Genomic DNA, 115,343 nt, shown 5'->3' with positions numbered 1-115,343 from the left:
ATTTTATTTATTAGGGTGAGTCCAAGCTCCCTTAAAATACGACGATTACCCAATGAGGTTGAGCATAATGAAAAGTTTTCAAAGTCAAATCAGTGATGCGGATCTACGTATTTTGCGTATTTATCGTACGGTCGTCGAATGCGGTGGTTTTTCGGCAGCTGAGGTCGAACTTAACATCAGTCGCGCAGCCATCAGTATTGCCATTTCCGATTTGGAAACACGTTTGGGATTTCGCCTTTGCCAACGTGGTCGCTCAGGTTTTTCACTGACCAACGAAGGCAGCCAAGTTTATGAATACACTCTGCAATTGCTCTCTTCCATTGAAGACTTCCGTACACAAATTAATGCCCTTCACCAGCATTTACAGGGTGAACTCAACATAGGAATTACCGACAATTTAGTAACCTTGCCCCATACTCGCATCACCCATTCTTTGGCAGGGCTAAAAGACAAAGGGCCAAAAGTCAAAGTGAATATTCGAATGATACCTCCCACGGAAGTGGAACGAGGTGTGCTCGACGGCGGTTTACATATTGGCATAGTGCCAGATTTAAAGGTGTTAAGTGGTTTGGATTACCATCACCTATATGAAGAAGAATCCAAGCTGTATTGCAGCGATCATCATCCATTATTTACCCTGTCAGACCAAGACATGAGTAAAGCCAAACTAAAACATTATGATGCGGTATTACCAGCTTATGCTCAAACACCAGAAGTCAAAGCACAGCACCAACCTCTTAACACCAGCGCCACCGCAACAGACAGAGAAGGTATTGCTTTTTTGATATTAACAGGGCGTTATATCGGTTTTTTACCTGATCATGTCGCTGATCATTGGGTTCGAGATGGTCGAATGCGAGCTATTTTGCCTAATGAATGCCGCTACATTACCCAGTTTTCGGCTATTACGCGCAAGGGAGCCAGAAACAATTTAGTATTAGAAACCTTCTTAGAGGAATTAGACAAAACGACTTAAACAATCACCTAGGCATCCTTAATAAGTGCAAATTCACTGACGGTATTCCCTAGATGATATATCTTTAATATATATTTAAAAATTTATATCCTAAACACAGAGATATAAAATACATTCATCTAATATCTTTTCAATTTATTGACGGAGCCTCCAATGACACGCGCCAAGCGACTCAATTTAATGATGGGCGTCACCCTAGCGACTTCGCTATTGCTGACCGCTTGTTCACCTGAAAACCCTGAAGAAACCGCCACCGTAAAAGATATCATTCGTCCCGTTAAACTATTAACCATTCAATCAACTGACGCCATTAGCATCCGACGCTTCCCAGCTGAATTACAAGCCAGCGAAGAAGCCGATATCGCTTTCCGAGTCGGTGGGCAATTACAAACCTTGAATGTAGTCGCTGGTCAAAGAGTCAAAAAAGGCGAATTATTGGCCACTTTAGATCCTACCGATTTTACATTGGAGGTCGAGTTAGCCGAAGCCAACCAACGTTTGGCAGACGCTCAGTTCAAACGTATCCAAACGATTTTCAAACAAAACGCCACCACCAAAGCGGAATATGATTCCAGCAAAGCCAACTTGGATCAAGCCAATAACGCCCTTCAAACAGCGCGCAACCAGCTCAAATACACTAAAGTGTATGCGCCATTTGATGGGGTCATTGCTACTGTCAATACCGAAAACTTCCAATACATAAGTGCTGCACAGGCCTTGATGCACATTCAAAATATTGATCAGCTCGATGTGGATTTCGAAGTTCCTGAAAGTCTTGTGGTTAGCATCAAAGGCACACATTCCGATTACCGCCCACGCGTCATTGTCGATGTTGCACCTAGCGAAGTATTCTATGCTGCTTATAAAGAGCATAACACCTCGCCGAATGCGACCACCATGGCTTATGAAGTCACTATGCACTTGATTCGCGATGACAACAATCAGCACACCCTACTGCCAGGCATGACGGCCAATGTGGACATTGATGTCAGCACCTTATTAGGCTCAAAACGTCACATCACCGTGCCCGTCGAAGCAGTAATGCGTCACGAAAATACCGACACTGGCAAATCCAATAGCACCGTTTGGGTGTATAATCCAGATTCAAAAAAAGTCATCTCGCGCGTTGTTGAGTTAGGCGCATTAGAAGGCACGCAAGTGGAAATCATCAATGGCGTCTCGCCTGGTGAACAAGTGGTTGCTGCAGGTATTCATAGCCTGACAGAAGGCATGGAAGTTCGACCATGGACACGTGAGCGAGGCCTATAATGGATATTGCTGCTTATTTCATAAAACGCAAAGTCACCAGTTGGATGGTAACACTTATCCTATTGGTTGGTGGTGTCGTGGCTTTTACCGACCTTGGTCAGCTGGAAGACCCTGAATTCACCATCAAAGACTCTTTAATCATCACTACTTACCCTGGCGCTTCTCCAGAGCAAGTGGAAGAGGAAGTAACCTATCCAATCGAGCGTGAACTGCAAAACCTGCCATACGTCGATAAGATAGTATCCACTTCGAAAGCGGGTTATTCGAAAGTACAACTTACCATCAAAGATACTTATCGTGCTGAGCAGTTGAAACAAATTTGGGACGAAGTACGGAAGAAAATTCGTGATATTTCCGGCTCTTTCCCTTCTGGTGTCAATACGCCTATGGTGTTGGACGACTTTGGTGACGTATACGGTGTCATGTTGGCTATTCACGGTGAGGGCTACCCTTACAAAGACCTAGAAAACTACGTAGATTATGTGAAACGTGAACTCGTGCTTGTGGAAGGTGTCGCCAAGGTGACGGTCGCTGGAGAACAAGACGAGCAAATTGCCATTGAGATTTCTCGTTCTAAGATGGCCAACATGGGCATTGCACCCAGCCAATTAGAAACCTTACTTGCTAACCAGAACAGTGTCTCAAATGCGGGTCGCGTCAAAGTCGGCAGCGAATACATTCGCATTAGCCCAACGGGTGAATTTAAAGACATTTCCGAACTGGAAAATCTGATCGTCGGTACGCCGATCGACGGTAACCTCATTCGATTGAAAGACATCGCTACCATCAAACGCGAATACGTTGAGCCGAAAACCCACATTGTTGACTACAATGGCGCCGAATCCTTATTACTTGGTGTGTCTTTTTCCAACAATGTCAACGTAGTAAAGGTCGGTAAACGTTTAGATCAACGTATTGAAGAATTAAAATATCAACAACCTGTTGGCATCAGTATGGATCCCATTTACTTCCAATCAAAAGAAGTAGATCGCTCCGTTTATGACTTCTTGATGAACCTAGTCGCAGCAGTTGCTATCGTTATCTTGGTACTCTTGGTCTTCATGGGCATTCGCTCTGGTATTTTGATCGGTATTATCCTGTTGCTAACCATTCTGGGCACCTTCATTGTAATGGATTACTTCCAGATCAACCTACAAAGGATCTCGCTTGGTGGTTTGATCATTGCCCTAGGTATGCTGGTGGATAACGCCATCGTGGTGACCGAAGGGGTATTGATTGGCATGCAACGGGGTAAAACCAAGTTGCAAGCCGCCAGCGACGTTGTCAAACAAACCAAGTGGCCCCTGTTAGGCGCGACCATTATTGCCATCACCGCCTTTGCCCCCATTGGTTTATCTCCAGATTCCGTGGGTGAATTTGTTGGTTCTCTATTCTATGTATTGCTGATTTCACTTTTCCTCAGTTGGATTACGGCCATTACATTAACGCCTTTCTTCTGTGACTTGTTCTTTAAAGAGACAATCGCACAAGGTGACACTGGCACTGATGACCAAAGCACAGAAACAATCGACCCATACCAAGGTTTTATCTTCACGGGCTATAAGTTTTTATTAGATAAAGCTATGCATTACCGTTGGATAACCGTATTTCTTTTGATCGTTAGCTTGCTAACAGCAGGTTGGGCATTCCTCCAGTTTGTTAAACAAGAATTCTTCCCTCCTTCCACTACCCCCATGTTCTATATGGATATTCAGCTACCGGAAGGCACGCACATTGACAGCACCTATGAAAAAGTCCGCGATATTGAGGAAGATCTCCTCAAAGATGATCGTATTGAGTTTGTTGCGTCCACCACGGGACAAGGGGCATTACGCTTCATGTTGACCTACAATGCGGAGCAAACCAACTCAAGTTATGCCCAATTCATTGTGCGCACCAAGACCAAAGAAGACATTCCTGGATTATTACAAGACCTGTATTTCAAAATGCAGGAAGAGTATCCTGAACTGGAGTTGAAACTTCAACGCCTACAATTAGGGCCGGCCAGTGGCGCCAAGTTGGAAACCCGCATCAGCGGTCCAGATCCAAAAATGTTGCGTCAAATCAGCGCACAGATCCAAGACATCTATCGTGCTGATGGCGGCTTGGAAAGCATCAAAGACAATTGGCGTCAGCCAGTTAAAGTTCTACGACCCATCTTTAACGATGCGCAAGCACGTCGCTTAGGCATTAGCAAAACGGAACTGGACGAAGTCTTGTTAACCAACTTCACAGGGGCTCAAATTGGCTTGTATCGTGAAGGTACGGATTTACTGCCTATCGTCCGTAAAGCCCCTGAAAACGAAGGCATGTCGATTGATCAGATACGAGATCTTCAGATCTACAGTCCGGCATCTGGCTCTTATGTGACCTTATCCACCTTGGTATCTGGTTTTGAAACCGTTTGGGAAGACCCCATCATCGAACGTCGCGATCGTAAACGTACCATCACTGTGATGGCCGATCCGAAGATCCTTGGTGACGAAACCGCTATGGCGATCTTCAGTCGTACCAAAGGTGCCATTGAAGCCATCGAATTACCACCGGGTTACAGCCTAGAATGGGGTGGTGAATATGAAAACAGTACCGATGCTCAGGATAATATTTTTAAGGCCTTACCTATGGGTTATCTGTTCATGTTTATCATTACTATTCTGTTGTTTAACTCAGTGCGTGTACCATTGACCATCTGGTTCTGCGTGCCTTTGGCACTGATCGGTGTATCAACTGGCTTAATAGTCATGAACTCAGCATTCAGTTTTATGGCGCTATTGGGCTTCTTGAGTTTATCTGGAATGACGGTGAAAAACGGTATCGTCCTGGCCGACCAAATAAAATATGAGTTAGAACAAGGCACAGAAACCTATGAGGCCATCTTTAACTCAGCGGTCAGTCGTGTACGCCCCGTTTGTATGGCAGCCATTACGACTATCTTAGGTATGATTCCACTCTTATTCGATGCTTTCTTCGAAGGCATGGCAGTGGTGATTTCCTTTGGTTTAGGTTTTGCCACCATCTTGACCTTGATTGCAGTGCCTGTGTTCTACGCCATGCTGTTCCGCGTTAAATACCGCTCTCATAAGGACTTCCAGTAGAGCATTTCTGATTCACCATCGAGCTTAGCCTGTTCACGCCAAGCTCGATGACTTTTAACTTTGCGAGTGGATTATGCATTTAGACGACATCTTAAAACTGGACATTAAGTTACTCGTCGCCTTCGTTACCATAATGGAAGAAGGCAGCGTATCTCGTGCCGCTGAGCAACTGGGTGTCACTCAACCTGCGTTAAGTAAAAGCCTACAAAGGCTACGCGAGTTGTTCAAAGACACCTTGTTTACTCGACAGGCTTATGGTTTGACGCCGACCGCCAGAGCAACGGAATTACACGATGCCATCCAGCCAATTCTAGGCTCTTTATCGGATTTAATGAGTCCCAATGCATTGGATCTGAAAACCCTAGACAGACGTTTTAAATTGCGTGTTGATGAAGGCGATTTGGAAAATTTCATCGAAGCCTTACTGGCTTCTATGCACTATGAAGCACCCAAAGTACGTTTGTCGATCAGCTCTTGGGGTGAGTCTCATTTTGAAGAAATTATTTCTGGTAATGCCGACCTTGGTATCATGCGTGTCAGTGATACCCCCAACAATGTGCGCAGTAAACTAATCGGTTATATGGAAGCCTGCATCATCTTAAGTGAAGCGCACCCTTTGTTCCAACAGGACAAAGTGACTGTGTCTGAATTATTGGATCACAAAGTGGTAACGCACCATTTACGCAGTGATCACAAAACCACCTTTACCAAAACCGAGCAAAAGTTAAGACAACGTGGGCACATTATTCAGCCATCGTTAGAAACCGACAGCTTGATGGTAGCCATGCAAGCGGTAAAACGAGGAATGGCACTGGTGACATCACGCTCTATTGGCGATTTATTCTTACAACTAATGTGTGAGAAGAACAATTTCTACCCAGTGAAATTGATCGAAATTCCTGAAGAAGTGATTGAACTAGACGAATACAATGGTCGCCATCCAATCCACATTTGCTGGCACGAAAGATTCAATAACGACTTAGCGCACCGCTGGCTAAGAGAGAAAATCATCACCTTTATGCGTGAATCCCCTTGGATGCATCCCCCCACCTAACTAAAGCGTTTTGAGAGCGCTTATTTCGCGTTTCGAGTGCTGCGAATCCACTCAAAACGCGGAATCACTTCGCCATTCACTTCAACACTTTCAGAAAACATCTCTTTTGGTCTGGCCCACCAGCCAAACTCACCATACAAAGCCTGATAAATCACCAATTCTTCTTCTGTCTCGCTGTGCTTCACCACACGTTCGACCCAATACTCAGCGCCTTTATAATGTTGATAAACGCCAGACTTCACCATGAAAACACCTCTTTATTACTAAAATACGACCTAAATTATCCAAATATTGGAAATCCAAGTCGCAAATACGAAAAAATCCAACTTACCAAGCTAAGAGAAGTAGGTAATAATTCTTTTATCAGAAACAACTAGGTTGCCCTATGTATCTCGTTCGCCCCGCTGACTTCGCTGATCTCCCAGCCTTGGAACGCATCGCCAAGCAAGCTGGTATTGGTTTTACTAACCTACCGGCAAATCGCGATCGCCTAAATGACAAAATTGCGACCTCAAAACGTTCACTGCAAGCAGACATCAACCAACCGGGAGATGAATCCTACTTGTTTGTGCTAGTAGATACCAGCCGCAATAAAGTCGTCGGTTGTTGCGGTATCGATGCCATAGTTGGTACAGATACGCCTTTTTACAGTTATCGTATCGACGAAGTGGTACATGCTTCGCCTCAATTGCAAATTCACAATCGTATCCCAGCTTTATTTCTATGCCATGACTACAATGGCAATAGCCGCTTAATTGCCCTAGTTGTCGATAAGGCTCATCAAAACCCACAAGCCGTGTCACTGCTTTCCAAGGCGCGTCTACTTTTCATGGCCCGTTACCCTGAACGCTTCACCAAAAAAGTCTTCGCTGAGTTACGTGGCGACAGTGATAAACAAGGTCATTCGCCTTTTTGGGAAGCGCTTGGAAAACACTTTTTCAACATGGATTTTAAAAAAGCCGATTACCTATCAGGTGTCAGCAACAAACATTTTATTGCCGACTTAATGCCACGTTACCCCATTTATGTTCCCACCTTACCCGATGCAGCACAGCAGGCCATCGGTGTAGTCCATGAAGAATCCAGCCAAAGTGCAGACATATTACTGGCGGAAGGCTTTGAATTTCATGGTTACGTGGACATTTTTGATGCGGGCCCCAGTGTGGAAGCGCAAACGCACCAGCTGAATACGGTCGTCAAACATAAAACCGGTAAAGTACTCAACATCAATACGACAGCACAAGCGCAGCAATACTTGATTGCTACAGGACATTTAGCACAATTTCGCGTTATCCACGCTCATGCCGAGCCACAATCAGCAGGCCTTGGAGTAAATCAGGAAACCCTAGAACAATTAGATATTAAAGTGGGCAGTCGCATTCAATGGGCCGAAATATCAGTGTAAACGTCGACAACAACATACCGAACGAGTTTGCCTTATAAAACACGAGATCAACACAAGAAATATTAAGAGGACAGCGCCCATGATGGTCATTCGCCCTATTCAATCAGAAGATTTACAACAGCTGCATCGATTGACCGAACTTACAGGCATCGGCTTTACCTCTCTGGTCACAGACGAGACTATGTTGGAAAAGAAAATCGCTCGTGCAATAGCCTCTTTTGCAAAACAAGATATCACTAAACCAACAAATGAAGACTACCTGATGGTATTGGAAGACACATCGACAGGACAAATTGTTGGCACCTGTGGCATGTTGGCCACGGTAGGCTTAGATGAGCCTTTTTACAGTTACCACCTAGGCACCATTACTCACGCGTCTCGCGAGTTGAACGTTCATAATGCCATTCCCACCTTGATACTCAATAACGACTTCACTGGCTGCAGCGAAATCTGTACTTTATTTTTAGAAGAAGGCTATCGTCATTCAAAGAATGGTCAGTTGTTATCTAAATCGCGCTTTATGTTTATAGCGCAATTCCCAGAGCGTTTTACGGAAAAAATCTTCGCCGAAATGCGCGGCGTCAGTGATGAGAATGGCGTTTCGCCTTTCTGGGAATCTCTAGGTCGCCATTTCTTCTCAATCGACTTCAAACAAGCCGACGAACTGACGGCGCAAGGTAACAAACAGTTTATTGCCGAACTGATGCCCAACAACCCTGTATACGTCAATCTGTTACCGGCAGAAGCGCGTGCGGTATTGGGCGAAGTTCACCAAAACACGCTACCAGCACGTCGATTATTGGAAAAAGAAGGCTTCCGCTACGAAAATTACGTGGACATTTTTGATGGCGGCCCAAGCTTAGAAGCCAGGGTACAAGACATACGAGCGGTACGCGATAGTCGCCTCAAAGACGTGGTGATTTCAGCAGCGATCCAACCACAGGAAGACGACATTAGTTTCTTAGTGGCCAATACCAAAATAAGCAATTTCCGATGTCTATTGGTGCAACGTAAAGTGTCCCGCAAAGAGCCAATCCAATTGACTCAAGAAGAAGCCGATGCGCTTTGCTTAACTGGCCACGATCAGGTTCGCATCGTTGAATTATCTGCCGACCCACAATCGAATAACCCTTAGGAGGCGATATGAAACAAGCTCACTATATTAATGGCCAATGGCAAAGAGGCGAAAGTCACTCCTTTACTTCTATCGACCCCAGTGATGCCAGCCTCGTCTGGCAAGCCAACGCAGCCTCAGCTCAGCAAGTAGATTTGGCCGTTGAAGCGGCGCGCCAAGCCTTTCCGAGCTGGGCAAATCGACCGTTAAATGAACGTCTAAGCATCATCGAAGCTTTTGTGGCTTTGCTAAAACAAAACACGGAACAACTGGCGCTGATCATCAGCCGAGAAACCGGTAAGCCCCTATGGGAAACCCGTACCGAAGTGGCTGCCATGATTGGCAAGTTTGCGATTTCCAAACAAGCCTATGAAGCAAGAACCGGATACAAGGAAAATGATATAGCGGGTGCGAAGGCCATATTACGTCATCGTCCACATGGCGTGGTAGCGGTATTCGGCCCTTATAACTTTCCCGGTCATTTACCTAATGGCCATATTATTCCTGCTTTGATTGCCGGTAATACGGTGGTTTTCAAGCCCAGCGAACAGACGCCGGCCACCTCGGATTTAGTAATACAATTTTGGCAACAAGCAGGCATTCCAGACGGTGTGCTCAACTTGGTTCAAGGAGAAAGAGAGACGGGCGTTGCACTGGCCAATCATGCAGGAATCGATGGTTTGTTCTTCACCGGCAGCCCACAAGTGGGTCATTTGCTGCATAAAGACTTTGCCGGTCATCCTGGGAAAATATTGGCTTTGGAAATGGGCGGAAACAACCCGCTAATCGTCTCCAATAAAGTATCAGATGAAACCGCAGCGGTGCACGAAATCATTCAATCGGCCTTCATCTCAACGGGACAACGCTGTACTTGTGCGCGCCGTCTGTTAGTCCCACATGGGGAAGTTGGCGACCGCGTATTAGAAAAGTTGATCACTGCCACCAACGCCATTCGAGTCGATCGTTTTGATGCCGATCCTCAACCTTTCATCGGGCCATTGGTATCCGCCCAAGCAGCAGACGGTTTAGTTCGAGCCTACCAAAAGTTGCTTGAATTAGGCGCACAACCTTTGGTTGCCATGACTCGTGGTACCAGTGACAGCGGTTTTGTTAGCCCTGCCATTGTCGATGCCACTCAGATTCAAGACATTTTGCCGGATCAAGAATACTTTGGCCCTTTGCTAACCGTCATTCGATACCATGATTTGGCACAAGCCATGACCATTGCCAATCACACTCAGTTTGGTTTATCGGCGGGCATTTTGTCTGACGACAGACAAGAGTACGAGCGTTTCTTGCAACACAGTCGGGCGGGCATTATTAATTGGAACCGTCAAACAACGGGGGCTTCCAGCGCTGCGCCATTTGGTGGTACAGGTGCGAGTGGCAATCACAGAGCGAGCGCTTACTACGCAGCAGACTATTGCGCTTACCCTGTCGCCAGTATAGAAGTCGACAGGCTCACTACGCCTGAGTCTTTGGCACCCGGTTTAACGCTTTAATTTTTTAACTCCTATCAGGCTCTAACACTTCCAAGAAGCAAAGAGTAAGAGGCCATTATGAATTCAGCATGCGAAGCCAACTTTGACGGTCTCGTTGGTCCAACACACAATTACAGTGGTTTGTCTTTTGGCAATGTCGCCTCGTTGAAAAACTCAGCGCAGGCATCCAATCCAAAAGCCGCTGCTAAGCAAGGCTTGGCTAAGATGAAAGCCTTGGCCGACATGGGCTTTGCACAAGGAATTTTAGCACCACATGAACGTCCACATTTGCCCACCTTGCGCAAACTGGGCTTTACCGGTACCGACACACAAATTTTGACAAAAGTGGCCAAACAGGCCCCTAAGCTGTTGGCGGCGGTCAGCTCGGCGTCCTGTATGTGGACAGCTAATGCGGCCACAGTGTCACCCAGTGCCGACACAAACGATGGCAAACTGCATTTTAGTACCGCAAACTTGGTCAACAAGTTCCATCGTTCTATCGAACATGAAACCACCAGCGCCATTTTACGCGCCAGCTTTGCCGACCCTGAGCATTTTACTCATCATCAAGCCTTGCCAAGCGTGGAACATTTTGGTGATGAAGGCGCGGCTAATCACACGCGTTTTTGTGATCAATACGATGCGGCTGGGATTGAATTTTTTGTCTATGGAATGGAAGCCTTCAACGCTTCGGCCTTAAAACCAAGCCGCTTTCCTGCTCGCCATACCTTAGAAGCGTCACAAGCCATTGCTCATCGTCATGGTTTGGCAGAATCGCAGGTAGTGTATGCTCAACAAAATCCTGACGTCATTGATGCGGGTGTGTTTCACAATGATGTGATTGCCGTCGGCAATCGTAATGCGCACTTTTACCATCAAGAAGCTTTTTTAGACAGTCACAAGATGCAACAAGACTTGCTCAAGGCGTGGGGAGATCGCCAAAGCCCACTGCATTTTATTGAAGTGCCAAGCCAAGCCGTATCGGTTCAAGATTGCATCGAATCTTACTTATTTAACAGCCAACTCTTGAGCCGTGGCGATAATGATATGGTGCTGATTGTGCCAGGTGAGTGCCAACAAAACCCAGCGGTTTGGCAATACTTACAAGAAGTTATCGCGTCTTCTGCACCTATTAATCAAGTAGAAGTGTTTGATCTGAAACAAAGCATGAGCAATGGCGGAGGCCCTGCTTGCTTACGCCTTCGGGTAGCTTTAAGCGAAGCGGAAAGACAAGCAGTCAATCCTAGCATTTGGATGAATGACCAACACTTTGAACGTCTTAACCTCTGGGTAGATAAACATTATCGTGATCGTTTAATGGAAGCCGACCTAGCGGACCCACAACTTTTGACGGAAAGTAGAACCGCATTGGATGAACTGACTCAGTTACTTAACTTAGGCAGCATTTATCCTTTCCAGCAGGGCTAGCAATAAATCGCCATACAAAGAAAAAGACCTATTCATAAAGCCATGAATAGGTCTTGAGGGGAAATATTAAAACTCTGTGTTCAAGAAAATTCTTTAAAATGATTTTTCGTTAGCTTAATTTACCCAAAACGTTATTCTTCATCAACGTAAGCAAAAGAATGGGATTCGATCACCACGCCATCTTGCACTATGTCGACGCTCCAAGTGCCATCAAAGCCTGGCATCAAACGTTTACTTGACCAGACGCGCCAACGATCACCACCAATTTCAAAACTGACATCGGCCATTTCATCACCATCAAGTTTCCAATGATGTACAACTTTACTGCCTGACATGCCACGTAAATCCGTAAAAAAATACACGCGCTGAATCTCACCGTACTCTACTTTTACCATATCACCAATATCATCAATGGGTTCGCGGTCCACCACATCCGTTGCAAACTGTGCTCGTGCCACCGAACCCTCTGCCCAAGCAGATATTGCCAAAGTTGACAATAAAGCGACCAAGGCGACTTTCATTAACCTAATACTCATATAAAATTCCTGTAAGAGTGATAAAGCAGGTTAAAAACGACAAATTGTGTTCGTCACTTTTTCTGATAAAGCATATTTAAAGGTAGACTATAATTCGGTAAGAAATACGAGAGATTTGTGTAAAATTTCAAATCTCTCTTATTTTTATAGGAAAATCAAAAGAGTAGGAAAGCGTTATTTTGACTGGCGATCGGCCAAAGGCGTTGAGAAGGTATATTCCATATCCCACGGAAAACGAATCCAAGTATCTTGGCTGACTTCCGTGATAAAGGTATCCACCAGAGGCTTACCAGCAGGTTTAGCATAAATAGTAGCAAAGTGAGCTTTTGGTAACATTTCACGGACTTTCGCCGCGGTACGACCAGTATCCACCAAATCATCGATCAAGATAAAACCTTCGCCGTCGCCTTCCACACCTTTTAATACATTTAGGTTACCTTGTTTCGTCGCAGCGCCACCCTCTTCTTGAGCGCTATAGCTAACGATGCAAATAGTGTCAATCAGGCGAATATCCATTTCACGGCATAAAATAGCAGCAGGCACTAGACCACCACGGGTAATAGCAATAATGCCTTTCCAAGGACCTTGCTCAAGCAATCGCCAAGACAAAGCACGTGCATTTCGGTGCAACTCTTCCCAAGAAACAGGAAAATCTTTTGAATACGGGGTCATCAAGGCTCCTATGCTTTAAAACAGTTATTCATTAAATTCAAAATCATCTAATAATAGATCGCCTTAACGCAAACTGCTTTCGATACGAAACAGGGTCGATCTTAAGCATTTGATAAGGACGATTTCAAGGTACTGGAAGGCTGGCTATTTTAACGGCATTGGCAATCCGGCTGCAACAAAAGTTACCCGATCGGTCAGTTTCACCAACGCCTGATTTAACAATCCCGCTTCATCGCCAAAACGCCGTGCTAACGCATTCATCGGCATAATGCCCAGTCCAACTTCGCTGGCTACCATGACCAAGTCACCTTGAAAACTCTCAACCGCTTCCATGAGTGCCGCTCGTTGCTGAGCAAAGGTGTCTTCGTTTTCCAAACACAACAGATTGCTCAGCCACAAGCTTAAACATTCCACTATGACGGCTTTGCCTGAACCACTCAATGCACCCAAAGTGCGAGCCAGTTCAATAGGCTCTTCAATCAGCTGCCAATCAGCGGGACGGTTATCTTTATGCTGAGCAACTCGCTTAGCCATTTCCTCATCAAAAACCTGAGACGTGGCAATATAACAAACAGGCTTATGGTGCTCAGCAACCAATTGTTGAGCGAATGCGCTTTTGCCACTGCGCACTCCACCTATGACTAAATGTTTCAAGCTAACTCTCGGCCTCCCGCCCCTTTTAATAACCGGATTAAGGATTTATCCAAATCCTCTAGCTCTGCCATGGCGGGCATGGCGACTCTTATCCAGCCTTCTCCCAAACGAGTGTGCACACCGACTTGGTGCAACATGGCGAAAACTTGCTCAGCATAACACTGATCAGCCAATCGCCAAGTGGTGAACAAGGGATGCAAAGCATAATCCTGCGAGTCGAAAATGGTATTGAATTTAGGCAATACTTTTTCAACAAAAGCCGCTTGTCGAACCTGTAACTTTGCTTTGGCGGAGTGTTGCCAAGCGTTATCTTGTAATGCCAAATTCACTAGATGCAAACTTGCCGTTGAGACCGGCCAGGGCCCAATCAAGTTATTCAAACTCTGCTGCCACTCAGTATGACTAAAAGCAAAACCAACTCGAGCACCAGCCAAACCAAAAAACTTGCCGACAGAGCGCATCACAAATAAACCCCTTGGCCAGTTGTCTGGATTCCACTTAGTCAGCAAACTCTGTTCGGGCTCAACATCGACAAAAGCTTCATCCACTACCAACCAAGCACCTTGCTGCTCTGCTCGCTGGATAAGTGAATTGAACAATGCCGGATCCGTCCATTCTGCCGACGGGTTATTAGGTTGAATCAGGACAGCCACAGCCCAAGATTTTTCTAGTAGCTGGTGAGCATGATGATAATGCACCACCTCATAGCCCCACTTTTGCCAAGCAAAAGCATGTTCTTGATAGCCAATGTGCGGCACATAGACGCGCTTATTATCGTTATTGAGAGCTTCGCGTTTTAATAACGGTAAGGCTTCGATGATTTGCTGACTACCTGAGGTGATCGCAGTCGGGCGCACACCGTAATACTGCGTCGCTGTCTCAAATAAGGCCGTTTGATCCGGCAGCGCCAACCAGTATTCCGGTTCAATATGAGGAATGGGCCAAGGCTCACGATTACAGGCAGAAGATAGATCAAGCCAATGTTGCGCTGCATTTTGCTGTCTCTGCCAAGCCTCAATATCACCGCCATGAGCCAAACTTGGGGCATTCAGATTAGCCGCTCCTAAAACAGCAGACATATGACGAGTCCCCATAAATACACACTTCTGTCCACCAGCTCGATCGCTCTTGCAATGTCATCAGGTCGAGGGGATCGTCCTTCGCCCAAAACCGGCCTGTCTTGCACTTGACCAAAATAAGGCGCTTTACCGCCAAGGACCAAACCAAGCGCTCCAGCACCTGCTGCCATCACAGGGCCAGCATTAGGGCTTTTCCAGCTGGCTGAAGGTCGTCGCGCACTGCGCAGCGCGGCATGCCATTGACCGCAAGCCCCATAGGTGTAAACCACCAAACGGGCTGGCAAATAATTGAGGACATCATCAGCTCGCGCAGCAAACCAACCATAATGCTGAAAGGTTTCGTTTTTATAACCCCACATGGCATCCAAGGTGTTGGCCAATCGATACACAAATAACCCAGGCACACCCGCCACAATGAACCAGAAAATGGGAGCAAAAATAGCATCGCTGCCATTTTCCAAAACCGATTCAATACTGGCTTTGGCGACGTCATCGACGGACAAGTTTTGTGTGTCACGACTGACTATATGACCAACCGCTTCACGTGCTTGCTGCAATGCGCTGTCATCTTCTGTCGCGTCCGTTGACGATGTATCAAGCTTTCTCGCCCTCATCAATGGCTCAGACACGGCTTGAGCGTGTTCTCTTAGGCTTTGCCAACCAATGGCAAAATACACCAACACCACCGACAAGGTATTATCGAGCCAAGCGGGTAACACAGTATACAAGGCCCACAACAAGAGCAACCAAGGGCCGATGGCCAAACACCAAGCCAAAGCTCCGGCGCGATTTTGTTGCGCTGGCTGAGCAGTGAGCGGCACCACAGTGTAGGTACGCACCAGATCCACCCAGCGGCCAAACCAGATCAATGGATGCCAAGATTTTGGTTCCCCCAGCAATCTGTCTAATAATAAAGCGATGATCAGAATCAGCGCATTGGTCGATATAAAGTCAAATATTGAAGTCATCATGAATATTGGTCGTTTTTCAGCAATCAGAAGATTGGGTAGAATTCTAACATCGAATTGATTTAAACGTGATGACTTGATGCCTGCCTTTCATTTAATGGTCCAAGGGACCACTTCCGACGCCGGAAAAAGCACTTTGGTGACGGCGTTATGCCGTTTGTTTGTGAGACGCGGTATTTCCGTCGCGCCCTTTAAACCACAAAATATGGCATTGAACAGCGCGGTTACCCAAGATGGCAATGAAATTGGTCGCGCCCAAGCCGTGCAGGCACAAGCCGCCAATTTAGAGCCAAACGTAGACATGAACCCAATATTGCTCAAGCCCAATACGGATACGGGGGCGCAAGTCATCATTCAAGGCAAAGCCGTCGGTAATATGAACGCGGTGGGTTATCACCAATACAAAACCATTGCCAAACAAGCGGCGTTGGACTCTTTTCATCGTCTTGCCTCACAGTACCAAGCGGTATTAATCGAAGGGGCTGGTAGCCCTGCTGAAATCAACCTACGCGCCCGTGACATTGCCAACATGGGGTTTGCCGAAAGTATCGATTGCCCCGTCATCATCATTGCCGACATAGACAAAGGCGGTGTGTTTGCGCATCTCGTTGGCACATTAGAGCTGCTTAGCCAAAGTGAGCAAGATCGAGTCATCGGTTTTGTGATTAACCGCTTTCGCGGCGACATTAGCTTATTACAGTCTGGATTGGATTGGTTAGAAGAACGCACCGGGAAACCTGTACTTGGGGTTTTGCCTTACCTGACCGGCTTTCATTTGGAGTCAGAAGACGCCGTCGCCAAGAGTCCATTAAAAGAGAATCAAACCGCCAAACTGCATGTGGTCATTCCTGTCATGCCGCGTACCAGCAATCACACAGATTGGGACGCGTTACGCTTACATCCTGAAGTACAAGTGACCTTGGTGGGCGCCAATGAGAGCATACCAGCAGCGGATTTAGTGATATTACCTGGCAGCAAGAGTGTACAAACCGATCTCGGTTTTCTACGTCAACAAGGTTGGGAAGCGTACCTAAACAAACACCTACGATACGGTGGCAAGGTAATCGGTATTTGTGGCGGTTTTCAAATGCTAGGCGAAAGCCTGAGCGACCCCTTAGGCTTAGAAAACAACACCACTGGCGCAACAGCTCAAGGGTTTGGCTTTATCCCGATGACCACAGTATTGGCAGAAGAAAAACAGCTCAAACAACGACAAGGTAAGTTGATCAAAAACAACGCCGACTTAACTGGCTATGAAATTCATTCTGGGGTCTCAGAATTCACCGCTGAACACCAAGCCTTGGTACAATTAGAAAATGGTGAAATGGAAGGCTACCACTCCGCTGATGACCAAATCATCGGCACCTATTTACACGGTTTGTTTGACCACCCTAACGCCCTAAACGCTTTACTAAACTGGGCGGGACATCAACAAAGCCAAGCTTTTGATTACACGGCTTATCGAGAAAGTGAAATTGAACGACTCGCCGACAGCGTTGAGCAGCATATGGATATCGATGAGTTGATTGAGACCTGTCGTGGGTTTAACCGGATGTAGTGTTAAGCCCTTACAACGTGACCCCCTTCAACTCCCCCTTGGAAAGGGGGAGCTTAGTAAAAAGAGCTAGGGTGGGGTTATCAATCACCAAAACCATTGGGATTCTGACTCTGCCATTTCCATGCATCACGACACATGTCTTCCAAATCCAAGCTAACTTGCCAATCTAATATGGCTTGTGCCTTATCGGCATTGGCGTAAAATTCGGCAATATCACCCGCTCGTCTTGGTTCAATGGTATAAGGGATAGGATTTCCACAGGCGTTTTCAAACGCTGCAACTACCTCTAATACGCTATAGCCCTTACCCGCACCAAGATTGTAAGCCTCAATACTTGGTGTTGATTGCTTAGCAAGCTGTTCCAAGGCTTTGATATGACCAAGCGCCAAATCCACCACATGGATGTAGTCTCGCACGCCAGTGCCATCATGAGTTGGGTAATCGCCACCAAACACGCTGAGTTTATCCCGTTTACCAACGGCAACTTGCGCAATATAAGGCATCAAATTATTGGGAATGCCACTTGGGTCTTCACCAATCAAACCACTTGGATGAGCGCCTACCGGATTAAAATAACGCAATAGGGATACATTCCAACGCGGATCGGCAACAAACGCATCTTGTAAGAATTGCTCGATCATGACTTTCGTTCGCCCGTATGGACTGGTGGAACTCAGCGGAAAATGCTCAACATAGGGAATAGGATTATTCTCACCGTATACGGTTGCCGATGAACTAAACACCAGATTAAATACCTGATGTTTAGCCATTACTTCCAACAAGAGCAAGGTACTAGTTAGATTATTATGATAGTAAGTCAGCGGTATTTGCGTAGACTCGCCAACCGCCTTGAGCCCTGCAAAATGAATCACTGCATCAATATCGTGCTGAGCAAAAATAGCCTCAAGCGCAGCTTTATCGAGCAAATCCGCTTCATAAAAAGTCACGGATTGATTCGTGATGGCCTGAATTCGATTCAGCACCTCCGCATTAGAATTGCACAGGTTATCAATCACAATGACCTGATAACCTTGCTCCAATAACTCTACACAAGTGTGGCTACCGATAAATCCTGTGCCGCCAGTGACTAAAATTTGCTTCATATTCATTCCCTACCTTAATCCTAAATACATAATGCAATAAATTGATATAAGATCACGCCACTTCCCGTGGTGAGGCAATGCGTTTTCCTTGATAACGTTTCAATACCACTCGAAAACGCAGAATCAAAATCGTCGCCAATAAAGTCAATCCCGCACCCAAACCAATATAAAACCCTCGCAAGGACAAGGTGTCTGACCAAGGGCTATAGTGCGACAACCAAAAGCCTAATGGAATGCTCAAGCCAAACAAGGACACAGCAAAAGCAATCATGGAAGATCGCGTGTCTCTAAAACCACGTAGTGCTCCAGTGAAAACCGTCTGGAGCATGTCTGGGAATTGATAAAAAGCAGAAATCACTAAGATACTCGCCGCCAAGGCAACCACTTCTTCATCTCGGCTATAAAGGTAAGGTATCTGCTGATGAAAAACTTGAGTCAAGATAAAACACGTAAAGACATAGCCAGAACCCAGCATCACAATCACACGAAGGCGTTTCATTACCCCTTCCACGCCCTCTTTCGACATGGCTTTGGCGACAATAATGGCCGTTACCGCACTCATAGCCATCAAGGGAGTAAACAAAATCGAGGTATAAGACAGCACAATTTGACCGCCGCCTAGCGCCAAATCACCAAAGGAAGAAATTAGCCAAGTCATGGAAGAGAAGAGTCCTACCTCAAACGCAAAGGCAAAGCCTGCTGGCATCCCCACATTCAGCAAAATGCCAAATTGACGGGTATAACGCCAAACAATATGGGTAAATAAAGGCGATTTGTTGATAAAGCGGTCATATAAGAAGAAAGCAAATACCGCAATGTACAATGACAAACACGATGCAATGGCTGCGCCTTTCGCCCCCATTTCTGGAAAACCAAAGTTCCCGAAGATCAGCACATAGTTAAACAGTATATTTAACAGCAAACCGACACTGGCAACGAATAAGGGAAAAGCGGGCCGCCCTGCCGCTTCAAATAAATTTTTGTATGCTGTCATCAAGGCTAGCATGGGCAATGCTGGCGCAAAGAGATACAAATAGGTCACGGACACTTCGCGCGTTTCAGGCTCGGATGCCATGGCTTCAGCAAACTGCGGCAAGATGATGATAGTAATAAGAACCGCCACTAAACCTAAAGATACTGATAAGCCTAAGGCTTGTGACATGTATAAATTGACCAGTTTAGGCTGTCGACCATGCAAATGACGCGTGACCAAGGGTGTAATTCCAAAGGTAACACCAATTAAGAAGCAGCCTATTGGCATCCACAAGCTTGAAGCTAACCCCACTGCCGCCAAATGCAAAGCATCATAGTGCCCCAGCATCACCGTATCCACCACACTGATCGACAACTCCAAGGTCATGGTCAAAATCATGGGGAACAGCAAATGCAGAACTTCTTTTAACACCACAAAACTCTTAAACACAGGCAACCAATCCATACAGCCAAAACAAAGCCGCTAATCTAACACCATGAGATAACTAACACCACCTAACGTATAATCCGAACGCTTGAGTATTTTATTTCCTCACTCATCAAACCTACAATCCAATTAACACCGTAGGTGGAATAAGCGAAACGCAGTACAAGGGTGTTTCACACCAAACTAAATTTCTTGTTCCCTCATCTTTCCAAGGAGAAGGCCTTGCTAATAGCTCGTTCTCTCAACCGTCAAAAATCCGTCAAGACTCAATTGTAAAGAAACACGCTTTTGCAAACACTGTCATGCTTTTGTAAAAGCGATTGTATCCCACTATCGGCGCGCATTAATCTCACTTTACGTCTTGTGCTTTGTAGAACCATTCTTTTAAAAAAGAGAGATCTTTTGAAACTCAAACAAAGTGTGCAGGTGAAGGGGTCGCTTTGGTATAGTGAGACACATAAGATTGGCGTAACCTAGCAAGGTTATGTTAGAACACTTATGTTATAAAAGAGCGACGGATCTGATTTTACAAAGCACGAGGCTTATCATACGCTTTCCGTTTTGTTATCGCCTTGTCAATCAACTGAAAAATAAAGGGTAGTAGAATCAAACTCCGTCGAAAGCAAATCCACTCGTGTGGTAATTAATTCAACAATGGAACACTTTTTATTATGAAAAAAACTCTCATCGCGACGTTAATGATGTCTTCCGTTGCCCTTGCACATGCTCACGACCATGATGTGACACTGGATACTAAAGAACAAAAACTGGGTTACAGCATGGGCACTATGTTTGGTTCGCGTATGGCGCAAAATCTTCCGGAATTAGATATAGATACCTTCATCGAAGGCTTCAAATCGGCTTATCAAGGCGAAGAACCTAAAATGACCATGGAAGAAATCACTCAATCTATTCAAAGCTTCCAGCAAGAAGAAATGGAAAAAGCCCAGCTTGAACAGCAAAAAGTGATGGAAGAGTCAAAAGCCGCATCTGACGCCTGGTTAGCTGAAAAAGCCAAAGAAGATGGCGTGATGAAAACGGATTCAGGTCTGATGTACAAAGTCATCACCAAAGGCGATGGCGACATGCCAAACGCAACTGATACCGTAAAAGTGGATTACGAAGGTTCACTCATCGACGGAACCGTTTTTGACAGCTCTTACGAACGTGGCGAGCCAATCACCTTCCAACTTGATGGCGTTATCCCTGGTTGGACTGAAGGCTTACAACTAATGCCTGTTGGCTCTAAATACGAGCTTTACATCCCATCTGACCTAGCCTACGGCCCAGGTGGCACAGGCCCAATCCCACCAAACGCAGCGCTGAAATTTGTTGTTGAATTGCACGGTATTGAAAAGGCTGAGTAAAGGCTAGAGACCTTCATTCAAAAGCCATAAAATCGAAAGCCGCTGATTTGACTAAATCAGCGGCTTTATTTGTTCACAAAAGTATTCACAGTAGAGTCAATCTGAAGCTTCAGCTTTCGCTAATTCTTCTCTCTCAGCCCAACGAACAGCGGCCCAGAAGTATACAATTGGAAAAGCGTACATCACCACACCAATATTATGACTAAACATCACTTGAGATAAACCAAAATCCATGTAGCACATCGGCACTAGAGCGCCAGCCATAGCATAGGCTCGGATACTCCAATTATCCTGATACTGTTTCATCTTAGCCAAAAATAGCTTTAGAGGAACAAGATACACTAGCATCAATGCAACAAAACCCAATATTCCAGTTAAACCCAGAGCATTTAAATATTCATTATGAGCATGAGAATGCTTCAGAACCTTCGCTGATACGATACCTTTTTGAACTAAATCCTGCTTAAATGAATAGCTTCCATACTCTCCAACACCAACTAAAGGGGAGGCCTCGAACATCTTAATAGCTGCTTTCCACATCTCGAATCTTAAACCAACTGATGACTCTTTATCGACACCTTGACCATAAAGAGCAACTTCATTTAACGCTTGATTAATTCTTCCCTCTATTCCCGTTTGCGGCACAAAAAAAGCCGTAAAAGCAAACACAAAAAGTGATAAAGCAACTTTCAACAACCGATTCTTGCCTAACAGAAAACGACTATTCCACAACAAAAACAGTCCTACTAATGGTAACGCTACCCACCCCCCTCTTGAAGCGGACATAATAGATGCTGCAATACCGCACAGACACCCTAGCAATGACAAAACTATCAAAAACACTCTTTTATTGCTAAAAAAGTACAACGCGCTTACAAAACTTAGCAGGCCAAGCATCATTGCTATGTTACCAAACATAATTGGATGCTCATCTCCATGTGCACGCCCTAAACCAAGATATATTCGCTCATATACACCAAGAAAGGCAGCACTTATCGCCCCCAATACCACCCCATAAAACAACCATTCTCTTGGACCATTTAAACGAATTAATAACAATACAATGGGTAACACTAAAATAAAGCGAGAGGGGCGATCCAGTTCACGTATGTGAAATCCATCTAAATACACAAAAAAGAACATAACTGAACCATAAAGTGCAAATATAAATATCAACTGTAAATCACTGTTATCAACACAAGACTTCGAATCTCGTACAAATAAGAAAGCTATGCCTAGTAAAAAAATTAAAGTAGCTCCAATGTTATATCCAGAGGGATAACTAAGAGAAATGACAAAAGTCAAGGAAGCAAAAAACCAAACACAATAATTAAAAAGCCTATCCAGCATGTACAAAACCTATCTTTAAAATGTCATAATCAATTAAGTTCAAAAAATATAATGAATTAGCCTTACCTGAACCCAATAAGGTAGGCAAATGAAGCTGCAACATATAATGTAAACTACATATTGTACATAACAAACCAAGTGAGTACTAAGTGAAAACCGGATTATCTTTAAAAGAACATAGCGCTTCAATCGCATTGTCGTTACGTTTTCTTGATTTTATTTGTCTTATTACTAGTGGATTATTTAGCTATTGGTTACGATTCTCGAACTTCCAACTTGACTCAATATACCTAAACGTGCTGTTACTTGGTTCCCTGATTGGTATGATTATCTTAACTTACTTAGGAGCCTATCGCGCTTGGCGAGGAGCATCATTATCATCAGAGATGCGTTGTGTAATTGGAGCAACTTTTGGTACCTTTTTATTTCTTGTGATAAGTGCTTTTGCAACACAAACATCTGTTTTTTACTCAAGAATTTGGGTGGGGACTTGGTTAATCACTTCAACATTCATGATTTTGGGATATCGTTTTAGCCTTAGAGCGCTCTTGGGATCACTAAGAAAACGAGGCTTTAATATACGCCGTGTGATAATTATAGGCGATGGTGAGCTAGGGCAAGATGTAGCCAGCAGAATCATCTTGAGCCCAGAACTAGGTATGCAAGTCCAAGGCTTTATTACTGATTCCCCGAATAAATACAAAAAAACTCTAGTTAAAGAAATACCAATTCTCGGCACTATAGAAAACATTGACGATATTGTAAATAAATACCATACGGATCAAGTATGGATAGCATTACCCCTCAGCGAAGTTAAACGAATGGAAAAAGTGCAGTCTACATTAGCTACCAGCGCTGTTACTATTCGCATGGTTCCTGATATTTTTGGTTTTCAACTTCTAAACCACTCTCTTACAGAAGTGGCCGGTCTACCAGTCATTAATTTATCAACTTCTCACATGCTAGAAGGCAAAAACCGCTTCCTAAAAGAGCTGGAAGACAAGATACTATCAGCAATGATTTTACTAATGATCAGCCCAGTCTTGTTGACATTAGCTATAGGAGTCAAACTTTCTTCTCCAGGACCAATTTTCTATCGTCAAGAACGGGTAAGCTGGAACGGTCGCACTTTTAATATGCTCAAATTTCGTTCAATGACAATTGATAGTGAAAAAGAAGGCGTAAAGTGGGGAGGTGCCAAGGATATGTCTGTTACAAAGTTTGGTTCTTTTATCCGAAAAACCAGCCTAGACGAGCTACCTCAATTTTTAAACGTTTTAAAAGGTGATATGTCTATTGTAGGGCCACGCCCTGAACGCACCATGTTTGTTGAGCAGTTTAAAAACGAAATTCCCGGTTACATGCAGAAGCACACGGTCAAAGCTGGGATTACAGGTTGGGCTCAAGTAAATGGTTGGCGTGGTGACACAGACTTAAAAAAACGAATAGAACACGACCTTTACTATATCGAAAATTGGTCATTATGGTTCGATACGAAAGTAATTCTATTAACTGTTTTTAAAGGTTTCATCCAAAAGGACTAGCAATATGAAGGCTTGTGATTTTTTATATCAACAAAAAGTAGTAATCAGCTTTATATTATTGCTCCCTATTGCAACACTCCATTCCTTACACCTTTCATTAGACTCTCAAAATTATAGAGAAGCGTTTGAATTTTATAACGAAACAAGCTGGAATTTATTTTTTAATCAATTAAAAGAAATTGAATTATTTCATCTACTTATAGCAAAGATATATCCTCAAGATCAATTGCTTTATATATTTTCATTGATAGCTGGACTTTCAATCCTACTAAAAATAATGCTTATCAATAAAACAAGTCAAAACTACTACGCCTCAATTATTTTTTATTTAACATATTACTTTCCAATACATGAAGGCACCCAAATTAGAGTATCTTTAGCGATTGGCATAGCTTATTGGGGAATATTTTATTGGACAAAAAACAAAAAAAGAATTGGTTTTATCTTAGTATTATTTTCAGGGCTTTTCTTCCACTACTCCATATTAACTTTACTACCCGCATTCACTATACTATCTAAAAATAGAAGCAAATATATAATCATATCTTGGATATTGTTAGTAGTTTTATATTTTTTAAATATAAAACTACTAACAATCATAAAAAATATCTTAGATATACTTAGCATTTACAACATAGAATATGAAAAATTATCAACCTATCTATCAAGAATAGACCCAAACAGCAAGCCATACTCTATTCAAATCTTAATTTTATTGTCATCAACACTATTTGTATACTTTATAAAAAAGAAAGAGTTAAATGAATTTCAGCATGCATGCTTTAACTTGCTCTTATTTTCTTTCTGTATCTTGGTCTTACTTTCTGGAGAATCTGTACTACAAAACAGAATTAGTCAAATATATCGATTTTCTATTATTTTCATAATACCCTTGTATTTATCAACCCTTCAAGAACATTTACCCAAGAAATGGCAAGCCAATATTATATTTACAGTAACACTATTAATATACTACTTTATTTACAACTCAAAACTAACAGATATCGGTGCAATGTCCAGGCTAATAAGTTAATTTAAAGCTGGATACCTACCCAATAAAAAATCAAAACATAAAAAAGGAAGCAATCAAACAACACGATTCCAATAGCTTTTATACATTGAAAAAAACTTAGATAATGCCCCTCCTAACTTTTTATGCTTTTTACCAAGTTTGTAACCAAAATATTTAGCAAAAGATGTAAGAATAGAAATAATAAAATAGTAACAATAACGTTTATTATAGAGAAACTTAAGCTGTCCAATCGCGAATTTAATACCCTCACCTTCGACAGAGCCAAGTTCTTTTATCATCCAAGACTGAGTTGAGTGGAAAACACCAATATCAAAATATCGCTGGAACTCTTCTATAACAGAATAATTATGAGAATGTCTGACTTCAGCGTGAGCTACATACGCCACTTTCTTATCTGACAGCAACGCTTTTGCAGCAACATATGCATCTTCACCTAGTATCAAACGCTTGGGGAAACCACCAATAGTGCGCAAAAAGTCAACGCGGTAAGCTGCAAAAGAATTAGACATAAAAGCTTTCCGAAAACCTACCGGATATTCACTCTCTAGACTTGTTACATAGCTATGTAACCCATAACTGCTATATCGTGCATGTTGCGCTAATGGATTTGCATCTGCATGAGGTAACTGGCGACCATAAGCACAAACAACATTCGAATCTAAAGCAAAAATAGAGAGTAAATTAGAGATAGCTTTATCGCCCTCTAACAGAGCATCCTGAGTTAAAAACACCACAAATTCTGTATCTATATCTTCTAATGAATAAGATCGTGTACCACCATGATCAAAGTCCTTTTGATCAATCTGATTCACTTCAAAACCAAGTCCAGAAGCAACATCACGAGAGTTGTCTAGTGAAGACGAATCAATAACCTTTACCCTGAAAGTTGCAGGTAGCTGTCCAGAGAGACGGTGCGCAGCCTCTTCCCATCGTTTGCCACCATTATAAGTAGGGACAACAATTGTAGCGTTCATTGTTTCAACTTATCTAATACAAAATTAAGACTGTCTCTCCATGAGGACGTCTGAAGGCCAATCTCAGCTAGCGCCGTTGTAGACATTACTGAATACTCTGGCCGCTTTGCAGATGTCAGATATTGATCGGTGCCAATAGCTTTGAGCTGTGGCCGTTTAACAATTAAACCTAACGCCTCAGTTTTAGCAAAGATGGTACGGGCGAAACCATGCCAGCTGGTCGGTATATCACCGGAGTAATGATAAAGCCCCCACTCCAGCACCTTCCCCAACTCATGTTGCTCACAAATTTCTAAGATAGCTTGAGCCAAATCCCCAGCATAAGTTGGGCATCCGTACTGATCTGCTACAACACTAAGCTCACTTCTTTCTTTGGCTAAACGCACCATAGTTTTGACAAAATTATTTCCATACTCACTGAATACCCAAGAAGTACGTAGAATAATGTATTTTTCACACGCAGCAACAACAGCCTGCTCTCCCGCTAGCTTAGAAGCGCCATATACCCCTTGTGGATTTGTTATATCACAAACTTGATAAGGCTCAACTGCAGCCCCATCAAACACATAATCAGTTGATACATGGATAAGAGGTATATTTAACTGAGCAGCAAAATTTGCCAATATTTCAGGCCCAGTAGCATTAACGAGAAAAGCTTGCTCAGATTCAATTTCTGCTTTATCAACCCCCGTATAAGCTGCTGCATTAATAATAATATCAGGTTGAATATCACCAACAACCGCACCAACCTGTTCAACACTAGTTATATCCAACTCGGATGAAGAAAAGGCAAAAAGTTCATGATTTGTAGGAATGGCTATATCTTGAAAACAACGACCAAGCTGGCCATTTTTACCGGTGAGTAAAATACGCATCAGACCAACTCACCCAGTGCCAGACCACTCTGATCTTTAATAGACAAAATCGGCTCAATACCTTCAGGCCACTCAATGCCTACCGTAGGGTCATTCCACATCAAACAGCCTTCGTCAGACGGATCATAATAATCGGTGCACTTGTATTCGAAGTCCGCCACATCCGATAACACAACAAAGCCATGGGCTAAGCCTGGCGGCACCCAAAACTGCCGCTTATTATCTTCTGATAAAATAACGCCAGCCCACTGACCGTAAGTAGGTGAGCCTTTGCGGATATCTACAGCCACATCAAACACTTCACCACGCACAGCGCGAACTAACTTACCCTGCGGATTCGTTTTTTGAAAATGCAAACCGCGCAGTACATTTTTACCAGAACGAGAGTGGTTATCCTGCACAAAGGATAAATCGATCCCAGCCAGTTCTTTATAGCGTTCAGCCTGAAAGGTTTCTAGAAAAAAGCCGCGCTCATCACCAAACACCTTAGGCTCAATAATCACTACTCCGTCAATATTGGTTTTAATAACATCCATCACTCTTACCTTTCATTGATAGTCTTTAAATTAGTGGCCTTTATTGATAACCATCAGCGACTTTAAGCAAATATTGCCCATAACCTGTTTTTATCAATGCTTCGCCAGAAGCTCGCAACTGATCAGAACTAATCCATTGCTGACGATAAGCAATCTCTTCTAAACAAGCCACTTTTAACCCCTGACGATGCTCAACAGTTTGAACAAATTGTCCCGCTTCCAGCAAAGAATCATGTGTACCCGTATCCAACCAAGCAAAGCCACGCCCGAGTATGGAGACATGGAGATCACCACGATTGAGGTACGCCAAATTCACATCAGTGATCTCTAACTCACCGCGTGCTGATGGATTAATTTGTTTAGCAATTTCCACGACATCATTATCGTAAAAATAAAGTCCCGTCACCGCATAGGGTGAACTAGGATTTTCTGGCTTTTCTTCAATACTAACGGCTTTACCTGCCTCATCAAAGGCGACGACACCAAAGCGCTCAGGATCGGAAACATGATAACCAAATACGGTCGCGCCTTTATCTAGAGACGAGGCTTGCTTTAATTTTTCAGAGAAGTGCTGACCAAAGAAAATATTATCACCTAATATCAAAGCCACATCACTATCGCCGATAAACTCTTCACCGATGATAAACGCTTGCGCTAACCCATCTGGAGACGGTTGAATAGCATAACTGAGCTGAAGACCAAACTGGCTTCCATCCCCAAGAAGATCTTGAAAACTGGCTTGATCTTCTGGCGTAGTTATAATCAACACCTCACGAATACCCGCCAACATCAAAACAGATAACGGATAATAAATCATCGGTTTATCATATATGGGCATTAGCTGTTTAGACGTTGCTAAAGTGAGTGGATGTAAACGAGTACCACTTCCCCCCGCCAAAATAATACCTTTACGATTTTTCATACTCGACCTTTTATGCATCTTCGCCAATACGATGTAATTGATAGTCACCGCTTAGTACGCGCTGCCACCAATCTTGATTGCCTAAATACCATTGTACTGTTTTACGCATCCCTGTCTCAAAGGTTTCTTCCGGCTCCCAGCCTAACTCATTGGCAATTTTGCTAGCATCAATCGCATAACGAACATCATGACCAGGACGATCTTTAACATAAGTGATCAAATCTTGATAAGCATTCACGCCATCCGGTTTAATTGGAACAAGCTCTTCCAACAGAGCACAAATCGTTTTTACCACATCGATATTACGCTTTTCGTTATGACCACCAATATTATAGGTTTCACCAACTGCCCCCTCGGTTGCTACTTTCACCAAAGCACGAGCATGGTCTTCTACATATAACCAGTCACGAATTTGAGAGCCATCACCATAGACGGGCAAGTCTTTACCAGACAGGGCATTCAAAATCACATGAGGAATGAGTTTTTCAGGGAAATGATAAGGACCATAATTATTCGAGCAATTGGTCACAATTGTCGGCAAACCATAGGTACGCAACCAAGCACGAACTAAATGATCTGAACTGGCTTTGCTGGCAGAATAGGGCGAACTAGGTGCATAAGGCGTGGTTTCAGTAAATAGAGGCAACTCACCTTCTACCTCATCGGGATGTGATAAATCTCCATACACTTCATCGGTAGAAATATGATGAAAACGAAACGCGGATTTTTTATCATCCGTTAAACTCATCCAATATTTACGACTCGCTTCCAGCAAGGTATAAGTACCCACTACATTGGTCTGAATAAAATCGCCGGGGCCATCAATAGAACGGTCTACATGGCTTTCCGCTGCCAAATGCATCACTACATCTGGCTGATGCTCCCCAAACACCCTATCTAATTCAGCCGCATCGCAAATATCAACCTGCTCGAAAGCATAACGTTGGTCTTGCATAGACACAGGAATAGAGTCCAAATTACCTGCATAAGTCAGTTTATCTAGATTAACAACTGAATACTGAGTACTGTTCAGCAAATAACGCACAACAGAACTACCGATGAACCCCGCACCGCCAGTTACTAAAATTTTCATACTACACTATCTCTATTAATTCAATTTTCTAATGCTAAGGCTTCGGACCAAGGCGACCTATTAAACCATGCCACAATGCACATAAATTAGCCTTAAGATGCTGCCATTTTTGAGTACGAGCCAATAACGGATAACCTATACTGGTAGCTAATGTCAAAATTAAATAATGCATACGTGCACTAAATGGCAACAACCGATCATGTAAACATAAATACAACCCATTGCGGATAATAAAGTAATGTCTAAATGGGCTTCTGATAGATATCTGTTTATTAGCAACTTTAACCATTTCATCACCCAAGTTATGCTCAATCATAACATCACCACTACCAAAGACTGGATAGCCTTTGGCATTTGCACGCCAACACCACTCAAGATCAACCCAATCGATAAAAAAGTCTTCTCGCTTCTTACCTACCTCAGTAAAAGCCTCTTTAGGGATAACCATCCCTGATGCAATCAAATGAGCAACTGGATTGAGTCCTGGCACTGGTTGAAAACGTTTACAGTAGGGCTGAAATCGTACAAAAGGCTCAACGCGCTTCCTATTTAACTCAAAAAAACAAGGCCCAACAGCACCATATTGAATACCTATTTCCTCAAGTGAATCAATAATTTCTAACATTTTCTCTGCATAATTTGAAGCATAAATCGTATCTTGATCACTTAACCAAACATAATCAACGCCAGCAGAGAAGGCATTTTGAATCCCAATATTTTGAGCCTTAGCAATACCAACATTTTCACCCAAGTCAATTAAGGTAACAGACTCTGGAAGAACATCATACAAATCATCAATATTTGACGAACCATTATCAACCAAATAAACTGGGATATTGTTCCCTAAAATTTTAGAGATAACTACTTTAAAATAATCAATATCTGGATTAAAACTCACTACAACACAAGCGAGACGAGACATTAAAACAGGCTCCCATTTTCAGGCCACACGATCATACCTGCGCGTATAACATAATAATAAAAATAACCAATCAAAGCGCTAAAAACCAGCACATTAGAAACTAATTTATTTCTCGTGACCTCCAAGCAAAGCCTATAGTAAAATGGAAAAACAAAAACTAAGCCAAACCGAAAAATCTCACTAATTCTATTTTGCAAACTTTCAGCTCCTGCAAACACACCCAAAAAAACCAGAGATACAAAAACACAATTAAAACAAATTAATTCAAAAGAATTTAGACCATCTTTAAAGCGAAAAAAAACCATTAGCGATGTGACATATAATAAAAAAAATTGTATTGAATAGGGAGCTGATGTTTCATCAAATATTAAAGCATATGACCTTAACTGATTAAAGCCGATCCAACCTGGATCTATGTACAAAACTAACATTTTAAAAACATCAAGACCACTCACTCCTAACCACCAAAGCACAATCGAGCAAGGCCAGGCCAACATAAGAAAATAGGTTATCTTTTGATTGCGAAAAGCAAATATCAAGAAAAAGAAAGCTAGAGAATAATGAAATAAAAGCGCAGCACAGGAAATGACAAACAGAGCAAGAAAAAACCGACCTGAGCTGAAAAAGAATGCTCCCAAAAAAGCAATAGCAATAGCTAAAGAAACTCGAATCCCAGTACCATCTAGTAGCACAAAAAAATATGCAAAATACAAAAACAAAGACAGGTAAAAATCATTACTAGCTTTTTTTATTAAGATTAATTTAAGTGAGACAGAGCAGACTGCAATGACAGCAAACCATATAACACTTGGAAAACCATTAAAAATTTTCGCCAACGCCAAGAAAAAAAACTCATAATATTTAATTTCCCGCCATATTCGCGACCAACCTGTAGAACTGTATCTTTTAAATATATCTTGATAAGAAAATGAATCCAAGGAGAAATATGCCGAGATAATTGTAGCAAAAAAAATCAAAAATACAAAAATGCAAATAAAACTTAAAGAACTATAAATAGCACCCCAAGCTTTATAAACAAACCCTCTATTCACATTAACTTGCATAAAACTCTCTTCACAATAATAAACTAATCTCGAATCGAGAACCAGTCCTGATAAGTTACCCCGAAAAAAGATAATACGATAAAAATCTCAGTCAACAGCAATGCAACTGCGGCACCTCGATAGGAGTATAAATAAGTCAAGCAAACACATAAAACTAAACTTAAAAGAGCAGAAAACAACAAAATATAAAAAAAAGTTTTCTCTCGACCTGTATTCAGTAAAATTTGAGTGCCAAAAATATTATTTAAAAAAATCAACAAAGGAATAATCAAAATTAATTTTAATACCCAGGTACTGTCTTGCATTTCATTACCATACAAAAGATTAATAACCCCATCGGCAAAAAAGTACACTACACACAAAATAGCTAGGTATCCTGCTCCACCTAAATAGGCAATTTTTTTTAATTTCGCGATAGCACCAGCTTTATCCGTTACTATTTTTTTTGCTATCAACGGAAACAAAGTATTAGTTACTGGAGTTTGCGCCAAAGCTAGGGCTCGCATAATTTTTTCTGCCGCAACATAATAGCCCACAGCTACTGGACCTGACACCCCCCCTAATATAACAATATTACTAGAGCTGAATAGAGTAATTTTCATTTGGGACAAAAAAACGAACCAGCCATCAACTAGACATTGTCGTACTTCCACAAAAGATGGCCTTTTAAATGACACCCTGTACTTAACATGAATCAAATAAAGAGCAAATAGTACAGATAAGAGAAAACCCAAAGCAGTCAAAATAGGCACCCAAAGGTAATCTTCAGGACCAGAGATGAAAACAAAAATACCAACGGTTAAAACTATCTTAGCAAAGACGCTTAGATAAGATACATACTTCATAGCCTCCATCCCCTGGAAAAACCAAATAGGAAAATAAGCTTGGCAAATTACCACTAAGAATGAAGCAAGATATAAAGGCCAATATTCAAAAAAAGAGGGTATAAGAAGCACAAAGACTAAAGAGCAAAAAAAACCTACGACAAGCAGCGCTGATTTAACAACCATTACATTGCTATAAATACAATTTATAGCACCTAGATCATCTCGATTAATTGAAATGTCACGAGTTGCAGTAAGGTTAAAGCCGTAATCCGACAATACGACAAAATAGTACATAAATGCGGTAACAAAAGCCAACTGACCAAACAGCTCCACCCCCAATACTCGAACTAAAAAAGGAAGAGTCAAAAGAGGTAAAAAAGTATTAATAGCTTGCATTAACGCCAAAAAAGAAGCGTTAACCAAAAAACTCTTATTCTCTGAGCTTAGCGCATAAAATTTCATATATCTTTCATAAAATAATTATTCCAGTTGGTAGTGCCAATCATTAATCCCCCATGCTCGGCACGATGACGATGCATTTTACTTTATGACGACAGCCTAGATCTACCTTTTCATAGTTTTCCCTAAGGTCAATGCAAAGTGGTTTGATGAATATGTTCTTCACGGTTTTCTTGTTTAATTCGTTTAACTATTTTCTTCACATCTTGCGATTGGTTCTTATCCATCACTAACACCGCATCTGCGGTTTCGACGTTAACCAAGTCTTGCATACCAACAGTTGCTACAAGGCGAGACTCTGAGCGAACCAAGCAGTTATTTGTGCCTTCTGCCATTACATCGCCTAACAGTACGTTCTGATTTTCATCTTTATCGGCATAATCATATAAAGCATCCCAAGCACCAATGTCACTCCAGCCCCCTGTAATCCCCCCAAAAAATGATTGGGATTTTAAGTAGAGAGTTTTATGATCAATGAATCAGGAGCAATCTATGAAAAAGTCACGTTTTACCGAAAACCAGATCATGGCGATTTTGAAGCAACATGAGGCTGGGATGTCGATCCCAGACCTTGCTAGGGAGCACAACATCAGCTCAGCCTCCATCTATCAATGGCGAGCTAAGTATTGTGGTATGGACGCTTCTATGATGAAGCGTCTAAAAGAATTAGAGGCGGAAAACACCCGACTCAAGAAGATGTATGCTGAAGAACGGCTCAAGGCAATGATTCAACAGGAGGCGCTTGAGGGAAAGCTGTAAAGCCATCTCGACGTCGAGAGATGGCCAAACAAGCCATTGTGAAGCATGGCATTTCAATTCGCCTTTCCTGTGTCTGTATGGGGATCAGTGAAACCTGTTTTCGCTATAAGAGGGCCCTCTCAGAGGAGAATAAACAGGTAGCTGATTGGTTGTTACGCCTCACACAAGCAAACAAGCGTTGGGGCTTCGGTCTGTGTTATCTGTATCTTAGAAACGTGAAAGGTTTTCCATGGAATCACAAGCGGGTGTATCGCATTTACCGGGAGCTTGAGCTGAATCTTCGCATCAAGCCTCGCCAGCGTATTTTGCGTGATAAGCCAGATGAATTGAGCGTACCGACAGCCCCCAACCAAGTCTGGTCAATCGATTTTATGAGCGATGGGCTATCTGATGGCCGCAAGCTAAGAACGTTCAATGTGCTGGACGACTACAACCGAGAAGGTTTGGCTATTGATGTTGACCTGTCTTTACCTAGTGCCAGAGTAATACGTTCACTTGAGCAGATCATTGAGTGGCGAGGCAAGCCAGCAGCCATGCGATGTGATAACGGTCCAGAGTTTATCTCTAGTCAGCTTGTGAACTGGGCAACGAATAATAGAATTACGCTTTTATTCATTCAGCCAGGTAAGCCAACGCAGAATGCTTATATTGAGCGTTTCAACCGAACAGCGCGACATGAATGGCTCGATCTTCATCAATTTGAATCCGTCGAGCACGCACAATACCTTGCCACGAAGTGGTTATGGACGTACAACAATGAAAGGCCAAACAGCGCCATTGGTGGCATTCCACCTAAATGGCTTATGAAGGCTGCTTAGGCTCTACTTTTGCCCTCTATTAAAAATGGGGGGATTACACCGAACTCCAGTTAGACAACAATCGTGCGGAACGAGCGATTAAACCGTTCGTTATTGGACGTAAAAACTGGCTGTTTGCAAATACAGGCAATGGCGCGAAAAGTAGTGCGGTTCTCTACAGTATTGTCGAAACCGCAAAAGCGAATGGGTTAATCCCTTACGAATACTTAGTGACGTTGTTTGAAGAACTTCCGAAGCGCAATGTAGAGGACAGCCTAGAAGACCTGTTACCTTGGAATATTAAGCTCTGAGATAGAAACAAGGTGTGGTTGCCCGTACGCTTACGTAACTGTTGTGCGATAAGAAATCTGTGATCCTCATTACAGACCACGATAGGATCAGCAACATCCAACGAGTGAGTGCGAAGTAGAGTTTGTTGAAGCAGACTAAACCCTTGATCCGTAAGAGGCAGACATTGTTTAGGGAAATGCTCACGAAAAAGCGGCCAAAGTCGATGACCTACACCACCCGCAAGGATAATTGGAATAATCTTCACACAAACTCTTCGTCGTTTGAAATTAACTTTATTGTCGCCAGAAGAGCCTATCAAAACCGAACAACAATAAATACATGAACCACTTTCAGTTAGCAAGATTTGCTTAACAATGTGTCGTAAATTGTCATGTGCATATTGATAACTTTTTCAATAGCAAATTCACGCTCTGCCAATACTCGGCCAGCCTTACCCATAACCTTTCTTTTTTCTGCGTTGAAGATCAAATCTTGAAAAGCATTCACTAAAGACTCTGCATCTCTAATAGGTACTAAAACACCGGTACCAGAATCTATTGCATCTCGGCAACCAGGATGATCTGTTGTGACGACAGCACGGCCACAAGCTGCTGCTTCTATTAATACTTTAGGCAAACCCTCACCATAATATGAAGGCAAAGATATTATATTTGACTGTGCAAACAAATCAGAGATATCAGAACGATAGCCCAGACATTCTATCAAACCTTCAGCTTCCCAAGCAGCTAACTGCTCTGATGTGACTGTATTATTACCTGGATCTGGGTCACCAATCAGCCAGAACCGCGCTTCAATATTACGCATTTTTAGTATGCGGGAAGCCTCTACAAACTCCTGAATGCCCTTATCTTTTAATAATCGAGCAGCAAGTGAGATAACAGGCACGCCAATAGGTTCAGACAGATAAGGATAATGTTTTAAATCAACACCAGCACCTCGTATGAGAGTCGTTTTTTCGCATTTCAAAACGCCCCAGTCAACTAATAAATCACGATCATTTGGATTTTGAAAAATGGCAACTTGATTTTTATGCGAAAATGCCGTGTGATACAGCGGATAAAGAATGGAGCGCAATATTTTGTTCTTTAAGTCCTGAGCAGAAAACAAAATCCCCAAACCCGCTACCGCCGAAACAACAGCCCTGACACCTGCGAAACGAGCTGCAATGCCTCCGTACAAATAGGGCTTAATAGTGACTAAATGCACAAGATCAGGTTCTATTTGTTTAAAAAGGCGGTGTAATGCAAAGATCGTAGAGAACTCTGTAAAAGGGTTCATCCCCTTACGTGACATATTAACAGAATGATACGTAAAACCAGCCTCAGAAAGTGCAACAGGACACTCACCCGGCGCGATTATATGTACTTCCACACCTCTAGCAAGCAACGCTAAGCCGATAGGCAGACGATGAGAGATAAAGTAATTAGCATTATTCACTACGAATACCATCGACTTCATACAATAATACCCCAAACGTGATGATACCCGGTGATCATTTTTTCTATACTAAAGTTATTCACAATTCGATCACGACTAGCGTGTTCACGTAATTTCCAAGCTTCTGGGTTATTCATTTTTTCATCTATTGCTTCAAGAATCGCATTAGATAATGCTTGAGGATTTTTAGGTGGAATAATCCACCCTGTATCACCCACAATCACAGCTGCATCACCCACATCAGTGGTAACACATGGCTTACCGCAAGCCATAGCTTCTGCTAAAACATTAGGAAAAGCTTCACCAAATGAACTAGACAAAACATGTAAATCCAAACCATTCATTACAGAGGGAATGTCAGACCTCTGATCTAACAAAAGGATATTAGATTCAAGGCCAAGCTTTTTTATCCTTTCAGTAAGACTGAAATTACTATGATTTAATTCACGACCAACTAATAAAAACTGAAGATTTGGAATAACTTTTTTAACAATTGATAAAGCTTTCAACAAGCCAAAATGATCTTTCTGCGAATCAAATCGTCCGACCATTCCCAGTAAAATTTGATCAGATGGAACTTGCAGTTCATTTCTAAAAGATAAGGTCAACTCCTTACTGGGATTATAAATTGATAAGTCATAGCCATTACCAATTACTGACATTTTTGAATTTTTGTATCCTAACTCAGCATGAACTTGCAGGGCTTCTTGAGCACAACACACAATACCTTTTGGAATTAGGCCACTAAAATACGCACAAAGTCTAGCAATAAATATCGTTGCTTTTTTTGACTTACCTCGTTCAAGTGTAGTGTGGCGAATATTCCAAAATATGTTTTCAATGCCTGCTAAACGAGCAACAATCCCACCAATTAAATCTGCATGATACATCCAGGTCTGAACGATAGAACCCTTGTTGTTTCTTAATATAAAAAAAAGTCTAAAGAGGCCAATAATAAAATTGAATACATTAGATTTCATTTTTAAAGAAACAACTTCAACACCCTGATTGAGCAAAATACTTCCATACTTACCATTATTAGTTAAAGAAACAACATAGTGTTTATTTAAAGAATCATTCATGCAGATTCTATAAAGAACGCCCTCTGCTCCGCCATCTTCTAACCCAGAAATAACATGAATTATCTTCATAATTTAGAAACACCATTAGATTTTTTTGAATAGAGACGATCATAATCAAGTGAAGAAAAAAAGACTAATAGAGTGAAAGCCCAAATATTTTTTGTATAGAACACAAACTCCTTGAAACCATAAAGCAATGTGATAATTAATATCAAATATATTAAAATCTTCCTTTTATTAACAATAAAAGGAGAAAGAGAAAACAAATATATATAATAAAACATAAAAAATGGTGAAAAAACAATCCCGAAAGAGTATATCAACCTAATATAACCAACATCAGAATGGGTGTAAAAGTAATCACTACGCCCCATACCATATCCACCCCATAAAAAATCAAATGAGTTGGGAATATGATACATACCGAAAATATTTGTTGCAAACTGAGAATCCCCGCCTGTAAAAAAAATTATTATTTCAGAGGCTCTTTTCAATTGTTCAGACAAAACCGATAAAAAAGTAAAATCGAGAAATAAAACACTAACAAAGACCAACGTCAACAATAAAAAAAACGACTTAATATTACGAAAAAAGAAAAAAAGGAGAAAAACAATACTTAATAAAAGACCAACTCTTCCAACAAATAAAGTCGAAAAAGTCAAACTAGCTGCACCTAGAAAAATAAAAAAACATGATCTTTTTGATTGAGCATCTTTCAGCAAAAAAAGTCCAAGCAGCACCCCAAACGATGTCAAAAGAGATAATTGAGATAAAGAATAAGTGAGACCTGAGGTACGAATACCAGCTTTAACCGAATCGGTGTAATTTATATATTTCAACGCCCCATTAAGATAATATATAACCTCACGAAAATCCTCACTAAAAATCATAAAGAAGACCAAAAACGAATGTAAAACTATAGAATAAAAAACAGACATTAAAATAGAGTATGAAGAATAACCCTTACCTTTCAAGTAAAAGCAAAAAAAGTATATTCCAAAAATTGATACGGGTATTCTAATAGCTTTTACTATAAGAGAAGTATCCTGACCATTAGTAGTTAAAGCAACATAAAAAGACAGAATTAAAAGAAGCATTACACAAAAATAAAAAAATAGAGAATTAGGAATTTTTTTAAATAAAAAGACGAAAGAAAAACACAGGCAAATTAAAAAAGAAATGTCAAAAAAAACAATTCCCAAAGGAGGAAAACCAAAAATTATATTAAAAACAAAAAAGTATAATAACACAACATTATCTCAAAATATTTAACATTCTATCAACTCTACTAGACCAGGTATACTTATCAGAAAAAACTTGTTTTGCAGAAGAAACAAAACGATTCAAATAATCACAATCATCACGTAAACGTTCTAATACTGAAACCCATAACTCAGCATCATCCGGATTCAAAAGGATTGCACAATCATCAGAGAGAATATCTCTAACTGAAGGTATATCCGAAGCAACAATAACCTTTCCTGAAGACAAATATTCAATTATCTTAATTGGATTTTGATACAAGCTTTGATCAACACTCTTTCGCCCATAACTATAGACCCCACTACTGCTATATGGTGCTAGCAATACATCGCATGCTGACCTAAAACTGTCTGTATCTGATGGTGCTATATGGCCATAAAACACAATATTATCACCTGCTTTGTGTTTTAAGTTGTCAATTTGATCCTGGGTTCCGCCAGCTATGTGAAACCTAATACCGGAAACCATGTGAGAAATATCCAATATCATATCAATACCACGACCTTGATATAAACCACCAACATACCCAACATCTAAAACATCACTATTATTTTCGAAGTAGCACGAAGAACAATTAGAGGCCTTAGATCCATTAAATAGGACCTCAACTCCATTACGAGGCAATAGTTTTTTTTGGGCGAGTTCATTTTTCAGAAAGTTAGAATTAGTCGTCACATACAGTTTTTCACTATTACGAACTAAACGCCAGAAAAATCTTTTTAGTCGTCTTTTATTCCAAAATGGAGAATGCACGTCATATACAACTTTAAAACCACACAAAGAAAATAACACTACGCCATAAAAGCTTCTTGAAACTACTAAGTCTGCTTTAAATAAAAACCCTATATAAAGAGACCAAAAAAAATAAAAAACCTTACTAAAAAAACCTGTATTATGTAAAAGTTTTATTTTAAAACCTTTTGACACTCCATAATAATCATAAACATCAGAGCATAACTTAGCATCACCTTTATATCCTAGTAAAAGCGTTTCAACACCTTTTTCGGAAAATTGCTCGCTCATATTAACTACATGAATACTGTTAGCGGCAAGTGAGGGAATAAAAGACGATGACTGATATATTAACTTCATTATTTAAAATACTCCAAAATCTCTTTTTCGTTCATCGAAAAGATCTTTTTATTTACAGTAAGCTCCTCTTCAGGCCACTGCCACCATCTAGATCGCTCAAGGGCTTCAGACACTCGATTATCTTTGAACCTATTACTTATTTTTTTTGCAGGTACACCTCCATAAATAGAATACGCAGGAATGTCTGAAGTTACGACACTACCCGCCGCTACAATACTTCCTCGACCAATAACTACTCCTGACAATATAACAGCATTTGTACCTATCCACACATCGTCTTCAATAATGACAGCGCCCTTTGAATATATATCTTTAAACACAGACTCTCCAAAAAGGTTACGATGAATATAAAAAGAAGTTACTCGGCTATAGTTGTGACCATACTCCTGAATAGTGACCCCAGGAGCAATTGAACAAAAACTTCCAATTTCTATATGATTAATTTTGGCTGTTAGCTTGGTACCAGGCCCCATAATGGCAGTGTAGCGACCAATTGAAACTTTATTCGAGCAGCTTACTCCAGATGCAATCTTGGCACCTTTACCAATTGAGCTAATGACATCAAATGCAACATTACTATTTAAGGCAATAGAAACTTTTCTTACTTTTCCTCGTAGGACTTTAGCTATTCTTTTAATCACATGATCACCTACTATACTTGATAATAATAACTTTTATCTAAGTCAGAGTGCATTCCTTCTAGCTTTTCAAAATCGACCTCGCTAGCTTCACTAACGAGTAATGCATGTCCAGCCTCAACAACATTTTCCATGTATTCAACACCAGCACTTTTGACAAGTATAACCTTAGCACCAAGAAAAATTGACTCATATATTGCTGCACTATTTACACCAATAATGTAACGACTCTCTGCTATACTATAATATAAATCAGTTTCGCCTTCATCTACGATTATGTTTTCCTTCAAACTTATGTCATATAAATCAGGGATAACAGATTGCCAATTAATACGCTCCTTAGGGTGAAGTCTGTAAACATAATAGTAGTTGGGATGTTCCTTAATCATTGACAGTAAAAATGAAACCAAATCCTTAACATTTCCTGGTTGAGAAATAATCAGAACTTGTTGTTTTTTTGTTACACTCAAATATTTATTGATTTTTTTTGTCAAATATGGATAACCATAGCTTTCTAAAGCAACCTGATTGGTAGGTAGATCTGTTGAATCTTCCCAGTATTTTCCAAAGAGTTTAATCTCATCTGGGAAATAAGGTACAACTATAGATTCAGGGAAACTGTAGCCTAAATGAAACTTTCCCATTACACCATGTTGAAATTCTATCACCCTGACACCCATATCTTTAGCTGCACTAATAAGCCCCTCTTTGCCATAAGAACAAACAATATATATAGATGAACATTTTCTCCGCTTCAATAAGCTTTTATATTTTACATATTGGAAATCAAATTCAATCATTTTTTCTAAGAATAAATTATTCAGATTCAACGAAAAACCAAAATTGACGTAAATATAACTTTCTAAAGATCGGATTTTATTTTTCAAGTCAGAAGATAAACCTCTCCTAAGAAACTTCAACTTCATTTTATAAAAAAAATCATACCGGATTGAAGTAGCAAAACTTCTGAAACTGCTAGCTTTTTCAAAATGTTGACCTTTATGCCCTATATCGACAACTTCAAAACTTATAGAAGACTTTTTAAGCTTTTCTATATAGTCGAAGGTAAATGGGTCAATATAATTATCGGCGTCAACTCTAATTTTCCTAGAATTCTCAAAAATCAACACATCTACATCACGACTTCGATTAAATGATGAGAAAAAAATACCTTCATATAATAGAGAGAATAGACGCTTAACAAGATTAGATCGATTAAAACTATCACTTCGTTTCTTAATCTCACCAGCACTTTCTAGTATTGAAAAAAAAACTTTAAACCTAACAAGTCTCCAAGGATAAACTCCATTCTCTATTATATCAAAAAGTTCTAGATCTCTTTCCATTTTTATAAAAATTTTATAAAATCTTTTCAAAACTTCACCTTAGACTGTAAAAACATTTTAATTTTTTTCTATATAAAAAAATAGTAACCAGAACAAAAAGCAGATAGAGAAATTTAAAATAAAATAAATAATTTTCAGGTATCACCAAGATAAATAATACTGACAATAAAGATACTAGAAATAGCTTCATCTTATGGAGAGAAACTGTATAGATACCTAGCAAGTATTTTGATACAGCATAACCTAGAAATGCCATGATAAAATAGGAAGATAGTGTGGCATAAGCCGCTCCTAAAACACCATAACTTGGAATAAGAAAATAATTGAGAAGAACATTTATAAGAGCACAAAAAATGCCAATAATGGAAGTGTATATTGTTTTTTTACTATAGCTAATTCCTCTCCCCCACATTTGCCAAAGAATTATATATAAGGTAGAGGACAAAAGTACCGGAATAAGCTCGCCAACGCCGTCATAACGTTCATTTAAAAATAACTGTGAAACATCACCTAAAAAAAGCATAAGAAAAATAACAAAAAAAGATGAAAACAATAAAATATATTTAACATCTCTATCAAGTAAGTTATAGTTTTTATTATTCATATATGAAAAATAATCAGGATTCCATCCTTTAGAGAACATAACAAATATTGTCCATGGAATCATACTGATAGCGTAAGCAACACTATAAACTCCTGTTGATTCAATGCTATCATACTTACTCAACATAATTCTATCGATCTGGGATAGAATGAATCCCGACAAGCTATATGGTAACAAAAATACAGAGTAACCAAATATATACTTAACACTACTCATTTTAATCGTAAGTTTTAGACTAGATCGTATTTTCAAAAAAGCGAATACAAAAAAAACACTCTCAGAAACAAGCACACCATAAAGTAAATATAAAACATCTTTTCCAGCTATAAAAAAAACCAATCCAAAAAAAACTGTCAAAATTGATTTTAAACCTGTTACGAGGCTATACTCTCTACTCTTTTTCATTGGAATTAAAGTTTGTGTGTATACTCCAAAGAAAATTTGCGCTGCTACAATAAAGAATATGACATTTCCATATTTTGAAAAATTAAAACCAAGCACATCACTTAAGGAGTCAGGGTCTAAAAAAGAAAAAAAGCCATAAAAAGTCAGAAAAACGAAGCTCATCAACCATACAGTTGACGACAGAAATGCTTCTAAGTCAACGCCGTCCTCGTAGTAGAATCTTGCCACAGAGGAATGTAAATTTAGACATAAAAGCACTCCACCTAAAGAAATATAAGACATTAAAATAGCATATAAGCCATAATCTGAAGGTGAAAGGAGGTATGTATAAAAAGGCAATGAAACTAACCCAATAGCCTTTATAAACACTCCGTTTAAAAGATAACGAATAATATGTTTCAAAAATCAACATACCTTAAAAATCAAGTTATTGGGCATAAATCTAATGATTCGGATCGAGTTTCATTTATGAAATCAAGAAATCTTTTAATAAATACTTTATGGATTGAAGATGCCTCATCATATTCTGTTAAGTCACACGATCCAGATTGCAACAAATTATTGAGAACTTCACCAGTAAGTTCACTTTGGAAATAGACAATTCTTTCTTCAATGATCTCCGATTCCTTATTACTAATGTCATTAATACGATACCAACCAGACGACTCATCAATAAATATATTGAACAGACCACTAGAAATCGAAATCTGCATCGGTGACTTTTGACTAAAGCTATTTAGTATGAAATTGGTTTTATTTGAAAAGCCTGTAATTGCACCTGTAAACTCAAAGAAATTGCTCCTTTTACTGACCTTTATAGTTGAATCAACAAGAGCGAGAGAAAAATCAAAGTTATTGTCACCGCTTAAAAAAGCTATAAGGTCTACAAAGTGTAATGAGTTACAGCCTAACCCCCACCCCCCCCCAGAAACTGAGAAGTTTATTTCGTTACACTCTCTCATTTTCTGCTTTAATTCTTTGTATAGAGGGAAACAGCGTCTTGGATGATTAACCCAGCATTTCGTACCTGCAACTTCTAATATTTCTTTGAACATTTCATAATGTAGCGGATTTTGAAAAAGAACTTTTTCTAAAATAAGAAACTTTACTCGCTTTTCTTCAAGCAACTGTCGCGATACCTCAAATCTTATATCAGAATTCGTAGCCACCACTGCTAAAAAAATATCAGCAGATAACTCAGACACATTATCTAAGAACGCAATCTTATTGTCATATTCACCAATCTCGCTAAGGCGAACCAGCACATTTGCTCTTGCGGCTGTGTTAGGTTCAACTACTTGAACTTCCATATCTGAATTAGACTTTAGAAGCCCTTGCAAATGCCTACTACCAAGTTGGCCAGCCCCAATTATCGCTAATACATTTGTCATCTTAGTTCTCTTTACTAGGTTTAATTTGGCCGACAGCTCTTCCAGTTACTTCAGTTTTAAGATAAGAATAATACTTCTCCATTTCGACAAACTTTTCACCTTCTAAGAATTTACCAACTTCCCACATATTACTTTCAAACCAAGACCCAGCAAAATGAAGAAAGTAATTCGAATAAAGAGAAGATTCAATACATTCTCTAATTAATAGCTCATCATACCTACCATGCTTATATAAGAAAGGATACTTCCAGGCCACTTCATATACCCAAATAGCCTGAAATCGATAATTAAACCAACTTACTTCCCCCCAGTTTAAAAACTCATAATTCAAATGTGTTTGGTCTCCGCCCCCAGTTATAGATGATGTGTTTCTAGGATATTTATGAAACCATTTTTCCATTAGATCACTGTGTTTTTCAATATTAAACACAAAGAAACCTGCACAGAAAATATCGTTTTGTGGCGCTAGATCGTGGTATTTATATAAATTCTCTGTGGATATAAAAAGGGCTGAATCAAGAGGATAGTCATGACTATAATGCGTATGCCTCAAAAAAGCTTCCCGACGTAAAGTTTCATCAATAGGCTGTGGCAATCCCTTTCTCAATGAAACTAAGCCTATGGCATTTTCATCGTATCCTTCGAATACATTTGGGGCAAAGGGGTTGATTAATATGTCCGTATCTAAATAACAAACATTGTTAATGAAGAAATCTAGTTTTCTTAAGCGACTACCCAATAGAAGCTTTTGCCAGGTAGCCTTTTTCCAGTTTTCATGCTCTTTGTCAATTAAGTCACCAGTTATAACAATAATTCCTAGATCATTATTTTCGCAATACTTCTCCCACAATGGAAGAGCCAATCTTTTCCATTGACTTAAATACTTATCACCTATAGCGATTGTCACAAGATAGTTGAAACTGCTTTTAGACTCCCTAATAACATCTATGTTATTTTTATCTGTTAAAACCACTTTATTAAACCTCTATATTTTTTAAAAATTTCACTTTTAAATATAACTCGACAAACTAAAATAAATCAAAAGCAAGCCCCTTCAAAAATAACAATCACTTTAAATCATATAAAACAATATCTAATTCGGCGTAAATTCTTTCTATCTACGTTACACTGTAAAATCTAAACAAAATTTAGACTACATTAACCAGAAAGCTTCCCCTTAGCATCAATAAGGATCAAGCAGTAACTTTCATAACTCTTGATTTGCAATCATTTCAAAAGCAGAAATTTTATGTCAACCAATAAAGACAATAAAAATAAAAAGCTTTTATCCACCAAGGGCTTTTAAATACGGATCATGATTACTATTAATAATCGATAAAAAGCTACTATCTCGTTTTGCAACAGCAGAGTAGAGACCTGGATGAAAGTTTTGATGAAACATTACCCTTTTACCAAAGTCTTCTTTATAGACCCCTTTATGAAGCCCTTCTGTATCAAAAATATAACAAGTGCCAGCGGGACCAATTGCTTGAAAAATCTCATATATATGTTGCACTTTATTTTGATCAATATATTTTCGATCATAATGTGGCTGCTGATAAATGTGGCTTTTAAGACAATATTCCATATGAACCGAATCAGACCCAAGGTCTTCAAGTAAAATCATTATAGATACTTGCCTATATGTATCCGAGTGATAGATCTTAGACGGAGGCGATTTTTTATTAAATTTCTCCATACTACTTTTTATAATACTTGCTTCTTCTCTAATAAGAGCCTGCCTTCCATAGTAGGCAGAAATAAGTTCAATAAGCCCACTTTTTTTATACAAGCCTAATACTGCTTCGTGGTCATGAGGCACTATTTTTTGCTGATCTAAATCTACGCTATCTTTTAAATTTACTAGCTCATCAATATTGTCTAACTGAATTTTCGCTATACCCTTTTCTCTAAGTTCATTCAAAGCACTATTGGGGCAGCTCGAATTTAAAAAAATTGAATCTAGTTTAGAGTCAGTTTGACAAGAGCAATATTTTTTAAAAAGTAGCCTTCTATAAATAGAAGGCGCCTCTGTCAAAAACCGAGATCTTGGAGAAAGCTTTCCTGGATCATGAATCAGCATGCCGCTAGAAAGCCTAATCGATCTAGCTAGCTGCTTAATTCTCTGTAATGGTGTAGGCTTGAAATACAAATCCATATAGATCCCTCACATATTAAAGGTTTCATTTAGAATATAAAAAAATCATTGCATAACAGTTTCATTTAGATAAATATAACAATAGCTCTTAAGTTTCATATGAAGTGTTTCATTTTCTTTTGCCGAGCTATAAAACTACATTTCTCTCTTCCTTCTTGTAAAAAACACGCTGACAAGTTTTATATTTATACGCGATACAATTAGCTAGGTAATAGCGCATTGACAAACAGTAAATTAACAAGAAAAGTGTTAATGATAATTTTTGAAACACCAAAGGACTAATGTTAAGTATATAGCGCCCCCAGATTAAAAACCTTATCAAAATAAGGGAGTTTTCTGAATGACATTCCAATGGAACGGTTCCTCAGCAGTATGAAAAATGGATAGCACTAACTGTTATCTTTACGTATCAGAATAATAACGAAAAATCATCCACTATACTAGAGAATATGCGAATAAGTCGGTAACATGAGACAATCTCGCCAACTCAAGCCTCTTGCGATCACTACCAACCATGAACGAGCTTTCTTTCGCCGATACCGGATTTACCTGCAAACGCCGGTAATAGTCTTCGCCCCTATCCTTTATCTACCATGTTGCGTATTCATTTTATGCAGAACTATTACAGCATGGGGTACCCAGCGATGGAGAACGCTCTTTACGAGATTACCTTTATGCGGCTGTTTGCTGGGCTATCCTTAGACAGGGCGATACCCGATCATACAACCATTATGAATTTCAGGCACTTATTAGAAAAGCATAAGCTTGGACGAAAACTATTTGAAGAAGTACACAAATGGCTGTCCAATTCAGGCATCTACTTTAAAGGAGGCACCATCGGGGACGCGACTATTATTGATGCCGCTAGTTTGACCAAAAATAAAACCAAATCACATGACCCAGAAATGCATCGTAAGCGTTTAGCAAATACAGGCAATGGCGCGAAAAGTAGTGTGGATCTCTAGAGTATTGTCGAAACCGAGAAAGCGAACGGGTTAATCCCTTAGCGATGTTGTTTGAAGAACTTCCAAAACGCAATGTAGAGGACAGCATAGAAGACCTGTTACCTTGGAGTATTAAGCTCTGAGATAGAAACAAGGTGTGGTTGCCTGTACGCTTACTTTGCACTTGGAAACATACTACGAGTAAATCAGATGATAAGGTCTGCACGGGGGTAATCCGTCTTGATGAAGGGAGTTGGAGCTTTAAAGCCTCCAATTAGGAAGCAAGACACGCTAAAAACTGAGATTTTAGGCAAATTGAAAAGCAAATCAAGTCTGCAGTGATTTAGCGCTAAATCGCACGTTCCCTAGGCGACAACTACCTTGAAAAACGCCGCTACAACTCTCTCTTTAAAATTTCGAAAATTTTATTAGATACATATTCATTACCCAAAGAATTAAAATGATGACCATCACTTATGAAAGAAGCTTCTTCATCAAAAGAGTCATAAAAATCTTCTAAATAGCCTGACAGAAAAACACTTTTAAAAAGCTTATTATACTCCCTTATTGCAGTTTCGACCATACTATTTTTTTTAGATAGCTCAGAGCACGCGGGGGCTATAGGAATAACCAAAACCTTTTCGAAGCTTAAGTTTTTTTTAATATGATTCAGATTTTTTAAAAACTCATCCTGGCTGACATACGATATATCTCTGAAAGAGACTATTTTAGAATAGTATTTTTTTATAAAATTATGGACAACTTTACCTAAAATAGGAGTTTTTTTAAACACATTAACTTCCCACTTTTTCAATGCTCTAGGATAACAATCTACTATCCCTATCTGTAAAACAATTATTTTCACTTCATATGCTTTCAAATACGCTTCTATATCTTTCTTTAAAGATCCACTATCTCTACCTTGTTTTATATCAAAATAGCATAATATATCTTCTCCTCTAAGCATTTCTTGTACTTTGTATGGCCAAGAAGAATGAGCAGGAATATATTCAGGAAGAACCCTTGCAGCCCCTAATGAATCAGTTATGAATAGCACACCTGAACATTTTTTCAATTTCTCTCTCCTAGACATCAATTACTTTATTAATTATAGCCTGCCATCTCACAATATATTTTCACATGACGCACATGATCATTTAATTTGCACAAATTCACGTATTCACTATTTAAAAAAGCCGCTACCTGCCTATAGAGTCCTGGTTTGAAGTCAATATCAAGTGCATCATCTAATTCCAAAAACTCTGATCTTACACTACCCAACTTCTGTAATTGCAGTTTTTCCATAGGTCTAAAAATAAGCCTATAGTTGCTTGTGAGAACTTCGACACTCCAACGTCCCGGAGCAACCCAATTACCATGATATGAAAACAAGGCCCCAGACTCTGAAACGCCAGCCCCAGAGTAGTTATGAGATCGTTTATGCCAGTCTACTCCACCGTTGTAGAAACAAGATATCTTTTGGGGGAAGCCACCCAAAAAATAAGCCATGTCAGCAACATGGCTAGTATTAGCCATAAACCAGTTTTCTTTTACGAGGGCTCCTTTAGGATTATCTTTAATTACATGCCCCCACTCAGTAAGCTCAAAGTTAAAACTCTTAACCCCACCATCTTCCTTAATGAGCTTTTTAGCCGTTTGGGCTGATGCATAGAATCTTCTATTATATGCAACATATACGCGAGCACCTTTAGAAACACAAAAATCAGAAACACCTTGTATCTCATCTAATGTTAATCCTCCAGGCTTCTCCACTAAAATATCTTTAATACCGAAATTTACTAACGCTTTGGTCGTATTTGCCAATTGTTCAATTCCGGTAGCGACAATTGCGTGACTAAAGTCGTTCTTTTCTAAAGATTTTAAGTACGAATCTATGCCCCCTGCAGCAACCTGCACACCGACTTCCTGACTAAACTTATCTGCGGACTTTTGACTACGCCCAACTACACGAAAGTCAATATTTTGGGCAACAAGAACCTTAACATACTCTTTTGCCATATTTCCTGAGCCGACTATTAAAACCACCGATCACCCCACTTTTTAAGTCTTAAAAGCTAATTACTAAATCCATCATCTACTATGATATTTTGAGCTGTTACATAACGTGATTGTTCAGAAAGTAGAAAAAGAACACTGCCTACTATTTCCGTTGCTTGTAACATACCTACACCATTTGTTTTCTCTTTATATGCATCTAAAAACAAATCTGGTTGTCCATCATAAATACCACCAGGGCTCACACAATTAATACGAAAATCACTATTTTTAACATAAGAAACGACATATTTATTTAAGTGAATAATCGCAGACTTTATTGCCGAATATTCCACAGGCATTGTCATTTTTGTATTTTCATATATATCAAATTTTGGAGCAACTACTCCATAAATAGACGCTATATTAACTAAAGAAAAAGGAGCTTTTGTTTTTAAAAAGTACGCAGCAGCCTGTTGTGTAAATAAGAACATACTGCCTAGATGCATTGATAAGTTTTCGTTAAAGCTATCTAAACTAACGTCGAAAAAATGCTTTCCATATTCCTTATTTCTCGGATATGTTGAATTTACAGCGCCATCAAGCTTAAAGTCAGAAGTTGAAAATAGATTTTTTACACAATCCTCATTTGTAATATCAAATTCCACCAAGGTAACTTCTTTGCTATCAACAATTACCCCCTCCGAGAGCAAACGTGTTTTCATGGCCTCAGTGTTTAAATCAGCAGCGATGACTTTTGCCCCCTGCTGCAAAGCTTCTGATACAATTTTTGAACCCAATAACCCTCCAGCTCCTGCTACTAATAATGTTTTATTTTTTAATAAGTTATCCATTATCTCTGGCCTTTCAAAATAGCTTCTGCGAGCATAAAATCATAGATATCATCAATATCAACAGCCCGCTCTTTAGGAACTTCTATGCAAGCAACCTTCCCACTAAACAAACCATATTGCTTAAGTACAAACTCCGTAGTTGTAGCATAAACGACTGTAGTTATATCGAAAACCTGAGGAGTATCTTGACGACGACTAAAATCCTTTTCAGGCCCCACAACAAGCTCAACGAAGTTCTGTGAACTCTTTTTAACCATGTTAAAGTATGGACTTCTACTAGCAGGGGTTACAGAAATACAAATATCCGCATTAGCTATTACACGCCTTTCAATAGCATTCTCGACATCTTCGACACTTCGTAAAGGACTGGTGGCTGGTAAACTGACAAATCCTTCAAACGAATTATATTTTTTAGTAACCCATTCAACTGCGTGACGCCAGGATAGCCATTCAGGACTTGTATCAGAAGCCAGTTCTTGCGGCCTTTGAATAACAATCGCACCATTAGATAAGGCAATATCGGCGATATTTTCATCATCTGTGGATACAAATACCTTATCTATCGAAGAGCAGGCTTTGGCCGTTTCAATCGAATATTGTAATAGGGGTTTATTTAGTAAAGGCTTGACATTCTTTCCTGGCAATCCTTTCGATCCACCTCGAGCAAAAATAAAAGCATAGTTTGACATAATTTAGCAAAACCCTCTCGGTTTAATATGTAATGATTTAATACCTTGGATTAAATCAACAGTTTGATGAGCCTCACCTAACTGAATACAAGAATGAGCTTTACCATCTATGCAATTAACAAAATCATTTACCATATTCAGGTACATCTGATTTTTGTCCCAATTCAAGTCACTGTAAAGGACTGTCGTTCCATCTTGCTTTATGAGCTTTACAATGTTATCTATCAGATCCCACTCTAAAGCCCCCTCACTTCCGACAAATCTACACTTCCTATGAGCTTTGCGCTGCAACATATCCATATGGACATTTATCACAACCTTTTCATCGTTCCTCAACACAAGATCAACACAATCTTCGACTTCCAACCCTAACTCTTCACTACACCTTAAAACAGCATGCTCTAGACTTAATGAACCAAGTAACCACTGAACATAATCTAACTCATGACTTAGCTCTAATAAGGCCCCCCCCCCTAAACTTTCTTTGGCAGAAACACATTTTCTATAATCCGAATTTGGACGCCAATAAGGAAGATACTGACCTATCTCAATATGAGCATTATATAGTTTCCCCACAACGCCTTCGCAAAGCACTTGTTTAACACACTTTGCCGAAGGTAAATATCGTAAGCAATAGCCTACCGCGACAGGTGTCGAATACCTTTGCGCAGCTTCTCGCAATAGGAGAGCATCAGAGGAGGTTACTGAAAGAGGCTTTTCTATTAACGTTGGAATACCAGCTCGTATTAACGGGAGAGAATGTTGAGCATGAAACGGCGCAGGCGATGCTACAATAACTAGCTCTGTATCAGCTAAAAGGAGTTCCTCGACCGAAGAAACAAACATATCACAGTCATTTATTTGTTCTTCTGGTACTCTCCCGCTAGCAGACATAGCGAGCAATTTACTTTTTGGAAAGAGTCTCTTTAGGTTGTTGCGATGTCTTTTCGCAATATTACCTAGACCAATAACAGCAAGCGTACGCATAGATCATTCCATTTCCAAGGTATAGATATCTGATTGAGCTCGGTTAAAATCATCCATTCGCCCAATATCTAGCCAATATTCATGGATTGGGAACATTAATATATTATCTCGCTCGTCCATGTGTTTTTGAAGTAACGTGGGCATATCTATTGGATAATTTTTAGGAACAGATTCTACAACCTTAGGTGAAACGATATAGATTCCAGCATTCACAAAGAAGCGCTGTACGGGCTTTTCCTCCATACTTTTAATTTTATCGCCTTCTCCAGTAATTACTCCGTAAGGGATTTGATATTCATACTCTCGAACGCACATTGTCGCGTCTGCATTATTTTCTACATGAAAATTCAACAAACGTTCAAAGTTCACTTTTGTTAACACATCACCATTCATCATAATTAACGGAAGATCTTTCGGCATATCATCAGGCAATAAACCTAATGCTCCCCCCGTTCCAAGAGGGGTTTCCTCATGCACATAAGAAATACTAATTCCAAATTTACTACCATCCCCAAAGTAACTTCTTATTTGGTCTGGCATATAATGAGTTGATATGTAGAACCTTTCAAACCCGAATTTTATAAAACCCTTTAAAATAGTCTCTAAAATAGGCTTTCCGCCAATTTCAAGCATTGGCTTAGGGCAATGATCAGTAAGAGGTCTAAGCCTTGTACCAAAACCACCCGCCATAATAAAGACAGGATTTAAGTGTTTTGGCTTATTAACTAAAGCATTATGGAGAGTTTCTAACCCTATCAATACGTTATTAGAGTCAATTATCGGAATAAAAAGAAGGTCTTTTTTATTCATAACCTTAATAATATCTTCCCGATTAGTACCTAATGTAACGGTAACAGGGTGCGAATTCATTACTTCTTCGACACTAGAGTCTAAACCTATACCCCGCAAGAGCGCTCGCCGTATATCACCGTCAGAAATAACGCCTTTTAGTACATATGACTCGTCAATAACCAAAGCAACACGAAGAGCTTCTTTATTTATTACTTCAAGCGCATCTCTTAAAGTATTACTTGGCTCAATTAATGCCTCTTTCCAACTATTCTTCATAAAAAGCCTACAAAAAAATTCAATAATCACGAACTTCAGTTCGACACGAATAACACAGCTTATCTGGACCAACATCTTTAACTATTGATGCCCCAGCGCCAATTATGCTGTTTTCCAATATTGTAATTTTTTGAATGATTATGGCTCCAGCACCTATAAAAACAGAGGAACTAGTTTCCACTTCTCCACAAAGTGTGGCCCTAGGAGCAATATGATTATAAGGCCCTATCCGACAATCATGCTCGACTAGCGCTCCTGTATTTACAACACTGTGCCTCCCTACAATAGCTCCTGTATGGATAATTGCCATCGGCAAAACCTGAGCACCTGCCTCTATAATGGCAGAAGTAGAAATATAGGCGTTATCAGCTATAACCGTTTCAAACCGATAACCATGCTTAATAAAGTATTCATTAACCTTTTTCTTAAGGTTCGATTTCGGAGTCATGCCAATACCATTAACCAACACAATTTGATTTTGATCATAAGAAAGCACATCATCATCTTTTCTGAGGTGCGTAATGCCTTTAAAGATTGACCGCCCTTCGATATCATTTGGGCTAATTACTGAGACAATCTCCCTACCTTGAGAGAGCAATATCTCAGCAAGCACAGCTGCGTGACCACCACCACCTATAAGTATAATAGGACATGCCTGCTCATTCATCGATAAGCTCTCCAGCTTGGTAGTATTTGCTTGCTTTGCTGCCTATAAGCTCCCAGTAACGATATGGAGAAATCCCAGTACCTGGACGCTTAACCGTTAAGTTTGCCTCACTTAATTGATCACCTTCTTTGATGTCTTTTGCTGCAACAAGACTTTTTCTAGCAACAGCTTTATTTTTAATTTCAGAGACCGTTGGAGTCTTAACCGATGAACCAAGCGCAGCTTCTACTTTGCGAATTGCGCTGACCATTGCTTCAAGTTCTTTTGGCTCTATAGAAGCTCTATGATCCGGCCCTTCCATGGTTCTATCTAATGTAAAATGCTTTTCGATTAATGTCGCACCACGCGCCACAGCGGCAATCGGAATCACAATACCCTCACTGTGGTCTGAATAGCCTACTGGCAAGCCAAATGCGCTACCAAGTGTATTCATTGCATTAAGGTTTATCTCTTCCATTGGAGCAGGGTACTCTGTTGTGCAATGCAAAATCGTTAATTTATCTTTCAGAGCTTCCTGCCCCTCTCTTGAACCATAAGCTGCTTGAAAAGCACCAAGAGTGGGAACTTCACCCTTACCAGCTATGTAGCCAAATGCAATCACTCCCAGTACATTTTCAATTTCAGATAAAGTAGCCATACCCGTAGAAACTATAAGGTCACAGCCTGTTCGAGCATGCTGCAACACCAGAGGTGCATTAGTGATCTCACCAGAAGGAATTTTAAGACGATCTAGCTTCAAATCATTGACTAAAAAATCCAAACTTTCACCATCAAAAGCTGTTGATAAAAATTCTATTCCCAACTCATTGCAATAAGAAACAAGCTTATGATGAGCTTCATAACTTAACTCTAAACGACTCAACATAGCCAACTGAGATTCTTGCTTACCCGTATTAGCAACCTGATAATCGGCCTGAAAAGCCTCCGCGGTGACTAAGTTTTTGGCTTTAAAGGTCTGAAATTTAACAATATCAGCCCCCGCTTCATAGGCTTTATCTACTAACTGAAAAGCAAGCTTTTCATCACCATTATGATTTACACCGGCTTCTGCAATAATGAGAGTCATATTAATCAATTACCTTCACGTCATAAAAAGATTTCACCGCAGCGAACTTCAGATTTTTCAGTATTGAAATCACTTTCTGGCTAGCGTTACCCTGACCGTAAGGGTTATGTATTTGAGCGTTCTCCTGTTTGTAACTACCGTTAAGAGCACTTTTTAAGGAAGATTGAATAGCTAATGTTGCGGCCTCACAGCGCAACACACTAGCAGCAGCCAAACGACCTTTTTGTCTCATACCAATATCAACAGTTGGCACATTAAACGAAGGCACTTCGATGATACCACTAGAAGAATTCCCTACTACTGCGGCAGCATGTTTAATCGCACTGAGATAACGAACTTGGCCCAAAGAAGGAATCGCTAACACACGGTCGGAGTACTTAGAGGCATATGCCTCAAGTAACGGAATAATTTTTCGACCACCATCATCAGCATTTGGATATGTAAGAATGATCTGAACATCAGGAAAAGCATTTAAAGCATTCAACAATGCATTAAATGAAGAAACAGGGTCTTCGTCAGCCAGCGTAACTGGATGATACGTTGCAACTAAATAAGGCTGGCGAAGCGGAAAATTGAGCGACTCACTCAACTCTTCTACAGACATAAAGCTTCCTCGCTTTAAATGATCCAAGCCGATAGCACCGACATTAAACACCCTATCAGGCGCCTCACCAAGCTGAATCACGCGCTGACGATACTCTTCCGTTGACGTGGCGTGTAAATAGCTTAACTTGGTAATAGCGTGGCGGATAGCGTCATCGTAAGCACCTTCTGTAATCTCGCCACCATGTAAATGTATAACTGGTATTCTTAGAATCATTGCAGTCTGAGCGGCTGCTAACGCTTCAAATCTATCTCCTAGGATAATCAAAGCATCGGGCGCTAATCGTGAAAGTGCATCTGCAAAGCCCAGCACACCCAACCCCATACTTTTAGCTATACCAACTGCGGAATCAGATGATAAAAGAATTTCTATTTTTTCATCTATTGTAAAACCGTCTTTTTCTATTTGTTTGTACGTTTCACCAAACTCGGGTGAAAGATGCATGCCAGAAACAAGCAATTGTAAGGATAATTCAGGGTCAGCCTGAATATCTTTAAGCAACCAGTATAAAAGCCCGTATTCAGCACGAGTCCCTGTAAATACCGCTATTTTTTTTGTCATACCTCAACTCCATCTGAAATAGGTGAGCTAGGCAAGTTTATTAGATGAGCTTCCATGAACTCTGAATTAGTTAGATCACCTCTTAACGAATTAGAGAGAAAAGGCAAACGATGCATCAACTTCCAAATAGGACGAGTCATTACACCCGCCTCATTAGTTGTTTTCAATAAACGGTCTCGTGATTCTTCATCGGGACAAATCACTGCATTTAGCCAATAATTTGATTGGGCATAATCTGGTTCAACGACAAAATCAAATTCCATATTGGAAAAAAATGCTTGATACTGCTGAGCGATGAGACGTTTTTGTTGAAGAAAAGCAGGTAATGACTCCATCTGTGCACAGCCTAAAGCGGCGTTTAAATTCGGTAATCGATAATTAAAACCTGGCTCATCATGAAAGAATTCATAAGGGTGTGGCACTTTCGCTGTTGTCGTCACATGCTTGGTATGTTTTCCTAATTCAACATCCCTGCATAACACCATACCACCACCGCCAGTCGTAATAACCTTATTACCATTAAAGCTTAGCACACCAAGATCACCAATCGTCCCTGTATGCTTACCTTTATAAAAAGATCCTAAACTTTCAGCAGCATCTTCCACAAGAGGAATATTCCACTTGATACAAACAGCGACAATTTCATCTAATTCTGCTGGGTGGCCAAAGGTATGCATAGGGACAACAGCCCCGATTCGTCGATTATTCGCCTTATGAAAGCACCCTTTTTCGTTACTATATGCATTGTCAGTTAAGTAGTTATCTAAAGCGACAGGGCACAGCGACAAACTCACTTTTGCCACATCAACAAAAATAGGCTCTGCACCCATATGATGAAGTGCGTTACAGGTCGCAACAAAGGTTAATGCCTGCGTGATAACATAATCATCTGATTTCACGCCTGCCATATAAAGTGCCGTATGAAGTGCAGCCGTACCGTTAACTGTCGCAATAGCTTTGGTTGTGGCCGTATAAGCTTCTATCTTACGCTCAAAATCTTCAACAAATTTCCCCACACTAGAGACAAATGTACTTTCTATTGTCTCTGTAACATACTTCAGCTCATTACCATTAAAAGTTGGCGCATGTAACGGAATAAAATCGTTAGTGCGATAAAGCTCTCGGATAAAACTAACTACAGCTGCACTCATTCAATACCCTACATTTTACTATCTAGATATTTGCCTGTCTCTTTGTGGCCAAAGTCAGGAATCATTTTGTGAAACAACTCAACAATGTGCTCTTTTGTCCACGCTTTTTCTTTCTTGTAAGTTGCAATTTCTTGTTCAAATAATGCTAGAAGCTCTTTTTGGTATACTGGCTCATTTTTTATCACTCCTAGGTTTTCAAAACGGGCCATATCAAGGGTTTCTTTGTCTGTAAAAAATTCTTCAAAGTCTTTTTCACCCGTTGTGTCGCTTGATGTAAACAAACACGGCCATTTACCTTGCGCTGGTATGGTTTTTACTAATTCACGAGCTTCCTCTTCACTCTCACATAGACAAGGTTCATAACCTCGCTGTTCTAAGTATTTCACCGCTATATCAGCAAATGTGATTAAATGCAGATCTTCACTTAGTTTTGGAAAAAATATATTTCGATTTTCTCCAAAAATGCAGGACATCAAACAAAGCTCACCAGATTCTTGCGGTGTCACAAAATAGCGCTTGATATCATTTGGAGCTACGATTGGTTGCTGTTTTTGAATGCGCTGATTAAACCCATGCAGTAAAGAACCATCAGAAAACGCCACATTAGCAAAACGTGCTGTTGAAATAGCAATTTGCTCACTACGACGCATTAAAAACATTTCCATAATACGTTTAGAAGCGCCCATCATATTGACAGGGTTAGCCGCTTTATCTGTAGAAACACAGAAATATTTCTTAGCGCCTTTCTCAATCGACTGTTGAATTGTTTTATCTGTATTAAAGACATTGACATCAATCATACGCATTAGTGTAAAAGGATCTTTCTCACTACGAACATGCTTCAGTGCAGATAAATTCAACACATAATCGTATTGTCCATCAGCTTTAATAAAAGCATCATATTCAACAGAACCAATATCTAAAGCAAACGTCTGAAAATCACCATTGATATAACCAAATGAACTGCGAATATCCCGAACTAATTCAACCATGTTGTTCTCACTAATGTCCACAACATGCAATTTCTTAGGGTTGCGCTTAAAAATTTCTTTTGTAACTGCTTGACCTATGGAGCCTGCGCCACCTAGAACTAAGAAGCTAGAATTTGAAACTTTCTCTACCAAAGATAATTCATTGTTCCTTATATCATTTTCAAAAAGAACTTTATCCCTTCCAATTAAACTCAATATACTGATCATCTTTTATCTCTAATCACTTCCGAATAAATCACGGGTATAGACTTTATCTACCACATCACCTAAAACATTATCTTGCCTGTTGGCGATAATCACATCCGCTACTTCTTTAAATTCTTCTAGGTCTTTTATGACCTTTGAGTGAAAAAATTCGTTTTCCTCTAACACTGGCTCATAAATGACCACTTCAACACCTTTGGCCTTAATTCGCTTCATCACTCCTTGAATAGCCGACGCTCTGAAATTGTCACTACCTGTTTTCATCACTAGCCGGTAAATCCCTACCACTTTAGGGTTACGCTTAAGTATTGAGTCGGCAATAAAATCTTTACGGGTTGAGTTGGAATCAACAATCGCTCGGATCAAGTTGTTTGGCACATCTTGGTAATTCGCTAACAATTGTTTGGTGTCTTTTGGAAGGCAATACCCACCATAACCAAAACTTGGATTATTATAGTGATTGCCAATTCTAGGGTCTAATGACACACCATCAATAATTTGCTTAGTATCTAAACTATGGGATTCACAATAACTGTCCAGCTCATTGAAGTAGGCAACACGCAGAGCCAAATAAGTATTAGAAAACAACTTAACAGCTTCGGCTTCTGTGCTGTCAGTAAAAAGGATATCGATCTCATCTTTTAGAGCACCCTGTTTCAGCAAGCCCGCAAAGACATCTGCGCGCTCACTGAGCTCCCCAACTATGATGCGTGATGGGTACAGGTTGTCATAAAGAGCTTTCCCTTCACGTAAAAACTCAGGTGAGAAAAATATGTTGGCAGTGTTGAATTTTTTATTGGCGCTTTTGGTGTAACCTACTGGCACGGTGGATTTGATCACCATAACAGCATTTGGGTTAATGGCTAGTACGTCTTGGATAACACTTTCCACCGACTTGGTATTGAAGTAATTCGTGCTTGGATCGTAGTCAGTTGGCGTAGCAATAATGACGAACTCGGCGTCTTTGTAGGCGAATTCTTTATCCAATGTGGCTTGGAAATTCAATTCCTTATTCGTAAGAAAATCTTGTATTTCTTTATCTTCTATTGGCGACTGCTTATTGTTTAGCATTGCCACTTTTTCTGAAACGATGTCTACCGCAACCACTTCGTTATACTGAGCTAATAGCATAGAATTGGATAAGCCAACATACCCGGTTCCTGCCACTGCAATTTTGTATTTTTTAGTCATATATCTTCTCTTACTTCATAGTTTCTTCGCATCGTCAGATTATGACTTTATTACTCGTCTTATCTGACCTATGGGTCGACCTATAACTTATGACTCTTTCTGAAAAGCCTTATACCATTTTACAAATTTCATCATACCTTCTTGTATTGTCGTGGAAGGCTTGTATCCCACTGCAGCTTCTAGTTGTGCTGTATCTGCATAGGTCTTAGGTACATCGCCGGGCTGCATATCCATCAAAATCTTCTCAGCTTGTTTGCCGCAAGCGGCTTCAATCGCTTCAATAAATTCAGATAACTGAATGGGCTGATTATTTCCGATATTAAATATTTTATAAGGTGCAGCACTGCCAGTATCGTTCGATTCGACCGGCGCTGGAATCACGTCCTGAATACGCACAACACCTTCAACAATATCGTCAATATAAGTAAAGTCACGCATCATTTTACCTTGATTAAACACCTTGATTGGCTTGTCATTTAAAATGGCTTCGGTAAATAACCAAGGCGCCATATCAGGTCGCCCCCCAGGGCCGTATACGGTAAAGAATCGAAGGCCTGTTGTAGGAATACAATAAAGGTGTGAATAAGAATGCGCCATCAGCTCATTGGATTTTTTCGTCGCCGCATAAAGGGATACTGGATGGTCGACTGTATCCGACTCACTAAATGGTATTTTAGTATTCATACCGTAAACAGAACTGGAAGAAGCATAAACAAGATGCTCCACTTTATTGTGACGACAGCCTTCCAAGATGGTCATCATGCCGACTAGATTACTGTCTACGTAGTCAAAAGGTGCTTCCAGTGAATAGCGAACACCCGCTTGAGCCGCTAAATGAATCACCCGTTGGAATTGTTCTTCTTTGAATAATGCTGCTATCGCATCACGATCAGCCAGATTCTTCTTGACAAAAGTGAAGTTCTCAAAAGGCAATAATTGATCGAGACGGTGCTGTTTCAACTTAGGGGTATAATAAGTATTTAAATTATCCAACCCCACCACAGCGTGACCTTGCTCGAGCAAACGTTTACATACATACATGCCGATAAAACCAGCCGCTCCTGTGACTAAGATCTTCATTTTATTACTTCCATATCATTTTAACTTTTAGTATTAAATGTATTGGCTCTTAGATCATGTCATCTGACCTAAGAGCCTAATGCCGATTTACAAACTTACTAACTTCTCAAATACTTAACGTAAGATTACGCCTCGTTCCTCGTCTATCCGACCTACGATCTTGTTGTTACTTCCTGACGCAGCTGCTCTATCTCTTTTTCCAGCGCCTCGTACTCAGCTACTTTTCTTTTCAAAAACCTCTGAGTAAGTGACACTTTTTCTTCGATACCTTTTGGTGTTAACAGGTACAAATAACCAGCCTTGTTGGTATTTTTTTTGAAGTTCTCTACTTTAATTAAGCCTTTCTCAATCAAGGCTTTTAAGCAGAAGTTTGTCTTCCCTAAACTGATATTCAATCGCTTCGCAAGTTCACGCTGACTGATGTCTGGGGCATGCTCAAGCTCTTTTAATATTTTTAAACGATACTCATCGATCGACACAAAACCCTCCCTTTTGAGAATTAAGTCCAGCAACAAATTAAAGCAGGTATTATGTAATTAGCTGAGATAGCGTTCATGCTATGAACAATACTAAAACAGTGTATAAATTTATGCAAAAAAGAAAACTAGTATTAGATTGAATAGTTAACCTGCTTTTGCTTCGAACTAAAGGGCTTTCTTTGAAATCCAGTTTAAAAAAATGCAGTAAATAAAAAAACAAGCCACAAACAAGTAAAACATAATATACTCGGGCACATTAAAGGTTTCTGACATTACCCCTATCAGTGCAAACATAATAGCAATAAGAGAGATACTAAAGAGAGTTTGTATAGAGTTTAACCCTAATCTTTGAAAAATATGATGTAGATGCTCTCTATCAGGTTTAAATGGAGAGTCTCCACGCTGAATACGTCGTATCATAATTGCAGCCATATCCATAAGAGGTACAGCAATTAACCATAGAGCAGTGACGGGACGTAAAGGGGGCTTTGATCCATTCTGGCTAGATAACAGCAAAAACCAGATGACAGTAAAACCTATTAACATACTGCCTGCATCCCCCATAAATACTTTTCGACGATGACCAAACACTCCTAAGTTTAACAAAATATAAGGCAGGATAATCACGATAAGCACGACGCACATATGTGCTATATTATATTGTTCATCTTGGACAAGAAGGATAGCAAGACCACCAAACGTAACAATGGACAATAAACCAAGCAGACCGTCAATACCGTCTACCATATTGAATGCATTTATTGCCCCAATAACTGCAATGATAGTAACAAAGTAGCCAAACCAACCAAAAGTAACGATTTGACCTATTCCAAAGACATCGCCAATTGACCGTAACTCTATACCGCCAACGACTATCATTACCACAGATAACAAAGCTTGAACTAAAAAGCGTATTTTGTAACTTACGTCAAACTTATCATCAACTGCTCCAACCAACACTAGAAGAAATATACAGGCAGAATATAATAAAGCATTTGGAAGTAACCAATCATTATTAAAAAGAAAATACAGCAATGATATGCAAATACTAATACCACCAACTAACGGCACCGCTCCTTCATGTAATTTTCTAACGTTCGGCTTATCAACCAACCCCATTTTTTTTGCCACCTTCCTCATTACAAATAGAGCTGACAATGAAAAGAAAAATGTAAAAATCAGATCTACAACGGATACCAGCACACTATACCTTTTATATCTATTTCATTAACTTTAGAAAATATCGTACAAGATAAATATAAGATCCTACCACACCATAAACATTTCAACATAGCAAAAACAAAACTTAACTTCTTCACCACTTGGTTCCACCCCCATCAACAATATAGCCTTTCAAACTGTTTGCGCGGTGCAGGGATGGCTATGTTAACGATTAACACTACGAAGCAGTACGCGAAGTGACAGGGCTTGTCACGAGTTGATGGTGAATGAACAGAACCCTAATTTGGTGGACTACAGTTTGTTTTATAGGACTTAGTCATCTGACCTTGGAGCGAACGCCAATCAGTTAGAGACAGCTTTTGACCTTTCTACCATTCGTAGCCTGGTGGTCACGCACGTTCGTATTGACCATGTCGGGCAAGACGATTTATTGAACTTCATCCGCCGAATGCACAGCCAACCAAAGCGCATTCACAGAGTGCATGGCGATGACCAAGCCAAACAGACTCTCAAGAAGTGTATTAGGAAAGAGTTTAAAGGTGTTGAGGTTGTTATACCGGATAGCTGAGGATGAAAGTTACCCCCTCTAACTCCCCCTTGAAAAGGGGGAGGACAAAGAACGCCCCCTCTCCACCAACATAAGGATCATGATGAAATATCAATTAATTTCGGCAGTTTAATGGGAAGTTCATAAAGATAAGGGTACAATTGCGCGAATTTTATCCCATATCAAGATCCGATGTGCTTGAAAGTCTGTTTCGCAGGGGCGGAACGGCACTCCCATTTTGAGCCTCGCTTATTACAGAGAAAGAAAATGTCTATTGATATTAGTAAGTTACGTAACGTTGCAATTATTGCGCACGTTGACCATGGTAAAACCACGCTGGTTGACCAGTTATTAAGTCAGTCTGGTACGCTAGATCGTAAAGATCAAGGTGCAGAGCGCATCATGGACTCAAATGATCAAGAAAAAGAGCGTGGCATTACCATCTTGGCCAAAAACACTGCGATTAAATGGAATGATTACCGCATTAATATCGTAGACACACCTGGACACGCCGACTTCGGTGGTGAAGTAGAACGCGTATTGTCCATGGTAGATTCAGTATTGCTATTGGTTGATGCGGTCGATGGTCCAATGCCACAAACCCGTTTTGTAACCTCTAAAGCGTTTGAACGTGGCCTTAAGCCGATCGTTGTTATCAACAAGATCGACCGCCCAGGTTCTCGTCCTGATTGGGTTATGGATCAAGTGTTTGATTTGTTTGATAGCCTTGGAGCAACGGAAGAGCAATTAGATTTCCCTGTTATTTATGCTTCAGCCCTAAACGGTATTTCTGGTGATGACCCAGAAAACATGGCGGAAAACATGGAACCGCTTTACCAAATGATCGTAGACAGTGTTCCAGTACCGGAAGTTGACCCTGCCGGCACTTTCCAAATGCAGGTTTCGGCATTGGATTACGACAGCTACGTAGGTGTTATCGGTGTCGGTCGTATTACGCGCGGTACATTGGCACCAAACCAGCAGGTTGTGGTTAAGTCTGCGGATGGAAAAGAGCGTAAAGGTAAGGTCTTAAACGTAAAAGGCTACCACGGTCTACAACGTGTCGACACCGACCTAGCGTCTGCTGGTGACATAGTATGTATTACAGGTATCGATGGCTTGAGCATTTCCGATACCCTATGTGATCCAAACTGCATTGAATCCCTACCTGTTTTGACGGTAGATGAGCCGACGGTAAGCATGACTTTCATCGTCAATGACTCTCCGTTCGCTGGTCGTGAAGGTAAGTTCGTTACGACACGAAATATCAAAGAGCGTTTGGATCAAGAGCTAATCCACAACGTAGCACTGCGTGTAGAGCAAGGCGACACTCCTGATAAATTCATTGTTTCTGGCCGAGGTGAATTGCACTTATCGGTATTGATCGAAACCATGCGTCGTGAAGGTTTTGAAATGGGTGTATCTCGCCCAGAAGTAGTACAAAAAGAAATTAACGGTCAAATCCAAGAACCGTTTGAGCAAGTGGTTATCGACGTTGAAGAACAGCACCAAGGTTCGGTAATGGAAGAACTTGGTTTGCGTAAAGCGGAAATGACCAACATGGAACCAGACGGCAAAGGTCGTGTGCGCCTAGAGTTCGTCGTTCCATCTCGCGGTTTGATCGGCTTCCGTGGTTTGTTCCTAACCCTAACCTCGGGTTCAGGTATCATGACCAGCGTATTTGATCATTACGGTCCAGTAAAAGACGGTGATGTGACAGGTCGTCAGAATGGCGTATTGGTTAGTATGCTAACCGGTAAAACCGCTGCTTACGCCTTGTTCAACCTACAAAGCCGTGGTCGTCTATTCCTAGGGCATGCCGTTGAGGTATACGAAGGTCAGATCATTGGTCTGCATTCTCGTGACAACGATTTGGCGGTCAACCCGATCAAAGGGAAGCAATTAACCAACGTTCGTGCTTCTGGTACGGATGAGGCTTTGACGCTGACCCCACCTGTTCGTCATACTCTTGAGCAAGCGCTTGAGTTCATCGAAGACGACGAGTTGGTTGAAGTAACACCAGAAAGCATTCGTATTCGTAAGAAGCTTTTGACGGAAAACGAGCGTAAGCGCGCTGGCCGTAAATAAGCTACTTAAGCCAGGCAATATAAGCTTTGGTAATAGCGAGCAGCAAATAAGCCTTATGGCTTAGGAGCGACAGAAGCGCCTTCGGGCGCTTTTGTTTTATCTGGCAAATGAGCACTGCAGGATAGACAAAGATGAAAGTATTGGTACAAAGAGCATTGAACGCCAGTGTCACCGTCGATGGTGAAGTGATTGGCGCCATCGATCACGGACAATTGGTCTTAGTCGGAATCGAAAAAGGCGATACCCAAGCGGATACTCAGCGTCTGGCCGACAAATTACTAAAATACCGCATGTTCAGTGACGAAGAAGGCAAGATGAATCTAAATGTTCAACAAGTGAATGGCGGCATGTTACTCGTCTCTCAATTCACCCTTGCTGCAGAAACTAAGAAAGGCTTACGCCCAGGCTTCTCCAACGCCGCAATACCGGCTGAAGGAGAACGACTGTTCAATGATTTCGTTGACAAGGTTCGCGCTCAGTATGACAAGGTCGCCACAGGACAATTTGGCGCAGACATGAAAGTGGCTTTTACTAACAACGGCCCAGTGACCTTTATGCTGGATTAGGCCGTCTCGTTATTTAGCCCCTTGAATTGAGCTTTTTTTACTAAGAAGATCTTTAGAACAGAATTAAGACTCAGAAACTTGCGTGCTGTCTTGTTGCTCTTCTTCATTGTCTTGGTTTTTTACCGTACGCCCAGCCAACAAACCAAGCTCAAACAACATCCACATAGGAATGGCCAACAAGGTTTGTGAAAAAATGTCTGGTGGCGTAATCAACATACCGACGACGAAACAACCTAAGAATATATAAGGACGCTTTTTCGACAGTTTGGCAACCGTAGTCACACCCGCTTTAATCAGCAAATAGGTCGCGACTGGAATTTCAAAGGTCACACCAAACGCAAAGAACAGCTTGAGAACAAAGTTTAAGTACTGATTAATGTCCGTCATCACAGTAACTTCACTGGGACCTACGCTAGTGAAAAAACCAAAAATCAGCGGCAAGACCACAAAGTAGGCAAACAAGATACCCAAGTAAAAAAGCAATATGCTGGAAATCAGCAATGGAATGGCGATTTGTTTTTCATTCTTATACAAAGCGGGCGCAATGAAGGACCAAGCCTGAAATAGGGTGTAAGGCACTGATAAGAGTACAGAAATGGCAAAAGTCAGTTTTAATGGCGCCAAAAAAGGCGACGCCACTTCAGTGGCAATCAGTGATGCTCCTTCTGGTAGCAATAAGCGTAAAGGCTCAGATACCATAAGATAAAGATCGTTGGCAAAGTAATATAAACCAACAAAAAGAACCAGAATCAACAACACGGATTTTAATAACCGATTGCGTAATTCTACCAAATGGGCGACTAATGGAGCTTGATGGGAAGCGTCTGTACTCATAAAAGCTTAGCGTATTGCCTCTTAACCACTGACTTTATTCTGCTGAGATGAATCGGATTCAACAGCATTTAGCTCATTTAAAGCACTATTTTCTGTTTTTTTGTCTTCTTCTAAAGGGACTTTTTCAGCCACTGGCTCAGGACTAACATCAGTTAGCGCTGTTTCAGGCAGTGGTGTAATCGCATTTTGAATAGCCCGCTCTTCTTGTAACAATCGCTTATTGGATTCGGCAATTTTTTGCTGCATTTCTTCATTATCCAGCTGAGCATTAATTTCACGCTGTACTGAATTGATACTGCGGCGAATTTTACGAATCCACAGCCCCACCGCTTTCGCGGCGTGCGGTAAACGCTCAGGACCTAAGATTAATAAGCCGACAACAAAGACAACCAGTAATTCCGAAAAACCAATATCGAACACAATTTATGCGCTCTTATCGTCTTTTTTGGCTTCACCGTCGATGACTTTTTGTTGAGCCGTTTGATTGGCCTCGTCATCACCGTCTTTATCAACTGCTTCTTTAAAGCCTTTCACTGCACCACCTAAGTCTGACCCTAGATTTTTCAACTTTTTCGTACCGAAAATAAGCACAAGGATGGCCAATACGATAAGAAGTTGCCAAATACTGATTCCACCTAACATAACATTTCTCCCGCTTATTCGTTGTTACTGCTAATCGTTTTTACGTTATTTAGTTCTACTGGCTTTTTCTTCTAAGCCAGACAAATTAAATCGGCGTGCTAATTCATCCAGTATAGCATCAGGACCCATGTCCAAATGAGACAACATGACTAATGTATGAAACCAAAGATCTGCCGTTTCGTACACTAAAGCCGATTTGTCACCAGATGCGAGCGCATCTTTCGCTGCAATAATTGTTTCAATACTCTCTTCACCAACTTTTTCAAGGATCTTATTCAACCCTTTGGCATGCAGGCTAGCGACATAAGAAGAATCTGCTGAAGCGGTTTTGCGTTGCTCTAACGTGGCGGCTAATTCCGCCAAAACATCGGTTTTCATTATAGTCTCTCAAATATTACGGTTTTAAGACAAGTAAATACAGACCCAATATAAATAATCCAATACTGGCTATATCCAGATGTCGCAATTGATCAAGTATATCTGACTGCGTCGCCAACCAAGCCACACCTAAACTGAATACACCCAGTAAACGGAATGGCCAACTCTTACGACGCTGTTTGAGCTCTTGTGCTAATTGCTTAATTTCATCAGTTTGCGCTTGCATACGCTCTTCTTGATGGGACAAGTGCGTCAATGCCGTAAACACCAAATTCGGAATCTGAGGTAAATGACCCGCCCATTGTGGTGCTTGTTTGCGAACTTCTTCCATCACGCGTTTAGGGCCCATTTGCTCACGCATCCACTTTTCCAAAAAGGGTTTAGCCGTGACCCACAAATCCAAATCAGGATACAACTGACGCCCTAAACCTTCGATGTTTAATAAGGTTTTTTCCAGTAACACTAATTGGGGCTGCACTTCCATATTAAAACGGCGAGCCGTTTGAAAAAGACCGATTAGCACCTGTCCAAAGGAAATGTCTTTAAGCGGTTTAGCAAACATGGGTTCACACACGCTGCGAATGGCCGATTCAAAAGCATGCACTGGCGTCCCTTTGGGCACCCAACCGCTTTCTACATGCAATTCCGCTACCATGCGATAATCACGCTGAAAAAACGCCAGCAAATTACGCGCTAAATAACTTTTGTCTTCATCATCTAAGCTGCCCATGATGGCACAGTCAATGGCAATGTATTTGGGTTTGTCTGGATTACTCGGGTCAACGAATATGTTACCTGGATGCATATCTGCATGGAAAAAGCTATGCGAGAATACCTGAGTAAAAAAGATCTCTACACCACGTTCAGCCAAACATTTCATATCCACATTGGCTTTGTTAAGCGCCGCTATGTCTGCCACAGGGATGCCAGATATACGCTCCATCACCATCACATTACGATGGCAATAATCCCAATAGACTTGTGGCACATACAGAAGTTCAGAATCAGTAAAATTACGCTGCAGCAAACCGGTATTGGCGGCTTCTTTCGCCAAATCCAATTCATCTAAAATGGTGTACTCGTAATCCGTCACGACTTCGACCGGACGCAGACGACGACCATCTTCACTCACTTTAGCAACAAAATGCGCCAAACTGTAAAGCAGGCTGATGTCTTTACTAATAGTTAATTCGATTTTTGGACGAATCACCTTCACCACCACGGCCTCACCAGTAGGCAATGTGGCAGTATGCACTTGGGCGATGGATGCTGACGCCAAAGGCGTTTCGGAAAACTCGGCAAAAAGCTGATCAATGGGCGCTTTTAAATCTCGCTCGATAATGGCTTTGGCCGTTTTACCCGAAAAAGGTGGCACCTTATCCTGAAGCTTTGCTAACTCGTCGGCTAAATCATCATCCAATAAATCACGTCGCGTAGACAGTATTTGTCCGAACTTAACAAAGATTGGACCAAGAGATTCCAACGCCAAACGCAAACGCTCACCACGGTTTTTACTGGCACCTTTACGACCAATCGCGCACACCACTCCCAAACTGTAGCGTACGTACCAAGGCAAGAGATGAAAAGGAATAAAAATATCCAGACGATAGCGCACCACAGTATAAAAGATACGCAAAAAGCGAAACGCACTGGTGAACATGGTTAGAATTTAAATCCTTTGTGAAGCGCTACAATACCACCCGTCAAATTTTGAAAGCTGGTACGCTCAAAACCCACTTCATCCATCATATTTTTCAAGGTTTCTTGGTCTGGATGCATGCGAATGGATTCGGCCAAGTAACGATAGCTGTCAGCATCGTTCGCAATGAGTTTGCCCATGGCTGGCAGTAGACGAAAAGAATATTGATCGTATACTTTGGATAAGATGTCAGATTCTGGTTTAGAGAATTCCAATACCAACAAACGGCCGCCTGGCTTTAACACACGATACATAGAGGCCAAGGCTTTAGACTTGTCTGTCACGTTACGCAAACCAAAGGCTATGGTAATGCAGTCAAAGGTGTTATCAGGGAAAGGCAATTCTTCCGCGTTGGCTTGCACGAATTTAACGTTGCCCACCACACCTTGGTTGGCGAGCTTATCTCGCCCGACTTTCAGCATGGAATCATTGATATCAGCCAAAACAACCTGCCCTTCACTGCCCACCAGACGAGAAAATTTCAACGTCAGATCACCTGTACCACCGGCGATATCTAACACTTTATTACCCGCACGAACACCAGACTGACTAATAGTATGACGCTTCCAAAGACGATGAATTCCACCCGACATTAGATCGTTCATAATGTCGTATTTCGCTGCTACAGAATGAAACACCTGCGCAACCGCTTGCACTTTTTCATCGGTGGGGATTTCTTTGAAACCAAAGTGAGTGGTTTTGTTTTGCTCGTCTTGCATAAATTCATCCTAACAAACTGCTGGCAGGCCAAACTTAAGGGCCGCGCTGGATATGTTTAAACTGCTATAGGACGGTATTGTACCTGTCGTAGCCAGAGGCTGATACTGATATTCGTCTATTTTTCTGCCACCACACGGTTTCGTCCTGTTTCTTTGGCCTGGTACAAGTATTTATCAGCACGCTCAAATAAGTTCTCAGGGGATTCTTTCGCTTTGTGCTCTGCTACTCCAATGGACACGGATACGGATACAGGCTCACCTTGCATATTAAACGGCGTTTTCTCAACCGTTTGACGAATCACTTCGGCACGCTCAATGGCCTTATTCAAAGGCGTATTTGGAAATACTATGACAAATTCTTCCCCACCGTAACGAAAGATGAGATCTTCCTTTTCCAACACACTACGAATTTGCTTCGGCACCAAACGCAATACTTTGTCCCCAGCCAAATGTCCCCAGGTGTCATTTACTTTTTTGAAGAAATCAATGTCGCATACCGCCAAACACAGAGGTTTATTGGTTTTTTGCATTATCTGACACAAAGGCAAGATAGCGTCCTGATAAGCTGTACGGTTTGGCAATTCGGTTAGCGCATCTGTCATCGCTTGCGCCAGTTTTTCTTGCAACATAGAACGCAGGGAAGCAGAATCTTTTTCCATACGTGTTACTTTGGTTTTTAATGCTGCAATGGATTGTACCGCTTCTTTTTCATGCTCTTGCATGCGTGCACGATACTCCGACATGGTGCTTGAAATATTACTTAGGCGCTCATCAATTAGGCTTTTAAGACTGTCTAAATCATTGATTCCCCGAACAGCTACACTGGTGTCTTCCACCTGTTTTTGTAACTTAGAATTGAAACCTTCTCGACTTTCAGAGAGGGATTTTTGTGATTGGTAACTGCTGGTAACCGAAGCATTAATACTGGCCAGTTGTTTATTTAATTCGTTAAGGTATTTAGTGAGGCTTTCCTGCGTTTTACCAATAGCAATCATCACCAACGCAATGACTTCATCAAGTAAAGTGGGCAATTGCTCGAGATTACTATTGCCTGTTAACGCTTGCTTTAAGCTACTCATGTCGTCTTGGTAATGCTTGGGAAGCGCTAGGTTATCAATCAAACCTGCCAAGGTATGACTGATCTGCTCCATGATGGCCTGATCATTCACCACTGCACCTTGCTCAGTCTTATTGCGGTTAAATAATCGCTTTAGTAATGAACTTTTTTCATTGACTGTATCACTAGTTTGACTGAAGGTTTGCTGGGTCAACTCAAGGAATAGTTTCAGTAAGTTAGGCCACTCATAAGGCAATTGCCATTTACTACGAATCTCATATTCCAATTGCTTTTTGAGTGGGGCTGGGAGCGGCTGATTGACATTTTTATCCAATACATCAATCAAAGCTTGAAAACTTGCCCTCACCAATTTACCACGTTCTTCTTGGGCTTTATCACTGGTAAGCAATAATGGTTCCGCTTGATTAAGAAGCTTTTCTATTTCGTTAGCATCAACCCCTTTGGTAATGCTTTGCCGAATTTGGCGGACAACGGAATCAAGCTCGGGATAGTTCCCTTCTGCGAGCATGCTGGTTCTTGAAACTGCCTTACGTAAAACTTCAATCAACTTGTCGCTAGATGATCCCGCCATACCACCTCATCTCATATTATTTTTGACGTTCTTTCTCGATTAAAAAATCGACCACTTTAAAAATATTTTCATTGCCATTGGCTGTTTGGGCAGACACCAAATATTTACCATTAACAATAATGCCAGGCACACCACGCGCACCGTAAGCTCGGATTTTGGCGTCCGCTTGACTTAAACGGCTGTTAACGGAAAACGAATCGTATAACTTGCGAAAATCATCTTCATTGACACCGTAATTTGCAAAAAACTCAGCCAAATCGTCTTCTGAGTTTAGACGACGACGCTCAACATGGATAGCATTAAACAAATCTGCACGCAGTTTATCTTCTACACCTAAGATATCTGCAATGTAATAAGCTTTTGCATGAGCAAGCCAACCACGACCAAATACCGCTGGCATGTATTGAAAATCCACATCGGCTGGCATGTCTTTTTTCCACGCTTGAACCAATGGCTCAAGTGCATAACAATGCGGGCAGCCATACCAGAAGATTTCGGTGACTTCTATTTTATTTGGATCATTGGTACGTACTGGATTTTTAATCTCAGTATAGCCATTACCATCAGTGTAACTGGCGGCCATCGCCGTTAATGGCATCAAAAGTGAAAAAAGCAGAGCTGTAAACAGCTTTTTCATAACAAACTCCTAACGGTATAAATGAAACTTTTAGCAACATCATGCACTTAAAGATAAAAGACTTCGATGCAAAGCAAACTGATTGGTTCTACCTTATTCAGCAAGTTTACACAAAATTTACAACAACAGTGTCTTCTAAAGCCAAGCAAATGTCTTTTACATAGCAACTTAGCGCATTTGCTGGCATCATATGCAGCTTATATCTAACATCCGATAATGTACCAAAACCAACCCAACGGCAAACAGCAATTTTATGACCCCTTACGATTCCATTTTTCAATCGGCTTATTTCATTAAAAGTGCGGAGAAGCTTTCCCAATGCCCGCTTGATCAAGGGGTAGAAGTGGCTTTCGCCGGTCGCTCTAACGCAGGCAAATCCACTGCCCTTAATACCCTAACGAGTCAGAAAAAATTAGCTCGCACGTCAAAAACTCCTGGAAGAACTCAGCTAATCAATTGTTTCGGTCTGAATCTAGATGACAGACGCTTGATCGATTTACCCGGATATGGTTTTGCAAAAGTGCCAATCGAGATGAAAAAAATCTGGCAAGCGCATATGCAAGATTATCTAATGAACCGTCGTTCATTAAGTGGCGTGGTGTTAGTGATGGATATTCGACACCCTTTAAAAGAATTTGATGAAATGATGCTAGATTGGGCAAAAGCCAATGGTATGAAGGTACATGTGTTGCTCACCAAATCTGACAAGCTTAAACGCGGCCCAGCAAAGTCCGCTATGCTGTCCATTAACCGTACCCTAAAAGAGCAAGGTATCGATGGTTCAGCACAAACCTTCTCAGCGCTAAATGGTGATGGCGTAGACGATTTGCGTATCAAATTAGCTGAGTGGCTCGTTCTCGACAGCCCGGACGAAATCCCAGTTTCTCCAAATGCCTAAACATTAATCCTTTATTGTCATAACTTCTTCAACGTCGGATTACGCTTCGCTCATCCGACTTTTGATGTGTATTTAGGTGGAATTGGGGCGATAAAACCCTCTCGAGTTGCACCTGGGCCTGTATTATTCTTCTCATAAAATCTTGCGTCGGTGTCTGGATAAAAAAAGCGTTTTTCACCGTTTTTGTCCAGACCATGCATCTTATCCCAACCATAGATATGATCATCCAAATAACACTCAATAAAAGCCGCATAGCCTATTGCATCAGGATCAGCGTAACGGCCATCCTTAAAATCTTTGGTCGGATGCCAAGGCCGACCTAATGCATAAGAACCGACCTTAAAATCAACATTTTCACGAACAACACTACATCGTAGAAAGACCAGACCAAATTCTTCAAACCTTGATGTGCTGGGCGCTGAGACATAACCCATGACTTCAGATGTCGAGGGGTATGCCTTACAAACCAGCTCACATTCTTCGAACAGGGCATAACCAGACCCAAACACAAAGTCGATATTGCCTTTGATTACACATTGTTTAAGCAGGCTTTTGCCACCCATGGTACAGAAGGTATCTTGAAAGCTATCAAGGCAAATATCTTCTAGCAAAATGTCTATGCTGTTTTCATTGAGTAATAAGGCAACGGCCTGAGGGTGATGTATCTTAGTGGGATCAGAAGAAAGCTTTTGTACATTCGCCGTGTAGTCCCAGCGATTGGAGATATTAATATGCTTGATGACAACATTTTGGCCACCGACTTCGATAATTCGGCTGCCAAGGGTGCTTACCAATTTGCCGGAGTTTTTTAACATGCCGGCACACACTGAGCCGTAAATAAACGTTTTATCTTTGCCAGCACCGAGAATTTCAACATTATTGCGCATAATAGAAAGCACTTCCTGATATTCACCTTCTGCCACATACACGCGATACAATGAATCATCTTGTGGCGCAGCATCCAATGCCTGTTGGATAGATGTAAATGCGCCCATTACAGCTTTTGGTGATACCCAAGCGTGATAATTCTCCATGACGCCACCTCGGTTAAGAATCCTATTAGCAACCGCGCAACAACAAAAAAGGAAGGGCAAGCATCCTTCCTTTTTAGGCGGTGAATCGCCGATTTAACACTCTATTTATGCAATTAAAGAACGCACATAGGCTTCGATTTCAGGGCTTTGGCCATTTTCAAACAAACACTGTTGAAAGCGCTCACCCGTTACTGCTGTTTTTACCAGCTCTGGATCCATGGCTTTTAGAGTATCCAAATAGTTATCCTTCATGGTTGCCATTTTGACTTGGTTCAAAATACCCGCATTACGCACCTGAGGCTCTTTACGCTCAACTGGGTAACCTTCACCACGCGGACCAGTAAAGGCTTTCTCAAAAATGTAACGCGCGTTCAGTTCAGCCGCCCAACCAAAACCTTTGGCAAACGCCATAGCAATCGCATTACCGTTGTTAATTTGATTGAACAAGAATGCATCGGATGGCTCTAGACAGTAGCCACACACCACACCAGGATGAGCATTCAGAGACATCATAGCACCTTGACCTGTACCACAACCGGCGACAACAAAATCAACCGCTTTGGCGTTCAGCAAAATACTGGCCATAATGCCAAGGTGAATGTAAGTAAGATGATGATCGTTTTCATCGCTCATACCCACGTTGTAAACGTCATGGTCTAAGCCGCCAGCTACATCATTTAATTGTTCAAGAATGATCGCATTCTTGCCCGCTTGGCTGTTTTCCATCATTAGTGCAATTTTCATATCAAGAATCCTGTTTTTTATAGTAAGAGTCTTCTAGACCCAGAAAGTCTTTGCGCATTGGAGTGAAGTTGTCTAGCAACACGCCCGGCTCTAGGCAAACGCAACCGTGCATCACATTTGGCTCTTTATAGAGGGTGTCGCCTTGGCTCACAATGCGTGTTTCATCACCAATGGTAAATTCAAATTTGCCTGACAAGACGTAAGTCAGTTGCTCATGAGGGTGGTTGTGTAACGGTCCTACTGCGCCTTTTTCAAAGTGTACTTCAACGGTCATAATGTTGTCTGAATACGCCATGATTTTGCGTGAAACACCGTCACCTAAGTTTTCAAGTGGGACTTCTTTATTGTAAACAAACATAGGATAGCTCTTAGTATTCTTGTTTTCGACTCTGATACTATAGCAGCCTAACAAAACAATATTCAACATTTTATGAAAAAGCGTTTCAATTATTTTTTTAGCGGCAGGTTTCTGTTCAGATAAAATTGAAGTGATTAGGTTAGAAAGCCAAGCAATCGATAGGACAAGGTCGATAAATGAACTTGCCTAAATCGTGATCCATTGTTGGTTAGGAAAGAAGCATCATTGCACGCGGCCAGAGAGGACATGGCCGCGTTATTAATAAGAAGGATTAAGCTGGGAAGGATTAAGCGGCTTTTACGTAACCCAGTTTTTCTGACACTTGTGCTGCCGCTTCTTTTAACAAACTGGTGTAAGTCTCAAATTTTTCTTGAGTATAGCGTAGTGTTGGGAAAGACAAGCTCAACCCCGCCACCACATTACCCAAGCGGTCGTATATAGGAGCAGCAATACAGCGTAAACCTTCTTCTTGCTCCTCATTATCCATACCAAAACCCTGCTTTTTGACTTCTTCCAATTCCACCAAAAGGGAGTCGATGGAGCGATGTGTTTTCGCAGTGGATGGAACGAAATCAATGTCTTTAAAGATTTCTCGGATATAGCTTTCAGGACGTTCAGCCAACAAGACTTTACCAATGGCCGTTGAATAAAGTGGATTACGGCCACCGATACGAGACTGCATACGTAAGTTATACTGAGCATCTACTTTGTAAATATACATAATGCTGTCATGATCGCGAATACCAAGGTGTAAGGCTTCTTTCGTCAGTTCACCTATACGCGTCATATGGGGCTCCGTTAGAGACACCAAATCCACATGCTCTAATGCTTTTGCTCCCGTCTCAAAAAGCTTCAATGTTAAAGAGTAACGATCATCGTCCCCTTCTTGACTGACGACTCCTAACATTTTCATCGTTTGTAGGAATCGATAGACCGTACTTTTAGAGGTCATGACCTTTTGTGACAGCTCTGTAACACCAGAAGCTTTTTTCTCGGCAAGGGCATTTAGAATGGCGAAAACCTTCATAACTGAAGAGACAGGTTCAATTTGTTGATTGTTATTTTCTTCTTTCGACATAAGCTTCTTCTTTCGACATCAGTTAGTTTCATTTTTTTTGAAATGTAATTTTGCGATTATAGTGTAAATTCCCAACAAGTAACATCCCCACTGATTTTACTCATTTCATGCAGCCTAGAAGAGGAATGCGAATCTCGCCAATTTTTTTAAACCATTAAAACTTTATTTTTAAAACAACTTTTTATTTTTATTGACAACTTCAATTCAACCTCTATATTCTTACTAATAATTCATCTTCATTACCTGTCGGCTGGTTCGACCACTAACAAGAATAAGAGAGAAATACATGTCACTCGGTCAGCTTCTGTCATTACCCTTTAAGCACTCTAAAGATGCCAAAACGGGGGCGAACATCACCCAAATCACGCCTGACAACTTTATTTGCAACCGGAATTATTTCTACCAAAAATGCTTCACAAATGATGGCAACAAGCTGCTTTTGGCGGGTAATTTTGATCAGCATCGCAACTATCATTTATTCGACCTTGAACAAGAAACGGCCCTGCAACTGACCGAAGGCAGTGGTGATAATGTGTTTGGTGGTTTCCTCACTAGCCAAGAAGACGCCCTCATTTTTGTCAAAAACAACAAGCAACTCATTCGTGTTGACTTAAAAACCCAGGAACACAGCGTGCTTTACGAAGTAGCAAAAGGCTGGGTGGGTTATGGTACTTGGGTACCGAATTCTGCCTGTACAAAAGTGGTCGGCATTGAAATCAAAGACACAGATTACGTCGAGCTAGACAGTTGGGAAAAATTTGCTCAGCTCTACCACCAAAGCCCACGCTGCCGATTGATTTCTATCGATCTAAAAACAGGCCAGCGCAATGTGGTTTATGAAGACAACATCTGGCTGGGTCATCCACTTTATCGCCCATATGATGACAATACCGTGGCCTTTTGCCATGAAGGCCCTCACGACCTGGTAGAAACTCGCATGTGGATGATCGATGAGAACGGCGATAATCTGCGTAAAGTCTATGAACAGGATCAAGACGAATCCTGTACTCACGAATTCTTCGTGCCTGACGGCTCGAAAATGATGTTTGTGTCTTACCGTCCAAATACCAATAAACGGGAGCTTTGCTCGGTGGATGCCAGCACGTTAGCCTTCAAAGTGGAAACAGAAATGCCAGCTTGCAGCCATTTAATGAGTAACTACGATGGCAGTTTGGTGGTTGGCGATGGCTCTGGCACACCAGTCGATGTGACTGACACCTCCGGACACACGATTGAAAACGATCCAAATCTTTATGTGATTGACCTTAAGTCCGATTCTATTAAGGCCATTGCTGAGCACAATACCAGCTGGGTAGTGTTGAACGGCGATCGCCAAATCAATCATCCACACCCTTCTTTTACCCCTGATAATCAATCCGTGCTTTATGGTTCCGACGTGAATGGCTCACCAGCGGTTTACATCGCGAGTATTTCTTAATAAGGAGAAATGCTTGAGAAAAGACTTAGGCCTTCTTGAACAGAATGTGCCTGAGAAAGTGGCGTTTTGAGATTCAAACGAATCTCACCAAGAGTGTTACTCTCTGTACGAGTTTTGCCCAGTTAGGAAACTAACTGGGCTTTTTTTACTCTCTTTTTTACTCTTTTATAGCTCTATCACTGCCATGACTCAAATCATTTGTTTTGAGTCAACGCCGACAATGCTGAGTCAAGAGTTTGGCTAATCAGAGTATTGATTGTCATTGGCCCTACGCCACCTGGAACAGGGGTCAGTGCCGCGACACGTCCTTCTAAGCCAACCTTTTCGATATCACCAATGCCACCAGGGTGATAACCAGCATCCACCACAACAGCACCGTCCTTGATCCACTCGGCCTTGATTAATTCTGGCTGACCCACTGCACCCACCAAGATATCAGCTTCAGCAACCCTTTTCGCCAAATCCGCTGTGCGAGAATGGCAGATGGTTACCGTTGCATTGGCATTGAGTAACATGGCAGCCATAGGCTTACCTAAGATCGCGCTTCGTCCAACCACAACCGCATGTTTACCAGCGATTTCAATACCGGATTCCTTCAACAAGGTCATAATACCGGCAGGCGTTGCAGAGCCATAAGCAGGTAACCCCATGCTCATCAAACCGAAGCCTTTGGTCGTTACGCCATCCACATCTTTTGCAATCGCAATGGAGTCGAAACAAGCTCTTTCATCAATCTGCTCTGGCACAGGATGCTGCAATAGGATACCGCATACATTCGGGTCATCATTCAACCCTTGGATAACCGCAAGCAATTCTTCAGTGGTTGTGCTCGAAGGCAATTCTACCGCTTTCGAGCCCATGCCAACACGGGCACAGGCATTTTGTTTCATTTGAACATAAGTGGCAGACGCCGGATCATCACCGACCAGTATGGTCGCTAGAACCGGTTGCTCACGCCCTTTATCAAGCAAATTTTGCACTTGATTGCTCAGCCACTGCTCACGATTTTTGGCCAGTGCCTTTCCATCTAGAATTTGTGTCATTTGTTCACCTTTTCTCACTGTTGAGTAAGTCTTTGAAAATCAGCACTTGATGTTTTCCATCGCTGGATCGTAGAAAGAACGCAACGAAGGTACAACCTTGTAACGAACACATTCCACTTCGATTTCAAATTCACTGTTTTCAAGCCACTCTTTGTTCACCCCTTCATCGTGATGAACGTAACCCATAGCAACGGTCGCGCCGACGGTATGACCAAACATACCCGCAGTAGTACGACCAACGATTTTGCCGTTTGCCCAGATAGGTTCCTCGTGGTAACACAAAGGCTCACTGTCTTCGAACTTAAAGGCAACAAAACGCTTGCTTAGAGGCGTGTGTTGTTTCTGCTCTAGTAAAGCTTCTTTACCGATGAAACCGCCTTCTTTATTGAAGTCAGAAGCAAAGCTCAAGCCGGCTTCAATTGGCGTATCCTCATCCGTAATATCATGTCCCCAGTGACGGTAGCACTTCTCCATACGCAATGAGTTCATCGTGTGGTATCCGTAAGGACGAATACCAAATTCTTCACCAGCGGCCATCACAGCGTCATAAACAGATGGAGCGTATTCCGTTGGGATATACAATTCCCAACCAAGTTCTCCCACATAGGTAATACGTGATGCACGAACCACAGCATACTGCAGTTCAATCTCTCTAGAGGTAGCAAATGGGAAGCCTTCATGAGAAAGATCGTCACGAGTCAATTTGCTTAAGGTTTCACGTGATTTAGGCCCCATTACCGTGACCACAGCATAAGCAGAAGTAACGTCCGTAATGACTACCATAGTGTCGGCAGACTTGTTACGTTTCAGCCAATCCATGTCACGGTTTTGACATGCAACACCGGAAACAATCAGATACTTATCTTCTGCTAGACGGGTGACCGTCACATCCGCTTCAATCCCACCACGGTCGTTCAACCATTGGGTGTAGACCATTTTACCGACAGCAACATCAATGTTGTTTGAGCAAATGCGGTTCAGGTATGTCATAGCATCAGGCCCTTCAACTTGATACTTACAGAAGGAGCTCTGATCGATCACACCAACGGCATTACGCACAGCTAAGTGTTCTTGACGGTTGTTCTCAAACCAATTCTGACGGCCATATGAATACTCATATTTGGCTTCTTGACCCTCGGTAGCAAACCAGTTGGCACGTTCCCAACCATTTTCAGTACCAAATACCGCACCTTGCGCTTTAAGTTGTTCATGCAATACCGAACGACGCACACCACGAGAGGTTTTGAATTGCTTGAATGGGAAATGTGTTTCGTATAACAGTCCCAATGTTTCCGTGGTACGCTCTTCCAAATAGTGTTGCGTGCCTTGGAATGGCATATTACGACGAATGTCCACGTCCCATAGATCACGAGGCGCATGGCCCTTGTGAATCCATTCTGCAAGCATTTTCCCAGCACCACCAGCTGACTGAATACCTACTGAGTTAAAACCTGCAGCAACAAAGTAATTACGCAATTCTGGCGCTTCACCCAAATGGTATCTGTCATCCGGAGTAAAAGACTCAGGGCCATTGAAGAACACCTGTAAACCGGTTTCCTCCAACTTTGGAATACGATACATGGCGCGCTCAAGATAAGGCTCTAAATGCTCGAAATCATCAGGCAACTGGTCGAAGAAGAAATCTTCCGGAATGCCTTTTTGACCCCAAGGTTTGGCATCTGGCTCAAACATACCAACCAACAATTTGCCAGCGTCTTCCTTGTAGTAACAATAGCCGTCCATGTCTCGCAAGGTTGGCAAACCATGCTGTAGATCTGGCATATTTTCGGTCACAACATAGAAGTGCTCAGCAGCATGAAGCGGTACGTTAACACCAGCTTTTTTACCAAACTCACGCGCCCACATACCCGCACAGTTCACTACGTACTCAGCGTCGATATCGCCGTGATCTGTGATCACACCAGCGGCTTTACCGTCGCGTATTTTCATATCCAGCACTTTAACGCCTTCAATGACTTGAGCACCGCCCATACGAGCGCCTTTTGCCAAGGCTTGTGTCACGTCAACTGGGCTTGCCATACCGTCTTCAGGTAGATGAATAGCGCCACAAACATCGTCAATGTTGAGCAAAGGCCACAGCTCTTTAGCTTGATCAGGTTCAATTACATGACAAGGAAAGCCACACACTTTTGCCATTGAAGCACCGCGCTTCAACTCAGACAAACGTTCTTTATTGGTCGCAATCGTCAAAGAACCATTACGCACAAAGCCTGTCGCCTGTCCCGTTTCTTGCTGCAACTGCTCATAAAGGCTCGCACTGTAGTTAGCCAACATAGACATGTTGTAAGTAGCACGCAAGGTAGGTACCAAACCTGCCGCATGCCAAGTGGTGCCACAAGTGAGCTGACGACGTTCTAATAGAACGACGTCTTTAATGCCCAATTTAGTAAGGTGATAAGCCACACTACAACCAATGACGCCACCACCAACAATGACGACTTGTGCAGAACTTGGAATTTTCTTTGTCATTTCTTTTCCCCTCACTCGTATCAACGAATGATTGTCAGCCTACGTTTCTATCGGAATACAACCGTCTTATTACCGTGCACTAATACTCGGTCCTCAAGGTGATCACGCACCCCTCTGGCCAACACGGTTTTCTCGACGTCTTTACCCAAACGAACCAAGTCTTGCACGTTATCACTATGAGAAACACGCACTACGTCTTGCTCAATAATAGGACCTTCATCCAATTGCTCTGTGACATAGTGACAAGTCGCACCAATCAATTTCACGCCTCGACGAGACGCCTGATGGTAAGGACGCGCACCGATGAAAGAAGGCAAGAAACTGTGATGAATATTGATCACCTTGTGGCGTAATTTTTCACACAATGACTGAGGAAGAATCTGCATATAGCGCGCTAACACCACACAATCTGTTTGGTAGCGGTCAATTAAATCTTCTACTTGCTGGAAACCTGGCGCTTTGTCGTCTTTATCGATCACAACATGGTGATAATCAATGCCGTACCATTCAACCAAGCCACGCATGTCTTCATGGTTAGAAATCACGCAGGCGATATCACATTTCAAATCACCACTGCGCCAGCGATCTAGCAAGTCAGACAAACAGTGACTTCCCTTACTGGCCATGATCACAACACGTTTCGCTTGCTGGGTATCCACCAAACGCAAGTTCATATCGAATTCTTGTTTGATACCAGCCAATTTGTTTTCCAACTCCTCGATACCAAAAGGTAAAGAGTCTGCACGCACTTCTAAGCGTGAAAAAAAGCGATTACTTTCTTCGTCCGAGTGATGAGCAGCTTCATTGATCCAGCCACCATTAGAGGTAATCACCTCACCAACGCGCGTCACTATGCCTACCTGATCCGGACAATCCAAAATAATTCGGTACAATCGACTAGTCATTTACATCTCTCCGTTAAGCTTCCTGACATCACCAGGAAGCGTAAAAATTGCTCTATCAGCTAAGCTGTGCTTCAAGTTCTGGAATGGCTTCAAATAGGTCTGCTTGCAAGCCGTAATCTGCTACACCAAAAATCGGTGCTTCTTCATCTTTGTTAATGGCAACAATGACCTTAGAGTCTTTCATACCCGCAAGGTGCTGGATGGCACCCGAAATGCCCACAGCAATGTACAAATCTGGCGCAACGATTTTGCCAGTTTGACCGACTTGCATGTCATTGGACACAAAACCTGAATCCACTGCAGCACGAGATGCACCGACTGCAGCACCAATCTTGTCAGCCACTTTTTCCAACATGGAGAAGTTGTCACCATTTTGCATACCGCGACCACCGGAAATGATGATGCGAGCATTGGTCAATTCTGGGCGCTCAGATTCGTTAACCTGTTCGCTGATGAAACGCGATAGACCTAAGTCAGTCGCTTCCGCTAAGGCCTCAACAGGTGCTGCACTGGCGCCTTCTGCTACCGCATCAAATGCCGTAGTACGAACCGTCATCACTTTCACCGCGTCACCACTTTGCACAGTGGCAAGCGCATTACCAGCGTAGATTGGACGGACAAAGGTGTCTGCGCTAACAACGTCAGTAATTTCTGAAATTTGATCAACGTCTAGTAACGCCGCCACACGTGGCAACAAGTTTTTGCCTTGCGTCGTCGCAGGAGCCAACACATGAGTCACCCCTTTCGCAGCAACCAGCTCTTGTACAAAAGGCGCTAGGTTTTCAGCCAATTGATTGGATAAAGCAGCACAATCAGCAAGCAATACCTGAGCAACACCTTCTAACTTAGAAGCTTGTTCTGCCACCGCAGCACAATCTTTACCGGCAACCAAAAGTTGAATCTCGCTGCCGCTTTTCTCTGCAATCGCTGCTGCGGCTTTAAGTGTGTGAGCCGTAGCTGGTTTCAATAGCGCATTATCATGTTCAGCAATAACTAAAATCGACATTAGAGTACTCCCGCTTCAGATTTCAATTTTTCAACAAGATCTGCCACAGTAGAGACCATTTGGCCCGCGGCACGAGTTGGCGGATTGTTTACCGCAATGGTGGTTAGGTTAGAGGCAACTTCAACACCAAGCTCTTCCGGTGTTAGCACATCCAAAGGCTTGCGTTTTGCTTTCATAATGTTAGGCAAAGACGCGTAGCGTGGTTCATTCAAACGCAGATCCGTCGTGATCAAGGTCGGTAGTTTCAGAGCAACTTGTTGTAAGCCACCGTCAACTTCACGAGTAACCAATACTTCCTCACCTTCTACTTTCACTTCTGACGCAAAAGTACCCTGAGACATGCCCGCTAGCGCCGCTAACATTTGACCCGTCTGGTTGTTATCACCATCGATAGATTGTTTGCCCAAGATCACCAGTTTGGCTTCTTCTTTAGCAACGACTTTGTTTAGCAGTTTCGCAATGGCCAATGGCTTAAGATCATCGCCCGCTTGCACTTGAATGGCACGATCGGCGCCCAAGGCCAAACCCGCTCTCAATTGCTCTTGGCAAGCATCACTACCAACGCTCACAACAACCACTTCCGTTGCAATACCCGATTCCTTTAGACGAATCGCTTCTTCAATTGCTATTTCACAAAATGGGTTAATTGCCATTTTGATATTCGAAAGCTCGACACCAGTATTATCTGCTTTCACTCGCACTTTGACATTAGCATCAACAACGCGCTTAACCGCCACTAGGATTTTCACATCAACCTCCACTAGGCTCATAAAAATGGAAAAAAGGGATAAAAATTTTACTACTTCAACACTTACATATTGGGGTAATTTGGCCCACCACCGCCTTCCGGCGTCACCCATGTGATATTTTGCGATGGATCTTTGATATCGCAGGTTTTGCAATGCAGGCAATTTTGGGAATTAATTTGAAAAGTTTCCTGAGCCTCAGTTTCGGCCGAAACCACTTCATACACACCCGCAGGGCAAAAACGTTGTGCAGGTTCTGCCCATTTAGGAAGATTGACAGTAATCGGCACTGCATCATCCGCTAAACGCAAATGATTTGGCTGATCTTCTTCGTGATTGGTGTTCGACAAAAACACCGATGACAATTTATCAAAACTCAACAGACCATCCGGCTTAGGGTAGTCAATTTTGTCACTGACATTGGCTTCTTTTAGTTGCGCGTAATCAGGATGAGTGTCATGCAAGGTAATAGGTAACTTCACCACATTTTGCTCTACGTAGTTAAAAGCACCACCTAGATACATACCAAATTTGTGTAAGGCTGGGCCAAAGTTACGCGTGTCATATAGCTCTTTAAATGCCCAGCTGGCTTGCCACGCATCACTAAAACCTGTGAGATCCTGACCCGCTTGATCTTGTTCATTTTGTGACAGTGCTTCAAAAACCGTTTCCGCAGCCAACATGCCCGATTTCATTGCCGTATGGGTGCCTTTGATTTTAGAAAAATTCAATGTGCCAGCATCACAACCAATTAATAGGCCACCAGCAAAGGTCATTTTCGGCAAGCAATTAAAGCCACCTTTGGTAATAGCACGAGCACCATAAGACACTCGAACACCACCTTCTAAATATTGCTTTAGTTGCGGATGGTGTTTCATGCGTTGAAATTCATCAAATGGACTTAAATAAGGGTTCTGGTAATTCAGATCCGTAATCAAGCCAACGACTACTTGATTGTTATCTGCATGATATAAGAAGAAACCACCACTGGCGCCATTTTCACTTAACGGCCAACCTGTTCCGTGTACCACTAGACCTGGTTGATGTTTAGCCGGATCAATATCCCACAGCTCTTTAATGCCTAAACCATAGTGCTGCGGATCTTTACCTTGATCCAATTGGAAGTGCTGAATAAGCTGCTTACCTAGATGACCGCGACTGCCTTCACTAAAGAGGGTATATTTCGCACGCAGCTCCATTCCTGGCATAAACATTCCGGCTTTTTCATTGCCAGACTTATCAACGCCCATATCACCAGTTATTACACCTTTTACAACATTGTCTTCAATCAGCACGCTGGCCGCAGTAAAGCCTGGGAATATTTCCACGCCCAAGTTTTCAGCTTGCTGAGCCAACCAGCGACAGACATTGCCTAAAGAAACAATGTAGTTTCCGTGGTTATGCATATTTTTTGGCACTAAAGCATTGGGGACAACGCGAGCCGATTCAGCATCTTTCAACAGAAGTATTTCATCTTTAGTAACAGCGGTATTAATAGGTGCATCAAGATCACGCCAGTTAGGTATAAGTTCCTCTAATGCAGTGGTTTCCAGTACGGCACCTGACAATATATGCGCACCGACTTCAGAACCTTTTTCCACAACACACACAGAAAGATCTTGAGATGCATCATTGGCCTGTTGCATTAAGCGAATGGCCGCCGATAAGCCTGATGGCCCAGCGCCAACAATGACCACATCAAACTCCATCATTTCACGATCCATCAGTCTCCCCCATTTAAATTTAACCGATACCGTTTAGGTCATACCCAAAATGACCCCGTGGGCACTAAAAATAAATTGGATTGAGTGAAAAAACAAACATTTTTTTCATTTTTGTGATTTTTAATATTTTGTTTTCACAAAACGCACCATTAATGTACACAAAATCCCCCTTTTTAAGCAACACCAGCACCCAGACAAAAACACAATTTCTTTACTTTTCTATAAGTTAGAAAAAAGCAGCTCACCTTAATCATAAAAAATCACAAAAAATCAGCAAAAATTGCTCCAAAACAGCTCAAAAAAAATTTTTCTGCACTAAAAACAAGCTTTTATGTATTGTTAGAAAAACTAACATAATCACAAAACTTCTCATTTGTCGGCCTGTTTTTTTCGCGGCAGTATCTAGAAAAAGTGCTCGATTATTGGTCAAGCTAATAACCAAGCATGCAGGGATAAGCCTGCAAAATTCCCCAACTGAAAAGTGTGATGAAGGAAATACCCATGAAGACGAATACAAAGTACGCAAGTTACAAAAAAGCCATCCTCTGTGGTTCACTCGCTCTATCCGCTCAATTCGGCCTCGCTGCTGACAAACCAGATACCGTGACGGTTGGTTATTTCTTGGAGTGGCCAACCGCCAACCAAGTCGCGCAAGTCAATAAAACTTACGACAAAGAAATGGGCGTCAATGTTGAATGGCGTGCTTTCGATTCAGGTACCGCTATGTCAGCCGCTATGGCTTCAGGAGATGTGGATATTTCTTATTCACAAGGCTTAGTCCCTTTCACGGTTGCCGTATCTCAAGGTTTGCCAATCACTATGGTTGGTGTCGCCGTCTCTTATGCTGAAAACGACAACTGTGTTGTAAACAGCAAAGCCGGCATCACCAAAGACAATGCAAAACAATTACAAGGCAAAAAAGTCGCTGTACCTTTCGGTACGGTTGCCCACTACAAGATGCTGAAGACACTGGATCATTTGGGTGTGAACAGCAAGCGCATTCGCTTATTGGATATGCCTCCAGCAGATGGTGCAGCCGCACTTGCTCGTGGTGATGTCGCCATGGCCTGTGGTTGGGGTGGCGCGCTTAGCCGCATGAAGAACTATGGTTCCGTGCTGATGACTGCCAGCGAACAAGAAGCCATTGGCATCCGCGTTTTTGATGTTATTTCTACCACCAACAGTTTCGCTAAAAATTACCCAGAGCTTGTGACTGAGTTCTTGCAAGTTACCGATGATGCCAACCTTGCTTACCGTAAAGACCCAGCATCAGTAGAAGAAACCATCGCTAAAGCGGCTGGTCTATCGGTTGAAGACTCAAACAATGTTCTGAAACTCTTTAAATTCCCAGTCAAAAAAGAACTTTTGTCAAAAGAGTGGTTTGGTGGCACAGTACAAACCTACACTAAAGAAGTAGCGGATTTCTTTGTTGCGCAGAAGCAAATGCCAAAAGCATTACCAGACTATAGCGCTACCATTGACAGCAGCTTTTATCAAAACGTGAACTGATTTCACTTCAGTTCACTTTAATCGTAAAGCGGTAATCAAGAGTATTTGATGCCGCTTTTTTCACACCATAGGAAGTCCAAATATGTCTGAATTGCTTGTGGAAAATGTCTCTATGATTTTTGATACACCAGGCGGTGATCAAGTGGAGGCTCTCCAAAACATTAATTTCTCTCTAAAGCAAGGAGAGCTATTGTCCATCTTGGGGCCATCAGGTTGTGGTAAAAGTACATTACTCAACATCGTGGCAGGCTTTCTTGATCCAACCCATGGCTCTGTCAGCAACAATGGAAACATTCTACATGGCCCAGGAGCGGATCGCGGCATGGTATTCCAACAAGGTGCCTTATTTGAGTGGCTTTCAGTAAGGGACAATATTGGCTTTGGTTTACGCATGAAAGGCAGCACCAGCAACAACATTAAGACGGTTGTTGACGAACTGCTTGATACCGTCGGCTTACAAGATTTTGGCGATAAAGCCATTTATGAACTATCTGGCGGTATGCAACAAAGGGTGGCACTGGCTCGTTGTCTAGCAAATGATCCCGACATTATTTTAATGGATGAACCATTAGGCGCTTTGGATGCTTTAACTCGAGAAAAAATGCAAAGCTTGGTTCTTAAGCTTTGGAAAGAGACTGGTAAAACCATCATTCTTATCACTCACAGTGTAGAAGAAGCTTTGATGCTTGGCGAACGACTATTTGTTATGGCTCCAAGACCTGGTCGAGTCAAAAAAGAGTACGCACTGCCTTTTGCTGAAGCAGGACTCACTCAAAACCCTAGAGAAATTAAAACCTCCCCTGAATTCATTGCCACCCGAGAAGAAATACTCACTATGATTTGGGAGATGGAAGAAGAAATTATGGGCACAAATAACGAAGCAGGAGCCTAATTCATGTCTCTTAAAGAAAAAATAAAAGCATTTTTTGGAATCGAAAGTTCCGGATTAGCAAAGCGCAAAACCGTCACCTTTGGCGACACGTCGAGTGTGACCTCAGGTAGAGGATGGAGTATCTTTTCTGTCCTTACATTGGCAGTAGTCTGGTTTATTGTGAGTAAGTTCCAATTGGTGAACCCGATTTTCTGGCCAGCACCTTCTGCTGTTTGGGATCAGTTCATTAGTATTTCCTCTGATGGTTATCGTAACTTTTCACTGTGGGAACATATCTGGGCAAGTCTGTATCGTATTTTAGTCGGCTTCAGCCTTGGTTGTCTGATCGGGATCCCTCTGGGCTTTGCCATGGGGTTATCTAAAGTCATGCGCGGTTGGTTTGATCCAATTGTCGAATTCTTTCGACCTATTCCACCATTGGCATTTATTCCTCTAGTGATTATCTGGTCTGGTATCGGCGAGCGATCAAAAATTCTACTGCTGTTTTTTGCTGCTCTATGGATCATGATTATCGCAGCACGTGCGGGTGTAAGCAGCATTAAGCTTAATAAAATCCATGCGGCCTACTCGCTTGGCGCAAACAAACGTCAGATTCTTTACCATGTAATTTTACCTAACTCTTTACCTGAGATCTTTACTGGTATGCGTGTCGCTATGGGCGTCTGTTGGGGAACAGTAGTTGCTGCAGAACTGGTGGCCGCTGAGTCAGGTATTGGCTATATGATCATGGTAGCAAGTAAGTTTCTATCGACCGACATTGTCGTTCTAGGTGTGATCATTGTTGGCCTCATTGGTTATGGCATCGATATCTTGATGCGCAAGTTAGAAGCCAAACTAATCCCTTGGAAAGGCAAAGCGTAAGCTAACACCTACATCATGCATAAGCTCTAGTTTGATGGAGCTTATGCATGAAAAAACTCGATGCAGTAACGCTGCAGTATTTCATCTTCTCTGAGTTCCTGACGCAACCAATGACCAAAACACGTTGCTCTGGAATTATTGATAAACTCTGCCTCCTGAACCAAATACCAGCACCCCTGTTCTGGCGCTGTAAGTTCTATCGGTAAAACCAATTTATTGGCGGCCAAATAGGCACTTGCAAAATAGATAGGAACTACCGCTACGCCCATATGATTAGCCGCGGATTCCACTGCCAATACGCAGTTATCAAGCTCATTCACTATTTTTAATCTGTCTTGCCGCACACCATGATGTTTCGACCAGACCGATAAATTAGGTGGGGATTCCATGACATTTAGAAATGGCAGACGACTTAAATCATTGAGGCTGCGACAAGGGTTCTCTGCTAAAAATTGAGGGCTGCACACAGGTACCAATGAGCCACGAAACAAAGGATGGTAAATCAAATCATCAGAAGGCTGTTCACTGTAGATTACTCCTATGTCAGCCTTATCTTTTTCAAATTCCCAACCAAGGTAATTATTGTAAAGCTCCACCTGAATGTTTTGGAATTGCTGACGAAAACGACTCAATCTTTGAATCAACCATAAGCTGATAATGCCAATATAAGTATGAACCGTTAATTCCCCTTTATTCGGCTCGCCAAATAGCTCTATGGTGCTTTGCTCTATACGGCGAAAAGCTTGATGAATTTCACCATAATAACGTCGACCAATATCGGTCAATTCAACACTGCGTCCATGACGAAGAAACAATGGAATTTCAAGGTCACTTTCAAGTTTTTTAATTTGATGGCTCACCGCAGAATGGGTCACATTCAGCTCTCTTGCAGCATTCTGAAAGCTCAATAACCTGGCGGTGGCTTCAAAAGCCCGTAACGCATTTAATGGCGGTGTATGTCGTTTCATTTAAACTCCAACTACCGAACTGTAGCCTGTTGCATTCAATAACCAATCCCGAAAAACTATCGATGCCTCAGATAACTGAGCATCGTGGCGATGACATAAATAATAATTACCTGTAGTAGGGGTTTTATCCCCAAAAGGTGGCACTAATAACTCGGCAAAACGTCCTTTTCGCATCATGTCGTCATACATGAGACAAACGCCAAAATCATTGACTGCCATAGAAACCGCGGCGGCATGACTGTCCATGTAATGACGATCCTGATCCAGTAAATGATCCAGTTTCATGTCTTGCAGCCAATTTCCCCATCCACATGGCGTACCGATTACATCTAATAACGGCATACCAATTAAGTCCTCTGAACTGTGGATCCGACGGGCAACATTTTCCGAGCAATATGGCCTTAACAGTGGGGTAATCAATGGATATACCTCAAAACCAGGCCAATCTCCAACACCATATCGAATTTCCAACTCTGTGGTGGAAATATCAAAATCAGAATCCCAATTGGTACCAGATTGGCGTACCACTATGTGGGGATAAATCGCATGAAAATTCGCCAAATTGGGCCCCAGCCAGAGCACACTGAATGAAGTATTAACACTAACATTTACCAGCGTGGTATTCACCGGATTGAAAATTTGCGCAGCTCCAATATTCAGCTGACGTAAAGAGTTTTGCACTAAAGGCAAAAACGCTCGCCCCATGTCTGATAATTGAATGCCTCGATTCACCCGCACAAAAAGTTGCTGATGCAAATGATGTTCCAAAAGTTGAATCTGTTGACTTACGGCAGACTGGCTCATATTTAATTCTTTGGCAGCCTCTGTAAAGCTCTGTTCACGGGCCGCCACTTCGAAGGTTCTGAGCCAATTTAATTGTATGCTGTGTGTTAATTTTTTATCCATTAGCTCTACTTATCTATTTGGCCGTAATTTATCGTTTGAAGTGATTCCACTCGATTTATAACATCGAAAGCAAGAATTCAACAAGTTCTCATGATTTCCACTAGATAAACTAGATAAAAGAGTGACGTTCGATGAAAAGTACGACTGATGTTTTAATTATAGGCGGCGGTATCGCTGGTGTGAGTACCCTTTACCACTTGACCAAACTGGGCTGGACGGATGTCATGCTAACCGAAAAGTTAGAACTGACATCTGGTTCCACTTGGCACGCTGCCGGTAACCTACCGCATTTCAGTAACAGCTTCAATATTATGAAGCTTCAACAATATAGTATTGCTCTGTATGCTAAACTCAAAAAAGAAACTGGCCAAGTAGATCATCACCAAACAGGCGCGGTACGTCTTGCACACACACAAGATCGTATGGATGAGTTTCAACGTGTTGCTGCCTTGTCAGAGTTAGCAGGCTTGAGACTTAAAATCGTTAATAATGACGAGCTTAAAGAACTTTACCCTTACCTTGATACTTCCGACCTGGTCGGTGGTCTTTGGGATCCAGACGACGGTCACATTGACCCTACTAGCATCACCAACACAATGGCCGCTCATGCTCGTGAAGCAGGTGCAACCATTGTTCGTAACAATCCAGTAAGTGCTATCGAACAGCAACCAAACGGTCGTTGGAAGGTTACCACTGAAAAAGGCGTGATTGATGCGGGCATCATAGTCAATGCCGCAGGCTTCCGTTGTAACGAAGTGGCTAAGATGGTTGGCCATCAGCTACCTGTTGCTTCAATGGAGCACCAATTTGTAGTGACCGACAACATCCCTGAGCTAGAAGAATTAGATACTATGATTCCAATGCTTCGTGACCCAGATGTGTCTTACTACTTACGCCAAGAAGGCAAAGGCTTGATCCTTGGGCCTTACGAGAAAGGTGGTATTCCATGGGCGACAGACGGTGTGCCAAAAGAGTTTGGTCAAGAACTATTGCAACCTGACCTAGATCGTATTGAAGACATCATGTGTACGGCTATGGAACAGATCGAGATGATCGGCCATGCTGGTATTAAAACTGTCGTAAACGGCCCAATCACTTACACGCCAGATGGCCACCCACTGATTGGTCCTGTACATGGTATTGATAACTACTTCGTCTGTACTGGTTTCAACTTCGGTATTGTACAAGGCGGTGGCGCTGGTCATTTCATGTCTCAGTGGATCGTCAACGGTCATCCTGAATTGGATCTATTTGAACTGGATCCTCGTCGTTTTGGTGATTACGCAAATCACGACTACACAGTGGCAAAAGCGACTGAAGTATACGCTAACGAATATCAGTTAGGCTTCCCCAACGAATACGCAATGCGTGACGCTAAGCGAAACAACAAGCAGTCTCCTATCTACCAAGATCATAAAGACAGCAATGCAGTATTCGGCGCTTACTTTGGCTGGGAACGTGCCAGTTGGTTTGCCCCAGAAGGCGTTGAACCAAAAGAAGAACACAGCTTCCGCCGTGGTAATTGGTTTGATGCGGTTGCCAAGGAATGTCAGCATGTTCAAAAACATGTTGGCCTGTTGGATTTATCACCTTTTGCTAAATTCGAAGTGTCAGGTCCAAATGCTTTGGCGTATTTAGAAAGCATGTCACCAAACCAGATGCCAACAAAAGCAGGTCAAATTGCTTTGTCACACCCTCTAACAAAAGAAGGTACCGTGGCATGGGAATTCTCTGTCACCTTGCTAGAAGACGGCCGCTACTACCTGATGGGACCTGCTGCTGCTGAACTTCTCATTGAAGATTGGTTGCGTACACGCTTACCAAGCGATGGCTCTGTACAGCTAAGCAACATTACTCAAGACTACGGTACATTAGTCATTGCTGGCCCAGACGCTCGTAAAGTACTTTCTAAGATCACTGATGCGCCGTTGGATAACGATGCCTTCCCATGGTTCAGCGGACAAGAAATTAGCGTAGCAGGCATCAAGCTACGTGCTTTGCGCATGAACTTTGTGGGCGAATTAGGTTGGGAATTACACCACCCTATTGGCGATCAAAAAGCCTTGTACGATGCACTAATGGCCGCTGGCGAAGAATACCAACTACGTCATTTCGGTTTGCGTGCGATGGATTCTATGCGCTTGGAGAAAGGTTACCCAATGTGGGGCCATGATCTGAATGTTGAATTCAATGCTTACGAAGCCAACCTAGGATACTTTGTCAAAATGGGCAAAGGCGATTTCGAAGGTAAAGCAGCGCTGCAACAAGCTAAAGAAGCAGGCATCAAAACCAAGCTGGTTCTACTTGAACTGCACGATGCCGATGTGGACGCAGCAGTGGGTATGGAGCCTGTCTACGCGAATGGTGAAATCGTCGGCCAGATTAGTTCTGGTGGTTACGGACACCGAGTGGAGAAAAGTCTCGCTTTGGCCTACATGAATGTTGATGCGTTAGAGAGTGACCTAAGCGTAAAAGTGTTAGGTAATCTATATGCCGCATCTTGCATTAAGGGTGCGATCTATGACCCTAAAGGCGACATGTTGAAACTAAACGACTAACCGCAACTGGCGGATAACCTCCGCCAGTCTTTTGACAACGGCAACCGATTTTTCTGTCTAGGTTGCCGTTTTTTTTGCCTTCCCTTCACACAAACAAGCTTCCCTTCATAGAAACAATTGGCTTATTCATGCTTTCTCAAGCAACATTTTTACTGATACGATAAATACTACCTAGTAACCTGCTACTAAGGTCCAAACCACAACTACAGGCTCTTCATCGGAGGGGTTTCTGATCCAATGAGGCTCATCACCAGCAAGAGCAAAACTGTCGCCTGCTGTTAGCAGAAAACGCTTGTCTCCAATCCCTAGCTCTAAGGTACCAGATTGCACTAACCCTGCCTCTTCTCCTAGACGTTTGCGAGGTTTAGTATTACCTTCACCTGGCTCAATGGTGGTAAGTATCATGTGCATTTGGCCAGATAAGCTTGGTGATAATAGCTCTTCACGCATACCACTGCCTGTATAGCTCAAGCTACGACGGGCATTTTTACGGACAATGTGATTAAGCTCTTCTAGCGGAGCCTCATTATCCGTATGAAAAAACCAACTGACTTTCACGCCCAATATATCACTAATGGATTGCAGCACAGCAATCGGCAGCGACGATACGCCACGCTCCACTTGACTGATATACCCCACTGAACGATTAATTTTTTCCGCCAAGGTCGCTAGGGTAATGCCTTTGGCTTTACGAAGATCGCGAATTTGTCGACCAATACGTAGATTTTCATTATCGACTTGTCGATCTATTTTTATTGTCATGATTATCCTGTTTTTAATATCTTCATCCTCTAAGGATAAAACAATCCTGAGATCGAATTAAGAGGCGAAGCTTGATTCATTTAAAAAGCACAGAAAAGGAAGATCAAATAAAAAAGCCACTCTACTGAAAACTAGAGCGAATAGCCTAAATGACATCTATGAGCACTTTTCTACCTTTTTATTATTCAATCATGCTGTGGATGATTTTCGACAGTTTTTCAATGCCTAAAGCAATTTTATTGGTTGGAATAGAAGAAAAACCCAAACGAAAATAACTGCTTGCTTCTTCTTGTTCCACATAATGAATTTTACCTGGCTCTATCAAAATACCTTGCGCTTTGGCTTTTACTTTTAACTCAGCCGCATCCAGTTTTGCAGGGCCTTTTATCCAGTAGCTAGAACCACCAAAACTGGGCGTGTTATGACAACCCGGCAAATACTTCTCTAAGGCATCATTCATGGCTCGCCATCTCGCTTTATAGTTACGTGCAATATTCATGATGAGAGCATCATGATACCCTCGCTCAAGGAACAAGGCGGCGGCTCTTTGGTTATTTGAGGCAGGGTGACGAATCATTAAGCGACGCAAGGCTCTGGCTTCTTTTATCAGTTGCTCAGATCCCACAACATAGCCCAAACGCAAACCTGGCGCTAAGGTTTTTGATAAACTCCCAATGTAAATCACACGATCGTTCTTATCTAAACTCTTTAATGCTGGACTGGGTTCAATCTCAAAGTTGGTTTCACTTTCATAATCGTCTTCAATGATTAAAAAATTCTCTTGATTAGCGCGCTCAAGCAATTCGTAACGCCGTTCAATGGGCATGGTCACTGTGGTTGGACACTGATGACTTGGGGTAGTATAAATCAAATCACAGTCCGCTAATTCCTCATTGATAATGAGACCATGATCATCAATCGCAAGGGGTTTAATCGGACAACGATGTAAGTTGGCAATATTTCGAATGTCCACGTAACCAGGATTCTCCACCCCCAATACGGAAGAGGCATCCAATAATAATTGAACCAATAAGAATAAAGACTGTTGCGCCCCGACTGTCACCAAAATTTGTTCTTTATCAGCCCACACACCACGTCGAGGCAATAAACGAGTGCGAATTTGCTCAATCAATCGCGGATCATCATGATCCATACTGTCGGAAGCCCAATCACTTACTGCGGCATCACTGGCAGCATCGCGACAACATTCACGCCAATTAACCGCAGGAAAGATTTTTTCATCAAATTGACCGTAAATGAAAGGGTATTCATAGGTCTGCCAATCCCGAGCTTTAACTATATTTTGCTGCTCGCTAGGATGCACCTTAAAACGTTGCTGCCAGTTAATAGCGGTTGATTGCTGGATGTTTGAAGCAACCACTGACTCGACTTTGCCACGAAGAATATCTTCGTTTACAAAATAGCCTCGGCGCTCGCGTGCAACTATGTAACCATCGTCTAGTAAGTGTTCATAAGCTAAGACAACTGTATTACGTCCAACGCCTAGCTGCTGAGCCAATTTGCGACTTGAGGGTAATGGCATGTCCAATGGAATATTGCCCTTAAGGATGGCACTGGTGATTTGCTCTCTAAGTTGCTTCTGTAAACTGGTCCCGGATTTCTGAGACAAATGGAACAAATGATACATATTGACTCTTTACGACTCTTCCACAAATTGATTTAGACAATAACACCTGGCCATGACAAGCATTAACCTTGCCAACTTAGTAAATGCATTTTGATACACACTATTTAGGATTGTATCCTATGTTGACGCTTCTTAAAGAATGGAAAAGAAAAAACTGAGACGATGAGCTATCAATTATTCATTGATAGCAACGCCTGGGGGAACATACATCGTCTCAGTAAGGGTGAAGCCAAACCTCTCATCAAGGTTTAGTTAATTCAGCACACTAGTCGTTAGTGTTGTTTTGTCACTTCCGTTAGTGCTTCGTCAATGGCATCAACGATTTGATCAATATCTTGCTTAGTGGCGATCAAACCTGGTGCTAGACAGACAGTATTGTTAAAACTTTTGAATGAGCGATTGGTTCGGCCAATAATCACGCCATTGGCCATACAGTGAGCAGCAATAGCCATCACTACACCTTCTTCGACAGGCTCTTTTGTTTGTCGATCTTTCACCAATTCAAAGCCAGCAAACAAACCTTTACCTCGCACTTCGCCAATCATTGGATGTTTGTCCATCAATGCACTTAAACGCGCTTTCAAGTAATCTCCTTGTTGCTGAGTGTTTTCCAACAAGCCTTCATCTTCAATGATTTGCATATTAACTAAGGCAGCAGCAGGACCCGCTGTACAACCACCAAAGGTAGAAATATCACGGAAGTAACCCATTCTCGGATCATCTTCTTTAAATGCCGCGAAAACTTCCTCTGTAGTAACCGTACAGGAGATAGCCGCATAACCAGACGCCAAACCTTTTGCCATAGTAACGATGTCAGGCTGCACGCCATAATGCTGATAACCGAACCATTTGCCAGTTCGCCCCAAGCCACACACCACTTCGTCTATGTGCAAAAGCACATTGTATTTTTTACAAATCTCTTGCACGCGAGGCCAGTAACCCGCCGGTGGCTCAATGACACCGCCGCCTGCAGTAATAGGCTCCAAACACAAAGCGCCAACTGTTTCTGGGCCTTCACGAAGAATAACCTTTTCAATTTCGTTGGCCGCCCAAACACCATAGTCCTCTCCTTGAGATTCCTCTTGTGCACGGTATTCGCAGCAATGAGGTACTTCAATAAAGTCAGGTACAAACGGACCATAATGATCACGACGTTCTGCTTGCCCAGTGGCGCTCAATGCCGCAATTGTTGTACCGTGATAATCACGCTCACGGTATAAGATTTTGGTTTTCTTACCGCCGTATTTTTTATGCGCTATTTGACGCACAATTTTAAAGGCTTTCTCATTCGCTTCAGAGCCAGAGTTCGAGTAATAAACACGACTCATGCCAGGCATTTTATCGATCAATTTTTTGGCAAATAACGCCGCAGGAATATTACCCGCCGTTTGCGCAAAATAATTCATTGTTAATAACTGCTCACGCACGGCATCGGCAATTTCTTCGCGACCATAGCCAACGTTTACCGTCCAAACCGCACCAGACACAGCATCTAAATATTCATTGCCTTTGACATCCCAAACGCGCATCCCTTTACCTTTGACAATCATTAAAGGGTCGCTTGTTTCAAGTGGCTTATGATTTGCCAAGTGGTGCCAAACATGCGCTTTATCATTGGACAAAGCATCAACTGAATCGTATTCGTGAAGGTTATAAGACATTTTCGACCTCATATAAGAACATCAAATCAAGCACGTTACACGGCTTTCCTGATTTAACAGTACGCTTTGCAAGAAGGTTTCATTAGAGCCAGATAAGACACTTATCTAAGGCCAGAAAATCTTGCAAAGCGGGTGTTTATTACAATACTAATGTTTTGGTGTAACTCATCTCGCGCACAGCGTATTTAATACCTTCGCGACCCACACCACTTTCTTTTACACCACCAAATGGGAAATGCTCGGTTCTAAAACCAGGTCCATCATTGACAGCTAAAGTCCCTAAATCTAGGTCTTCGAAAAGACGACGAATGACGGCCAAATTCTGACTGAAAATACCACCTTGAAGGCCATAAGCCGTATTATTGATAATCGGTACAATGTCATCCACATTCGTGAATTTATACAAAGGAATGACAGGGCCAAACGTCTCTTCAACCATCAATTCACTCTCAGGGCTAACCTCTTCAAGAATAGTTGGATAGACAAATGCACCATCGTAACGGTTACCCAAGGCGACTTTTGCACCATCCGCAATGGCACTCTCAATACGGCCGCGGATTTCATCCGCCGCACCTTGATGGATTACAGGGCCGACAAAGGTATCGTCTAGCATTGGATCACCCACCACCAATTGCGCACTTTTCTCTACCAGAATGTCACGAAACTTGTCGTACACATCAGCATGGACAAAGACACGTTTTGCGGCCGTACAACGCTGACCTGCGGTTGCAAAGCGCTGATTGATCGAAACTTGTGCTGCTTTCTCAAGGTCACCATCTGGCATCACGATCAAAGGATCATTGCCGCCAAGTTCCAATAGCAATTTTTTGTAGCCAGCTGCTGCCGCAATGGCATTCGCTGCGGCAGTACCACCCGTAAAGTTGATTGCGTCGATATGGGGGTGTGCATTCAATTTATCCAAATCGCTCAGTGCCGGCATACAAAACTGCAGCACTTCTTCTGGGATTCCCGCTTGGTAACACAACTCAACCAGAAACTTAGAGGATTCCGTATTTTGTGGACCAGGTTTAAACAAAATGGCATTGCCTGCAGCAAACGCAGGACCGATTTTGTGGATCGCAATGTTAATAGGGAAGTTGAATGGCGTAATGCAAAAAACCGTTCCCAGTGGACGCCAGCAAACCACCCCAATCTTACCACCCATTGGGCCATAAGCATCGGAATCCAGACTTTCGCCAACAATTTGACGGGCTTCTTCACTGCTGGCAATGGCAGCATTGTAGGCACGTGACATTTCAACACGAGAATCAGAGATGGTTTTCCCTGTTTCCTTGGTGATCATCTTAGCAAGGGTTTCCGAATTGTCTTTCAACAAAACCGCCAATTTAGCGAGGATATTGGCACGCTCAAAGGCGGCCAAGTTACGCTGTATTTGTTGACCTTTTTCCAAAACAGCCAATTTCTCTTCCACTTCTTGCCAAGTGGTATAAGGGTATTCCCCAATTGCTTCATTGTTATAAGGATTTACTAAAGAATAAGTTTGACTCATAAGGGTACTCCCATTTGAAAAAGTTGATAAATAATGCGAATCAGGGCGGCAAATAACGCCACTTTCATCAGAGCAAAAAAGATTTTCGTATTAATCAGTCCCAATACCATGATGCCTAATCTGGCACCAATGACCGCAGCTAAACTCAACACAGCAATCAACCAGGCGTTATCAATAAAAGAAAAACCTAGATAGAGATAAGCCGGAATTTTGGTAAGATGAGCAAACAACTGCATTAAGGATTTATTGCAAACCACTTGTTCTTTTGTCAGATCATCACGTAAGAAAAATATCGCCAGAAGTGGGTCTATCGCGCCGGCGATAATGCCCAAGCTTCCTGTAGCGATGCCCACCCAAAAAAAGTTCTTTGATTGAATTTTGATATGCGGCATGCGTTTTGGCTTAAACAAGCTGTAAAAAATCAACACAGCCAATATCAGTAAGGGGTAAAACTCACCAACATACTTGACGATAAATAAAGTCGTCAGAATGGCGCCAAGCACAGCCCCCAAAGCAAAAGGCACGCACATTGACCAACTAACATGGCGACGTAAAAACCAGCTACGCGCGGCATTATTAAATACTTGAACCACGCCATGAATCGCCACTAACGGTTTGACGGGCATGTACAAACTCATCGCAGCAAACATAAGAACGCCGCCGGCCATGCCCGTAATAGAAGTGATCATAGAAGCACAAAGGATTGCCATTGAAAGCCAAAACAAACTGCTATTGGATAACTCGATAATTTCCACAAACAACCTTTCCAAACCTTTTTATTAACAGTAGGTTAGGAAAATTGCCTGGTGATAAATAGGACCAATTCTGTCATTTCATTGGTCCAAATAAAAAGCCGACTCAAGGTCGGCTTTCAATATCAACAAGAATGCTATTTGACGTGCTATTCCACCGTCACAGATTTCGCCAGATTCCGCGGCTGATCCACATCGGTTCCTTTCACTACCGCCACATAATAAGACAAAAGCTGTAACGGAATGGTATGAACGATAGGCTCTAAAATGGCTGCCACTTTTGGCACTTCTGAGAAGGTCACATTATCTTCGTTATGCAAATCCGTGTCCTTATCAGCAAACACATACAACTCCCCCCCACGAGCGGCTACCTCTTGTAGGTTGGATTTAATTTTATCCAACATGCCGTTATGCGGCACTAAGGTTATAATCGGCATGTCTTCATCCACCAGCGCCAGAGGACCATGTTTCAATTCGCCAGCAGGGTAAGCTTCGGCGTGGATATAGGAGATCTCTTTCAATTTCAGAGAACCTTCCAAAGCAATCGGGAACATAGCACCACGACCAAGGAACAAAGCATTGTGCTTATTGGCAAACTTGTCCGCGATCTGTTTGATGTGGCCGTCTTGCGCCAAAGCAGTATTCACGTGTGTAGGTAAAGAACGCATGGCTTGCACCAATTCCGCTTCTTTTTCAGCACTTAAACCCTTTTCAACCGCAATCGCCACACTGGTGATTAGCAAAGCGGTTAATTGCGTTGTGAATGCCTTAGTGGAAGCCACGCCAATTTCCGCTCCGGCGTTGGTCAACAAGGTCAAAGCCGACTCTCGTACTAGGGTACTGGAAGGTACGTTACAAATGGCGAGCGTCGTTAAGTAATCCAACTCTTTCGCCATGCGCAATGCGGCTAAAGTGTCTGCGGTTTCACCGGATTGAGAAAGGGTTAAAAACAAGGTATTTTTTGGCACCGCTACTTTACGATAACGGTATTCACTGGCCACTTCGACACTGCATGGTAAGTCGGCTAATTCTTCGATCCAATATTTGGCGACCATACCAGCATGGTAACTGGTACCACAGGCAACAATATGGATATTTTCCACTTTCTTCAGGAAGTCAGAGTCAGCGCCAAAACAGCTGGTCAGTACTTTGGTATCACTGATACGACCTTCCAAACAAGCACTAATCACTTTAGGCTGCTCGTAGATTTCCTTCATCATGAAATGACGGAATTCACCCTTATCGGTAGCATCTACGTTGTGGTTAAACACACTTACCGGACGCTCTTGAATGTCACCTTGCAGACCATAAACGGTCACTGCATCACGTGTCACTTCAACCACATCACCTTCTTCAAGGAAGATAAATTGGTCAGTCACATGTAACAAGGCTAATTGATCAGAGGCCACGAAATTTTCTTCAATGCCTACGCCTACCACTAAAGGACTGCCTTTGCGTGCCGCGATAAAACGCTCATTGTCGTCTTTTTGCACCACACCAATGGCGAATGCGCCTTCCAAACGAGCCAAACTGTTTTGCACCGCTTTCAGCAAATCACTTTCTGTTTTTAGGGCATCATGAATCAAGTGAACAATCACTTCCGTGTCCGTTTCAGACGTAAACTGATAGCCTTTTTCTTTCAGCTCACGACGCAAAGGCTCGTGGTTTTCGATAATGCCATTATGCACCAAAGCCAAATCGTCACCCGAAAAATGCGGGTGAGCATTGGCTTCTGTTGGTTTTCCATGAGTAGCCCAACGGGTGTGAGCAATGCCCATTTTACCATCTAATGGCTGCGCTTCGAATTTATCACGCAACGCCTGAACTTTGCCCACTGCACGATGTGAGTACACGCCTTGCTCGTTATTAATAGCCACACCAGAGGAGTCATAACCGCGGTATTCCAAACGACTCAACCCTTCCAGTAATATTTTCGCTACATTTCGACGTGCAATCGCACCCACTATTCCGCACATAAATCTATCCTTTTTGGCTTAAGCAGAGGCATTCTTCAGCTCAAGCAATTAACCTATTCAACTAATCTTATAAATCGTCTAACACTGAGAACTTACTACAGCCACTACTTTTTCGTTGGACGTGGCCAGTTATCCTTATTCACTTGTCTTGCGCGGGCAAAAGCCAATTGCTTCTCACCAACCGCTTTGGTGATAGTAGAACCTGCCGCAATGGTGGCACCTTCAGCCACTTCCACAGGCGCAACTAAAGAGGTGTTAGAACCAATAAACACATTATCGGCCACCTGAGTGAGATGTTTATTCACCCCATCATAATTACAAGTGATGGTGCCTGCGCCCACATTCACGTTGCCCCCCATTTGGGTATCGCCAATATAACTTAGGTGATTTACTTTACTACCTTCGCCTATGTGAGCTTTTTTAGTCTCGACAAAATTGCCAATCTTGGCTTTATTTGCCAGCTTGGTGCCGGGACGTAAACGAGCAAACGGGCCAATGTCGCACGCCTCTCCTACTTGACTGTCATCTATCATGGAGTGGCTCTTGATTGTAGTGCCCTCACCAATCACACAGTCTTTTAAATAACAGTTAGGGCCGATTTCAACCCTGTCACCTAATACAACCTTGCCTTCAAACACACAATTCACATCAATAACGACGTCTTGTCCGGTTTGCACTTCACCGCGTACATCGATACGGGCAGGATCCAGCAAACTTGCTCCTTGACGCATTAAATCTGTTGCCACCTGCTGCTGCCATTCCCGTTCAAGTGCAGCCAACTGAACCCTATCGTTAACGCCTGCCACTTCCGCTTCATTGCTCGGTTGCACCGTTACTATGTGCACTCCCTGTTGAGCCGCCATAGCAATAATGTCTGTTAAATAGTATTCACCTTGCGCATTATCATTGGTTAACGCCGCTAACCAAGCCTGCAAAGGCGCATTTGGCGCCAATAAAATGCCAGTGTTTACTTCTTGGATTGCCAACTCTTCAGCAGAGGCGTCTTTTTGTTCCACAATGGCCGTTACCTGACCTTGTGCATTACGAACAATACGACCGTAACCTGTCGGATCCGCCAGACTGATGGTCAACAAAACTAAGGTATTAGGAGATGACAGGGAGGCCATTTTTTCTAATGTGCTGGTGCGAATTAACGGTACATCGCCGTAAAGCGTCAAGGTTGAGCCCGTGTTTTGCAGGGAAGGCGCCACACGGCGTAATGCATCACCCGTTCCCTGAGGGTCATTTTGCCAGACCACATTGGCTGAAAAATCCTGACAATGCTCAGCCACCTGCCCCCCTTGATGCCCTACAACCAAATGCAATTTTGCCTCCGGCATTACGCTTGCCGTAGTCAATACTCGCCTAACCATGGCTGTACCACCAACCTTATGCAGTACTTTAGAAAAAGAGGATTTCATACGGCTGCCTTTACCCGCAGCAAGAATTACTATGTCCAGGCTCATGAAGCTTCCTTGTATGATATTTGTTATGAATATATGTGTATGAAGGCCATTAAACCTTCTCACTCTTGGCACTACAACCCAAATTGTCAAAAAAAAATTGACAAAATTTACAACAGTCAGCAATCCTATGATTTATATTAGCCATAGAATAGCCCTATGTTCATTTTTGTCAGTATTTGACACTTTTATGATAATAATGAAGGAGTAAAAAACAGCACACAAAGAGACATGTTCAGACGGCAATTAATACTTTAGATCCCCTATTAACCATTTAGCCAAGAGGAAATAATCGCCCTATTTGGACTTTCTTGTACTACTTAAATGGTTTGGGCAAACGTTGCATTCTTCTTGAAGCAGCTCAACTAATAAACGAGTAGCTGGCCCGGTTCTTTCTCCTTTACCAAAAATAGCATAAAGATGGAAGTTACGCTCAGCGCCCGACACCAGTTTAAGACGCTTCAACTTACCATTTTCCAGCTCTTCTCCTATGTCGGCTTTTGGCAACCAAGCAAAGCCTACTCCACTGACCACAATCTCCAGTGCCGATTGCACGCTAGATACCGTCCAGCGTCTCTCGGTTCCTAACCAACCAGCATCTATCGAAGATTCTACGGCAGAATCCCGTATCACCAACTGCAATTCTCGACTGAGCCTTTCATTGTTAACAGGACCTTCTTCCTCAAACAAAGGATGTAAAGGAGAAGCAACTGCCAACAACTCTACTTCGACAATTGGATCGGCCAGATAGCCTTTTGGCACTATGCCACTCAGCACCAAATCCGGTCGGCCATTTTGTAAGGCTTCCAAACTGCCACTCAAGACGACCTCTTTTAATTGCACTTGGGTACCCTGACTTTGCGGCTCAAAAGCTTTTAGGGCACGCAATAATGCGGGGGTTGGAAAAGTCTGATCCACCACCAATTCCAACTCAGGCTCCCAGCCTTGCCCCAGAGTATGCGCCAATTCTTCTAGCTCAACGGCTTCTTTAATCAGATGTCGAGAACGTCGTAGTAATACCTCACCACGCTCCGTCAACTTGGCTTTTCGACCTTCGATAATAAGCAAAGGATAACCTAGTTGCTCTTGTAGCTTGGCCACTGTGTAACTGACGGAAGATTGACTTTTGTGCAAAGCCTCAGCTGCTTGGGCAAAGCCGCCTTTATCAACCACAGCCTGTAGTACTCGCCACTGTTCTAAAGTAACTCTTGGTGATTTCACGCTAACTCTTCTTTTAGGGTGTAAAAATTTGCTCTCTAAAGTATCGTATTATTCGATTAATATCTCCAAAAAAAGTCACTTTTTAATCGAATATTTTGGTTATATCATTTTTTTACTTTCTCAAAACAGAGCCTAAAAGGCTTATTCAAGATATTGGAGACACAAGATGACAACATTACTACGCATTGATTCTAGTGCTGCAGGCGCTAACTCTAAATCACGCCAATTGGCAGACACTTTTGTTGAAAAATGGCTTGCGAAAAATCCCGAAGGTAAAGTGGTCATTCGTGACGTAGACGCCAATCCACTGCCACACTTCACAAACGAAACACTTGGTGCTTTATTCACACCAGAAGAAAATCGTTCAGTGGAACAAAAAGCCATTGTGGCCATTGGTGATGAACTAATCGACGAACTAGAAGCAGCGGATCTGATTGCCGTTTCTGCACCTATGTACAACTTCAGTATCCCCTCCACTCTGAAGTCTTATTTTGACTATATTGCACGTGCTGGTCGTACTTTCCAATACACTGAAAATGGCCCTGAAGGTTTGGTGAAAAAAGACGCTTATGTATTCTCTGCAAGCGGCAGCTTTCTTGCCGATACGCCTATGGATCATCAAGCACCTTATATCAACACATTCCTAGGCTTCCTTGGCCTCAATGTAAAAGAGACTTTCATTGCAGGTGGCCAAGCGACGGGTGAACCGGGTGAACAAGCTTTTAATGAAGCGAAAACAAAAATCGCTGCTGCAGTGTAATTTACTTTTAAGTCAAGGTTTCCCCTCATTAAACAGCCAGTTAGCAAATTGCTCACTGGCTGTTTGTTTTTAATCACGTGACAAGAATAACAGGCCCAAATCAAAGCCCATATGCTTTTAAAGCAATACGCTTGCGCTTCACATCCACCTCAAGCACTTCTACTTTGACTATCTGCCCTACGCGCACCAAATCTCGTGGCTCTTTCACAAAGCGATCGGCTAACTGAGAGATATGAATCAAACCATCCTGATGCACACCCAAATCAACAAAAGCACCAAATGCTGCCACGTTGGTTACCACTCCCTCTAACGTCATACCTTCATATAAGTCTTCAATACTTTGTACGCTTTGATCAAACGTCGCGTACTTGAATTCTGGACGAGGATCCCGCCCAGGTTTCACCAATTCAGCCAATATGTCTGTATAAGTAAAATCACCCGCAGACTGAAATTGTGGTGTCATTACTTTGAGTTGCTGAATGGCAGCGGCATTGTTTAACAGGTCTTTTGTAGTCAACTTCAACTGCAGGGCCATCTGCTTAACGAGGCCATAGGACTCAGGATGCACACCGGATTGATCCAGCGGTTCTTTGCCATTAAGGATGCGCAAAAAACCCGCGCATTGTTCGAAACACTTTTCACCTATGCCTTTGATCTTTTTTAACTCGGTTCGAGATTCTATACGTCCTTTGTCTTCACGGTAACGCACGATATTTTGTGCAAGTCGCTCTGATAGTCCGGACACGTAAGATAGCAAAGAAGCCGATGCCAGATTTAAATCGACACCCACACGGTTCACACAATCTTCCACCACATTGGTTAACGAGCTGGATAAAGCACTGGCTTTGATATCATGCTGATACTGACCGACACCAATAGATTGTGGATTGATCTTCACTAATTCCGCCAATGGGTCTTGAAATCGACGAGCAATGGAAATTGCACCGCGTATGGTGACATCCAGATCCGGAAACTCTTCAATGGCAATTAGCGACGCTGAATAGACAGAAGCACCAGCCTCACTCACGACGATAGCCTGACAGGATAATGCTTGCTTTCGTATCATGTCTTTCACTAGGGTTTCTGTTTCTCTTGACGCTGTTCCATTACCAATGGCAACCCAATTCACAGCATATTTTTCAATCAATCTTATTAATGTTTGTTTGGCTTGCTGCGTTTGGTTTTGTGGTGAATGCGGGTAAATAACACCGTGATCTAATACTTTTCCTTGCTCATTTATAACAGCAAGCTTCACGCCATTACGATAACCTGGATCCATCCCTAATACTCTATGAGCACCTGCTGGAGCGGCCATTAATAAGTCTTCTAAATTATTGGCAAAGACCTTAATCGCTCCCTCTTCTGCTTTTTCTTTTAATTGATTGAGTACCTCGGTTTCCGATTTGGTGCGCAATTTTGATTGCCACGCCAGTGTCAGAAAGTGTTTTTGAATAAAAGATAACGGGCTTGGTGTGGAATCATTCTCAAATAAACTATTTAGATGAGGAAGAGTTAATCCGTTTGGACAACTCACCTCAGAAGGCAATTGAATATTTAATTTCAGAAAACCTGCTTTTTTGCCCCGAAATACTGCTAACAATCGATGTGCAGCCACCTTAGAAACCGCTTCTTCATATTCAAAGTAGTCTTGAAACTTTTCACCTTCTTGTTTTTTTCCTCTCAAGATTCGGCTTTGAATCACACCCTCCTTCATTAATACATGGCGTGCCACTTTCAATAGATCACTGTCATCACAAAGTGCTTCTATAATAATGTCTTGTGCTCCTTGAAGAGCTTGTTTTGGTGAAATATTCACCTTATTTTGCTGAATCCAAATGGCTACTTTTACTTCTTCGGGTAAACACTGACTCTGCCAGATGGCTTTAGCCAAAGGCAATAGGCCTTTTTCTCGGGCCGTATCCGCTTTACTTTTACGCGCTTTTTTAAAAGGCGCATAAATGTCTTCCAACTCTGTTTTTGAAATAGCATTACGAATTTTATCTTTTACCACGGCGGTAACCGAGGGTTCTTTCTCTAACAAGGTTAAAATACTATCTCGGCGTTTATTTAACTCACCTAAGTATTGCCAGCGTTCAAAGAAAGCCCGCAATTCCACATCTGTCATACCTCCAGTGCTGTCTTTTCGATAGCGAGCAATAAAGGGTACACTCGCGCCCTCTTCGAATAATGTAATGATGTTTTCCGATACTTTAATCGAACAAGACAACTCAGAACTTAAAACCTGTGATACGGACTTCATTTACTACCCTAATGTTTACACTTTTATCACTCAGACACGCTATAATTCTATTAGCATATTTTTCTAAATTTTATTAGAATCCATTGCCAAACTGAAAATAAATAAAATAAAATACTATTTTATGCACTAATATTCAGTTTAGTTTTATAAATGTTGACGATTTTGTCATTTTATAAAAACAAAGTGAAATAATCGACCAGTATGGAAACAATGGTTGTTATTCATAAAAGGAAGTGACGAACAAGTTATCTAAACTTTTTCAAATCTTCATTAAGTCATTTTAACACTTACTACTGGGTGTGAAAGATGGATCTATTTTTCAGTACAGGACCATACTCAACCAGTTCTAACAGATAAATAGGGGATATCGATGAGTTTATTACTTGAGTTAGCAGGCAACAAAGCAAAAGCACGTGCGGCAGCAAAAGAATTGAGCGTTGCACAATTGGAAAACCTAATTGCAGGTTTAACCAATGCTTTAGAGAAAGCCAAGGAAGAGGAAGCAGCTCGCGCGGCTCAAGAAGCAGAAAAATCTGCTCGCGCTGAAGAAATTGCTAACTTGATCGCCAAAAGTGGCCTAACAATGGAAGAGGTCGCTAAACTGACGTCAACCAAAGTGGGCGCGACCAAAGGCAAAACCGTTGAACCGAAATACCGTCTAACGGTCGATGGTGAAGTACACGAATGGACTGGCCGTGGTCGTACACCTAAGGTATTCCAAGAATATTTTGATGCTGGTAACAGTCGTGAAAGCGTAGAAATCAAATAATACGTTTGTACTAAAAACAAAAATTAAAAACGACCATCATCTGAACAGGTAATGGTCGTTTTTTTACATAAAATCACGAGTTATGATATCTATTTCTCACGAAAAGCAAAGCGCACCAGCACGATTAAACAACCTAACATACCACCCAACAACACCCCAAGCACTGCAATTAATCTTCGGTTAGGAGAAGTTCGACTAAGGGGCCTTTCAGGAGACTCAACGAACCTAAAAGTGTCAAAACTTGCATCCTCACTAATTTTCAATCGCTCTGCCATTTTTAATTTAGCATTAACTTGATTTAACCTTGGATCTAAAACGGACAGTTGATTCAACCCTTCCAACACCTTTACTTTTGCTTCTAATGCATTGGCACCAATATTAATTGAAAACATATCACTTACACCTAAGTTTTCTACTGGCGCTGGGATTTTTGCAGCCTGAGCTATTTGTAAAGCGTACTTACTTTGAATTAATTCAGCCTCTAGACGATCCTTAGCTTGATCTTGCAACAGAGCAAATTCTTGCTGTAGCTCACCCTGCTTTGCTTGGACAATAGAAGTTAAATTCGTAATAACAACTCTTCTAGACTTTTCAGTTACATAATCAATATACCCACTAAGTAACTCAAAACTACCTTGATCTGTGTCACTTTCGCCTCTAAGTATGTAAAAGCCTGGTGTATTTTTTTGCGTCGATAAAGAGAGTTTATCTGCCCAAACAACATATAATTTTTGTTTAGCTTTCTTATACTCATCGCCGCTAAGTTCTTTTTGTAGCAATAACTCATCTTGCTTAAAACTATCGTTTTGTGACAAATAGGATAACTTACTTGATTTAGACTGATATTGTTGAACAAAAATTTGAAAAATATTTTCGGGCTTCATAAGAGAATCGAGCTTTTTACTAACTAATATAGAACCATCTTGTTGATATATATCAAATAACGGCTGAAAACCATTAACCATTTTTTGATATGCTTCAAAGTCGCTAGGCTGTGGGGCTGTAATTACAGCTTCCGATGTCCACTTTTGCTCTTCCGTTAAGGCATAAACTACAGCAAAAGTTGTAATCAAAAAAGTACAAATAAGAATAATCCATTTGCCTTGCCAGAGTGCAACAATCAATTCTTTTAAATCTATCTCATCATCCCGATAAGATGAGTATTGAGACAAATTAGATAGATCTTTCTGCGACTCAATCGACACTTTCTCACTCACTTTCACTTTCCCCTTGCTTCACATGGTATTTTGATTAACGTCAGACTGCTTAGCTAACTATTTGATCTTTAACTCTACTTTACTTGACCCTATCAGTCACCCGGTAAATCAAATCCCAAACACCGTGACCCAACTTCTCGCCACGCTGTTCAAATTTCGTCAGTGGACGCCATTCTGGACGCGGATAATATTCTCCCTTTCCTGCGGCATTGTCATATTCAGGTTGCACTTCCATGATTTCCATCATGTGCTCCGCGTAAGGTTGCCAATCGGTTGCCATATGAAATTGGCCACCTGTTTTCAATACATTTGCCACTTGTTGGGCAAACAAAGGTTGCACAATACGACGTTTGTTGTGCTTTTTCTTATGCCACGGATCGGGGAAAAACAATTGGAAAGTACTGGCGGCTTGCTCAGGCAAACAGCTCGCCATGACTTCGATGGCATCGTGACAATAAACACGTAAATTAGTAAGACCTGCTTCCTGCGCCAACATCATCAACTTAGCGACACCGGGTGTGTGGACTTCAATGCCAATGAAATCTTTTTCGGGTGCATTTTTAGCCATTTCAGCCAAAGAAGCGCCCATACCAAAGCCCACTTCTAACACCACTTCAGAGTCACGACCAAACACTTGTTGATAATCGATACGACCGTTTTCTAAATTCAGGCCGTATACTTCCCAATTCGCATCGTAGTTCTTTTGTTGGCCTTCTGTCATGCGACCACCACGCACGACAAAGCTACGAATGGTGCGCTTTTTAATCGGCTCTTGTTGGTCTTCAGCGGTATCCGCTGCAAGGTTATCTGTTTGTTGATCTTTCATTGTCACTCTATTGGTAGGTTTTACTTTGTTCTATATTTAAGCCGTGTTCAACAAGTATGAAGGCTCAGAAAAAAATTGCGCGTATGCTAACGTAAAAACTCAGTTATGTCGTGACTTTTACAACGACTTCAAAAAAGGAATATGGTTATTTTTTGCACCACAGCTGCCATGCCAGAAGAAACCAAGCTAATAAATAACTCAATCCGCCCAGCGGAGTCACCATGCCCAACCAAGTCAAACCTGTTAGTGCCATTAAATATAAACTACCAGCAAAAATAAGATTACCAATAAAGAAAATTAACAGAATACGAGTCGGGCTCGTTAAATAGCCACTTAACAAAGCCGCCACCAATCCTGCTAAAGAGTGATACATGAGATATTGACTGCCAGTGTGCCACCAGGATAAGGCTTTTGGATCCAATAAATGCTCTAAACCATGAGCACCAAATGCTCCTGCAGCGACCGCCAAAAAAGCTTGTAATGCAAAGCTGGCCGCCCATTTTCCATGCATGCTTTTCATTGAAGATTAATCCAACACATTTAAATAGCCATTACTTCCCATAGCGTAATAACGATTACTGAGACCAAACGCCAAAGCAATAACTCTGGCTCCAGAAGGACGTTTTCTGACCCTATGAACTTGCCATTCTTTGATGATTTGCCCAGTGCTAACTTGCAATAACGAAACTTTACCTGAAACTTGCCCAGTCAGCAGCTGGCGATTGTCTTGAGAAAATACCGCTTTACTGATGGTCACATTACGGTATTCCAACTTGCCCGTATCCACCGCAGTGAGTTCACGACCATTGAGTAAAGACCAGACTTTGGCATTACCTAATTGCGCTGCAGCAAATGCATATTTGCCATCCGCAGAAATGGCCACAGTAGAAATACGATTACTCAATTCCCATTCAAATTTCTTCTGCCCTGTTTGCAAATCCCAAACACTGACCTTAGACAAATCGTCACCGGTAATACCCAATCGACCGTCTTGTGTTACATCCACCGCACGTACCGTGGCACTAGTTCGCAACGTCTGTAAAATACCGCCGCGTTTAATATCAAAATAACGCGCGGTTTGGTCATCTAATCCTAGCAGGGCATAATCACCATTTTCAGTTAACTTTAACGAATGAATATCGCCTGGTGTAGTCCAATAGCCATCCGCTTGACCATTAACCGTTCGCCATAAGACTAAAGTACGAGCACCACCGGTAGCGGCATATTCTCCGTTCGGGGAAATATCCACACTGCTCAGAGCGGAATATTCTCCTTGAGCATGATTCCAACTGTAACGTCTTTCATTAACCGAAGTTTTCCAATAGCTGCCACCGTGTTCAATGGAGCCAATCAAAGCAAAACTGCCATCATTACTTAGATCAGCAGAATACAAGCCTTGTACCGCATATTGAGCAGTACGAACCGGAGCCTCCGCCGAGCAAGCAATCAGGGCCAATACAGAAGCGGCCCAAAAACCTTGCTTAAGCGCTTTTTTCGCTATGCGCTTCATGCAATTCCTTAATCAATTTGTCTTCGTATTGAAAACGTTCGGCCAATACCACTGCCAATGCTTGCAATGAAAAAGGCAGGGCTTCCAACTGAGCATTACAATGAGCTTTAGTGTCGTATTTATCATTAAATTCAATGACCACCTGAGTCGTGCTGTCGATTTCTGGTAACAGTTCAGCCAACAACAGAATAGCGCTACCATCATGAAATTCTTTGGCTTCCATAGCGAGTTGTTCGTAGACAGTAAAATGCCCAGCAGAGACGTAATCTACCAGCAATTCACACAAAGATAGTATTTTCGGAGTATCCGTTGGCGTAAACTCGCCTCGTTCACGAAGATACACTAAGGATTCGATCATTTGGCGACGCTGCTCTAGCCAACGATCTATGATTTCATGCACACCGCCCCACCGCTCTTGGGCTGTTTTACAACCTTCTAACATATGCAGACTCCAACCGATTCATTATTTTTTCGCCTTGTGCCAAGCATATTCCTATCAAATCTCACCTGCAAGGCAATCGCTTGCAGGGATTTGTAACCTTTTATTAGAGGGATGTAGCTTTTTTGACTGTCATTGCAATGTAGAAATTTACAATTGCCATACCGACAAATGCCACCAAGGTCCAACCTGGGATACTTAAGCCCAAGAAAGTCCAAACCACATCACCACATTCTCCGGTTCCCATAATCATAGCTTGCATGATTTCCTGCCAAGGGAAGACCTCAAACATGTAGCTTAATCCCGGTAGACAGGCAGGCAATTCTTCTGCAGGCAAATGCTGTAAATATAGATGACGAATTGCTAAAACGGCTCCCAGCAGGGAGAACAGCACGACCAAACCAGCACTCACTTTTCTGACTTTAACACTTGCGGTAAGCGCAGAGAACAATGACACCAAACCGACGCCGAAAAACATAATGCGTTGCAGCATACATAGAGGACAAGGCTCTAGACCCATCTCATATTCCATATAAAAGGCGATACCTAATAAAACAAACGCAACCAAAGCAATCAGCCCATGAAAACGCCGAGCAGAAATCATATGGATCATAAATAACATTCCCTAAATACTACGAAAATAAACCAAGCCTTCAGACAGTAAGAAATGACAAAAGTGCAAAATTCCTACTGACAATAAGTTGATTTGCCAGTTAGTATACTGCTTATTGTGATGAATACGAGATACAACCATGTCATTGATGATGCCTTTAGTTCGCTCCCCATTCCTTTGGCTACTGTTGGTTACCAGCAGTTTGTTTAGCCTTACAGCCCAAGCAGAAGATGAGGTAGAACCGCCAGCCTACGTTGAGTTAACACCCATCTTCATCGTCAATCACCAAAGTGAAGGTTCACAACTCAAATACATCAAAACCAGCATCAGCATTCGCACCGACGAAAGCCGAGTACAATTGATTGAAGACAATATGCCAATCGTTCGGGATGCCATAGTGATGTTTCTAAGCTCCCGCACCACGGCTCAAGTAACGGGGGCCATCGCACGTGAAGAAACCAGAGAAGAGGCAGCAGCAGCCGTCAACGATGCGCTGAAAACAGAAACAGGCATAACACCAGTGAAAGACATTTTATTCGCCAGCTTTGTCACTCAGTAGGCACAATCTCTGCTGGAAAGCATAAAAAAATGCCCAACCATTGCAAAATGATTGGGCTTTTTTCTCACCGTAAAAATTACAATTCCGTAATGTCATCAGGGCTAACATAACCGGTAACCTTATCGGTTTCCTCGTTACTAAAAAACTTATCCATCTGCTCCATGATGTATCTACGTGATTCAGGTTGCATCAGGTTAAGCTGCTTCTCATTGATAATCATGGTTTGCAATAATTGCCATTCTTGCCAAGCTTGCTTGGATACATTCTGCAGCACTTCTTGGCCTTTTACTCCTGGCAAAGGCGCTCTGTCTAACGCTTCCATTTCTTTTTGATATTTTTTACAAAAAACCCTGTTTGCCATAACCCACTCTCGTTCAAACCCTGTATTTGTCTAAATAATGGCGTTGATATCACAAAATTCAAGCGCTATTTACTGTTATTTACCAGCCCTATGCCAACCATAGATAACGTAACAAGCCCACTATAACGAAGCTAATAATCAACAAGAAAATAGAAGGTCGTCGCCAGATCAGCCAAACAAAGCCGACAATGACCACTAAGATGTCCAACCAAGAATGCAGGCTGGATGTGCCAATCGGATGGTATAAAGCGGCCAGTAAAATCCCCACTACAGCGGCATTTAATCCTGCCACCGCGGCCATGAAACGACGATTGTCCGATAATCTCTGCCACGCCCCTTGTGCTGCCAACATCAATAACAAACCGCTTAGAAACACGGCCAGTGTGGCAACCAAAGCCCACAACCAGATATTACCTTTTGCTGAGGCCGCGCCTAAATAACTGGCCATAGTAAACATAGGTCCAGGTACCGCTTGCGCCGCTGCATAACCTATTAGGATATTTGACTCACTCACGGTATCCGCCACAAACGACGACAACATGGGCAACACCACATGACCGCCACCGAACACCAACGCACCTGCTTGATAAAAATCCGCAAACAATTGTCCAAGCCCTTGCGGAAAGAAAAAGCTTACAACAAACAAGCCAACCGCGATAAAAAAAAACCATCCCGCTAAAGGTACTTTCGGCAAGGCTTGATGCTCTTTCGGCTCCGTATCCAGTAATAAAATCGATAATAGACCAGCAACCAATAACACCAACAAACTCATCTGAGCACTTGGTAAAATTGTCAAAACGAACGCGCTGACGATGGCTAAAAACATGGTCATTTTACTCTGACAAAAAGAGCGCCACATGGTCACACAAGCATCCGCGACCACCACGACCGCCAAGAGTTTTAAAGCCTGAACCACAGCATCAAACATGGTCTCCTGTTGCCAGTAATGACCAAACTGAGCCAACAGCACCATGATCAAAAAAGAAGGTAAGGTAAACGCCACAAAAGCGGCCACGCCACCCACAATACCAGCACGATGATAACCCAGAGCAAAACCCACTTGGCTAGAACCAGGCCCTGGCACCACTTGACTCAAGGCCACCCATTGGGCGTATTGAGAAGCGGTAACCCACTGTTTTTGCTTTACAAAAGTTTGATTAAAGTAGCCAAGATGAGCAGCTGGACCACCAAAACTGGTCCACCCCAATAAGAAAAAGGAGGCAAACACATCCCATAAACGCGCAAAATACGACTTGGATTGTGGGTTATCTTGAATCATAGAATGCTTCCTATCAATTTCGCGCTTTAGCCACCCAGTTCCGTTTCTAACTCGCTGTTTTCTAATATTTTTCGCACTGGTGCAGGCAATCCCAAAGCCAAGGCTTGAGGTAAAGAAAACCACTGATATTTATCGCCTTCAGTGACTAAGTTCACTGCATCGCAAGACACCAAAGTGGGGGTTATATCCAAGTGATAATGACTAAAGGTATGACGGAAGGATGACAAGGGAGTTACAGACTGCAGTTTGGCAGCAAACCTTTGTTCCACATGCAAATAAACAGACTCTTCAGAAGCCAGTTCTGGCAAGCTCCACAAACCGCCCCAAATACCTGTGGCAGGGCGCTTCTCTAGTAAAATCTTTCCCTCGTCTTTGACCATCATCAGCATTTGCGTGGTCTTCTCTGGCTTTGTGGCTTTTTTGGGCTTACGAACCGGGTAATAAGTAGGATCTTCAGAGCGCCGACCAAGACAATCGTCTTGTACCGGACACAACAAACATTGCGGTTTACTGCGAGTACACAAGGTAGCGCCCAAATCCATCATGGCTTGAGTGTAATCCCCACAACGTTCACTCGGCATGTAGGCGTCTGCTAACTGCCACATGGCTTGTTCGGTTTTCTTCTCTCCAGGCCAAGTGGGAACCGCATGAAAACGCGCTAATACACGTTTCACATTACCGTCTAAAATGGCGGTTTGCACACCACGCGAAATGGACAAAATAGCCGCTGCCGTGGAGCGACCAATGCCAGGCAATTCACAAACACCTTCCAAGCTTATGGGAAATTCCCCATCCAATTCGTCCACCAGCATTTTGGCAGCCTTGTGCATGTTTCGCGCTCTGGCGTAATAACCTAATCCACTCCAGTGCGCCAACACCTCGTCCTGCTGAGCAGCGGCTAACGCCTCGACGGTTGGAAAAGACGCCATGAACTTATGATAATAAGGAATCACAGTAGTCACTTGCGTCTGTTGCAGCATGATCTCGGAAATCCACACTCGATAAGGGGTTTTGTTTTGCTGCCAAGGCAGGTTCTTGCGCCCATGCTCGTCAAACCAAGCAAG

107 protein-coding genes and 2 pseudogenes (1 of these 109 only partly in view) are annotated in these 115,343 nt (G+C 42.0%); 27 read left to right on the top strand and 82 right to left on the bottom strand.

Annotation, left to right across the window (positions count from 1 at the left end):
* Window positions 1–67: 67 nt before the first annotated feature.
* The 4 genes from ACXAH2_RS07160 to ACXAH2_RS07145 all read left to right on the top strand — a co-directional run bounded on the left by ACXAH2_RS07160 (window position 68) and on the right by ACXAH2_RS07145 (window position 6,394).
* Window positions 68–976: a LysR family transcriptional regulator gene (locus ACXAH2_RS07160; protein ID WP_475077490.1), complete on the top strand. Its 909-nt coding sequence runs from the start codon at window positions 68–70 to the stop codon at window positions 974–976.
* A gap of 153 nt (window positions 977–1,129) precedes the next feature.
* Window positions 1,130–2,245, top strand: coding sequence for an efflux RND transporter periplasmic adaptor subunit (locus tag ACXAH2_RS07155; protein ID WP_475077489.1), 1,116 nt, complete (start codon window positions 1,130–1,132; stop codon window positions 2,243–2,245).
* Window positions 2,245–5,340: an efflux RND transporter permease subunit gene (locus ACXAH2_RS07150; RefSeq protein WP_475077488.1), complete on the top strand. Its 3,096-nt coding sequence runs from the start codon at window positions 2,245–2,247 to the stop codon at window positions 5,338–5,340. The genes ACXAH2_RS07155 and ACXAH2_RS07150 overlap by 1 nt, the downstream gene beginning before the upstream one ends.
* A 73-nt stretch (window positions 5,341–5,413) precedes the next feature.
* Complete coding sequence (locus ACXAH2_RS07145; RefSeq protein ID WP_475077487.1) at window positions 5,414–6,394, top strand: LysR family transcriptional regulator; 981 nt, start codon at window positions 5,414–5,416, stop codon at window positions 6,392–6,394.
* Between the two features lie 20 nt (window positions 6,395–6,414).
* Here ACXAH2_RS07145 and ACXAH2_RS07140 read toward each other — a convergent pair whose 3' ends face one another.
* Window positions 6,415–6,639, bottom strand: coding sequence for a DUF1653 domain-containing protein (locus ACXAH2_RS07140; protein WP_475077486.1), 225 nt, complete (start codon window positions 6,637–6,639; stop codon window positions 6,415–6,417).
* 140 nt (window positions 6,640–6,779) lie between these two features.
* Here ACXAH2_RS07140 and ACXAH2_RS07135 point away from each other — a divergent pair, with 140 nt between their 5' ends.
* The 4 genes from ACXAH2_RS07135 (at window position 6,780) to astB (ending at window position 11,822) form a co-directional block, all read left to right on the top strand.
* Window positions 6,780–7,799, top strand: a complete 1,020-nt coding sequence (locus ACXAH2_RS07135) for an arginine N-succinyltransferase (RefSeq protein WP_475077485.1) — start codon at window positions 6,780–6,782, stop codon at window positions 7,797–7,799.
* Between the two features lie 79 nt (window positions 7,800–7,878).
* Window positions 7,879–8,934: an arginine N-succinyltransferase gene (gene astA / locus ACXAH2_RS07130; protein WP_475077484.1), complete on the top strand. Its 1,056-nt coding sequence runs from the start codon at window positions 7,879–7,881 to the stop codon at window positions 8,932–8,934.
* Between the two features lie 8 nt (window positions 8,935–8,942).
* Entirely contained in the window at window positions 8,943–10,415 is a 1,473-nt protein-coding gene (gene astD, locus ACXAH2_RS07125; RefSeq protein WP_475077483.1) for a succinylglutamate-semialdehyde dehydrogenase, read from the top strand.
* A 57-nt stretch (window positions 10,416–10,472) separates the two neighbouring features.
* A complete protein-coding gene (gene astB / locus ACXAH2_RS07120; protein WP_475077482.1) occupies window positions 10,473–11,822 on the top strand; it encodes an N-succinylarginine dihydrolase in 1,350 nt (449 codons plus the stop codon).
* A gap of 131 nt (window positions 11,823–11,953) precedes the next feature.
* Here astB and ACXAH2_RS07115 read toward each other — a convergent pair whose 3' ends face one another.
* From ACXAH2_RS07115 to cbiB, 5 genes are all read right to left on the bottom strand, one after another.
* Window positions 11,954–12,358 (bottom strand): DUF2914 domain-containing protein, encoded by a 405-nt coding sequence (locus ACXAH2_RS07115; protein WP_475077481.1) that lies wholly within the window; start codon window positions 12,356–12,358, stop codon window positions 11,954–11,956.
* A 174-nt stretch (window positions 12,359–12,532) separates the two neighbouring features.
* Entirely contained in the window at window positions 12,533–13,030 is a 498-nt protein-coding gene (gpt, locus tag ACXAH2_RS07110; RefSeq protein ID WP_475077480.1) for a xanthine phosphoribosyltransferase, read from the bottom strand.
* A gap of 144 nt (window positions 13,031–13,174) precedes the next feature.
* Window positions 13,175–13,684 (bottom strand): bifunctional adenosylcobinamide kinase/adenosylcobinamide-phosphate guanylyltransferase, encoded by a 510-nt coding sequence (cobU, locus tag ACXAH2_RS07105; RefSeq protein WP_475077479.1) that lies wholly within the window; start codon window positions 13,682–13,684, stop codon window positions 13,175–13,177.
* The gene (locus ACXAH2_RS07100; RefSeq protein ID WP_475077478.1) at window positions 13,681–14,763 is read right to left on the bottom strand and encodes an aminotransferase class I/II-fold pyridoxal phosphate-dependent enzyme; all 1,083 of its coding nucleotides are present in this window, start codon (window positions 14,761–14,763) and stop codon (window positions 13,681–13,683) included. The genes cobU and ACXAH2_RS07100 overlap by 4 nt, the downstream gene beginning before the upstream one ends.
* Window positions 14,748–15,734 (bottom strand): adenosylcobinamide-phosphate synthase CbiB, encoded by a 987-nt coding sequence (cbiB, locus tag ACXAH2_RS07095; protein WP_475077477.1) that lies wholly within the window; start codon window positions 15,732–15,734, stop codon window positions 14,748–14,750. The genes ACXAH2_RS07100 and cbiB overlap by 16 nt, the downstream gene beginning before the upstream one ends.
* 76 nt (window positions 15,735–15,810) lie before the next feature.
* On the opposite strand from cbiB, the gene ACXAH2_RS07090 reads away from it, so the two are divergent.
* Complete coding sequence (locus ACXAH2_RS07090; protein WP_475077476.1) at window positions 15,811–17,289, top strand: cobyric acid synthase; 1,479 nt, start codon at window positions 15,811–15,813, stop codon at window positions 17,287–17,289.
* Window positions 17,290–17,369: 80 nt separating this feature from the next.
* Here the strand turns inward: ACXAH2_RS07090 and galE are convergent, their stop codons facing one another.
* Both galE and ACXAH2_RS07080 read right to left on the bottom strand, forming a co-directional pair.
* Window positions 17,370–18,392 (bottom strand): UDP-glucose 4-epimerase GalE, encoded by a 1,023-nt coding sequence (galE, locus tag ACXAH2_RS07085; protein WP_475077475.1) that lies wholly within the window; start codon window positions 18,390–18,392, stop codon window positions 17,370–17,372.
* Window positions 18,393–18,444: 52 nt separating this feature from the next.
* On the bottom strand, window positions 18,445–19,797 hold the full coding sequence (locus ACXAH2_RS07080) for an MATE family efflux transporter (protein ID WP_475077474.1): 1,353 nt from the start codon (window positions 19,795–19,797) through the stop codon (window positions 18,445–18,447).
* A gap of 686 nt (window positions 19,798–20,483) precedes the next feature.
* Between ACXAH2_RS07080 and ACXAH2_RS07075 the strand changes: the two genes are divergently transcribed.
* Window positions 20,484–21,179, top strand: coding sequence for an FKBP-type peptidyl-prolyl cis-trans isomerase (locus ACXAH2_RS07075; RefSeq protein ID WP_475077473.1), 696 nt, complete (start codon window positions 20,484–20,486; stop codon window positions 21,177–21,179).
* 96 nt (window positions 21,180–21,275) lie between these two features.
* On the opposite strand, the gene ACXAH2_RS07070 is transcribed toward ACXAH2_RS07075, so the two are convergent.
* A complete protein-coding gene (locus ACXAH2_RS07070; RefSeq protein WP_475077472.1) occupies window positions 21,276–22,529 on the bottom strand; it encodes an O-antigen ligase family protein in 1,254 nt (417 codons plus the stop codon).
* A 149-nt stretch (window positions 22,530–22,678) separates the two neighbouring features.
* On the opposite strand from ACXAH2_RS07070, the gene ACXAH2_RS07065 reads away from it, so the two are divergent.
* Together ACXAH2_RS07065 and ACXAH2_RS07060 are read left to right on the top strand one after the other, a co-directional pair.
* Window positions 22,679–24,073 (top strand): undecaprenyl-phosphate glucose phosphotransferase, encoded by a 1,395-nt coding sequence (locus ACXAH2_RS07065; protein ID WP_475077471.1) that lies wholly within the window; start codon window positions 22,679–22,681, stop codon window positions 24,071–24,073.
* 4 nt (window positions 24,074–24,077) lie between these two features.
* Window positions 24,078–25,106 carry an EpsG family protein gene (locus tag ACXAH2_RS07060; RefSeq protein WP_475077470.1) on the top strand — a complete coding sequence of 343 codons (1,029 nt, stop codon included), beginning with the start codon at window positions 24,078–24,080 and terminating at the stop codon, window positions 25,104–25,106.
* A gap of 53 nt (window positions 25,107–25,159) precedes the next feature.
* Here ACXAH2_RS07060 and ACXAH2_RS07055 read toward each other — a convergent pair whose 3' ends face one another.
* From ACXAH2_RS07055 to ACXAH2_RS07015, 9 genes are all read right to left on the bottom strand, one after another.
* A complete protein-coding gene (locus ACXAH2_RS07055) occupies window positions 25,160–26,080 on the bottom strand; it encodes a glycosyltransferase family 2 protein (protein WP_475077469.1) in 921 nt (306 codons plus the stop codon).
* Complete coding sequence (gene rfbD / locus ACXAH2_RS07050; RefSeq protein ID WP_475077468.1) at window positions 26,077–26,955, bottom strand: dTDP-4-dehydrorhamnose reductase; 879 nt, start codon at window positions 26,953–26,955, stop codon at window positions 26,077–26,079. Before rfbD ends, ACXAH2_RS07055 begins: the two co-directional genes overlap by 4 nt.
* On the bottom strand, window positions 26,955–27,491 hold the full coding sequence (gene rfbC / locus ACXAH2_RS07045) for a dTDP-4-dehydrorhamnose 3,5-epimerase (protein ID WP_475077467.1): 537 nt from the start codon (window positions 27,489–27,491) through the stop codon (window positions 26,955–26,957). Before rfbC ends, rfbD begins: the two co-directional genes overlap by 1 nt.
* Window positions 27,492–27,531: 40 nt before the next feature.
* Entirely contained in the window at window positions 27,532–28,413 is an 882-nt protein-coding gene (rfbA, locus tag ACXAH2_RS07040) for a glucose-1-phosphate thymidylyltransferase RfbA (protein ID WP_475077466.1), read from the bottom strand.
* A 10-nt stretch (window positions 28,414–28,423) separates the two neighbouring features.
* On the bottom strand, window positions 28,424–29,506 hold the full coding sequence (rfbB, locus tag ACXAH2_RS07035; RefSeq protein ID WP_475077465.1) for a dTDP-glucose 4,6-dehydratase: 1,083 nt from the start codon (window positions 29,504–29,506) through the stop codon (window positions 28,424–28,426).
* A 34-nt stretch (window positions 29,507–29,540) separates the two neighbouring features.
* The gene (locus ACXAH2_RS07030) at window positions 29,541–30,428 is read right to left on the bottom strand and encodes a glycosyltransferase family 2 protein (RefSeq protein ID WP_475077464.1); all 888 of its coding nucleotides are present in this window, start codon (window positions 30,426–30,428) and stop codon (window positions 29,541–29,543) included.
* Window positions 30,428–31,492, bottom strand: coding sequence for an EpsG family protein (locus ACXAH2_RS07025; RefSeq protein WP_475077463.1), 1,065 nt, complete (start codon window positions 31,490–31,492; stop codon window positions 30,428–30,430). The genes ACXAH2_RS07030 and ACXAH2_RS07025 overlap by 1 nt, the downstream gene beginning before the upstream one ends.
* 23 nt (window positions 31,493–31,515) lie before the next feature.
* Window positions 31,516–32,781, bottom strand: coding sequence for an oligosaccharide flippase family protein (locus ACXAH2_RS07020; protein ID WP_475077462.1), 1,266 nt, complete (start codon window positions 32,779–32,781; stop codon window positions 31,516–31,518).
* Window positions 32,782–32,909: 128 nt separating this feature from the next.
* Window positions 32,910–33,113, bottom strand: coding sequence for a hypothetical protein (locus ACXAH2_RS07015; RefSeq protein WP_475077461.1), 204 nt, complete (start codon window positions 33,111–33,113; stop codon window positions 32,910–32,912).
* Between the two features lie 157 nt (window positions 33,114–33,270).
* On the opposite strand from ACXAH2_RS07015, the gene ACXAH2_RS07010 reads away from it, so the two are divergent.
* Window positions 33,271–34,355, top strand: a protein-coding gene (locus ACXAH2_RS07010; protein ID WP_475077460.1) for an IS3 family transposase whose coding sequence is annotated in 2 segments (ribosomal slippage) — window positions 33,271–33,532 and window positions 33,532–34,355 — 1,086 coding nt in all. Because the reading frame shifts where the segments join, the coding sequence is not laid out codon by codon here.
* Between the two features lie 32 nt (window positions 34,356–34,387).
* A pseudogene (locus tag ACXAH2_RS07005) lies at window positions 34,388–34,645 on the top strand (transposase domain-containing protein); the annotation flags it as partial.
* Here ACXAH2_RS07005 and ACXAH2_RS07000 read toward each other — a convergent pair.
* From ACXAH2_RS07000 to ACXAH2_RS06950, 11 genes are all read right to left on the bottom strand, one after another.
* Window positions 34,552–34,890, bottom strand: a complete 339-nt coding sequence (locus ACXAH2_RS07000; RefSeq protein WP_475077459.1) for a sugar phosphate nucleotidyltransferase — start codon at window positions 34,888–34,890, stop codon at window positions 34,552–34,554. The pseudogene ACXAH2_RS07005 and the gene ACXAH2_RS07000 sit on opposite strands and share 94 nt — an antisense overlap.
* Before the next feature lie 89 nt (window positions 34,891–34,979).
* Window positions 34,980–36,104: a glycosyltransferase family 4 protein gene (locus ACXAH2_RS06995; RefSeq protein WP_475077458.1), complete on the bottom strand. Its 1,125-nt coding sequence runs from the start codon at window positions 36,102–36,104 to the stop codon at window positions 34,980–34,982.
* Window positions 36,101–37,234: a glycosyltransferase family 4 protein gene (locus ACXAH2_RS06990; RefSeq protein ID WP_475077457.1), complete on the bottom strand. Its 1,134-nt coding sequence runs from the start codon at window positions 37,232–37,234 to the stop codon at window positions 36,101–36,103. The genes ACXAH2_RS06995 and ACXAH2_RS06990 overlap by 4 nt, the downstream gene beginning before the upstream one ends.
* Window positions 37,231–38,415, bottom strand: a complete 1,185-nt coding sequence (locus ACXAH2_RS06985; protein ID WP_475077456.1) for a hypothetical protein — start codon at window positions 38,413–38,415, stop codon at window positions 37,231–37,233. Before ACXAH2_RS06985 ends, ACXAH2_RS06990 begins: the two co-directional genes overlap by 4 nt.
* 4 nt (window positions 38,416–38,419) lie before the next feature.
* Entirely contained in the window at window positions 38,420–39,520 is a 1,101-nt protein-coding gene (locus tag ACXAH2_RS06980; protein ID WP_475077455.1) for a glycosyltransferase family 4 protein, read from the bottom strand.
* Complete coding sequence (locus ACXAH2_RS06975; protein WP_475077454.1) at window positions 39,520–40,161, bottom strand: CatB-related O-acetyltransferase; 642 nt, start codon at window positions 40,159–40,161, stop codon at window positions 39,520–39,522. The genes ACXAH2_RS06980 and ACXAH2_RS06975 overlap by 1 nt, the downstream gene beginning before the upstream one ends.
* A gap of 11 nt (window positions 40,162–40,172) precedes the next feature.
* Entirely contained in the window at window positions 40,173–41,534 is a 1,362-nt protein-coding gene (locus ACXAH2_RS06970) for a hypothetical protein (protein ID WP_475077453.1), read from the bottom strand.
* 4 nt (window positions 41,535–41,538) lie between these two features.
* Window positions 41,539–42,915 (bottom strand): lipopolysaccharide biosynthesis protein, encoded by a 1,377-nt coding sequence (locus ACXAH2_RS06965; protein WP_475077452.1) that lies wholly within the window; start codon window positions 42,913–42,915, stop codon window positions 41,539–41,541.
* Between the two features lie 20 nt (window positions 42,916–42,935).
* Entirely contained in the window at window positions 42,936–43,904 is a 969-nt protein-coding gene (locus ACXAH2_RS06960) for a Gfo/Idh/MocA family oxidoreductase (protein ID WP_475077451.1), read from the bottom strand.
* Window position 43,905: 1 nt separating this feature from the next.
* The gene (locus ACXAH2_RS06955; protein ID WP_475077450.1) at window positions 43,906–44,877 is read right to left on the bottom strand and encodes a hypothetical protein; all 972 of its coding nucleotides are present in this window, start codon (window positions 44,875–44,877) and stop codon (window positions 43,906–43,908) included.
* A gap of 312 nt (window positions 44,878–45,189) precedes the next feature.
* Window positions 45,190–46,062 carry a hypothetical protein gene (locus tag ACXAH2_RS06950; RefSeq protein ID WP_475077449.1) on the bottom strand — a complete coding sequence of 291 codons (873 nt, stop codon included), beginning with the start codon at window positions 46,060–46,062 and terminating at the stop codon, window positions 45,190–45,192.
* Between the two features lie 554 nt (window positions 46,063–46,616).
* Here ACXAH2_RS06950 and ACXAH2_RS06945 point away from each other — a divergent pair.
* Window positions 46,617–46,991, top strand: a pseudogene (locus ACXAH2_RS06945) (transposase); the annotation flags it as partial.
* 409 nt (window positions 46,992–47,400) lie between these two features.
* Here the strand turns inward: ACXAH2_RS06945 and ACXAH2_RS06940 are convergent.
* The 15 genes from ACXAH2_RS06940 to wecA form a co-directional block, all read right to left on the bottom strand.
* Window positions 47,401–48,081, bottom strand: a complete 681-nt coding sequence (locus ACXAH2_RS06940) for an SGNH/GDSL hydrolase family protein (protein WP_475077448.1) — start codon at window positions 48,079–48,081, stop codon at window positions 47,401–47,403.
* A gap of 29 nt (window positions 48,082–48,110) precedes the next feature.
* Entirely contained in the window at window positions 48,111–49,052 is a 942-nt protein-coding gene (locus tag ACXAH2_RS06935) for a Gfo/Idh/MocA family protein (protein ID WP_475077447.1), read from the bottom strand.
* A 29-nt stretch (window positions 49,053–49,081) separates the two neighbouring features.
* Entirely contained in the window at window positions 49,082–49,855 is a 774-nt protein-coding gene (locus tag ACXAH2_RS06930) for an oxidoreductase (RefSeq protein ID WP_475077446.1), read from the bottom strand.
* A complete protein-coding gene (locus tag ACXAH2_RS06925) occupies window positions 49,855–50,544 on the bottom strand; it encodes an acylneuraminate cytidylyltransferase family protein (protein ID WP_475077445.1) in 690 nt (229 codons plus the stop codon). Before ACXAH2_RS06925 ends, ACXAH2_RS06930 begins: the two co-directional genes overlap by 1 nt.
* A 3-nt stretch (window positions 50,545–50,547) precedes the next feature.
* On the bottom strand, window positions 50,548–51,531 hold the full coding sequence (locus ACXAH2_RS06920) for a Gfo/Idh/MocA family protein (RefSeq protein WP_475077444.1): 984 nt from the start codon (window positions 51,529–51,531) through the stop codon (window positions 50,548–50,550).
* A 3-nt stretch (window positions 51,532–51,534) separates the two neighbouring features.
* On the bottom strand, window positions 51,535–52,599 hold the full coding sequence (locus tag ACXAH2_RS06915) for a nucleotidyltransferase family protein (protein WP_475077443.1): 1,065 nt from the start codon (window positions 52,597–52,599) through the stop codon (window positions 51,535–51,537).
* Window positions 52,600–52,618: 19 nt separating this feature from the next.
* Window positions 52,619–53,266 carry an acetyltransferase gene (locus tag ACXAH2_RS06910; protein ID WP_475077442.1) on the bottom strand — a complete coding sequence of 216 codons (648 nt, stop codon included), beginning with the start codon at window positions 53,264–53,266 and terminating at the stop codon, window positions 52,619–52,621.
* Window positions 53,259–54,332 carry an N-acetylneuraminate synthase gene (gene neuB / locus ACXAH2_RS06905; protein ID WP_475077441.1) on the bottom strand — a complete coding sequence of 358 codons (1,074 nt, stop codon included), beginning with the start codon at window positions 54,330–54,332 and terminating at the stop codon, window positions 53,259–53,261. Before neuB ends, ACXAH2_RS06910 begins: the two co-directional genes overlap by 8 nt.
* 1 nt (window position 54,333) lies before the next feature.
* Window positions 54,334–55,497 (bottom strand): UDP-N-acetylglucosamine 2-epimerase, encoded by a 1,164-nt coding sequence (gene neuC, locus ACXAH2_RS06900; protein WP_475077440.1) that lies wholly within the window; start codon window positions 55,495–55,497, stop codon window positions 54,334–54,336.
* Window positions 55,494–56,648: a LegC family aminotransferase gene (locus ACXAH2_RS06895; RefSeq protein WP_475077439.1), complete on the bottom strand. Its 1,155-nt coding sequence runs from the start codon at window positions 56,646–56,648 to the stop codon at window positions 55,494–55,496. The genes neuC and ACXAH2_RS06895 overlap by 4 nt, the downstream gene beginning before the upstream one ends.
* 8 nt (window positions 56,649–56,656) lie before the next feature.
* On the bottom strand, window positions 56,657–57,847 hold the full coding sequence (locus tag ACXAH2_RS06890) for a UDP-N-acetylglucosamine 4,6-dehydratase (RefSeq protein WP_475077438.1): 1,191 nt from the start codon (window positions 57,845–57,847) through the stop codon (window positions 56,657–56,659).
* Between the two features lie 9 nt (window positions 57,848–57,856).
* Entirely contained in the window at window positions 57,857–59,035 is a 1,179-nt protein-coding gene (locus ACXAH2_RS06885; protein WP_475077437.1) for a nucleotide sugar dehydrogenase, read from the bottom strand.
* 87 nt (window positions 59,036–59,122) lie between these two features.
* On the bottom strand, window positions 59,123–60,115 hold the full coding sequence (locus ACXAH2_RS06880) for an NAD-dependent epimerase (RefSeq protein WP_475077436.1): 993 nt from the start codon (window positions 60,113–60,115) through the stop codon (window positions 59,123–59,125).
* A 152-nt stretch (window positions 60,116–60,267) separates the two neighbouring features.
* Entirely contained in the window at window positions 60,268–60,594 is a 327-nt protein-coding gene (locus ACXAH2_RS06875; protein ID WP_475077435.1) for a MarR family EPS-associated transcriptional regulator, read from the bottom strand.
* Between the two features lie 165 nt (window positions 60,595–60,759).
* Entirely contained in the window at window positions 60,760–61,797 is a 1,038-nt protein-coding gene (gene wecA / locus ACXAH2_RS06870; RefSeq protein WP_475077434.1) for a UDP-N-acetylglucosamine--undecaprenyl-phosphate N-acetylglucosaminephosphotransferase, read from the bottom strand.
* Between the two features lie 364 nt (window positions 61,798–62,161).
* Here wecA and ACXAH2_RS06865 point away from each other — a divergent pair, with 364 nt between their 5' ends.
* The 3 genes from ACXAH2_RS06865 (at window position 62,162) to dtd (ending at window position 64,977) form a co-directional block, all read left to right on the top strand.
* On the top strand, window positions 62,162–62,344 hold the full coding sequence (locus ACXAH2_RS06865; protein ID WP_475077433.1) for an MBL fold metallo-hydrolase RNA specificity domain-containing protein: 183 nt from the start codon (window positions 62,162–62,164) through the stop codon (window positions 62,342–62,344).
* A gap of 246 nt (window positions 62,345–62,590) precedes the next feature.
* Entirely contained in the window at window positions 62,591–64,411 is a 1,821-nt protein-coding gene (gene typA / locus ACXAH2_RS06860) for a translational GTPase TypA (RefSeq protein ID WP_475077432.1), read from the top strand.
* A 131-nt stretch (window positions 64,412–64,542) separates the two neighbouring features.
* Window positions 64,543–64,977 (top strand): D-aminoacyl-tRNA deacylase, encoded by a 435-nt coding sequence (gene dtd / locus ACXAH2_RS06855; RefSeq protein WP_475077431.1) that lies wholly within the window; start codon window positions 64,543–64,545, stop codon window positions 64,975–64,977.
* Window positions 64,978–65,040: 63 nt separating this feature from the next.
* On the opposite strand, the gene tatC is transcribed toward dtd, so the two are convergent.
* From tatC to ACXAH2_RS06815, 8 genes are all read right to left on the bottom strand, one after another.
* Window positions 65,041–65,811: a twin-arginine translocase subunit TatC gene (gene tatC, locus ACXAH2_RS06850; RefSeq protein ID WP_475077430.1), complete on the bottom strand. Its 771-nt coding sequence runs from the start codon at window positions 65,809–65,811 to the stop codon at window positions 65,041–65,043.
* 21 nt (window positions 65,812–65,832) lie between these two features.
* Entirely contained in the window at window positions 65,833–66,231 is a 399-nt protein-coding gene (gene tatB, locus ACXAH2_RS06845; RefSeq protein ID WP_475077429.1) for a Sec-independent protein translocase protein TatB, read from the bottom strand.
* A gap of 3 nt (window positions 66,232–66,234) precedes the next feature.
* Window positions 66,235–66,453, bottom strand: a complete 219-nt coding sequence (gene tatA / locus ACXAH2_RS06840; RefSeq protein WP_475077428.1) for a Sec-independent protein translocase subunit TatA — start codon at window positions 66,451–66,453, stop codon at window positions 66,235–66,237.
* A gap of 45 nt (window positions 66,454–66,498) precedes the next feature.
* Window positions 66,499–66,831: a phosphoribosyl-ATP diphosphatase gene (locus tag ACXAH2_RS06835; protein ID WP_475077427.1), complete on the bottom strand. Its 333-nt coding sequence runs from the start codon at window positions 66,829–66,831 to the stop codon at window positions 66,499–66,501.
* Window positions 66,832–66,847: 16 nt separating this feature from the next.
* Window positions 66,848–68,491 carry a ubiquinone biosynthesis regulatory protein kinase UbiB gene (gene ubiB / locus ACXAH2_RS06830; RefSeq protein WP_475077426.1) on the bottom strand — a complete coding sequence of 548 codons (1,644 nt, stop codon included), beginning with the start codon at window positions 68,489–68,491 and terminating at the stop codon, window positions 66,848–66,850.
* Between the two features lie 2 nt (window positions 68,492–68,493).
* The gene (gene ubiE, locus ACXAH2_RS06825) at window positions 68,494–69,249 is read right to left on the bottom strand and encodes a bifunctional demethylmenaquinone methyltransferase/2-methoxy-6-polyprenyl-1,4-benzoquinol methylase UbiE (RefSeq protein ID WP_475077425.1); all 756 of its coding nucleotides are present in this window, start codon (window positions 69,247–69,249) and stop codon (window positions 68,494–68,496) included.
* Window positions 69,250–69,365: 116 nt separating this feature from the next.
* On the bottom strand, window positions 69,366–70,898 hold the full coding sequence (locus ACXAH2_RS06820; protein ID WP_475077424.1) for a GGDEF domain-containing protein: 1,533 nt from the start codon (window positions 70,896–70,898) through the stop codon (window positions 69,366–69,368).
* 16 nt (window positions 70,899–70,914) lie between these two features.
* Window positions 70,915–71,535, bottom strand: a complete 621-nt coding sequence (locus ACXAH2_RS06815) for a thiol:disulfide interchange protein DsbA/DsbL (protein ID WP_475077423.1) — start codon at window positions 71,533–71,535, stop codon at window positions 70,915–70,917.
* 253 nt (window positions 71,536–71,788) lie between these two features.
* On the opposite strand from ACXAH2_RS06815, the gene yihA reads away from it, so the two are divergent.
* Window positions 71,789–72,433 (top strand): ribosome biogenesis GTP-binding protein YihA/YsxC, encoded by a 645-nt coding sequence (gene yihA / locus ACXAH2_RS06810; protein ID WP_475077422.1) that lies wholly within the window; start codon window positions 71,789–71,791, stop codon window positions 72,431–72,433.
* Between the two features lie 50 nt (window positions 72,434–72,483).
* Here the strand turns inward: yihA and ACXAH2_RS06805 are convergent, their stop codons facing one another.
* The 4 genes from ACXAH2_RS06805 to kdgR form a co-directional block, all read right to left on the bottom strand.
* On the bottom strand, window positions 72,484–73,467 hold the full coding sequence (locus ACXAH2_RS06805) for a pectinesterase family protein (protein WP_475077421.1): 984 nt from the start codon (window positions 73,465–73,467) through the stop codon (window positions 72,484–72,486).
* 105 nt (window positions 73,468–73,572) lie between these two features.
* Window positions 73,573–74,211, bottom strand: coding sequence for an RpiB/LacA/LacB family sugar-phosphate isomerase (locus tag ACXAH2_RS06800; RefSeq protein WP_475077420.1), 639 nt, complete (start codon window positions 74,209–74,211; stop codon window positions 73,573–73,575).
* Between the two features lies 1 nt (window position 74,212).
* Entirely contained in the window at window positions 74,213–74,569 is a 357-nt protein-coding gene (locus tag ACXAH2_RS06795) for a cupin domain-containing protein (protein ID WP_475077419.1), read from the bottom strand.
* A 286-nt stretch (window positions 74,570–74,855) separates the two neighbouring features.
* Window positions 74,856–75,647 (bottom strand): DNA-binding transcriptional regulator KdgR, encoded by a 792-nt coding sequence (gene kdgR / locus ACXAH2_RS06790; RefSeq protein ID WP_475077418.1) that lies wholly within the window; start codon window positions 75,645–75,647, stop codon window positions 74,856–74,858.
* Window positions 75,648–75,933: 286 nt separating this feature from the next.
* Here kdgR and ACXAH2_RS06785 point away from each other — a divergent pair, with 286 nt between their 5' ends.
* Entirely contained in the window at window positions 75,934–77,085 is a 1,152-nt protein-coding gene (locus ACXAH2_RS06785; protein ID WP_475077417.1) for an oligogalacturonate lyase family protein, read from the top strand.
* Window positions 77,086–77,279: 194 nt separating this feature from the next.
* Here ACXAH2_RS06785 and ACXAH2_RS06780 read toward each other — a convergent pair whose 3' ends face one another.
* The 6 genes from ACXAH2_RS06780 to ACXAH2_RS06755 all read right to left on the bottom strand — a co-directional run bounded on the left by ACXAH2_RS06780 (window position 77,280) and on the right by ACXAH2_RS06755 (window position 84,999).
* On the bottom strand, window positions 77,280–78,128 hold the full coding sequence (locus ACXAH2_RS06780) for a tetrahydrofolate dehydrogenase/cyclohydrolase catalytic domain-containing protein (protein ID WP_475077416.1): 849 nt from the start codon (window positions 78,126–78,128) through the stop codon (window positions 77,280–77,282).
* Between the two features lie 39 nt (window positions 78,129–78,167).
* A complete protein-coding gene (locus tag ACXAH2_RS06775; RefSeq protein WP_475077415.1) occupies window positions 78,168–80,618 on the bottom strand; it encodes a GcvT family protein in 2,451 nt (816 codons plus the stop codon).
* A 47-nt stretch (window positions 80,619–80,665) separates the two neighbouring features.
* Window positions 80,666–81,523 (bottom strand): formyltetrahydrofolate deformylase, encoded by an 858-nt coding sequence (purU, locus tag ACXAH2_RS06770; RefSeq protein ID WP_475077414.1) that lies wholly within the window; start codon window positions 81,521–81,523, stop codon window positions 80,666–80,668.
* A gap of 55 nt (window positions 81,524–81,578) precedes the next feature.
* On the bottom strand, window positions 81,579–82,529 hold the full coding sequence (locus tag ACXAH2_RS06765) for an electron transfer flavoprotein subunit alpha/FixB family protein (RefSeq protein WP_475077413.1): 951 nt from the start codon (window positions 82,527–82,529) through the stop codon (window positions 81,579–81,581).
* A complete protein-coding gene (locus ACXAH2_RS06760; RefSeq protein WP_475077412.1) occupies window positions 82,529–83,278 on the bottom strand; it encodes an electron transfer flavoprotein subunit beta/FixA family protein in 750 nt (249 codons plus the stop codon). Before ACXAH2_RS06760 ends, ACXAH2_RS06765 begins: the two co-directional genes overlap by 1 nt.
* Window positions 83,279–83,340: 62 nt before the next feature.
* Complete coding sequence (locus tag ACXAH2_RS06755; protein WP_475077411.1) at window positions 83,341–84,999, bottom strand: electron transfer flavoprotein-ubiquinone oxidoreductase; 1,659 nt, start codon at window positions 84,997–84,999, stop codon at window positions 83,341–83,343.
* Between the two features lie 501 nt (window positions 85,000–85,500).
* Here ACXAH2_RS06755 and ACXAH2_RS06750 point away from each other — a divergent pair.
* The 3 genes from ACXAH2_RS06750 to ACXAH2_RS06740 all read left to right on the top strand — a co-directional run bounded on the left by ACXAH2_RS06750 (window position 85,501) and on the right by ACXAH2_RS06740 (window position 88,261).
* Entirely contained in the window at window positions 85,501–86,508 is a 1,008-nt protein-coding gene (locus ACXAH2_RS06750; RefSeq protein WP_475077410.1) for a taurine ABC transporter substrate-binding protein, read from the top strand.
* Between the two features lie 82 nt (window positions 86,509–86,590).
* Complete coding sequence (locus ACXAH2_RS06745; RefSeq protein WP_475077409.1) at window positions 86,591–87,400, top strand: ABC transporter ATP-binding protein; 810 nt, start codon at window positions 86,591–86,593, stop codon at window positions 87,398–87,400.
* A 3-nt stretch (window positions 87,401–87,403) separates the two neighbouring features.
* Entirely contained in the window at window positions 87,404–88,261 is an 858-nt protein-coding gene (locus ACXAH2_RS06740) for an ABC transporter permease (protein WP_475077408.1), read from the top strand.
* 41 nt (window positions 88,262–88,302) lie between these two features.
* On the opposite strand, the gene ACXAH2_RS06735 is transcribed toward ACXAH2_RS06740, so the two are convergent.
* Together ACXAH2_RS06735 and ACXAH2_RS06730 are read right to left on the bottom strand one after the other, a co-directional pair.
* Window positions 88,303–89,229, bottom strand: coding sequence for a LysR substrate-binding domain-containing protein (locus tag ACXAH2_RS06735; protein WP_475077407.1), 927 nt, complete (start codon window positions 89,227–89,229; stop codon window positions 88,303–88,305).
* A complete protein-coding gene (locus ACXAH2_RS06730; RefSeq protein ID WP_475077406.1) occupies window positions 89,230–90,135 on the bottom strand; it encodes a LysR family transcriptional regulator in 906 nt (301 codons plus the stop codon). It lies immediately after the preceding gene.
* 131 nt (window positions 90,136–90,266) lie between these two features.
* Between ACXAH2_RS06730 and ACXAH2_RS06725 the strand changes: the two genes are divergently transcribed.
* Window positions 90,267–92,693, top strand: coding sequence for a GcvT family protein (locus tag ACXAH2_RS06725; RefSeq protein WP_475077405.1), 2,427 nt, complete (start codon window positions 90,267–90,269; stop codon window positions 92,691–92,693).
* Between the two features lie 171 nt (window positions 92,694–92,864).
* Here the strand turns inward: ACXAH2_RS06725 and ACXAH2_RS06720 are convergent, their stop codons facing one another.
* The 8 genes from ACXAH2_RS06720 to ACXAH2_RS06685 all read right to left on the bottom strand — a co-directional run bounded on the left by ACXAH2_RS06720 (window position 92,865) and on the right by ACXAH2_RS06685 (window position 103,686).
* Window positions 92,865–93,455, bottom strand: coding sequence for a helix-turn-helix domain-containing protein (locus ACXAH2_RS06720; protein ID WP_475077404.1), 591 nt, complete (start codon window positions 93,453–93,455; stop codon window positions 92,865–92,867).
* Window positions 93,456–93,636: 181 nt separating this feature from the next.
* Entirely contained in the window at window positions 93,637–95,103 is a 1,467-nt protein-coding gene (gene pdxR, locus ACXAH2_RS06715; RefSeq protein ID WP_475077403.1) for a MocR-like pyridoxine biosynthesis transcription factor PdxR, read from the bottom strand.
* A gap of 272 nt (window positions 95,104–95,375) precedes the next feature.
* Window positions 95,376–96,764, bottom strand: a complete 1,389-nt coding sequence (locus ACXAH2_RS06710) for an aminotransferase family protein (RefSeq protein ID WP_475077402.1) — start codon at window positions 96,762–96,764, stop codon at window positions 95,376–95,378.
* Window positions 96,765–96,903: 139 nt separating this feature from the next.
* On the bottom strand, window positions 96,904–98,274 hold the full coding sequence (gene safD / locus ACXAH2_RS06705; protein WP_475077401.1) for a sulfoacetaldehyde dehydrogenase SafD: 1,371 nt from the start codon (window positions 98,272–98,274) through the stop codon (window positions 96,904–96,906).
* Window positions 98,271–99,029 (bottom strand): sulfite exporter TauE/SafE family protein, encoded by a 759-nt coding sequence (locus ACXAH2_RS06700; protein WP_475077400.1) that lies wholly within the window; start codon window positions 99,027–99,029, stop codon window positions 98,271–98,273. Before ACXAH2_RS06700 ends, safD begins: the two co-directional genes overlap by 4 nt.
* A gap of 146 nt (window positions 99,030–99,175) precedes the next feature.
* Window positions 99,176–101,002, bottom strand: a complete 1,827-nt coding sequence (glmS, locus tag ACXAH2_RS06695; protein WP_475077399.1) for a glutamine--fructose-6-phosphate transaminase (isomerizing) — start codon at window positions 101,000–101,002, stop codon at window positions 99,176–99,178.
* Window positions 101,003–101,106: 104 nt separating this feature from the next.
* Entirely contained in the window at window positions 101,107–102,468 is a 1,362-nt protein-coding gene (gene glmU, locus ACXAH2_RS06690; protein ID WP_475077398.1) for a bifunctional UDP-N-acetylglucosamine diphosphorylase/glucosamine-1-phosphate N-acetyltransferase GlmU, read from the bottom strand.
* Between the two features lie 294 nt (window positions 102,469–102,762).
* The gene (locus ACXAH2_RS06685) at window positions 102,763–103,686 is read right to left on the bottom strand and encodes a LysR family transcriptional regulator (RefSeq protein WP_475077397.1); all 924 of its coding nucleotides are present in this window, start codon (window positions 103,684–103,686) and stop codon (window positions 102,763–102,765) included.
* Between the two features lie 166 nt (window positions 103,687–103,852).
* Here ACXAH2_RS06685 and ACXAH2_RS06680 point away from each other — a divergent pair, with 166 nt between their 5' ends.
* Window positions 103,853–104,446 (top strand): FMN-dependent NADH-azoreductase, encoded by a 594-nt coding sequence (locus ACXAH2_RS06680; RefSeq protein ID WP_475077396.1) that lies wholly within the window; start codon window positions 103,853–103,855, stop codon window positions 104,444–104,446.
* Between the two features lie 100 nt (window positions 104,447–104,546).
* On the opposite strand, the gene ACXAH2_RS06675 is transcribed toward ACXAH2_RS06680, so the two are convergent.
* Entirely contained in the window at window positions 104,547–106,706 is a 2,160-nt protein-coding gene (locus tag ACXAH2_RS06675) for a Tex family protein (protein WP_475077395.1), read from the bottom strand.
* A gap of 370 nt (window positions 106,707–107,076) precedes the next feature.
* Between ACXAH2_RS06675 and ACXAH2_RS06670 the strand changes: the two genes are divergently transcribed.
* Window positions 107,077–107,475, top strand: a complete 399-nt coding sequence (locus ACXAH2_RS06670; protein WP_475077394.1) for an H-NS histone family protein — start codon at window positions 107,077–107,079, stop codon at window positions 107,473–107,475.
* 89 nt (window positions 107,476–107,564) lie between these two features.
* Here the strand turns inward: ACXAH2_RS06670 and ACXAH2_RS06665 are convergent, their stop codons facing one another.
* The 6 genes from ACXAH2_RS06665 to ACXAH2_RS06640 form a co-directional block, all read right to left on the bottom strand.
* Window positions 107,565–108,692 (bottom strand): Wzz/FepE/Etk N-terminal domain-containing protein, encoded by a 1,128-nt coding sequence (locus ACXAH2_RS06665; RefSeq protein ID WP_475077393.1) that lies wholly within the window; start codon window positions 108,690–108,692, stop codon window positions 107,565–107,567.
* Between the two features lie 79 nt (window positions 108,693–108,771).
* The gene (gene trmB / locus ACXAH2_RS06660) at window positions 108,772–109,518 is read right to left on the bottom strand and encodes a tRNA (guanosine(46)-N7)-methyltransferase TrmB (protein WP_475077392.1); all 747 of its coding nucleotides are present in this window, start codon (window positions 109,516–109,518) and stop codon (window positions 108,772–108,774) included.
* A 145-nt stretch (window positions 109,519–109,663) separates the two neighbouring features.
* A complete protein-coding gene (locus tag ACXAH2_RS06655) occupies window positions 109,664–110,038 on the bottom strand; it encodes a DUF423 domain-containing protein (protein WP_475077391.1) in 375 nt (124 codons plus the stop codon).
* A gap of 6 nt (window positions 110,039–110,044) precedes the next feature.
* Window positions 110,045–111,028: a WD40 repeat domain-containing protein gene (locus tag ACXAH2_RS06650; protein ID WP_475077390.1), complete on the bottom strand. Its 984-nt coding sequence runs from the start codon at window positions 111,026–111,028 to the stop codon at window positions 110,045–110,047.
* Window positions 111,000–111,470, bottom strand: a complete 471-nt coding sequence (gene rsd / locus ACXAH2_RS06645; RefSeq protein ID WP_475077389.1) for a sigma D regulator — start codon at window positions 111,468–111,470, stop codon at window positions 111,000–111,002. The genes ACXAH2_RS06650 and rsd overlap by 29 nt, the downstream gene beginning before the upstream one ends.
* 103 nt (window positions 111,471–111,573) lie before the next feature.
* The gene (locus ACXAH2_RS06640; RefSeq protein ID WP_475077388.1) at window positions 111,574–112,080 is read right to left on the bottom strand and encodes a disulfide bond formation protein B; all 507 of its coding nucleotides are present in this window, start codon (window positions 112,078–112,080) and stop codon (window positions 111,574–111,576) included.
* Window positions 112,081–112,219: 139 nt separating this feature from the next.
* Between ACXAH2_RS06640 and ACXAH2_RS06635 the strand changes: the two genes are divergently transcribed.
* Complete coding sequence (locus tag ACXAH2_RS06635) at window positions 112,220–112,639, top strand: flagellar basal body-associated FliL family protein (protein WP_475077387.1); 420 nt, start codon at window positions 112,220–112,222, stop codon at window positions 112,637–112,639.
* A gap of 76 nt (window positions 112,640–112,715) precedes the next feature.
* Here ACXAH2_RS06635 and ACXAH2_RS06630 read toward each other — a convergent pair whose 3' ends face one another.
* From ACXAH2_RS06630 to mutY, 3 genes are all read right to left on the bottom strand, one after another.
* Window positions 112,716–113,000 carry an oxidative damage protection protein gene (locus ACXAH2_RS06630; protein WP_475077386.1) on the bottom strand — a complete coding sequence of 95 codons (285 nt, stop codon included), beginning with the start codon at window positions 112,998–113,000 and terminating at the stop codon, window positions 112,716–112,718.
* A gap of 88 nt (window positions 113,001–113,088) precedes the next feature.
* Complete coding sequence (chrA, locus tag ACXAH2_RS06625) at window positions 113,089–114,279, bottom strand: chromate efflux transporter (RefSeq protein ID WP_475077385.1); 1,191 nt, start codon at window positions 114,277–114,279, stop codon at window positions 113,089–113,091.
* A gap of 26 nt (window positions 114,280–114,305) precedes the next feature.
* Window positions 114,306–115,343 carry the 3' portion of an A/G-specific adenine glycosylase gene (gene mutY, locus ACXAH2_RS06620; RefSeq protein ID WP_475077384.1) on the bottom strand. Its footprint extends 33 nt past the window's final position, so the window shows 1,038 of its 1,071 coding nt (coding positions 34–1,071); its start codon lies off the right edge, out of view — the gene reads right to left on this strand; the stop codon is at window positions 114,306–114,308.

The organism is Marinomonas sp. ABL3_031 (genome assembly GCF_056161265.1).
This window is presented reverse-complemented; position numbering and strand designations above follow the sequence as displayed.

Coding starts and splice junctions, on each gene's coding strand:
- ACXAH2_RS07160 (WP_475077490.1), top strand. CDS start 68: ATGAAAAGTTTTCAAAGTCAAATCAGTGATGCGGATCTACGTATTTTG.
- ACXAH2_RS07155 (WP_475077489.1), top strand. CDS start 1,130: ATGACACGCGCCAAGCGACTCAATTTAATGATGGGCGTCACCCTAGCG.
- ACXAH2_RS07150 (WP_475077488.1), top strand. CDS start 2,245: ATGGATATTGCTGCTTATTTCATAAAACGCAAAGTCACCAGTTGGATG.
- ACXAH2_RS07145 (WP_475077487.1), top strand. CDS start 5,414: ATGCATTTAGACGACATCTTAAAACTGGACATTAAGTTACTCGTCGCC.
- ACXAH2_RS07140 (WP_475077486.1), bottom strand. CDS start 6,639: ATGGTGAAGTCTGGCGTTTATCAACATTATAAAGGCGCTGAGTATTGG.
- ACXAH2_RS07135 (WP_475077485.1), top strand. CDS start 6,780: ATGTATCTCGTTCGCCCCGCTGACTTCGCTGATCTCCCAGCCTTGGAA.
- astA (WP_475077484.1), top strand. CDS start 7,879: ATGATGGTCATTCGCCCTATTCAATCAGAAGATTTACAACAGCTGCAT.
- astD (WP_475077483.1), top strand. CDS start 8,943: ATGAAACAAGCTCACTATATTAATGGCCAATGGCAAAGAGGCGAAAGT.
- astB (WP_475077482.1), top strand. CDS start 10,473: ATGAATTCAGCATGCGAAGCCAACTTTGACGGTCTCGTTGGTCCAACA.
- ACXAH2_RS07115 (WP_475077481.1), bottom strand. CDS start 12,358: ATGAGTATTAGGTTAATGAAAGTCGCCTTGGTCGCTTTATTGTCAACT.
- gpt (WP_475077480.1), bottom strand. CDS start 13,030: ATGACCCCGTATTCAAAAGATTTTCCTGTTTCTTGGGAAGAGTTGCAC.
- ACXAH2_RS07100 (WP_475077478.1), bottom strand. CDS start 14,763: ATGTCTGCTGTTTTAGGAGCGGCTAATCTGAATGCCCCAAGTTTGGCT.
- cbiB (WP_475077477.1), bottom strand. CDS start 15,734: ATGATGACTTCAATATTTGACTTTATATCGACCAATGCGCTGATTCTG.
- ACXAH2_RS07090 (WP_475077476.1), top strand. CDS start 15,811: ATGCCTGCCTTTCATTTAATGGTCCAAGGGACCACTTCCGACGCCGGA.
- galE (WP_475077475.1), bottom strand. CDS start 18,392: ATGAAGCAAATTTTAGTCACTGGCGGCACAGGATTTATCGGTAGCCAC.
- ACXAH2_RS07075 (WP_475077473.1), top strand. CDS start 20,484: ATGAAAAAAACTCTCATCGCGACGTTAATGATGTCTTCCGTTGCCCTT.
- ACXAH2_RS07070 (WP_475077472.1), bottom strand. CDS start 22,529: ATGCTGGATAGGCTTTTTAATTATTGTGTTTGGTTTTTTGCTTCCTTG.
- ACXAH2_RS07060 (WP_475077470.1), top strand. CDS start 24,078: ATGAAGGCTTGTGATTTTTTATATCAACAAAAAGTAGTAATCAGCTTT.
- ACXAH2_RS07055 (WP_475077469.1), bottom strand. CDS start 26,080: ATGAACGCTACAATTGTTGTCCCTACTTATAATGGTGGCAAACGATGG.
- rfbD (WP_475077468.1), bottom strand. CDS start 26,955: ATGCGTATTTTACTCACCGGTAAAAATGGCCAGCTTGGTCGTTGTTTT.
- rfbC (WP_475077467.1), bottom strand. CDS start 27,491: ATGGATGTTATTAAAACCAATATTGACGGAGTAGTGATTATTGAGCCT.
- rfbA (WP_475077466.1), bottom strand. CDS start 28,413: ATGAAAAATCGTAAAGGTATTATTTTGGCGGGGGGAAGTGGTACTCGT.
- rfbB (WP_475077465.1), bottom strand. CDS start 29,506: ATGAAAATTTTAGTAACTGGCGGTGCGGGGTTCATCGGTAGTTCTGTT.
- ACXAH2_RS07030 (WP_475077464.1), bottom strand. CDS start 30,428: ATGTCTCGTCTCGCTTGTGTTGTAGTGAGTTTTAATCCAGATATTGAT.
- ACXAH2_RS07025 (WP_475077463.1), bottom strand. CDS start 31,492: ATGCAAGTTAATGTGAATAGAGGGTTTGTTTATAAAGCTTGGGGTGCT.
- ACXAH2_RS07020 (WP_475077462.1), bottom strand. CDS start 32,781: ATGAAATTTTATGCGCTAAGCTCAGAGAATAAGAGTTTTTTGGTTAAC.
- ACXAH2_RS07015 (WP_475077461.1), bottom strand. CDS start 33,113: ATGGCAGAAGGCACAAATAACTGCTTGGTTCGCTCAGAGTCTCGCCTT.
- ACXAH2_RS06995 (WP_475077458.1), bottom strand. CDS start 36,104: ATGAAGTCGATGGTATTCGTAGTGAATAATGCTAATTACTTTATCTCT.
- ACXAH2_RS06990 (WP_475077457.1), bottom strand. CDS start 37,234: ATGAAGATAATTCATGTTATTTCTGGGTTAGAAGATGGCGGAGCAGAG.
- ACXAH2_RS06980 (WP_475077455.1), bottom strand. CDS start 39,520: ATGAAGTTAATATATCAGTCATCGTCTTTTATTCCCTCACTTGCCGCT.
- ACXAH2_RS06960 (WP_475077451.1), bottom strand. CDS start 43,904: ATGACAAATGTATTAGCGATAATTGGGGCTGGCCAACTTGGTAGTAGG.
- ACXAH2_RS06950 (WP_475077449.1), bottom strand. CDS start 46,062: ATGGATTTGTATTTCAAGCCTACACCATTACAGAGAATTAAGCAGCTA.
- ACXAH2_RS06930 (WP_475077446.1), bottom strand. CDS start 49,855: ATGGATAACTTATTAAAAAATAAAACATTATTAGTAGCAGGAGCTGGA.
- ACXAH2_RS06925 (WP_475077445.1), bottom strand. CDS start 50,544: ATGTCAAACTATGCTTTTATTTTTGCTCGAGGTGGATCGAAAGGATTG.
- ACXAH2_RS06920 (WP_475077444.1), bottom strand. CDS start 51,531: ATGCGTACGCTTGCTGTTATTGGTCTAGGTAATATTGCGAAAAGACAT.
- ACXAH2_RS06915 (WP_475077443.1), bottom strand. CDS start 52,599: ATGAAGAATAGTTGGAAAGAGGCATTAATTGAGCCAAGTAATACTTTA.
- ACXAH2_RS06910 (WP_475077442.1), bottom strand. CDS start 53,266: ATGAATGAGCAGGCATGTCCTATTATACTTATAGGTGGTGGTGGTCAC.
- neuB (WP_475077441.1), bottom strand. CDS start 54,332: ATGACTCTCATTATTGCAGAAGCCGGTGTAAATCATAATGGTGATGAA.
- neuC (WP_475077440.1), bottom strand. CDS start 55,497: ATGACAAAAAAAATAGCGGTATTTACAGGGACTCGTGCTGAATACGGG.
- ACXAH2_RS06895 (WP_475077439.1), bottom strand. CDS start 56,648: ATGAGTGCAGCTGTAGTTAGTTTTATCCGAGAGCTTTATCGCACTAAC.
- ACXAH2_RS06890 (WP_475077438.1), bottom strand. CDS start 57,847: ATGATCAGTATATTGAGTTTAATTGGAAGGGATAAAGTTCTTTTTGAA.
- ACXAH2_RS06885 (WP_475077437.1), bottom strand. CDS start 59,035: ATGACTAAAAAATACAAAATTGCAGTGGCAGGAACCGGGTATGTTGGC.
- ACXAH2_RS06880 (WP_475077436.1), bottom strand. CDS start 60,115: ATGAAGATCTTAGTCACAGGAGCGGCTGGTTTTATCGGCATGTATGTA.
- typA (WP_475077432.1), top strand. CDS start 62,591: ATGTCTATTGATATTAGTAAGTTACGTAACGTTGCAATTATTGCGCAC.
- dtd (WP_475077431.1), top strand. CDS start 64,543: ATGAAAGTATTGGTACAAAGAGCATTGAACGCCAGTGTCACCGTCGAT.
- tatC (WP_475077430.1), bottom strand. CDS start 65,811: ATGAGTACAGACGCTTCCCATCAAGCTCCATTAGTCGCCCATTTGGTA.
- tatA (WP_475077428.1), bottom strand. CDS start 66,453: ATGTTAGGTGGAATCAGTATTTGGCAACTTCTTATCGTATTGGCCATC.
- ACXAH2_RS06835 (WP_475077427.1), bottom strand. CDS start 66,831: ATGAAAACCGATGTTTTGGCGGAATTAGCCGCCACGTTAGAGCAACGC.
- ubiB (WP_475077426.1), bottom strand. CDS start 68,491: ATGTTCACCAGTGCGTTTCGCTTTTTGCGTATCTTTTATACTGTGGTG.
- ubiE (WP_475077425.1), bottom strand. CDS start 69,249: ATGCAAGACGAGCAAAACAAAACCACTCACTTTGGTTTCAAAGAAATC.
- ACXAH2_RS06820 (WP_475077424.1), bottom strand. CDS start 70,898: ATGGCGGGATCATCTAGCGACAAGTTGATTGAAGTTTTACGTAAGGCA.
- ACXAH2_RS06815 (WP_475077423.1), bottom strand. CDS start 71,535: ATGAAAAAGCTGTTTACAGCTCTGCTTTTTTCACTTTTGATGCCATTA.
- yihA (WP_475077422.1), top strand. CDS start 71,789: ATGACCCCTTACGATTCCATTTTTCAATCGGCTTATTTCATTAAAAGT.
- ACXAH2_RS06805 (WP_475077421.1), bottom strand. CDS start 73,467: ATGGAGAATTATCACGCTTGGGTATCACCAAAAGCTGTAATGGGCGCA.
- ACXAH2_RS06800 (WP_475077420.1), bottom strand. CDS start 74,211: ATGAAAATTGCACTAATGATGGAAAACAGCCAAGCGGGCAAGAATGCG.
- ACXAH2_RS06795 (WP_475077419.1), bottom strand. CDS start 74,569: ATGTTTGTTTACAATAAAGAAGTCCCACTTGAAAACTTAGGTGACGGT.
- kdgR (WP_475077418.1), bottom strand. CDS start 75,647: ATGTCGAAAGAAGAAAATAACAATCAACAAATTGAACCTGTCTCTTCA.
- ACXAH2_RS06785 (WP_475077417.1), top strand. CDS start 75,934: ATGTCACTCGGTCAGCTTCTGTCATTACCCTTTAAGCACTCTAAAGAT.
- ACXAH2_RS06780 (WP_475077416.1), bottom strand. CDS start 78,128: ATGACACAAATTCTAGATGGAAAGGCACTGGCCAAAAATCGTGAGCAG.
- ACXAH2_RS06775 (WP_475077415.1), bottom strand. CDS start 80,618: ATGACAAAGAAAATTCCAAGTTCTGCACAAGTCGTCATTGTTGGTGGT.
- purU (WP_475077414.1), bottom strand. CDS start 81,523: ATGACTAGTCGATTGTACCGAATTATTTTGGATTGTCCGGATCAGGTA.
- ACXAH2_RS06765 (WP_475077413.1), bottom strand. CDS start 82,529: ATGTCGATTTTAGTTATTGCTGAACATGATAATGCGCTATTGAAACCA.
- ACXAH2_RS06755 (WP_475077411.1), bottom strand. CDS start 84,999: ATGGATCGTGAAATGATGGAGTTTGATGTGGTCATTGTTGGCGCTGGG.
- ACXAH2_RS06750 (WP_475077410.1), top strand. CDS start 85,501: ATGAAGACGAATACAAAGTACGCAAGTTACAAAAAAGCCATCCTCTGT.
- ACXAH2_RS06745 (WP_475077409.1), top strand. CDS start 86,591: ATGTCTGAATTGCTTGTGGAAAATGTCTCTATGATTTTTGATACACCA.
- ACXAH2_RS06740 (WP_475077408.1), top strand. CDS start 87,404: ATGTCTCTTAAAGAAAAAATAAAAGCATTTTTTGGAATCGAAAGTTCC.
- ACXAH2_RS06735 (WP_475077407.1), bottom strand. CDS start 89,229: ATGAAACGACATACACCGCCATTAAATGCGTTACGGGCTTTTGAAGCC.
- ACXAH2_RS06730 (WP_475077406.1), bottom strand. CDS start 90,135: ATGGATAAAAAATTAACACACAGCATACAATTAAATTGGCTCAGAACC.
- ACXAH2_RS06725 (WP_475077405.1), top strand. CDS start 90,267: ATGAAAAGTACGACTGATGTTTTAATTATAGGCGGCGGTATCGCTGGT.
- ACXAH2_RS06720 (WP_475077404.1), bottom strand. CDS start 93,455: ATGACAATAAAAATAGATCGACAAGTCGATAATGAAAATCTACGTATT.
- pdxR (WP_475077403.1), bottom strand. CDS start 95,103: ATGTATCATTTGTTCCATTTGTCTCAGAAATCCGGGACCAGTTTACAG.
- ACXAH2_RS06710 (WP_475077402.1), bottom strand. CDS start 96,764: ATGTCTTATAACCTTCACGAATACGATTCAGTTGATGCTTTGTCCAAT.
- safD (WP_475077401.1), bottom strand. CDS start 98,274: ATGAGTCAAACTTATTCTTTAGTAAATCCTTATAACAATGAAGCAATT.
- glmS (WP_475077399.1), bottom strand. CDS start 101,002: ATGTGCGGAATAGTGGGTGCGATTGCACGTCGAAATGTAGCGAAAATA.
- glmU (WP_475077398.1), bottom strand. CDS start 102,468: ATGAGCCTGGACATAGTAATTCTTGCTGCGGGTAAAGGCAGCCGTATG.
- ACXAH2_RS06680 (WP_475077396.1), top strand. CDS start 103,853: ATGACAACATTACTACGCATTGATTCTAGTGCTGCAGGCGCTAACTCT.
- ACXAH2_RS06675 (WP_475077395.1), bottom strand. CDS start 106,706: ATGAAGTCCGTATCACAGGTTTTAAGTTCTGAGTTGTCTTGTTCGATT.
- ACXAH2_RS06670 (WP_475077394.1), top strand. CDS start 107,077: ATGAGTTTATTACTTGAGTTAGCAGGCAACAAAGCAAAAGCACGTGCG.
- trmB (WP_475077392.1), bottom strand. CDS start 109,518: ATGAAAGATCAACAAACAGATAACCTTGCAGCGGATACCGCTGAAGAC.
- ACXAH2_RS06655 (WP_475077391.1), bottom strand. CDS start 110,038: ATGAAAAGCATGCATGGAAAATGGGCGGCCAGCTTTGCATTACAAGCT.
- ACXAH2_RS06650 (WP_475077390.1), bottom strand. CDS start 111,028: ATGAAGCGCATAGCGAAAAAAGCGCTTAAGCAAGGTTTTTGGGCCGCT.
- rsd (WP_475077389.1), bottom strand. CDS start 111,470: ATGTTAGAAGGTTGTAAAACAGCCCAAGAGCGGTGGGGCGGTGTGCAT.
- ACXAH2_RS06640 (WP_475077388.1), bottom strand. CDS start 112,080: ATGATCCATATGATTTCTGCTCGGCGTTTTCATGGGCTGATTGCTTTG.
- ACXAH2_RS06635 (WP_475077387.1), top strand. CDS start 112,220: ATGTCATTGATGATGCCTTTAGTTCGCTCCCCATTCCTTTGGCTACTG.
- ACXAH2_RS06630 (WP_475077386.1), bottom strand. CDS start 113,000: ATGGCAAACAGGGTTTTTTGTAAAAAATATCAAAAAGAAATGGAAGCG.
- chrA (WP_475077385.1), bottom strand. CDS start 114,279: ATGATTCAAGATAACCCACAATCCAAGTCGTATTTTGCGCGTTTATGG.